This window comes from Pseudomonas sp. Irchel s3f19, from assembly GCF_900187555.1.
GTDB lineage: Bacteria > Pseudomonadota > Gammaproteobacteria > Pseudomonadales > Pseudomonadaceae > Aquipseudomonas > Aquipseudomonas capeferrum.
Genome location: NZ_FYDW01000003.1, coordinates 1 through 112,670 on the forward strand (window position 1 = coordinate 1; position 112,670 = coordinate 112,670).

The 112,670-nt window shown below is 61.7% G+C and carries 102 protein-coding genes, 5 tRNA genes and 2 rRNA genes (1 of these 109 running past the window's edge); 59 read left to right on the top strand and 50 right to left on the bottom strand.

All coding sequences use genetic code 11. The features are described from left to right. The 5 genes from CKW22_RS07925 to CKW22_RS07945 form a co-directional block, all read left to right on the top strand. Nucleotides 1–105 (top strand): 23S ribosomal RNA (locus tag CKW22_RS07925); the annotation flags it as partial. 133 nt (nucleotides 106–238) lie between these two features. Continuing rightward, nucleotides 239–354, top strand: a 5S ribosomal RNA gene (gene rrf, locus CKW22_RS07930). 150 nt (nucleotides 355–504) lie between these two features. After that, nucleotides 505–1,164: a paraquat-inducible protein A gene (locus CKW22_RS07935; protein ID WP_033701471.1), complete on the top strand. Its 660-nt coding sequence runs from the start codon at nucleotides 505–507 to the stop codon at nucleotides 1,162–1,164. Then, complete coding sequence (locus tag CKW22_RS07940) at nucleotides 1,151–1,774, top strand: paraquat-inducible protein A (RefSeq protein WP_033701470.1); 624 nt, start codon at nucleotides 1,151–1,153, stop codon at nucleotides 1,772–1,774. The genes CKW22_RS07935 and CKW22_RS07940 overlap by 14 nt, the downstream gene beginning before the upstream one ends. Continuing rightward, entirely contained in the window at nucleotides 1,767–4,067 is a 2,301-nt protein-coding gene (locus CKW22_RS07945) for a PqiB family protein (protein ID WP_047582848.1), read from the top strand. The genes CKW22_RS07940 and CKW22_RS07945 overlap by 8 nt, the downstream gene beginning before the upstream one ends. A 116-nt stretch (nucleotides 4,068–4,183) precedes the next feature. On the opposite strand, the gene rpsT is transcribed toward CKW22_RS07945, so the two are convergent. Further along, nucleotides 4,184–4,462, bottom strand: coding sequence for a 30S ribosomal protein S20 (gene rpsT, locus CKW22_RS07950; RefSeq protein WP_003247625.1), 279 nt, complete (start codon nucleotides 4,460–4,462; stop codon nucleotides 4,184–4,186). 248 nt (nucleotides 4,463–4,710) lie between these two features. Here rpsT and murJ point away from each other — a divergent pair, with 248 nt between their 5' ends. From murJ to ispH, 6 genes are all read left to right on the top strand, one after another. After that, entirely contained in the window at nucleotides 4,711–6,249 is a 1,539-nt protein-coding gene (gene murJ, locus CKW22_RS07955; RefSeq protein WP_047582844.1) for a murein biosynthesis integral membrane protein MurJ, read from the top strand. Between the two features lie 118 nt (nucleotides 6,250–6,367). After that, nucleotides 6,368–7,318, top strand: a complete 951-nt coding sequence (gene ribF, locus CKW22_RS07960) for a bifunctional riboflavin kinase/FAD synthetase (RefSeq protein ID WP_033701465.1) — start codon at nucleotides 6,368–6,370, stop codon at nucleotides 7,316–7,318. Then, a complete protein-coding gene (gene ileS / locus CKW22_RS07965) occupies nucleotides 7,315–10,146 on the top strand; it encodes an isoleucine--tRNA ligase (RefSeq protein WP_033701464.1) in 2,832 nt (943 codons plus the stop codon). Before ribF ends, ileS begins: the two co-directional genes overlap by 4 nt. Then, nucleotides 10,139–10,654, top strand: coding sequence for a signal peptidase II (gene lspA, locus CKW22_RS07970; protein ID WP_033701462.1), 516 nt, complete (start codon nucleotides 10,139–10,141; stop codon nucleotides 10,652–10,654). The genes ileS and lspA overlap by 8 nt, the downstream gene beginning before the upstream one ends. After that, a complete protein-coding gene (gene fkpB / locus CKW22_RS07975; RefSeq protein ID WP_033701461.1) occupies nucleotides 10,647–11,084 on the top strand; it encodes an FKBP-type peptidyl-prolyl cis-trans isomerase in 438 nt (145 codons plus the stop codon). Before lspA ends, fkpB begins: the two co-directional genes overlap by 8 nt. Nucleotides 11,085–11,098: 14 nt before the next feature. Then, the gene (ispH, locus tag CKW22_RS07980) at nucleotides 11,099–12,046 is read left to right on the top strand and encodes a 4-hydroxy-3-methylbut-2-enyl diphosphate reductase (protein ID WP_095063975.1); all 948 of its coding nucleotides are present in this window, start codon (nucleotides 11,099–11,101) and stop codon (nucleotides 12,044–12,046) included. On the opposite strand, the gene CKW22_RS07985 is transcribed toward ispH, so the two are convergent. Continuing rightward, entirely contained in the window at nucleotides 12,047–12,538 is a 492-nt protein-coding gene (locus CKW22_RS07985; RefSeq protein ID WP_033701458.1) for a GspH/FimT family pseudopilin, read from the bottom strand. It lies immediately after the preceding gene. Between the two features lie 109 nt (nucleotides 12,539–12,647). On the opposite strand from CKW22_RS07985, the gene CKW22_RS07990 reads away from it, so the two are divergent. Genes CKW22_RS07990 through thiO form a run of 5 tightly spaced genes read left to right on the top strand, consistent with a single transcriptional unit; the run spans nucleotide 12,648 to nucleotide 15,503 of the window. Beyond that, a complete protein-coding gene (locus tag CKW22_RS07990; RefSeq protein WP_095063976.1) occupies nucleotides 12,648–12,854 on the top strand; it encodes a prepilin-type N-terminal cleavage/methylation domain-containing protein in 207 nt (68 codons plus the stop codon). After that, a complete protein-coding gene (locus CKW22_RS07995) occupies nucleotides 12,851–13,498 on the top strand; it encodes a PilW family protein (protein ID WP_095063977.1) in 648 nt (215 codons plus the stop codon). The genes CKW22_RS07990 and CKW22_RS07995 overlap by 4 nt, the downstream gene beginning before the upstream one ends. Further along, nucleotides 13,495–13,959 carry a hypothetical protein gene (locus tag CKW22_RS08000; protein ID WP_047582841.1) on the top strand — a complete coding sequence of 155 codons (465 nt, stop codon included), beginning with the start codon at nucleotides 13,495–13,497 and terminating at the stop codon, nucleotides 13,957–13,959. Before CKW22_RS07995 ends, CKW22_RS08000 begins: the two co-directional genes overlap by 4 nt. A gap of 1 nt (nucleotide 13,960) precedes the next feature. Then, the gene (locus CKW22_RS08005; protein ID WP_033701454.1) at nucleotides 13,961–14,350 is read left to right on the top strand and encodes a type IV pilin protein; all 390 of its coding nucleotides are present in this window, start codon (nucleotides 13,961–13,963) and stop codon (nucleotides 14,348–14,350) included. Nucleotides 14,351–14,405: 55 nt separating this feature from the next. After that, complete coding sequence (thiO, locus tag CKW22_RS08010; RefSeq protein WP_095063978.1) at nucleotides 14,406–15,503, top strand: glycine oxidase ThiO; 1,098 nt, start codon at nucleotides 14,406–14,408, stop codon at nucleotides 15,501–15,503. Between the two features lie 71 nt (nucleotides 15,504–15,574). On the opposite strand, the gene CKW22_RS08015 is transcribed toward thiO, so the two are convergent. The 10 genes from CKW22_RS08015 to CKW22_RS08060 form a co-directional block, all read right to left on the bottom strand. Continuing rightward, the gene (locus tag CKW22_RS08015; RefSeq protein WP_095063979.1) at nucleotides 15,575–16,984 is read right to left on the bottom strand and encodes an amidase; all 1,410 of its coding nucleotides are present in this window, start codon (nucleotides 16,982–16,984) and stop codon (nucleotides 15,575–15,577) included. 1 nt (nucleotide 16,985) lies between these two features. Further along, nucleotides 16,986–18,263, bottom strand: a complete 1,278-nt coding sequence (locus CKW22_RS08020; protein WP_033701450.1) for a Zn-dependent hydrolase — start codon at nucleotides 18,261–18,263, stop codon at nucleotides 16,986–16,988. Between the two features lie 13 nt (nucleotides 18,264–18,276). Beyond that, nucleotides 18,277–18,972 (bottom strand): ABC transporter ATP-binding protein, encoded by a 696-nt coding sequence (locus tag CKW22_RS08025; protein WP_033701449.1) that lies wholly within the window; start codon nucleotides 18,970–18,972, stop codon nucleotides 18,277–18,279. After that, nucleotides 18,972–19,724, bottom strand: coding sequence for an ABC transporter ATP-binding protein (locus CKW22_RS08030; RefSeq protein WP_033701448.1), 753 nt, complete (start codon nucleotides 19,722–19,724; stop codon nucleotides 18,972–18,974). The genes CKW22_RS08025 and CKW22_RS08030 overlap by 1 nt, the downstream gene beginning before the upstream one ends. Further along, nucleotides 19,724–20,743, bottom strand: coding sequence for a branched-chain amino acid ABC transporter permease (locus tag CKW22_RS08035; RefSeq protein WP_047582834.1), 1,020 nt, complete (start codon nucleotides 20,741–20,743; stop codon nucleotides 19,724–19,726). Before CKW22_RS08035 ends, CKW22_RS08030 begins: the two co-directional genes overlap by 1 nt. 2 nt (nucleotides 20,744–20,745) lie before the next feature. Further along, the gene (locus CKW22_RS08040; protein WP_095063980.1) at nucleotides 20,746–21,606 is read right to left on the bottom strand and encodes a branched-chain amino acid ABC transporter permease; all 861 of its coding nucleotides are present in this window, start codon (nucleotides 21,604–21,606) and stop codon (nucleotides 20,746–20,748) included. Nucleotides 21,607–21,671: 65 nt separating this feature from the next. After that, nucleotides 21,672–22,874, bottom strand: coding sequence for an ABC transporter substrate-binding protein (locus tag CKW22_RS08045; protein WP_033701443.1), 1,203 nt, complete (start codon nucleotides 22,872–22,874; stop codon nucleotides 21,672–21,674). 90 nt (nucleotides 22,875–22,964) lie between these two features. Continuing rightward, the gene (locus CKW22_RS08050) at nucleotides 22,965–23,729 is read right to left on the bottom strand and encodes a FadR/GntR family transcriptional regulator (protein WP_095063981.1); all 765 of its coding nucleotides are present in this window, start codon (nucleotides 23,727–23,729) and stop codon (nucleotides 22,965–22,967) included. A gap of 254 nt (nucleotides 23,730–23,983) precedes the next feature. After that, nucleotides 23,984–24,214 (bottom strand): PP0621 family protein, encoded by a 231-nt coding sequence (locus CKW22_RS08055; protein WP_033701440.1) that lies wholly within the window; start codon nucleotides 24,212–24,214, stop codon nucleotides 23,984–23,986. Between the two features lie 94 nt (nucleotides 24,215–24,308). Continuing rightward, nucleotides 24,309–25,328, bottom strand: coding sequence for an outer membrane protein assembly factor BamD (locus CKW22_RS08060; RefSeq protein ID WP_033701439.1), 1,020 nt, complete (start codon nucleotides 25,326–25,328; stop codon nucleotides 24,309–24,311). A 147-nt stretch (nucleotides 25,329–25,475) separates the two neighbouring features. On the opposite strand from CKW22_RS08060, the gene rluD reads away from it, so the two are divergent. From rluD to CKW22_RS08090, 6 genes are all read left to right on the top strand, one after another. Next, on the top strand, nucleotides 25,476–26,438 hold the full coding sequence (rluD, locus tag CKW22_RS08065) for a 23S rRNA pseudouridine(1911/1915/1917) synthase RluD (RefSeq protein WP_033701534.1): 963 nt from the start codon (nucleotides 25,476–25,478) through the stop codon (nucleotides 26,436–26,438). Next, complete coding sequence (gene pgeF, locus CKW22_RS08070) at nucleotides 26,435–27,175, top strand: peptidoglycan editing factor PgeF (protein WP_095063982.1); 741 nt, start codon at nucleotides 26,435–26,437, stop codon at nucleotides 27,173–27,175. The genes rluD and pgeF overlap by 4 nt, the downstream gene beginning before the upstream one ends. 160 nt (nucleotides 27,176–27,335) lie before the next feature. Beyond that, on the top strand, nucleotides 27,336–29,900 hold the full coding sequence (gene clpB, locus CKW22_RS08075) for an ATP-dependent chaperone ClpB (RefSeq protein ID WP_033701436.1): 2,565 nt from the start codon (nucleotides 27,336–27,338) through the stop codon (nucleotides 29,898–29,900). 422 nt (nucleotides 29,901–30,322) lie between these two features. Continuing rightward, a tRNA-Asn gene (locus tag CKW22_RS08080) sits at nucleotides 30,323–30,398 on the top strand. A 4-nt stretch (nucleotides 30,399–30,402) separates the two neighbouring features. Continuing rightward, nucleotides 30,403–30,479: transfer RNA gene (locus CKW22_RS08085), tRNA-Pro, on the top strand. A gap of 6 nt (nucleotides 30,480–30,485) precedes the next feature. Continuing rightward, nucleotides 30,486–30,561, top strand: a tRNA-Lys gene (locus CKW22_RS08090). A 142-nt stretch (nucleotides 30,562–30,703) separates the two neighbouring features. Here CKW22_RS08090 and CKW22_RS08095 read toward each other — a convergent pair. The 4 genes from CKW22_RS08095 to CKW22_RS27515 all read right to left on the bottom strand — a co-directional run bounded on the left by CKW22_RS08095 (nucleotide 30,704) and on the right by CKW22_RS27515 (nucleotide 33,236). Beyond that, a complete protein-coding gene (locus tag CKW22_RS08095) occupies nucleotides 30,704–31,999 on the bottom strand; it encodes an NAD(P)/FAD-dependent oxidoreductase (RefSeq protein ID WP_095063983.1) in 1,296 nt (431 codons plus the stop codon). An 84-nt stretch (nucleotides 32,000–32,083) separates the two neighbouring features. Beyond that, the gene (locus CKW22_RS08100) at nucleotides 32,084–32,257 is read right to left on the bottom strand and encodes a DUF3094 family protein (protein WP_013970765.1); all 174 of its coding nucleotides are present in this window, start codon (nucleotides 32,255–32,257) and stop codon (nucleotides 32,084–32,086) included. Nucleotides 32,258–32,389: 132 nt separating this feature from the next. Beyond that, nucleotides 32,390–33,019, bottom strand: a complete 630-nt coding sequence (locus tag CKW22_RS08105; protein ID WP_013970766.1) for a DUF1780 domain-containing protein — start codon at nucleotides 33,017–33,019, stop codon at nucleotides 32,390–32,392. Between the two features lie 55 nt (nucleotides 33,020–33,074). Next, nucleotides 33,075–33,236 carry a hypothetical protein gene (locus CKW22_RS27515; RefSeq protein WP_167334466.1) on the bottom strand — a complete coding sequence of 54 codons (162 nt, stop codon included), beginning with the start codon at nucleotides 33,234–33,236 and terminating at the stop codon, nucleotides 33,075–33,077. Nucleotides 33,237–33,345: 109 nt separating this feature from the next. Between CKW22_RS27515 and CKW22_RS08115 the strand changes: the two genes are divergently transcribed. Further along, on the top strand, nucleotides 33,346–34,029 hold the full coding sequence (locus CKW22_RS08115) for an energy-coupling factor ABC transporter permease (RefSeq protein WP_033701431.1): 684 nt from the start codon (nucleotides 33,346–33,348) through the stop codon (nucleotides 34,027–34,029). Between the two features lie 172 nt (nucleotides 34,030–34,201). Here CKW22_RS08115 and yacG read toward each other — a convergent pair whose 3' ends face one another. From yacG to CKW22_RS08140, 4 genes are read right to left on the bottom strand one after another with little or no spacing between them, the layout of a single operon-like run. Beyond that, nucleotides 34,202–34,402 carry a DNA gyrase inhibitor YacG gene (gene yacG / locus CKW22_RS08125; RefSeq protein WP_047582821.1) on the bottom strand — a complete coding sequence of 67 codons (201 nt, stop codon included), beginning with the start codon at nucleotides 34,400–34,402 and terminating at the stop codon, nucleotides 34,202–34,204. Then, nucleotides 34,399–35,022 carry a dephospho-CoA kinase gene (gene coaE / locus CKW22_RS08130; RefSeq protein WP_047582819.1) on the bottom strand — a complete coding sequence of 208 codons (624 nt, stop codon included), beginning with the start codon at nucleotides 35,020–35,022 and terminating at the stop codon, nucleotides 34,399–34,401. Before coaE ends, yacG begins: the two co-directional genes overlap by 4 nt. Then, nucleotides 35,022–35,888, bottom strand: a complete 867-nt coding sequence (locus tag CKW22_RS08135; RefSeq protein ID WP_095063985.1) for an A24 family peptidase — start codon at nucleotides 35,886–35,888, stop codon at nucleotides 35,022–35,024. The genes coaE and CKW22_RS08135 overlap by 1 nt, the downstream gene beginning before the upstream one ends. 2 nt (nucleotides 35,889–35,890) lie before the next feature. Continuing rightward, nucleotides 35,891–37,096 carry a type II secretion system F family protein gene (locus CKW22_RS08140; protein WP_095063986.1) on the bottom strand — a complete coding sequence of 402 codons (1,206 nt, stop codon included), beginning with the start codon at nucleotides 37,094–37,096 and terminating at the stop codon, nucleotides 35,891–35,893. A gap of 217 nt (nucleotides 37,097–37,313) precedes the next feature. Here CKW22_RS08140 and CKW22_RS08145 point away from each other — a divergent pair, with 217 nt between their 5' ends. From CKW22_RS08145 to CKW22_RS08185, 8 genes are all read left to right on the top strand, one after another. Next, nucleotides 37,314–37,724: a pilin gene (locus CKW22_RS08145; protein WP_033701422.1), complete on the top strand. Its 411-nt coding sequence runs from the start codon at nucleotides 37,314–37,316 to the stop codon at nucleotides 37,722–37,724. A 70-nt stretch (nucleotides 37,725–37,794) separates the two neighbouring features. Beyond that, a tRNA-Thr gene (locus tag CKW22_RS08150) sits at nucleotides 37,795–37,870 on the top strand. Nucleotides 37,871–38,031: 161 nt separating this feature from the next. Beyond that, nucleotides 38,032–39,327 (top strand): integrase arm-type DNA-binding domain-containing protein, encoded by a 1,296-nt coding sequence (locus CKW22_RS08155; protein ID WP_095063987.1) that lies wholly within the window; start codon nucleotides 38,032–38,034, stop codon nucleotides 39,325–39,327. A 289-nt stretch (nucleotides 39,328–39,616) separates the two neighbouring features. Further along, the gene (locus CKW22_RS08160; RefSeq protein WP_095063988.1) at nucleotides 39,617–40,573 is read left to right on the top strand and encodes a hypothetical protein; all 957 of its coding nucleotides are present in this window, start codon (nucleotides 39,617–39,619) and stop codon (nucleotides 40,571–40,573) included. Nucleotides 40,574–40,625: 52 nt separating this feature from the next. Further along, nucleotides 40,626–40,889: an AlpA family transcriptional regulator gene (locus CKW22_RS08165; RefSeq protein ID WP_056795289.1), complete on the top strand. Its 264-nt coding sequence runs from the start codon at nucleotides 40,626–40,628 to the stop codon at nucleotides 40,887–40,889. Continuing rightward, nucleotides 40,886–41,479: a hypothetical protein gene (locus CKW22_RS08170; protein ID WP_095063989.1), complete on the top strand. Its 594-nt coding sequence runs from the start codon at nucleotides 40,886–40,888 to the stop codon at nucleotides 41,477–41,479. The genes CKW22_RS08165 and CKW22_RS08170 overlap by 4 nt, the downstream gene beginning before the upstream one ends. Nucleotides 41,480–42,320: 841 nt before the next feature. Next, nucleotides 42,321–45,203, top strand: coding sequence for a DUF927 domain-containing protein (locus CKW22_RS08180; RefSeq protein ID WP_095063991.1), 2,883 nt, complete (start codon nucleotides 42,321–42,323; stop codon nucleotides 45,201–45,203). Between the two features lie 88 nt (nucleotides 45,204–45,291). Next, nucleotides 45,292–46,170, top strand: a complete 879-nt coding sequence (locus CKW22_RS08185; RefSeq protein ID WP_095063992.1) for a chromosome segregation protein SMC — start codon at nucleotides 45,292–45,294, stop codon at nucleotides 46,168–46,170. A 685-nt stretch (nucleotides 46,171–46,855) separates the two neighbouring features. Here CKW22_RS08185 and CKW22_RS08195 read toward each other — a convergent pair. The 3 genes from CKW22_RS08195 to CKW22_RS27455 form a co-directional block, all read right to left on the bottom strand. Then, nucleotides 46,856–48,058: a hypothetical protein gene (locus CKW22_RS08195; RefSeq protein ID WP_095063994.1), complete on the bottom strand. Its 1,203-nt coding sequence runs from the start codon at nucleotides 48,056–48,058 to the stop codon at nucleotides 46,856–46,858. Between the two features lie 130 nt (nucleotides 48,059–48,188). Then, complete coding sequence (locus CKW22_RS08200) at nucleotides 48,189–51,638, bottom strand: SIR2 family protein (protein ID WP_256577288.1); 3,450 nt, start codon at nucleotides 51,636–51,638, stop codon at nucleotides 48,189–48,191. Nucleotides 51,639–51,799: 161 nt separating this feature from the next. Further along, nucleotides 51,800–51,937: a hypothetical protein gene (locus tag CKW22_RS27455; protein WP_160015169.1), complete on the bottom strand. Its 138-nt coding sequence runs from the start codon at nucleotides 51,935–51,937 to the stop codon at nucleotides 51,800–51,802. A 1,387-nt stretch (nucleotides 51,938–53,324) separates the two neighbouring features. Between CKW22_RS27455 and CKW22_RS08205 the strand changes: the two genes are divergently transcribed. Both CKW22_RS08205 and arfB read left to right on the top strand, forming a co-directional pair. Continuing rightward, nucleotides 53,325–54,026, top strand: coding sequence for a hypothetical protein (locus CKW22_RS08205; RefSeq protein ID WP_095063996.1), 702 nt, complete (start codon nucleotides 53,325–53,327; stop codon nucleotides 54,024–54,026). Nucleotides 54,027–54,635: 609 nt separating this feature from the next. Further along, nucleotides 54,636–55,049 (top strand): alternative ribosome rescue aminoacyl-tRNA hydrolase ArfB, encoded by a 414-nt coding sequence (gene arfB, locus CKW22_RS08210; protein WP_095064151.1) that lies wholly within the window; start codon nucleotides 54,636–54,638, stop codon nucleotides 55,047–55,049. 369 nt (nucleotides 55,050–55,418) lie between these two features. Here the strand turns inward: arfB and CKW22_RS08215 are convergent, their stop codons facing one another. Next, nucleotides 55,419–55,979, bottom strand: a complete 561-nt coding sequence (locus tag CKW22_RS08215; protein WP_177447937.1) for a hypothetical protein — start codon at nucleotides 55,977–55,979, stop codon at nucleotides 55,419–55,421. Nucleotides 55,980–56,559: 580 nt separating this feature from the next. On the opposite strand from CKW22_RS08215, the gene CKW22_RS08220 reads away from it, so the two are divergent. Further along, nucleotides 56,560–56,787, top strand: a complete 228-nt coding sequence (locus CKW22_RS08220; RefSeq protein WP_095063997.1) for a hypothetical protein — start codon at nucleotides 56,560–56,562, stop codon at nucleotides 56,785–56,787. 183 nt (nucleotides 56,788–56,970) lie between these two features. On the opposite strand, the gene CKW22_RS08225 is transcribed toward CKW22_RS08220, so the two are convergent. The 3 genes from CKW22_RS08225 to CKW22_RS08235 form a co-directional block, all read right to left on the bottom strand. Further along, nucleotides 56,971–59,415 (bottom strand): TonB-dependent siderophore receptor, encoded by a 2,445-nt coding sequence (locus tag CKW22_RS08225; RefSeq protein WP_095063998.1) that lies wholly within the window; start codon nucleotides 59,413–59,415, stop codon nucleotides 56,971–56,973. Between the two features lie 111 nt (nucleotides 59,416–59,526). Continuing rightward, nucleotides 59,527–60,483, bottom strand: a complete 957-nt coding sequence (locus tag CKW22_RS08230) for a FecR domain-containing protein (RefSeq protein ID WP_047582805.1) — start codon at nucleotides 60,481–60,483, stop codon at nucleotides 59,527–59,529. Then, nucleotides 60,480–60,986: a sigma-70 family RNA polymerase sigma factor gene (locus CKW22_RS08235; protein WP_033701403.1), complete on the bottom strand. Its 507-nt coding sequence runs from the start codon at nucleotides 60,984–60,986 to the stop codon at nucleotides 60,480–60,482. The genes CKW22_RS08230 and CKW22_RS08235 overlap by 4 nt, the downstream gene beginning before the upstream one ends. A 230-nt stretch (nucleotides 60,987–61,216) precedes the next feature. On the opposite strand from CKW22_RS08235, the gene CKW22_RS08240 reads away from it, so the two are divergent. Further along, a complete protein-coding gene (locus CKW22_RS08240) occupies nucleotides 61,217–62,146 on the top strand; it encodes a malate dehydrogenase (RefSeq protein ID WP_033701402.1) in 930 nt (309 codons plus the stop codon). 78 nt (nucleotides 62,147–62,224) lie between these two features. On the opposite strand, the gene CKW22_RS08245 is transcribed toward CKW22_RS08240, so the two are convergent. The 4 genes from CKW22_RS08245 to CKW22_RS08260 form a co-directional block, all read right to left on the bottom strand. After that, the gene (locus CKW22_RS08245) at nucleotides 62,225–63,178 is read right to left on the bottom strand and encodes an arsenic resistance protein (protein WP_095063999.1); all 954 of its coding nucleotides are present in this window, start codon (nucleotides 63,176–63,178) and stop codon (nucleotides 62,225–62,227) included. Nucleotides 63,179–63,247: 69 nt separating this feature from the next. Continuing rightward, nucleotides 63,248–63,838, bottom strand: a complete 591-nt coding sequence (locus CKW22_RS08250) for a hypothetical protein (RefSeq protein WP_095064000.1) — start codon at nucleotides 63,836–63,838, stop codon at nucleotides 63,248–63,250. A gap of 142 nt (nucleotides 63,839–63,980) precedes the next feature. Then, entirely contained in the window at nucleotides 63,981–65,234 is a 1,254-nt protein-coding gene (glyA, locus tag CKW22_RS08255; protein WP_033701398.1) for a serine hydroxymethyltransferase, read from the bottom strand. A gap of 170 nt (nucleotides 65,235–65,404) precedes the next feature. Then, nucleotides 65,405–69,235 (bottom strand): bifunctional diguanylate cyclase/phosphodiesterase, encoded by a 3,831-nt coding sequence (locus CKW22_RS08260; RefSeq protein WP_033701397.1) that lies wholly within the window; start codon nucleotides 69,233–69,235, stop codon nucleotides 65,405–65,407. A gap of 271 nt (nucleotides 69,236–69,506) precedes the next feature. Between CKW22_RS08260 and CKW22_RS08265 the strand changes: the two genes are divergently transcribed. From CKW22_RS08265 to gdhA, 3 genes are all read left to right on the top strand, one after another. Continuing rightward, complete coding sequence (locus tag CKW22_RS08265; RefSeq protein WP_047582799.1) at nucleotides 69,507–69,905, top strand: hypothetical protein; 399 nt, start codon at nucleotides 69,507–69,509, stop codon at nucleotides 69,903–69,905. 261 nt (nucleotides 69,906–70,166) lie between these two features. Then, nucleotides 70,167–71,834 carry an energy-dependent translational throttle protein EttA gene (ettA, locus tag CKW22_RS08270; protein WP_033701394.1) on the top strand — a complete coding sequence of 556 codons (1,668 nt, stop codon included), beginning with the start codon at nucleotides 70,167–70,169 and terminating at the stop codon, nucleotides 71,832–71,834. Nucleotides 71,835–72,158: 324 nt separating this feature from the next. Further along, nucleotides 72,159–73,499 (top strand): NADP-specific glutamate dehydrogenase, encoded by a 1,341-nt coding sequence (gene gdhA, locus CKW22_RS08275; protein WP_033701391.1) that lies wholly within the window; start codon nucleotides 72,159–72,161, stop codon nucleotides 73,497–73,499. 66 nt (nucleotides 73,500–73,565) lie between these two features. Here the strand turns inward: gdhA and CKW22_RS08280 are convergent, their stop codons facing one another. The 5 genes from CKW22_RS08280 to CKW22_RS08300 all read right to left on the bottom strand — a co-directional run bounded on the left by CKW22_RS08280 (nucleotide 73,566) and on the right by CKW22_RS08300 (nucleotide 78,350). Further along, complete coding sequence (locus tag CKW22_RS08280; RefSeq protein ID WP_095064001.1) at nucleotides 73,566–74,063, bottom strand: GreA/GreB family elongation factor; 498 nt, start codon at nucleotides 74,061–74,063, stop codon at nucleotides 73,566–73,568. Nucleotides 74,064–74,478: 415 nt separating this feature from the next. Next, nucleotides 74,479–75,066: a hypothetical protein gene (locus CKW22_RS27265; RefSeq protein WP_143500719.1), complete on the bottom strand. Its 588-nt coding sequence runs from the start codon at nucleotides 75,064–75,066 to the stop codon at nucleotides 74,479–74,481. Between the two features lie 431 nt (nucleotides 75,067–75,497). Then, nucleotides 75,498–75,854: a lipoprotein gene (locus CKW22_RS08290; protein WP_033701385.1), complete on the bottom strand. Its 357-nt coding sequence runs from the start codon at nucleotides 75,852–75,854 to the stop codon at nucleotides 75,498–75,500. Between the two features lie 78 nt (nucleotides 75,855–75,932). Beyond that, the gene (locus tag CKW22_RS08295; RefSeq protein ID WP_047582794.1) at nucleotides 75,933–77,786 is read right to left on the bottom strand and encodes a DUF4105 domain-containing protein; all 1,854 of its coding nucleotides are present in this window, start codon (nucleotides 77,784–77,786) and stop codon (nucleotides 75,933–75,935) included. 75 nt (nucleotides 77,787–77,861) lie between these two features. Next, a complete protein-coding gene (locus CKW22_RS08300) occupies nucleotides 77,862–78,350 on the bottom strand; it encodes a DUF3015 domain-containing protein (protein ID WP_033701382.1) in 489 nt (162 codons plus the stop codon). Nucleotides 78,351–78,604: 254 nt separating this feature from the next. Here CKW22_RS08300 and CKW22_RS08305 point away from each other — a divergent pair, with 254 nt between their 5' ends. The 5 genes from CKW22_RS08305 (at nucleotide 78,605) to CKW22_RS08325 (ending at nucleotide 83,328) form a co-directional block, all read left to right on the top strand. After that, entirely contained in the window at nucleotides 78,605–81,043 is a 2,439-nt protein-coding gene (locus CKW22_RS08305; protein WP_033701381.1) for a Lon protease family protein, read from the top strand. A 162-nt stretch (nucleotides 81,044–81,205) separates the two neighbouring features. Then, nucleotides 81,206–81,544, top strand: coding sequence for a hypothetical protein (locus tag CKW22_RS08310; protein ID WP_016713353.1), 339 nt, complete (start codon nucleotides 81,206–81,208; stop codon nucleotides 81,542–81,544). 177 nt (nucleotides 81,545–81,721) lie between these two features. Next, complete coding sequence (locus CKW22_RS08315) at nucleotides 81,722–82,210, top strand: TIGR00645 family protein (protein WP_016501546.1); 489 nt, start codon at nucleotides 81,722–81,724, stop codon at nucleotides 82,208–82,210. A 109-nt stretch (nucleotides 82,211–82,319) separates the two neighbouring features. After that, nucleotides 82,320–82,625 (top strand): DUF6482 family protein, encoded by a 306-nt coding sequence (locus tag CKW22_RS08320; RefSeq protein WP_033701379.1) that lies wholly within the window; start codon nucleotides 82,320–82,322, stop codon nucleotides 82,623–82,625. 85 nt (nucleotides 82,626–82,710) lie between these two features. Next, complete coding sequence (locus CKW22_RS08325; protein ID WP_033701378.1) at nucleotides 82,711–83,328, top strand: FKBP-type peptidyl-prolyl cis-trans isomerase; 618 nt, start codon at nucleotides 82,711–82,713, stop codon at nucleotides 83,326–83,328. Nucleotides 83,329–83,354: 26 nt separating this feature from the next. On the opposite strand, the gene CKW22_RS08330 is transcribed toward CKW22_RS08325, so the two are convergent. The 3 genes from CKW22_RS08330 to CKW22_RS08340 all read right to left on the bottom strand — a co-directional run bounded on the left by CKW22_RS08330 (nucleotide 83,355) and on the right by CKW22_RS08340 (nucleotide 85,215). Beyond that, entirely contained in the window at nucleotides 83,355–83,600 is a 246-nt protein-coding gene (locus tag CKW22_RS08330; protein WP_095064002.1) for a hypothetical protein, read from the bottom strand. A gap of 151 nt (nucleotides 83,601–83,751) precedes the next feature. After that, a complete protein-coding gene (locus CKW22_RS08335; protein ID WP_033701376.1) occupies nucleotides 83,752–84,093 on the bottom strand; it encodes a zinc ribbon domain-containing protein YjdM in 342 nt (113 codons plus the stop codon). A gap of 153 nt (nucleotides 84,094–84,246) precedes the next feature. Beyond that, nucleotides 84,247–85,215 (bottom strand): polyprenyl synthetase family protein, encoded by a 969-nt coding sequence (locus CKW22_RS08340; protein ID WP_033701373.1) that lies wholly within the window; start codon nucleotides 85,213–85,215, stop codon nucleotides 84,247–84,249. A gap of 245 nt (nucleotides 85,216–85,460) precedes the next feature. Here CKW22_RS08340 and rplU point away from each other — a divergent pair, with 245 nt between their 5' ends. The 5 genes from rplU to CKW22_RS08365 all read left to right on the top strand — a co-directional run bounded on the left by rplU (nucleotide 85,461) and on the right by CKW22_RS08365 (nucleotide 89,148). Continuing rightward, entirely contained in the window at nucleotides 85,461–85,775 is a 315-nt protein-coding gene (rplU, locus tag CKW22_RS08345) for a 50S ribosomal protein L21 (RefSeq protein ID WP_003247466.1), read from the top strand. A gap of 38 nt (nucleotides 85,776–85,813) precedes the next feature. Beyond that, nucleotides 85,814–86,071: a 50S ribosomal protein L27 gene (gene rpmA / locus CKW22_RS08350; RefSeq protein ID WP_008092023.1), complete on the top strand. Its 258-nt coding sequence runs from the start codon at nucleotides 85,814–85,816 to the stop codon at nucleotides 86,069–86,071. Nucleotides 86,072–86,259: 188 nt separating this feature from the next. Further along, a complete protein-coding gene (gene cgtA / locus CKW22_RS08355; protein WP_095064003.1) occupies nucleotides 86,260–87,486 on the top strand; it encodes an Obg family GTPase CgtA in 1,227 nt (408 codons plus the stop codon). An 85-nt stretch (nucleotides 87,487–87,571) separates the two neighbouring features. Beyond that, nucleotides 87,572–88,690, top strand: a complete 1,119-nt coding sequence (gene proB, locus CKW22_RS08360; RefSeq protein WP_033701371.1) for a glutamate 5-kinase — start codon at nucleotides 87,572–87,574, stop codon at nucleotides 88,688–88,690. Then, complete coding sequence (locus tag CKW22_RS08365) at nucleotides 88,687–89,148, top strand: CreA family protein (protein WP_047582786.1); 462 nt, start codon at nucleotides 88,687–88,689, stop codon at nucleotides 89,146–89,148. The genes proB and CKW22_RS08365 overlap by 4 nt, the downstream gene beginning before the upstream one ends. A gap of 151 nt (nucleotides 89,149–89,299) precedes the next feature. Here the strand turns inward: CKW22_RS08365 and mksF are convergent, their stop codons facing one another. The 3 genes from mksF to mksB are packed head-to-tail and all read right to left on the bottom strand — an operon-like array spanning nucleotide 89,300 to nucleotide 94,114. After that, nucleotides 89,300–92,131 (bottom strand): Mks condensin complex protein MksF, encoded by a 2,832-nt coding sequence (gene mksF / locus CKW22_RS08370; RefSeq protein WP_033701369.1) that lies wholly within the window; start codon nucleotides 92,129–92,131, stop codon nucleotides 89,300–89,302. Continuing rightward, entirely contained in the window at nucleotides 92,128–92,835 is a 708-nt protein-coding gene (gene mksE / locus CKW22_RS08375) for an Mks condensin complex protein MksE (protein WP_033701368.1), read from the bottom strand. Before mksE ends, mksF begins: the two co-directional genes overlap by 4 nt. Continuing rightward, a complete protein-coding gene (gene mksB / locus CKW22_RS08380; protein WP_033701367.1) occupies nucleotides 92,825–94,114 on the bottom strand; it encodes an Mks condensin complex protein MksB in 1,290 nt (429 codons plus the stop codon). Before mksB ends, mksE begins: the two co-directional genes overlap by 11 nt. A 236-nt stretch (nucleotides 94,115–94,350) precedes the next feature. Here mksB and CKW22_RS08385 point away from each other — a divergent pair, with 236 nt between their 5' ends. The 4 genes from CKW22_RS08385 (at nucleotide 94,351) to CKW22_RS08400 (ending at nucleotide 96,938) form a co-directional block, all read left to right on the top strand. Next, a complete protein-coding gene (locus CKW22_RS08385; RefSeq protein ID WP_095064004.1) occupies nucleotides 94,351–95,136 on the top strand; it encodes an energy transducer TonB in 786 nt (261 codons plus the stop codon). Next, complete coding sequence (gene rimI, locus CKW22_RS08390; RefSeq protein ID WP_047582784.1) at nucleotides 95,133–95,588, top strand: ribosomal protein S18-alanine N-acetyltransferase; 456 nt, start codon at nucleotides 95,133–95,135, stop codon at nucleotides 95,586–95,588. Before CKW22_RS08385 ends, rimI begins: the two co-directional genes overlap by 4 nt. Before the next feature lie 51 nt (nucleotides 95,589–95,639). Further along, complete coding sequence (can, locus tag CKW22_RS08395; protein ID WP_033701363.1) at nucleotides 95,640–96,278, top strand: carbonate dehydratase; 639 nt, start codon at nucleotides 95,640–95,642, stop codon at nucleotides 96,276–96,278. A gap of 75 nt (nucleotides 96,279–96,353) precedes the next feature. Then, nucleotides 96,354–96,938, top strand: a complete 585-nt coding sequence (locus CKW22_RS08400) for a D-Ala-D-Ala carboxypeptidase family metallohydrolase (RefSeq protein WP_077068631.1) — start codon at nucleotides 96,354–96,356, stop codon at nucleotides 96,936–96,938. On the opposite strand, the gene CKW22_RS08405 is transcribed toward CKW22_RS08400, so the two are convergent. Further along, a complete protein-coding gene (locus CKW22_RS08405; RefSeq protein ID WP_095064005.1) occupies nucleotides 96,878–97,795 on the bottom strand; it encodes a LysR substrate-binding domain-containing protein in 918 nt (305 codons plus the stop codon). The genes CKW22_RS08400 and CKW22_RS08405 overlap by 61 nt on opposite strands. A 120-nt stretch (nucleotides 97,796–97,915) precedes the next feature. Between CKW22_RS08405 and CKW22_RS08410 the strand changes: the two genes are divergently transcribed. Then, entirely contained in the window at nucleotides 97,916–98,533 is a 618-nt protein-coding gene (locus CKW22_RS08410) for a LysE family translocator (protein ID WP_095064006.1), read from the top strand. 116 nt (nucleotides 98,534–98,649) lie between these two features. On the opposite strand, the gene CKW22_RS08415 is transcribed toward CKW22_RS08410, so the two are convergent. Both CKW22_RS08415 and CKW22_RS08420 read right to left on the bottom strand, forming a co-directional pair. Further along, nucleotides 98,650–98,726: transfer RNA gene (locus tag CKW22_RS08415), tRNA-Met, on the bottom strand. 95 nt (nucleotides 98,727–98,821) lie between these two features. Continuing rightward, the gene (locus tag CKW22_RS08420; protein ID WP_095064007.1) at nucleotides 98,822–99,745 is read right to left on the bottom strand and encodes a FecR domain-containing protein; all 924 of its coding nucleotides are present in this window, start codon (nucleotides 99,743–99,745) and stop codon (nucleotides 98,822–98,824) included. Nucleotides 99,746–99,937: 192 nt separating this feature from the next. Here CKW22_RS08420 and CKW22_RS08425 point away from each other — a divergent pair, with 192 nt between their 5' ends. The 3 genes from CKW22_RS08425 (at nucleotide 99,938) to CKW22_RS08430 (ending at nucleotide 102,670) form a co-directional block, all read left to right on the top strand. Beyond that, the gene (locus CKW22_RS08425; RefSeq protein ID WP_033701358.1) at nucleotides 99,938–101,152 is read left to right on the top strand and encodes an MFS transporter; all 1,215 of its coding nucleotides are present in this window, start codon (nucleotides 99,938–99,940) and stop codon (nucleotides 101,150–101,152) included. Nucleotides 101,153–101,290: 138 nt separating this feature from the next. Next, nucleotides 101,291–101,434, top strand: a complete 144-nt coding sequence (locus CKW22_RS27520; protein ID WP_167334465.1) for a hypothetical protein — start codon at nucleotides 101,291–101,293, stop codon at nucleotides 101,432–101,434. A gap of 78 nt (nucleotides 101,435–101,512) precedes the next feature. After that, nucleotides 101,513–102,670, top strand: a complete 1,158-nt coding sequence (locus tag CKW22_RS08430) for an MFS transporter (protein WP_033701357.1) — start codon at nucleotides 101,513–101,515, stop codon at nucleotides 102,668–102,670. 12 nt (nucleotides 102,671–102,682) lie between these two features. On the opposite strand, the gene CKW22_RS08435 is transcribed toward CKW22_RS08430, so the two are convergent. Beyond that, nucleotides 102,683–103,639 carry a FecR domain-containing protein gene (locus CKW22_RS08435; protein WP_095064008.1) on the bottom strand — a complete coding sequence of 319 codons (957 nt, stop codon included), beginning with the start codon at nucleotides 103,637–103,639 and terminating at the stop codon, nucleotides 102,683–102,685. After that, a complete protein-coding gene (locus tag CKW22_RS08440) occupies nucleotides 103,626–104,141 on the bottom strand; it encodes a sigma-70 family RNA polymerase sigma factor (RefSeq protein ID WP_095064009.1) in 516 nt (171 codons plus the stop codon). The genes CKW22_RS08435 and CKW22_RS08440 overlap by 14 nt, the downstream gene beginning before the upstream one ends. A 172-nt stretch (nucleotides 104,142–104,313) precedes the next feature. On the opposite strand from CKW22_RS08440, the gene CKW22_RS08445 reads away from it, so the two are divergent. From CKW22_RS08445 to CKW22_RS08455, 3 genes are read left to right on the top strand one after another with little or no spacing between them, the layout of a single operon-like run. After that, a complete protein-coding gene (locus CKW22_RS08445) occupies nucleotides 104,314–104,940 on the top strand; it encodes a DNA-3-methyladenine glycosylase (protein WP_095064010.1) in 627 nt (208 codons plus the stop codon). A gap of 48 nt (nucleotides 104,941–104,988) precedes the next feature. Next, on the top strand, nucleotides 104,989–106,047 hold the full coding sequence (gene ada / locus CKW22_RS08450; protein ID WP_095064011.1) for a bifunctional DNA-binding transcriptional regulator/O6-methylguanine-DNA methyltransferase Ada: 1,059 nt from the start codon (nucleotides 104,989–104,991) through the stop codon (nucleotides 106,045–106,047). 56 nt (nucleotides 106,048–106,103) lie between these two features. After that, complete coding sequence (locus tag CKW22_RS08455) at nucleotides 106,104–108,506, top strand: DUF3772 domain-containing protein (RefSeq protein ID WP_033701350.1); 2,403 nt, start codon at nucleotides 106,104–106,106, stop codon at nucleotides 108,504–108,506. Between the two features lie 29 nt (nucleotides 108,507–108,535). On the opposite strand, the gene CKW22_RS08460 is transcribed toward CKW22_RS08455, so the two are convergent. The 3 genes from CKW22_RS08460 to CKW22_RS08470 form a co-directional block, all read right to left on the bottom strand. After that, nucleotides 108,536–109,753 (bottom strand): DUF3422 domain-containing protein, encoded by a 1,218-nt coding sequence (locus CKW22_RS08460; RefSeq protein ID WP_033701349.1) that lies wholly within the window; start codon nucleotides 109,751–109,753, stop codon nucleotides 108,536–108,538. Between the two features lie 213 nt (nucleotides 109,754–109,966). Next, a complete protein-coding gene (locus CKW22_RS08465; RefSeq protein WP_095064012.1) occupies nucleotides 109,967–111,397 on the bottom strand; it encodes an aldehyde dehydrogenase family protein in 1,431 nt (476 codons plus the stop codon). Nucleotides 111,398–111,410: 13 nt separating this feature from the next. Beyond that, nucleotides 111,411–112,670, bottom strand: partial view of a cytosine permease gene (locus CKW22_RS08470; protein ID WP_095064013.1) — the 3' portion only. The gene runs 240 nt beyond the window's last position; the window shows 1,260 of its 1,500 coding nt (coding positions 241–1,500); its start codon lies off the right edge, out of view; the stop codon is at nucleotides 111,411–111,413.

The window sequence follows — 112,670 nt, forward strand, 5'->3', positions numbered from 1 at the left end:
AATCCCCTAAAGGGCCGTCGAAGACTACGACGTTGATAGGTTGGGTGTGTAAGCGCTGTGAGGCGTTGAGCTAACCAATACTAATTGCCCGTGAGGCTTGACCATATAACACCCAAGCAATTTGCTCATGCAGATTGCGGTGGTGAAGACGCACGAACCGAAAGTTCGAATGTACATCACAACATCACATATCCGAATTCGCTAGGCTGTCCATCTGGACGTTCTGGCAACAGAATTTCTTGACGACCATAGAGCATTGGAACCACCTGATCCCATCCCGAACTCAGTAGTGAAACGATGCATCGCCGATGGTAGTGTGGGGTCTCCCCATGTGAGAGTAGGTCATCGTCAAGATTCATTTCGCAAAACCCCTATCTGCGCAAGCAGGTAGGGGTTTTGTCTTTGTCTCGCACAAAAACCGGGCTCAAACCGGTCAATAGTCGCCTCCCACATTTCGAGCCAGATCACTAGAATAGAGCCCACGCATCCTTTCAGAAGCTCGATATGCCCAACCCTGTCGAACCCGAAGCACTGGCCCACTTGCCGCTGGACGAACTCGTTGCTTGTCACGAATGCGACCTGTTGCTGCGCAAGCCAGTGCTGCAGCACGATGAAAAAGCCCTGTGCCCGCGCTGCGGCTACGAGCTTTATGCCCACCGGCACAATGTGGTCAACCGCAGCCTGGCCCTGGTACTGACGGCATTGCTGCTTTTTGTGCCGGCCAATTTTTTGCCGATCATGCAGCTGCACCTGCTTGGCCAGACTTCGGACGATACGGTCTGGAGCGGGGTGGTGGGCCTGTACAATTCACAAATGCGCGGCGTGGCCGTGGTGGTCTTCCTGTGCAGCATGGCCATTCCTTTGGCAAAGCTGCTGTGCCAGTTGGCGGTACTGCTGAGCATTCGGCTGGATGTGGGGCGCAGCTATGGCCTGTTGTTCTACCGCATCTATCACCACTTGCGCGACTGGGGCATGCTCGAGGTCTACTTCATGGGCGTGCTGGTTGCGATCGTCAAACTGGTGGACCTGGCTGAACTGACCGTGGGGTTGGGGCTGTTCTGTTTCATCAGTCTGCTATTGATTCAGGTATGGCTCGAAGTGGTGATGTCACCGCATCAGATCTGGAGTGCGCTTTCGGGGGAGGATCTCCATGCGGGCGATTGATGCAGGCATCCTGGTCTGCAATGAGTGTCACCAATTGAACAGACAGGAGGCCGACAGCGCCTCGCAGACGTGCACGCGCTGTGGGGCCATCGTTCATGGCCGTCGACCGAACAGTATCGTGCGTACCTGGGCGTTGCTGATTGCGGCTTCCATTCTGTACATCCCTGCCAACCTGTTGCCGATCATGACCGTCAGCACCCTTGGCCAGGGTAGCCCCGATACCATCATGTCCGGCGTCATTACCCTGCTCAAGCACGGCATGGTGCCCATCGCTGCCGTGGTGTTCATCGCCAGTATTCTGGTACCTACCTTCAAACTGGTGGGTATTGGCTTGCTGCTGTACTCGGTTCAGCGCCGCCAGCCGCTTTCGGCGCGCCAACGGATCCTGATGTACCGCTTTATCGAATTCATTGGGCGCTGGTCCATGCTCGATATCTTCGTCATCGCCATCCTGGTGGCGGTGGTGAATTTCGGGCGAATTGCCAGTGTCGAAGCCAACCTGGGCGCTGTCGCCTTCGCCAGTGTGGTGATTCTGACGATGCTTGCTGCTTTAACTTTCGATCCCCGACTGATTTGGGATAACACGGAGTCGGATGACGACCATGAGTGACCTGCCTACGGCAAAAACCCGCCCAGCTTCGAACTGGTCGGCCATCTGGATCCTACCGCTGATCGCGTTGATGATCGGGGGCTGGCTGGCATGGCAGGCCTACCGTGATGCGGGCGTGGAAATCGAGGTTCGCTTTACCACAGGTGAAGGGATCGTCGCCAACAAGACCGAAGTCATCTACAAGGGCATGCCGGTCGGCAAGGTGACGGCGTTGGTGCTGGATGCCAAGGGTGCCAACCAGGGTGTGATTGCCACCATTGAAATGAACAAGGCAGCCGAGCCGCACCTGACTACCGGCACGCGCTTCTGGCTGGTCAAGCCAAGCGTCAGTCTGGCGGGTATTTCCGGCCTGGAAACCTTGGTCTCGGGTAACTACATCGCCGTCAGCCCTGGCGAAGGGGAGAAGGCCAAGCGCTTCAAGGCCTTGTCTACGGCGCCGCCCTTGTCTGACAGTGAGCCGGGCTTGCACCTGACACTCAAGGCTGAACGGTTGGGTTCGCTCAATCGCGACAGCCCGGTGTTCTACAAGCAGATCCAGGTCGGCCGGGTGAAGAGTTACCGGCTTTCCGATGACCAGGACACCGTCGAGATCAAAGTGTTCATCCAGCCGGCCTACGCCAGCCTGGTGCGCAAACACACGCGTTTCTGGAACGCCAGCGGTATCAGCATCGATGCCAGCCTGTCGGGCGTGAAGGTGCGCAGCGAGTCGCTGTCGAGCATCGTCGCCGGTGGCATCGCCTTCGCGACGCCGGAATACCGCAAGGACAGCCCACCAACCGACCCCAGCCTGCCGTTTCGCCTGTATGAAGACTTCGATGCAGCCCAGGCCGGTATCCGCATCAAGGTCAAGCTGAGTGACTACGAAGGCCTGCAGGCGGGTCGCACGCCGGTGATGTACAAGGGCATCCAGGTCGGCTCGCTGAAAGCGCTGAAGATGGAAGACAACCTGGGCAGCGCCATGGCTGAGCTGACCCTCGACCCACTCACCGAGGACTACCTGGTCGAAGGTACGCAGTTCTGGGTGGTCAAGCCGTCCATCTCGCTGGCGGGCATTACCGGCCTGGAGGCCTTGGTAAAAGGTAACTACATTGCCATTCGCCCCGGGGAGAAGGGCGACAAGCCGCTGCGGGAGTTCGAGGCACGGCCCAAGGCGCCGCCGCTTGACCTGAAGGCGCCGGGCCTGCACATGGTGCTGTTCGCCGATACCCTGGGCTCGCTGGAAATCGGTAGCCCGGTGATGTACCGCCAGGTGAAGGTGGGCAGCGTGCAGAGCTACCAGTTTGCGCGCAACAGCAACCGCATCCTGATCGGTGTGCATATAGAGAAGGAGTACGAGAAGCTGGTGAACGGCTCATCGCGCTTCTGGAATGTCAGTGGCATTACCCTGACCGGTGGGCTGTCGGGCATCAAGATCAAAAGCGAATCCCTACAGACGCTCATGGCGGGCGGTATCGCCTTCGACACGCCAAGGCCCGATGTGGTGCTCAAGCGCCATATTCCACGCTTCCGGCTGCATGAGAGCCAGGAGGCGGTTAACCGGGCGGGTACATTGATCACCATTCGTGTGGACCGAGCCGACGGTTTGAAGCCGGGTACGCCGATTCGCTTCCGTGGCCTGGACGTCGGCAGCATCGAAAGTGTCGACCTGACTGCAGACTTGCAGGCCGTGATGTTGCGGGCACGCATTACCGAAGCGGCGGAGCGTATTGCACGCGTCGGTACGCAATTCTGGGTGGTCAAGCCTGCGTTGGGCCTGGTGCGCACCGAAAACCTCGACACCTTGATTGGTGGGCAGTACCTGGAAGTCCAGCCGGCGGCCAAGGACAAGGGCACCCAGCGCGACTTTATTGCCCTGGCCGATGCCCCGCAGGTTGCAGGGCCGGAAGTTGGCCTGCCGTTGACGCTCAGCGCCCCGCGGCGCGGCTCGATCAAGCCGGGTGTGCCGGTTACTTACCGTGAGGTCGCGGTAGGCAAGGTGACAGGCTTCGAGCTGGGCCAGAGTGCCGACCGCGTGCTGATTCATATCCTTATCGAGCCGCGCTATGCCGCCTTGGTGCGCAGTGGCAGCCGCTTCTGGAACAGCAGCGGGTTTGGTTTCGATTGGGGGCTGTTCAAGGGAGCCACGGTGCGTACCGAATCGCTGGAGACGCTCATCGATGGCGGTATTGCCTTTGCCACGCCGGATGGCGAGCAGATGGGCAACCCGGCGCGGCCGCAGCAGACCTTTGCCCTGTTCGACAAGGCAGAGGATCAGTGGCTGCAGTGGGCGCCGAAGATCCCGATCGCCAAGTGATTCAACAGGAGGGGCGCCCCGGCAAGGGCGCTCCTGCTAGAAGCGCGCGGGTAAACAGTTAGATCGCAGGCAACAAAAAACCGACCCTAGGGTCGGTTTTTTGACAAGCATGTCGCTTAGGCAGCTGCAGCTTCTTTCAGCGCCTTGATGTGGCCATTCAGACGGCCTTTGTGGCGAGCAGCTTTGTTCTTGTGGATGATACCTTTATCGGCCATACGGTCGATTACTGGTACAGCCAGAACGTAAGCGGCTTGCGCTTTTTCAGCGTCTTTTGCGTCGATGGCTTTAACTACATTCTTGATGTAGGTGCGGACCATGGAACGCAGGCTGGCGTTGTGGCTGCGACGCTTCTCAGCCTGTTTTGCACGTTTCTTGGCGGAAGGTGTGTTGGCCACCGTCGAGCTCCTCGAAAGACTTTAGGTAAATAGCAAACAAAATAGGCCGCGAATCATGCCGATCAGTCGAACGGATGTCAAGGCCACCTGCAAGGTTCCGCCGAGCGGTGCGCCAACAAGAGGGAAAGATTCCTTTCTGCTGCGCGACCTGTAAACTCGGGAATTTTGGCTCCCCTGCGAAGGCGCGGGAGTATCGCACATTCGAACGCTCTCTGCAGCGTCCTCTGTCTCTGACGTGAATCTTTTCGATGAATTTGCTGAAATCTCTGGCCGCGGTCAGCTCGATCACCATGATTTCCAGGGTGTTGGGCTTTGTGCGCGACACCATCCTGGCGCGTGTATTTGGTGCCGGCATCGCCACTGATGCCTTCTTCATCGCCTTCAAATTGCCCAACCTGCTGCGACGGATCTTCGCCGAAGGTGCGTTCTCGCAGGCTTTTGTGCCCATCCTGGCCGAGTACAAGACCCAGCAGGGCGATGAGGCGACCCGTACCTTCATTGCCTATGTCAGCGGTCTGCTGACCCTGGTCCTGGCCCTGGTCACCGTCGTTGGCATCCTTGCCGCGCCTTGGGTGGTGTGGGCGACCGCGCCGGGGTTCGTCAACAGTGCCGAAAAATACGCACTCACCACCGACCTGTTGCGGGTGACGTTTCCTTATATATTGCTGATATCGCTGTCGTCCCTGGCGGGGGCGATCCTCAATACCTGGAACCGCTTCTCGGTCCCGGCGTTCACCCCGACCTTGCTGAACGTGGCGATGATCTTTTTCGCCGTGGTGCTCACGCCGTATTTTGACCCGCCGATCATGGCGTTGGGCTGGGGTGTACTGGCGGGCGGCCTGGCCCAGCTGCTGTATCAACTGCCGGCGCTGAAGAAGATCGGCATGCTCGTGCTGCCCCGCCTGAACCTGCGTGACACGGGTGTATGGCGCGTGCTCAAGCAGATGCTGCCGGCGATTCTCGGGGTCTCGGTCAGCCAGATATCGCTGATCATCAACACCATCTTCGCCTCGTTCCTGGTGGCCGGCTCGGTGTCGTGGATGTACTACGCCGATCGGCTCATGGAACTGCCGTCCGGCGTGCTGGGCGTGGCGTTGGGCACCATCCTGCTGCCTACCCTGGCCAAGACTTACGCTAATAAAGACCGCGAAGAGTACTCACGTATCCTCGACTGGGGCCTGCGCCTGTGCTTTTTGCTGGTGTTGCCCTGCACCCTGGCAATGGCCATCCTCGCCGAGCCGCTGACCGTGGCGCTGTTCCAGTACGGCAAGTTCAGCGCGTTCGATGCGGCCATGACCCAGCGCGCCCTGGTTGCCTATTCTGTGGGCCTGTTGGCGATCATTCTGGTCAAGGTACTGGCACCCGGCTTCTATGCGCAGCAGAATATCCGCACGCCGGTGAAGATCGCGGTGTTCACGCTGGTCTGCACCCAATTGTTGAACCTGGCCCTGGTCGGCCCGCTGGCACATGCCGGGCTGGCCCTGGCGATCAGCCTTGGGGCCTGCCTGAATGCCGGCCTGCTGTTCTGGAAGCTGCGCAGCCAAGGGCTGTTCGAACCGCAACCCGGATGGACCAGGTTCCTGTTCAAACTGGTGTTGGCAGTGACATTGATGTCGGCGGTATTGCTGGCGGGCATGCACTATATGCCGGCCTGGGAGCAGGGTGGCATGCTCGAGCGCTTCGTGCGTCTCGGGGCGTTGATCCTGGCAGGTATCGTCACGTATTTCGGCTGCCTGTACCTGTGCGGCTTCCGGCCTCGGCATTTCGCCCGCAAGGCCCTGCACTGAAGCCAAGCGCACGTCAGGCGTCGGTTTTTCGCATTCCACGCCACCCCCGGGCGCTGCTGCCTGTCACCGGCGCCCGGGTGTGGTTATAATCGGCCACTTTATGAGCAAGAAGCGCGTTATGCAGCTGGTTCGAGGTCTTCACAACCTGCGCCCCGAGCACCGGGGCTGTGTCGCCACCATTGGCAACTTCGACGGGGTTCACCGCGGCCACCAGGCAATCCTGGCGCGTTTGCGCGAGCGTGGCCAAGCACTTGGCCTGCCGACCTGCGTGGTGATCTTCGAGCCACAGCCGCGCGAATACTTTGCCCCCGATACCGCGCCGGCGCGCTTGGCGCGGCTGCGCGACAAAATCGAGCTGCTGGCTGCCGAAGGCATCGACCGGGTGTTGTGCCTGGCGTTCAATCAGCGCCTGAGCAAACTCAGCGCCGATGAATTCGTCAAAGCCATCCTGGTGGACGGCCTGGGCGTGCGTCACCTCGAAGTGGGCGACGACTTCCGCTTCGGCTGCGACCGCGCGGGCGATTTCGCCTTCCTGGTCGAGGCGGGCGACAAGTATGGGTTTACCGTCGAAGCCGCCAACACCGTAATCCAGGACGGCCTGCGGGTCAGCAGCACCGAAGTGCGCAAGGCCCTGGCCGAAGGTAACTTCGAGTTGGCCGAGCACTTGCTGGGCCGCCCGTACCGCATCACTGGCCGGGTCTTGCACGGCCAGAAACTGGCGCGCCAACTCGGCACGCCCACCGCCAACATCCAGCTCAAGCGCCGCCGCGTGCCGCTGTCCGGGGTTTACCTGGCCAGCATCGAAATCGACGGCAAGGCCTGGCCGGGTGTCGGCAATATCGGCGTGCGCCCCACCGTTGCCGGTGATGGGCGCCCGCACCTGGAGATTCATCTTCTGGATTATGCCGGCGACCTGTATGGCCGGCGTCTGACGGTGGAGTTCCACCACAAGCTGCGTGAAGAGCAGCGATTCGCCTCCCTTGAGGCGCTGAAGTCGGCGATCGACGCGGACATCGCCGCCGCACGTGCACATTGGCACGCTCAACCGCTAACGAAGAGCCTGAAATGACCGACTACAAAGCCACGCTAAACCTTCCGGACACCGCCTTCCCGATGAAGGCCGGCCTGCCTCAGCGCGAACCGCAGATTCTGCAGCGCTGGGACAGCATTGGCCTGTACCAGAAGCTGCGCGAAATTGGCAAGGATCGTCCGAAGTTCGTCCTGCACGACGGCCCGCCCTATGCCAACGGCAAGATCCACATCGGTCATGCGCTGAACAAGATCCTCAAGGACATGATCGTCCGTTCCAAGACCATGGCGGGCTTCGATGCGCCGTACGTGCCGGGCTGGGACTGTCATGGCCTGCCGATCGAACACAAGGTCGAAGTCACCCACGGCAAGCACCTGTCTGCCGACCGCACCCGTGAACTGTGCCGTGAGTACGCCGCCGAGCAGATCGAAGGGCAGAAGACCGAGTTCATCCGCCTGGGTGTGCTGGGCGACTGGGACAACCCCTACAAGACCATGAACTTCGCCAACGAGGCCGGCGAAATCCGTGCCCTGGCCGAGATGGTCAAGCAAGGCTTCGTGTTCAAGGGCCTCAAGCCTGTGAACTGGTGCTTCGATTGCGGTTCGGCACTGGCCGAAGCCGAGGTCGAATACGCCGACAAGAAATCCCAGACCATCGACGTGGCCTTCCCGGCCGCCGATGCCGACAAGCTGGCCGCTGCCTTTGGCCTGGCCTCGCTGGCCAAGCCCGCCGCCATCGTGATCTGGACCACCACCCCGTGGACTATCCCGGCCAACCAGGCGCTGAACATCCACCCGGAGTTCAAGTACGCCCTGGTCGACACCGGCGAGCGCCTGCTGGTACTGGCCGAAGAGCTGGTCGAGGCGTGCCTCAAGCGTTACAACCTGGAAGGCTCGGTCATCGCCACCGCCCAGGGTTCGGCCCTGGAGCTGGTCAACTTCCGCCACCCGTTCTACGACCGCCTGTCGCCGATCTACCTGGCCGACTACGTCGAGCTGGGCGCCGGTACCGGTGTGGTTCACTCCGCGCCAGCCTACGGTGAAGACGACTTCGTCACCTGCAAGCGCTACGGCATGGTCAACGACGACATCCTCACGCCGGTGCAGAGCAATGGCGTGTACGTCGAGTCGCTGGACTTCTTCGGCGGCCAGTTCATCTGGAAGGCCAACCCGGCCATCGTCGAGAAGCTGAGCGAAGTCGGCGCGCTGATGCACACCGAAACCATCAGCCACAGCTACATGCACTGCTGGCGCCACAAGACCCCGCTGATCTACCGCGCCACCGCGCAGTGGTTCGTCGGCATGGACAAGCAGCCAAGCACCGGCGAGCCGCTGCGTGAGCGCGCGCTCAAGGCCATCGAAGAAACCAAGTTCGTCCCGGCCTGGGGCCAGGCGCGCCTGCACTCGATGATCGCCAACCGCCCGGACTGGTGCATCTCGCGTCAGCGCAACTGGGGTGTGCCGATCCCGTTCTTCCTGCACAAGCAGACCGGCGAGCTGCACCCGCGCACCGTCGAGCTGATGGAAGCCGTGGCCAAGCGCGTCGAGCAAGAGGGCATCGAGGCCTGGTTCAAGCTGGACGCCGCCGAACTGCTCGGTGACGAAGCCGGCCAGTACGACAAGATCACCGACACCCTGGACGTGTGGTTCGACTCTGGCACCACCCATTGGCACGTGCTGCGGGGTTCGCACGACATCGGCCACGCCACCGGCCCGGTCGCCGACCTGTACCTGGAAGGTTCCGACCAGCACCGTGGCTGGTTCCACTCCTCGTTGCTGACCGGTTGCGCCATCGACAACCACGCGCCGTACCGCGAGCTGCTGACCCACGGCTTCACCGTGGACGAAAACGGCCGCAAGATGTCCAAGTCGCTGGGCAACACCATCGAGCCGGAGAAGGTCAACAACACCCTGGGTGCCGACATCCTGCGCCTGTGGGTTTCGGCCACCGACTACTCGGGTGAGATGGCGGTTTCCGAGCAGATCCTGCAGCGCAGTGCCGACGCCTACCGGCGTATTCGCAACACCGCGCGCTTCCTGCTTTCCAACCTGTCGGGCTTCGACCCGGCCCGCGACCTGCTGGCCCCCGAGGACATGCTGGCCCTGGACCGTTGGGCAGTGGACCGCACGCTGCTGCTGCAGCGCGAGCTGGAAGAGCACTACAGCGAGTACCGTTTCTGGAACGTCTACTCGAAGATCCACAACTTCTGCGTGCAGGAGCTGGGTGGCTTCTACCTCGACATCATCAAGGACCGCCAGTACACCACCGGCGCCAACAGTGTTGCCCGTCGTTCGTGCCAGTCGGCGCTGTACCACATCAGCGAGGCGCTGGTGCGCTGGATCGCACCGATCCTGGCCTTCACCGCTGACGAAATCTGGCAGTACCTGCCGGGCGAGCGCAACGAGTCGGTGATGCTCAACGGCTGGTACCAGGGCCTGAGCGAGCTGCCGGAAGGCACCGAGCTGGACCGTGCCTACTGGGATCGCGTCATGGCGGTCAAGGCGTCGGTCAACAAGGAGCTGGAAAACCAGCGTACTGCCAAGGTCATCGGCGGCAACCTGCAGGCCGAAGTCACCCTGTACGCCGACGAAGGCCTGAGCGCCGACTTGAGCAAGCTGGGCGACGAGCTGCGCTTCGTGCTGATCACCTCGGCTGCGAGCGTGGTGCCGTTCGTGCAGGCACCGGCTGACGCCGTGGCTACCGAAGTCGAAGGCCTCAAGCTGAAAGTGGTGAAGTCCGGCCATGCCAAGTGCGGCCGTTGCTGGCACTTCCGCGCCGACGTCGGCAGCCACCCGGAGCACCCGGAAATCTGCAGCCGTTGCGTCGATAACCTGACCGGTTCGGGCGAGGTGCGTCACTATGCCTAACCCGGCAGTGGGGCGCTTCGGGCGCCTTGCATGGCTTTGGCTGAGCTTGCTGGTCCTGGTCCTCGACCAGGCCACCAAGCTGTATTTCAACAACGCCTTGAGCATGTACCAGCAGATTGTGGTCATCCCTGACTACTTCAGCTGGACCTTGGCCTACAACACCGGCGCCGCTTTCAGCTTCCTCGCTGATGGCGCTGGCTGGCAGCGCTGGCTGTTCGCCCTGATCGCCGTGGTGGTCAGTGCCGTACTGGTGGTGTGGCTCAAGCGCCTGGGGCGCAACGAAACCTGGCTGGCCGTGGCGCTGGCGCTGGTGCTGGGTGGCGCAATTGGCAACCTGTACGACCGCGTCGTGCTGGGCCATGTGGTCGACTTCATCCTGGTGCACTGGCAAAACCGCCATTACTTCCCGGCCTTCAACGTGGCCGACAGCGCCATCACCGTTGGTGCGGTGATGCTGGCGCTGGATATGTTCAAGAGCAAGAAGTCCGAGGATCCGGTCCATGACTGACACCCGTATCGGCCAGAACACCGAAGTCACCCTGCACTTCGCACTGCACCTGGAAAACGGCGACACCGTCGACAGCACGTTCGACAAGTCGCCTGCCGTGTTCAAGGTAGGTGACGGCAACCTGCTGCCAGGTTTCGAAGCCGCGTTGTTCGGCTTCAAGGCCGGCGACAAGCGCACCGTCACCGTGGCCCCGGAAAACGCCTTCGGCCAGCCGAACCCGCAGAATGTGCAAATCATGCCGCGTTCGCAGTTCACCGACATGGAGTTGTCCGAAGGCCTGCTGGTGATCTTCAACGACGCCGCAAACGCCGAGCTGCCGGGCGTGGTCAAAGCTTTCGATGACGCGCAGGTGACCATCGACTTCAATCACCCACTGGCTGGCAAGACCCTGAGCTTCGAGGTGCAGATCCTCGACGTGAAGGCCTTGTAAGCCTGGAGCCGAGCATGCAAATCAAACTCGCCAACCCTCGCGGTTTTTGCGCGGGGGTCGACCGGGCGATCGAGATCGTCAACCGTGCCCTGGAAGTCTTCGGCCCGCCGATCTACGTGCGCCATGAAGTGGTGCACAACAAGTTCGTGGTCGAAGACCTGCGCAACCGCGGTGCCATCTTCGTCGAAGAGCTGGACCAGGTGCCGGATGACGTCATCGTCATCTTCAGTGCCCATGGTGTTTCCCAGTCCGTGCGCCAGGAAGCCGCTGGGCGTGGCCTGAAGGTGTTCGACGCCACCTGCCCGTTGGTGACCAAGGTGCACATCGAAGTCGCCAAGTACAGCCGCGACGGCCGTGAGTGCATTCTCATCGGCCACGAGGGGCACCCGGAAGTCGAAGGCACCATGGGGCAATACGACGCCAGCAACGGCGGCGCCATCTACCTTGTCGAAGACGAGGACGATGTCGCCAAGCTGCAGGTGCGCGACCCGGACCACCTGGCCTTCGTCACCCAGACCACGCTGTCGATGGATGACACCAGCCGTGTCATCGATGCCCTGCGTGCGCGCTTCCCGAACATCGGTGGGCCGCGCAAGGACGACATCTGCTACGCCACCCAGAACCGCCAGGATGCGGTCAAGCAACTGGCCGGTGAGTGTGATGTGGTGCTGGTGGTCGGTAGCCCGAACAGCTCCAACTCCAACCGCCTGCGTGAACTGGCTGAGCGCATGAGCACCCCGGCCTATCTGATCGACGGTGCCGAGGACCTGCAACGTGCCTGGTTCGATGACGCAGCCCGCATCGGCATCACAGCGGGTGCTTCGGCCCCTGAAGTGCTGGTGCGCGGTGTGATCGAGCAGCTCAAGGCCTGGGGCGCCACCGGCGCAGAAGAGCTGGATGGGCGCGAGGAGAACATCACCTTCTCCATGCCCAAAGAGCTACGGGTTCGCTCGCTGATCTGATCAGGAACCTGCGCACAAGGGCTCAAACAGTTCATCTGTGCGCAGGCTGAGCCTGCCGCTGGTCGCCAGTACCACCCGGTACTGGCTGGCCGCTGCGCCAGCCTGGCAGATATGCAATGTGCCACCTAGCAAGTTGGCGTTGCGCCCCTGCGGCACGCCCAATGCGCTGAACTTCACCTGCTCTGCGGTATTCGCGACAATCCTCAGAGGCCTTACCAGGCGCTGCTCGCGTAGAACCTGCTGATTGTGCGCTAGCATCACGCGCCAGCCCTTGCCCCAATCACTTTCCAACGGCAGCACCAGCACCGCCTGGCCTTGCAGCAACGCGTGGCTGCGCGCGCTGCGCAATGCTTGCACCAGGTCGCGCGCTGCGGCTGCCCTGTGTAAGTCGTCGGAGAGGCCGTTGTAGGCCGGCATCCCCAGTTGTATCAGAACGGCCGCCATGGCCAGCGCCAACATCATTTGTATCAGTGTTGCACCCTGTTGCCGCACCGTGCATTTCTCCCTGGAAGTGCTTCGCTTCAGCTTCAAGGTCGCCGGGCAATTGATCCAGTCGCCCAGTGAGTAATCAGTTGCAGGAAAAGTCGCAGGGGGCGCAGGGATGCGAGCGATGGAAGGGGGCATGACGCTGCTCGAGGTATTACTGGCCATGGTGGTGGTGGCGGTGGGCATGTTTGCCGCTGGCGCCTTGCAGGTGCGCGCACTGCAGGCAACCGACAGTGCGCGGCACGACGCGCAGGCCGCCTTGTTGGCGCACACCCGGCAGGAACGGGCCAGGGCCGCAGGCGAGCCGACGGCGCAGCCATGAGCCGCACACAAGGCGGCTTCGGTTTGATCGAGGGGGTGCTGGCGCTCGCCATCGGTTTGCTGCTGCTGGCAGCGGCCAGCCAATTGTTCGTGTCTGCCCATGACACTTGGCGCCTGCAGGGCGCGGCCGCACGCTTGCAGGCTGATGCCCGCCTGGCGTTGCAGCGCATGGCCCAAGACATTCGCATGGCCGGCATGTTCGGCTGCCTGCGCCTGCAGCCCGACGACTTCACCGACCCGCTAACCCTTCAAGCCTTCGCCCAGCCCCTGCAGGTGGGCGCGAACAGCCTGAGCCTGGTAGTGGCCGAGCTGCCCGGGCACACCGGTGCCCCGGACTGGACGCTGCTGACCAACTGCATCGACGAGGCTCACGTGCACAGCGGGCGAGTTGATGGCAGCCAGCACCCCTTGGCAATCCCCATAAGCCAGTACCTCTATGTGCAGGATGGCACGACCTTGCGGTTCCGGCGGCGAGGGGCTAGCCAGCCGCTGGTCGACCATGTGCGTGAGATGCGTGTGGCGTTTGTCGAGGCGCCGCAAGGTGGGCGGGTGGATGTGCACCTGACGCTGTTCGAGCCCACCCTGGGTATCGAGCAGCAGCATGCCTTGAGCGTGGCGCTGCGCAATCCGCTGGCCGGCCCATGAAGCGCCAGCGCGGTGTGGTGTTGCTGTTGGCACTGGTGCTGAGCTTGCTGCTTGGCTTGCTTGCGGCCTCGGCCCTGCGCGATGCGCTGGTGGAGACCCGCATGGCTGGCTTGTGGCGTGACGGTTTCGAGGCACTCGAGCAAGCCGAGCAGGCATTGCTGGCAGGTGCCGCCCAGCTACAACTGTCACCGCCCCCAGCGTGCCAGCCCTGCCAACCACCACCGCGGCCGCATGACTTGCAGGGCAACTGGCAGGGCACCGCAAGCGGCTTCTTCCAGGTGCAGAACCTTGGCCAAAGTGACCGTGCCGCGCACCTGCCCGAGGGCCAGCAGGCCACCTTGTTCAGGGTGACCGCCGTCAGCCGGCAAGCCCGGTCGCGCCATGTACTGGAAGCGGTTTATGCGCTGTCAGGTGATGAGGTGCGGCGCATCCTTTGGCGGCAGCGATTGAGGGAACCCTGACATGCAGCAAGGCCTGAGCCTTATCGAGTTGTTGATTGTCGTGGCCGTGACCGGCATTCTGGCAGCCATTGCCTACCCCAGTTACAGCGAGCAGCTTCGGCGCGCCGCACGCAGCGAAGTGGTCGGTCTGCTGCAGGATGCCGCCCTACGCCTGGAGCGCCATCGCGTTCGCACCGGCCAATACGCCGAAGGCGACCCGGCACTGCCCAGCGGCAACCGTTACTACAGCCTGCACGCCCAGCGCGACAGCGACACCTTCTTGTTGCTCGCCCGCAGGCTGCCGCATGGGCTGATGGCGCAGGACCGCTGCGGTGACTTTCAGCTCGATCATGCAGGCGTGCACAGCAACCTGGGCAGCCTGGACAGCAGCGAGCAGTGCTGGGGAAGCTGAAGCATGAATGGTGCCCGGTGCATCGCGGTTTTACTTCAGGTGTTTGGATCGACGGATGAGCAAGCAAGTAGTGGTGGTCGGCGGCGGGGTTATCGGCCTGCTGACGGCGTTCAACCTGGCGGCGCACGTCGGGCAGGTGGTGGTGTGTGACCAGGGCGAGGTCGGGCGAGAGTCGTCCTGGGCGGGCGGCGGCATCGTCTCGCCGCTGTACCCTTGGCGCTACAGCCCGGCAGTGACCGCCCTCGCGCATTGGTCGCAGGACTTCTACCCACAGCTGGGCGAGCACCTGTTCGCCAGCACGGGTATTGACCCAGAAGTCCACACCACCGGCTTGTACTGGCTCGATCTGGACGACGAGGCCGAAGCGCTGGCCTGGGCGGCACGCGAGGGGCGGCCACTGAGTGCCGTGGATATCTCGGCGGCCTATGACGCGGTGCCGATACTGGGCCCGGGCTTCAAGCACGCCATCTACATGGCGGGCGTGGCCAACGTGCGTAACCCGCGGCTGGTCAAGTCGCTGAAGGCTGCATTGCTGGCATTGCCCAACGTGACCTTGCGCGAGCACTGCCAGATCACCGGCTTTGTTCAGGACGCTGGGCGCGTGACTGGCGTGCAGACGGCGGACGGTGTGCTGCAGGCCGATGACGTGGTGCTCAGTGCTGGCGCCTGGAGTGGCGACCTGCTGCGCACGCTTGGCCTTGAGCTGCCGGTGGCGCCGGTGAAGGGGCAGATGATTCTGTTCAAGTGCGCCGAGGACTTCTTGCCGAGCATGGTGCTGGCCAAGGGGCGCTATGCGATCCCGCGCCGTGACGGGCACATTCTGGTGGGCAGCACGCTGGAGCATGCCGGCTACGACAAGACCCCGACCGAGGAGGCGCTGGCGAGCCTCAAGGCTTCGGCGCTAGAGCTGTTGCCGCAGCTCAAGGATGCCTCGGTGGTCGGGCATTGGGCGGGGCTGCGGCCGGGGTCGCCTGAAGGTATCCCGTATATTGGGCCGGTGCCGGGGCATGACGGGTTGTGGTTGAACTGCGGGCATTACCGTAATGGGTTGGTGCTGGCGCCGGCTTCGTGCCAGTTGTTTACTGACTTGCTGACGGGGGGGGCGCCGATCATTGATCCGGCGCCGTATGCGCCGGCGGGGCGTTTGGGCTGAGATTGCCGGGCCCGCTTTGCGGGCCTTTCGCGACGCAAGGCCGCTCCTACAGGGGCGGGATCATTCAGCTTTCACGCCACTATCGGCGCCTGCAAATGCCGGCTCGGATAGTGCTGCTCATACACCTTGCACACCCGCAGCACCTGCTCATCGGCAAACCGCCCGGCGACCACCTGCAACCCCACTGGCAACCCTTCGCGGGTAAACCCGCACGGCACCGAGGCCGCCGGTTGCTGGGTCAAGTTGAACGGGTAGCTGAACGGCGTCCATTCCATCCACTGCGCCATCCCCGAACCGGGCGGCACGTCATGCCCCGCCTCGAACGCCACCCGTGGCAGCATCGGTGACACCAGCACGTCGTAACGCTGGTGAAAGGCATTCATCCGCGCAATCAGCTCAGCCCGTGCTTCCAGCGCTTGGGTGTACTCGCTCAGGCCAACCCGCGCCCCTTGCTCGGCTATCCCGCGCAGCCCTGGGTCGAGCAGTGCCCGCTGTTCATCGCCAAAGGCACTGGCCAGCCGCGCCGCGCCGGCGAACCACAGGGTATTGAAGGTTTCCAGCGGGTCAGCAAAGCCCGGGTCGACTTCCTCCACCTGCGCCCCCAGCCGGGCCAAGCGTTGCACCGCTTGCGCGACCAGTGCCTGAACCTGCGGGTCGACCTGCACGTAGCCGAAGTCGGCGCTGAAGGCGATGCGCAAACCGCTGAGGTCCTGGCCCTCGCCCAGCCATGGTGCCTGCCGGGGTGCCCCGGCCAGCCCGTCGCGGGCATCCGGGCGGGCTACGCAGTCGAGCATCAGCACTGCGTCGTCGACAGTCCGGGTCATTGGCCCGAGGTGCGACAGCACGGTCATGGCGCTGGCCGGCCATTGCGGCACGTAGCCGAAAGTGGGCTTGATGCCGAAGGTGCCGGTAAAGGCACAAGGAATACGGATCGAGCCACCGGCATCACTGCCCTGGTGTAGCACGCCCAGGTTCAGCGCTGCCGCCGCCGCCGCGCCGCCGGAGGAGCCACCTGCCGTCAGGCGGATATCCCAGGGGTTGCGGGTGATGCCGTAAAGCGGGTTGTCGGTTACCCCCTTCCAGCCAAACTCCGGCGTCGTGGTCTTGCCGATCAGCACCGCACCGGCTTCGCGCATGAATGCAGTGAAGGGCGCATCGACGTCCCACGGGCCTGCGCCGCTGGTGGTGCGGGAACCCTTGCGCGTGGGCATGCCACGGGTCAGGGTCAGGTCCTTGATCGACGCGGGCACACCGTCCAGGCGGCCACAGGGTTCGCCGCGTTGCCAGCGTTGTTCGCTGGCGCGGGCGGCGGCGCGGGCGCCTTCACCGTCCACGTGGCAGTAGGCGTTGACCGCTGGGTTGTGCTGGTCGATGCGCGCCAGTACATCGTCGATCACCTCGACCGGCGACAGCTGCCGGCGCTGGTACAGTTCAAGCAGTTCGACGGCGGTGAATTCGCCGATGGCAGTCTTGCTGGTCATCTCAATGCGCTCCCTGATTGGCGGCCTGGAACATGGCGCGCAGCAATACGTCGCAGCCGTCGGCCAGGTCCTGGGGCGCGGCGTTTTCGATTTCGTTGTGGCTGATGCCGCCTTCGCACGGCACGAAAATCATCCCGGCCGGTCCCAACTCGGCCAGGAAGATGGCGTCGTGGCCGGCGCCGCTGACGATGTCCATATGGCTCAGGCCCAGCTCGCGTGCACCCTGGCGCACGGCATCGACGCACTGTTCGGCGAAGTACAGGGGCGGGAAGTCGGCCGTCGGCGTCAGTTCGAAACGCAGCCCGTGCCGTGCCGAGCTGGCTTCGATCACCTCCCGTACCTCGGCGACCATGGCGGCCAGGTGGGTGGGGTCGAGGTGGCGCAGGTCAAGGGTCATGTGCACCTGGCCCGGGATCACATTGCGCGACCCCGGGTGCAGGGTCAGGCAGCCCACCGTGCCGCAGGCATGCGGCTGATGGGCGTGGGCCACACGGTTGACCGCCGCGACCACTTCAGCGGCGCCAACCAGCGCGTCCTTGCGCAGGTGCATCGGGGTGGGCCCGGCGTGGGCTTCGACGCCCGTCAGCACCAGGTCGAACCATTTCTGCCCCAGGCAGCCCTGGACCACGCCGATGGTGGTGCGCTGGTCTTCCAGCACCGGGCCCTGTTCGATGTGCGCTTCGAAATAGGCGCCCACGGCATGCCCGGTGGGCACGCGCGGGCCGGCATAGCCGATACGGGCCAGCTCGGCACCTACCGACAAGCCCTGCTCATCGACCTTGTCCAAGGTGTCCTGCAGGCCGAACTTACCGGCGAACACCCCCGAGCCCATCATGCACGGCGGGAAGCGCGAACCTTCCTCGTTGGTCCACACCACCACTTCCAGGGGCGCCTCGGTGGTCAGTTGCAGGTCGTTGAGGGTGCGGATCACCTCCAGCCCGGCCATTACCCCGTAGCAACCGTCGAACTTGCCGCCGGTAGGCTGAGTGTCGATATGGCTGCCGGTCATGACCGGCGGCAAGGCCGGGTTTCGCCCTGGGCGGCGGGCAAAGATGTTGCCGATGGCGTCGATGCTGACGGTGCAGCCGGCCTCGGTGCACCAGCGCACGAACAGGTCGCGGGCCTGGCGGTCGAGGTCGGTCAGCGCCAGGCGGCACACGCCACCCTTGGCGGTGGCGCCGAGTTGGGCCAGGTCCATCAATGATTGCCAGAGGCGCTCGCGGCTGACCTGTGCGCCTTGGCCGAGCAGGTGCTGCGAGGGGTCGATGCGGGTATTCATGGGCATTCTCCTTTCAGGCGCTCAGGGCCAGGTAGCGGTTCTTGATGCTTGGGTCGTCGCGGAACTGCGCGGCGCTGCCCTGGTAGGCCACACGGCCTTGTTCGAGTACGTAGTGGCGGTCGGCGAGGGCGTCGCAGACCATCAGGTTCTGCTCCACCAGCAGGATCGACAGGCCTTCACCCTTGATCCGCCGCAGGATCTTCACCAACTCGTCGACAATCACCGGGGCCAGGCCTTCGGTGGGCTCATCGAGAATCAGCAGCTTGGGGCCGTTGAGCAGGGCGCGGGCGATGGCCAGCATCTGCTGCTCACCGCCAGAGAGGGCGAAGCCGCCGTTGCGCCGCCGCTCTTTAAGGCGCGGGAACATGCTGTAGACGTCATCGAGCTGCCAACGGCTGCCCTTGCGCACGGCGATCTTCAGGTTCTCTTCGACGCTGAGCTGGCGGAAGATGCCGCGATGCTCGGGTACCAGGGCGATGCCCTGGCGGGCAATGTCGAAGATTTCGCGGCCGACCAGTTGCTGGCCGTCGAAACTGATCTGCCCCTGACGAGGGCGCACGATGCCGAGGATGCTGCGCAAGGTGGTGGTCTTGCCGGCGCCGTTACGGCCCAGCAAGGTCACCAGCTCGCCGTCCCCGACCTGTAGCGAAACCCCTTCGAGCACGTGGCTTTTGTCGTAGTACGAATGGATCGATTCGACGTTGAGCATCAGGCGGCCTCTCCAAGGTAGGCGGTGCGCACGCGCTCGTCGTTGCGCACCTGTTCCGGGGTGCCCTCGACCAGGATCTGGCCGTGGCTCATGACGGTAATGCGCTGGCTGATCGACATGACGATGCTCATGTTGTGCTCGATCAGTAGCACGGTATGGTCGCGGCCCAGGTCGCTGATCAGGTCGGTCATCACCGGGATATCGTCGATGCCCATGCCCGAGGTGGGCTCATCGAGCATCAGCAGGGTCGGTTTGGCACAGATCGACATGCCCACTTCCAGTACCCGCTGCTGGCCGTGCGACAGCTCGCCGGCCAGGGTCTCGGCGCGGGCCGTGAGCTTCAGGCGTTCGAGCACCTGGTCGGCGGTGTTCCAGTGGCTGCGCTTGTGCTCCACGCTGCGCCAGAAGTTCAGCGCGCCCAGGCCGTCGCGGCCCTGGGCGGCCAGGCGCAGGTTTTCGCGCACCGACAGGTTCTGGAACAGGCTGGTGAGCTGGAACGAGCGCGCCATGCCCAGTGCCACCCGGCCGTGGGACGGCTTGCGGATGATGTCGCGGTCGTTGAAGAGGATCTTGCCCGCGGTGGCCTGGCGCTCGCCGGTCAAGCAGTGGAACAGGCTGGTCTTGCCGGCGCCGTTGGGGCCGATGACGGTGTGGATGGTGCCGGCGCGGACTTTCAGGTCGACGCCTGCAACCGCCTTGAACGGCCCGTAGGCCAGCTCCAGGTTGCGGGTTTCCAGCAGGTAATCGCTCATCACAAGGTCTCCTTGGTCTTGGCCGGGGCCTTGTCATCGGCCGTACGCGACGCCAGCAAGCGCTTGCCGAGTGCCGCCAGCCCGCCCCACAAACCACCGCGCATGAACACCACCACCAGGATCAGGATCGCCCCCAGCAGCATCAGCCAGCGTGGCCACAGCTCCGACAGCACATCGCCCAGCACCACGATGGCGCCAGCCCCCAGCAGCGAGCCGAACAGCGAGCCGGTGCCGCCGACGATGGTCATGATCAGGATGTTTTCGCTCATCATCAGGTCGATGTTCGACAGCGGTGCGAAGTGCAGCAGCATCGCGTACAGCGCCCCGGCGATGCCGGTGATGGCGCCAGACAGCATGAACACCAGGATCTTGAAGTGGCGCGTGTCGTAGCCGATGGCGGCGGCGCGGGTTTCGTTCTCGCGGATCGCCAGCAGGGTGCTGCCGAACGGCGAACGGATCACCCGCAGGGCACCGGCGAAGATCAGCAGGAACAGCACCGCGACGAACACATAGAAGTGCCGAGGGTCGGCTAGGTCGACCAGCACGTGGCCGGCGATTTCGATGTTGGGCCGCGGCACGTCGAGCAGGCCGTTGTCACCGCCGGTCCAGCCGCTGAGGGTGTAGGCCAGGAAGTAGGCCATCTGGCTGAACGCCAGGGTCAGCATGACGAAGTAGATGCCTGTGCGGCGGATGGCCAGGGCGCCCACCAACAGCGCCAAGAAGGCACCGAACACCGCTGCGCCGAACAAGGCGCCGAGCATGCCCCACTTCAGGTGGATCATCAGCAGCGCCGCACCATAGGCGCCCACGCCGAAGAAGATGCCCTGGCCGAACGACAACAGGCCGGTGTAGCCGAGCAGCAGGTTGCAGGCCAGCGCCGCCAAGGCAAAGATCAGGATCTCGGTGGCCAGGGTGGCTGACGGCAAGATCAGCGGCAACGCCACCAGGCTGGCGAGTACCAGCAACAGCAGGGCAGGCGTGCGGCCAAGGCCCAGGGGCAATGCAGTTTTATTGCTCATCGTCATGCTCTCCCGAACAGGCCATAGGGACGAACCAGGATCACCGCCGCCATGGCGCCGTAGATCATCAGGCTGGCGCCTTGCGGCCAGAGGCTGCTCATCATGCTTTGCACCACCCCCACCAACAGCCCGCCGACCAGCGCACCGCCGAACGAGCCCATGCCGCCGATCACCACCACCACGAAGGCGATGCCGAGGATTTCCGGGCCGACGAAGGGCTGCGCGCCACGCAGCGGCGCGAACAGCACGCCCGCCACGCCGGCCAGGCCCACGCCCAGGGCGAAGGTCAGGGAGAACAGGCGGAAGATATTGGTGCCCAGCAGCGAAACGGTTTCGGTACTTTCGCTACCCGCGCGGACCAGCGCGCCGAAGCGGGTGCGCTCCAGCAGCAGCCACAGGCCCAGGCCTATCAGCGCGGCGAAGCCGATGAGGAACAGGCGGTAGTACGGGTAGATGAAATCACCGAGGATCAGCACCCCGCGCAGCTCCGGTGGCACGGCGATGTTCTTGCCCACCGGGCCCCAGATCAGCACCGAGGCCTCCTGGATGATCAGCGCGATGCCCAGGGTGACGAGGATCTGGAAGGTGTGCGGCAAGTGGTAGATGCGTTTGATCAGCACGCGCTCGACCGCCCAGGCCAGCGCCGCCACCGCCAGTGGGGCAATCAGCAGCGCCAGCCAGAAGTTGCCGGTAATCGCCACGGCGGTGTAGCACAGGTAGGCGCCCAGCAAGAAGAACGCGCCGTGGGCGAAGTTGACGAAGTTGAGCAGGCCGAAAATGATCGTCAGGCCCACGGCGATGAGGAAGTAGATCATCCCCAGGCCCAGGCCATTAAGCAGTTGGAACAGGTACAAATCGAGCATGAGTGTGCCCTCGACAGCGCGTGGTGCGGCTGCCTGTACGAGTGGTTTTGACTAACGCCGCGGCTTCAGGCCAGGGCGCAACCGGTGTGGTCGACTTCGATGAACGAGCGGCCGGCGCTGATGATTTCGGCCAGGTCGTCCTCGTCGCGCATCTGCGCCTGGGGCTTGCCGCGCAACAGGTAGTAGTCCTTGAGCACCTGGTGGTCGCCCGGGCGGATCAGCTCTTCGCCGGTCGGGCCCTGGAAGCGCATGCCCTGCAAGGCGGCACAGACGCTGGCGCCGTCCAGGCTGCCGGCTTTGGTAATGGCATCGAGCATCACCTTGGTGCCGATGTAGTCGGCCGCCAACGGGTAGTTGGGGTTGATGCCGTAGGCCTTGCGGGTGGCGGCAACCAGCTGTTTGTTGAGTGGCGTGTCGACCTGGTGCCAGTACTGCGCGCCCAGGTACACACCTTCGAGCACGTCGCTGCCCAGCTCCTGGAATTGGTCGAGCCCGGCCGACCACACCAGCAGCACCTTCATGCGGTCCTTGATGCCGAAGTTCACCGCCTGGCGCAGCGCGTTGGACGACTGGCTGCCAAAGTTAAGCAGCACCAGCACGTCGGGTTTGGCGGCGATGGCGTTGGTCAGGTAACCGGAAAACTCCTGCTCTTGCAGCGAGTGGTAGCTGTTGCCGATGTGCTCCACGCCCAACTCGGCGAACACCTTGCGGGCGTTTTCCAGCAACGCATCACCGAACACGTATTGCGGGGTGATGGTGTACCAGCGCTTGGCCTGCGGCAGTTGGCGGATCATCGGCACCAGCGTTTCGCGGATGGCGCCATAGGTGGGTACCGACCAGCGGAAGGTCGAGGCGTTGCAGTCCTTGCCGGTGATTTCGTCGGCGCCGACCGGCGTCATGAACACGCCGCCGGCCTTGTGGATTTCCTTCGATACCGCCAACGCCGAGGACGACAGCGTGCAGCCCTGGAAAAAGCGCGCGCCATCCTGGCCGATGGCTTCCTGTACCTTGCGCACCGCCTTGCCGGCGTTGCCTTCGGTGTCGATGACTTTGTACTTGAGCGGGCGCCCGAGTAGCTGCGGGTACTCGGCGATGGCCAGGCGCGACCCCATGTCGGCGTACTTGCCGTAACTGGCGAAGGGGCCAGACATGGACTTGAGCCCGTAGAAGGTCAGCGGTTCGTCGGCGAATGCCCGGTGCGCTCCCAACGGGAGGCTACCTAGGGCACCCAGGGCAAGGCCTGCCTTGAGCAGGGTACGTCTTTGCATGAGTAACTCCTTGGTTGTGGTTATTAGGCAGGAGTGGCAATGACAAAGCGGGTGCGGCCGGGCCTGTGCGCAGGCCTCTGTCCAGGCGGATCAGTGGTGGTGGTCGAACTCCAGCAGGAAGTTGCGGGCAACCTCGCCTTCCAGCGCGGTCATGTGGTGCTCGGCGTCGCACATGTGTTCGTGCATCAGCCGGCGTACAGCGGGTTCGTCGCTGGCGCGCAGGGCCAGCAACAGTTGCTTGTGGTAGCCGATGTTGGCCGCAGCAAACTGCTGGCGCTTGGGCAGGTAGGCCTTTTTCAGCACCACCAGGTCGCGCAGCAGGTCGTTGAGGAATACCGCCATGAAGCGCAGCAGCGGGTTGGGGCAGCGATGCGCCAGCAAGGTGTGGAATTCCAGTTCGGCCAGGCGTTGCTCGCGCTGGCCCTCTTCGCTGTCTTCCGGGGTGCTGCAAAAATCGATGTTGGCTTGCAGCGCGGCGTAGTCGGCTTCGCTCAGCTGGCCCATGACCGACACGGCCAGCTCCACCTCGATGACCTTGCGCAACTGGTACACCTGCTCGCCATCCAGGTGCTGGAAGTGCAGGTAGTTGCGCAGGGCGCGGCTGGCCGGCTCGGTGCCGACCTCGTTGAGGTAGGCGCCGCCGCTGGGGCCGGTGCGGGTGCTGACCAGGCCCTCGACTTCCAGGGCCTTGAGCGCTTCGCGGGCGGTGCCTTTGGAACACTCGAAATGCTCCATCAGCTCGCGCTCGGTGGGCAACCGGTCGCCGGGGTGCAGGGCCTCGGTGACGATCGAGCGCTTGACCGATTCGACGATGACGTCGGACAGCTTCTGGCGCTTGCGTTTGGGTTTGAGCATTTCGCTATTTTTCATATTTATGCGGATAAATAGGATTTAGCGAATTTTGCCCGGGTGGGTCAATGCTGGCGGAGGGGGAGGGGTCGTAAATGGTGCGAAAGGGTCGGGGAGGGATATGTGGTTAATCGGATTGATCGCATCATCAGTGCCGGCCTCTTCGCGGGGCAAGCCCGCTCCCACAGGCTACGGCTGCGCTGAAGGCATGCATTTAAACTGTGGGAGCGGGCTTGCCCCGCGATGAGGCCGGTACTGAATCAACGCGATTGGCCAGGGCCCTGTTGCAGGTGAGCCTGGCTGCAATACCACTCTTTGCCCTGCTGCAGCGCCCGGTCATTGGGCAGGTGCACGCCGCAATGGGCGCAGCGCACCATCTTCAGCGGGTCGTCGAGCTTGTGCTCCGGTTGCGATTGCTGGCTGATCTTGAACTTGCGCCACAGCCAGAACGCGGCGGCGATCAGGGCGATCCAGAAAAGTAGGCGAACCATGGTGTCCAGCTTGTCGAATGAAGAAGGCCACAGTCTAGGACGCAGCCAATAAAAAAGGGAGGCCTCAGGCCTCCCTTTCTACGTTTCGACACACTCAGTCAAACAGACCGAAGGTCATGTAGCTGAACCACGAACGGTCCTGTTCGGCTTCTTTCGGGCCTTCCGGCAGGATCACGTCGCCGTTTTCGTCCTTCGGCAGCAGCTCTTGCGGCATCTCGGCGCGAGCATCCTGGAACTGCTTGACCACGTCCTGGTTGGCGCGGGTTTCGCCCGGCGGCAGCGGGGTGTCGGTCTCGATCAGGCCCAGGGTTGCCTTGGACAACCAGCCACGGCCGTCAGACTCGGTCTGCTTGGGCTGGAACTCACCGTCAGCCAGGCTCGGGTGGTCGGGGTAGTTGAGCTTGAGGGTTTCCAGGCTGGTAGCGGCCAGTTCGTCCAGGTGCATCTTCTGGTAGGCCTCGACCATGATCGCGAGGCCGTCGCCGACCGACGGCGTTTCCTGGAAGTTCTCGACCACGTAGCGGCCACGGTTGGCGGCGGCCACATAAGCCTGGCGGCCCAGGTAGTAGTCGGCCACGTGGATCTCGTACGAAGCCAGCAGGTTGCGCAGGTAGATCATGCGCTGCTTGGCGTCTGGCGCGTAGCGGCTGTTGGGGAAGCGGCTGGTCAGCTGGGCGAACTCGTTGTACGAGTCGCGCGCGGCGCCCGGGTCACGCTTGGTCATGTCCAGCGGCAGGAAGCGCGCCAGCAGGCCGCGGTCCTGGTCGAACGAGGTCAGGCCCTTGAGGTAGTAGGCGTAGTCGACGTTCGGGTGCTGCGGGTGCAGGCGGATGAAACGCTCGGCGGCGGACTTGGCGGCCTCCGGCTCGGTGTTCTTGTAGTTGGCGTAGATCAGCTCGAGCTGCGCCTGGTCGGCATAACGGCCGAACGGGTAACGCGACTCCAGGGCCTTGAGCTTGTTCACCGCGCTGGTGTAGCTGGAATTATCCAGGTCAGCCTGGGCCTGCTGGTACAGCTCGGCTTCGCTGAGGTTCTCGTCAATGACTTCCTTGTTAGAGGAACAGGCCGCGGTAAGCCCGAGGATGGCGATCAGCAGCAGGTGTTTCACTTGCATGGCGGCTTGCGTCCCTTTGACGGCCGCTGTCTTGGGCGGTGCCGTCCTGTTATGATGAGCGCCCCGGCCAACCCCGGGACAAAAGAAGCCGTATTTAACCACAAGCTCGCAGCCGAAACCAAAGGCTGTGCGCCCGCCGAATCGAGCATGTCCGAGATCATTCAACTTAGCGCAGAGGTACCGTCCGATCTGGGCGGTCAACGCCTCGACCAGGTCGCCGCCCAATTGTTCGCCGAGTACTCGCGTTCGCGGCTTACTACGTGGATCAAAGAGGGCCGCCTGACGGTCGATGGCGCCGTCGTGCGCCCTCGAGACACCGTCTATGGTGGCTCTGTGCTTGTTCTGGAGGCCGAACAAGAGGCCCAGGGCGAGTGGATCGCAGAAGACATCGAGCTGGATATCGTCTACGAAGACGACCACATCATGGTGATCAACAAGCCTGCCGGGCTGGTTGTGCACCCGGCCGCGGGCCATGCCAGCGGTACCTTGCTCAATGCCTTGCTGCACCACGTGCCAGACATCATCAACGTACCACGCGCCGGTATCGTGCACCGCCTGGACAAGGACACCACCGGTCTGATGGTGGTGGCCAAGACCCTGCAAGCGCAGACCCGCCTGGTCGAGCAGATGCAAAGCCGCAAGGTCAGCCGCATCTATGAGTGCATCGTGATTGGTGTGGTGACCGCCGGCGGCAAGATCGACGCCCCGATCGGTCGCCATGGCGGTATGCGCCAGCGCATGGCGGTAACCGACGGCGGCAAGCCGGCGGTCAGCCACTACCGTGTGCTCAAGCGCTTCCGTTCGCACACCCACGTGCGGGTCAAGCTGGAAACCGGCCGTACCCACCAGATCCGTGTGCACATGGCCCACGTTGGCTTCCCGCTGGTCGGCGACCAGACGTACGGTGGGCGCTTCCGCATTCCGCCGGCTGCCAGCCCAACCATGGTCGAGGCGGTCAAGACCTTCCCGCGCCAGGCGCTGCATGCGCGTTTCCTGGCATTGGCCCACCCGATTACCGGTGAAGTCATGAAGTGGGAATCGCCCTTGCCGGATGACTTCCTCTGGTTGCTGACGCTGCTGAACGAAGACCGCGAGAGCTTTATCGGATGAGTGGTCTGACGCAGGCGCTGCTATTGCCCGACTGGCCGGCCCCGGCCTCGGTTCGCGCTTGTGTCACCACGCGTCAGGGCGGCGTCAGCCTGCCGCCCTTTGACACCTTCAACCTGGGTGATCACGTCGGTGATGACCCTGCCGCCGTCGCCGAAAACCGCCGCCGCCTGAGCGATGCGTTCGCCATCCAGCCTGCCTGGCTCAAGCAAGTGCATGGCCTGGCAGTGGCGGATGCCGACCCGGCCGTGGTGGCCGAGGCCGACGCCAGCTGGACTGACCAGCCTGGCATCGCCTGCACCGTGATGACTGCCGATTGCCTGCCTGCGCTGTTCTGCGACCGTGCAGGCACCCGTGTGGCAGCGGCCCATGCCGGCTGGCGCGGGTTGGCGGGCGGAGTGCTGGAAGCGACCCTCGACCGTTTGGCCGTGCCGGCTGAAGACGTGCTGGTGTGGCTGGGCCCGGCGATTGGCCCGCAGGCGTTCGAAGTGGGCCTGGAAGTACGTGATGCCTTTACCGCGGTGCACCCGGAGGCAGCGGCTGCCTTTGTTGCGGGTGCGCGGCCGGGCAAGCTGATGGCCGACATCTATGCGCTGGCGCGTATTCGCCTGGCGGCGCGCGGGGTGACGTCTGTGTATGGCGGTGGCTTGTGCACGGTCAGCGATCAGCGTTTCTTCTCGTATCGCCGCACCCCGCAAGGTGGGCGGTTTGCCTCACTGGTCTGGTTAGCCCCCCGCTGACTGCTCCGGCCACGCCGCTAATCCATCAGGTTGATCTCCGTCAACCCCGCTACGCTTGAAACTTCCAGAATAAGCCTTATCTATAAGGTCATCTCAGGCAGGTTTCTTCATTAAAGGCGCTGTCCATCGCTCCGACCTGCCCTTACAGGAAGGTATCCCCATGCGAATAGACCGTTTAACCAGCAAGCTTCAATTAGCAATATCCGATGCCCAGTCCCTTGCGGTTGGCATGGACCACCCTGCCATCGAGCCCCTGCACCTGGTGCAGGCGCTGATTGAACAGCAGGGCGGGTCGATCAAGCCGCTGCTGATGCAAGTCGGCTTCGACATCAACAGCCTGCGCCAGGCACTGGTGAAAGAACTCGACCAACTGCCGAAAATCCAGAACCCGACAGGCGACGTGAACATGTCGCAGGACCTGGCGCGCCTGCTCAACCAGGCCGACCGCCTGGCCCAGCAGAAGGGCGACCAGTTCATCTCCAGCGAGCTGGTGCTGCTCGCCGCCATGGACGAGAACAGCAAGCTCGGCAAGCTGCTGCTGAGCCAGGGCGTGACCAAAAAAGCCTTGGAAAACGCCATCAACAACCTGCGTGGCGGCGCGGCAGTCAACGACGCCAACGCCGAAGAGTCGCGCCAGGCCCTGGACAAGTACACCGTCGACCTGACCAAGCGTGCCGAAGAAGGCAAGCTTGACCCGGTGATCGGCCGTGACGACGAAATCCGCCGTACCGTGCAGGTGCTGCAACGCCGTACCAAGAACAACCCGGTGCTGATCGGTGAGCCTGGCGTGGGTAAAACCGCCATCGCCGAAGGCCTGGCCCAGCGCATCATCAATGGTGAAGTGCCCGATGGCCTCAAAGGCAAGCGCCTGCTGGCGCTGGACATGGGTGCACTGATCGCCGGCGCCAAGTACCGCGGCGAGTTCGAAGAGCGCCTGAAGTCGCTGCTTAACGAGCTGTCCAAGCAGGAAGGCCAGATCATCCTGTTCATCGACGAACTGCACACCATGGTCGGCGCCGGTAAAGGCGAGGGCGCCATGGACGCGGGCAACATGCTCAAGCCGGCCCTGGCCCGTGGCGAGCTGCACTGCGTTGGCGCCACCACGCTCAACGAATACCGCCAGTTCATCGAGAAGGACGCGGCCCTGGAGCGGCGCTTCCAGAAAGTGCTGGTGGAAGAGCCGAGCGAGGAAGACACCATCGCCATCCTGCGTGGCCTGAAAGAACGCTATGAAGTGCACCACAAGGTGGCCATCACCGACGGCGCGATCATTGCTGCGGCCAAGCTCAGCCACCGTTACATCACCGACCGTCAGCTGCCCGACAAGGCCATCGACCTGATCGACGAAGCGGCCAGCCGCATCCGCATGGAGATCGACTCCAAGCCGGAAGTGCTCGACCGCCTGGACCGTCGCCTGATTCAGCTGAAGGTCGAGTCCCAGGCGCTGAAGAAGGAAGAAGACGAAGCCGCGAAGAAGCGCCTGGAAAAGCTCCACGAGGAAATCGAGCGGCTGGAGCGTGAATATTCCGACCTGGAAGAGATCTGGGCGTCCGAGAAAGCCGAAGTGCAAGGCTCGGCGCAGATCCAGCAGAAGATCGAGCAGGCCCGCCAGGAGCTCGAAGCCGCCCGTCGTAAAGGCGACCTGAGCCGCATGGCCGAGCTGCAGTACGGGGTGATCCCGGACCTGGAGCGCAGCCTGCAGATGGTCGACCAGCACGGCAAGTCGGAAAACCAGCTGCTGCGCAACAAGGTCACCGAGGAAGAGATTGCCGAAGTGGTGTCCAAGTGGACCGGCATCCCGGTTGCCAAGATGCTCGAAGGTGAGCGCGAGAAACTGTTGAAGATGGAAGACCTGCTGCACCAGCGCGTGATCGGCCAGCACGAAGCCGTGACTGCCGTGGCCAACGCCGTGCGCCGTTCCCGCGCCGGGTTGTCCGACCCGAACCGGCCCAGTGGTTCGTTCCTGTTCCTTGGCCCGACCGGTGTGGGCAAGACCGAGCTGTGCAAGGCGCTGGCCGAGTTCCTGTTCGACACCGAAGAGGCCATGGTGCGCATCGATATGTCCGAGTTCATGGAAAAGCACTCCGTGGCTCGCCTGATCGGTGCACCACCCGGCTATGTAGGGTACGAGGAGGGCGGTTACCTGACCGAAGCGGTACGGCGCAAGCCCTACTCGGTGGTACTGCTGGACGAGGTGGAGAAGGCGCACCCGGACGTGTTCAACGTGTTGCTGCAGGTGCTTGAAGATGGCCGCCTGACCGACAGCCACGGCCGTACGGTGGACTTCCGCAACACCGTGATCGTGATGACCTCCAACCTGGGCTCGGCGCAGATCCAGGAGCTGGTGGGTGATCGCGAAGCACAGCGTGCGGCGGTGATGGATGCGGTGGGTGCGCACTTCCGTCCGGAGTTCATCAACCGGATCGACGAAGTGGTCGTGTTCGAGCCCCTGGGCCGCGAGCAGATCGCCGGCATCACCGAGATCCAGTTGGGCCGCCTGCGTAGCCGCCTGCTGGAGCGTGAGCTGTCGCTCAGCCTGAGCCCTGAGGCGTTGGACAAGCTGATCGCAGTCGGTTACGACCCGGTGTATGGCGCACGGCCACTGAAGCGTGCGATCCAGCGCTGGATCGAAAACCCACTGGCGCAGTTGATCCTTTCTGGCAAATTCTTGCCAGGTACAGCGATTACTGCGCGGGTGGAAGGCGAAGAAATCGTGTTTGCCTGATCCCGCTGGCGAAAAAAATAGCCCCGCACATGCGGGGCTTTTTTATGGCTAAGGGTTTTTTACAGCCTGCCGCAGCCCCTGTGGGGGCGGGTTTGCCCGTGCATAGGCCGGCCTGGACCCCGTAAAACCGGGGCCTTCCAACTTTTTTTGATAACTTGCTGAAAATTTTGAAAAATTTGCTTGCATCAAAAATCGAGTGCACCTAATATACGCCCCGCTGTCAGGCACTAAGCGAATCACCAGCAACATCGGTGTTAGCAAAACAACTTACAAATCAGTAAGTTGAATGAAAAAAAGGGGTTGACAAGCAAAACGAAGAATGTAGAATAGCCGGCCTCAGCAGCGACAACGCGAAAGCGGATAGCCAAAGAGATCGAAGCTAACACAGACTTCGAAGCAGTAAAGATGTACCGAAGTTCAGTTCCGCGATAGCTCAGTCGGTAGAGCAAATGACTGTTAATCATTGGGTCCCTGGTTCGAGTCCAGGTCGCGGAGCCAATCTCGGGGTGTAGCGCAGTCCGGTAGCGCGCCTGCTTTGGGAGCAGGATGTCAGGAGTTCGAATCCCCTCACCCCGACCATTTTCAGGGTCGTTAGCTCAGTTGGTAGAGCAGTTGGCTTTTAACCAATTGGTCGTAGGTTCGAATCCTACACGACCCACCATGTAAAGAGGGCATCTCGACAGAGATGCCCTTTTTCTTTTGCCTCGAATTCTACAAGGGCCGCTCCGGCATCTGTTGTAGGAGCGGCCTTGCCGGGGCGCCGGACCGGTCGGAAAGGGGCGCAAAGCGCCCCCAGCATTCTGTCAGTGCAACTTCAACCGCGGCTCAGTACCGCGCCCAATCTTGCTACCCAGCATCATCATTGACGTGCGGAAGAACCCGTACAGCGCCATCTGGTGCATGCGGTACAACGACACATAAAACATCCGCGCCAGCCAGCCTTCCAGCTTCACGCTGCCCATCAAGTTGCCCATCAGGTTACCCACCGCCGAGAAGCGCGACAGCGATACCAGCGACCCGTAGTCCTTGTACGCATACGTCGGCAGCGCCTTGTTCTCCAGCCGCGCCTTCAGGCTTTGCGCCAACATCGAAGCCTGCTGGTGTGCAGCCTGTGCCCGTGGCGGCACGTTGCGGTCGGTACCCGGTTGCGGGCACGCGGCGCAGTCACCAAAGGCGAAGATGTTGTCGTCACGGGTGGTCTGCAGGGTAGGGCGCACCACCAGCTGATTGATGCGGTTGGTTTCCAGGCCATCGATGTCCTTGAGGAAACCCGGTGCACGAATGCCGGCCGCCCACACCTTGAGGCTGGCCTGGATCACTTCGCCGTCCTTGGTTTTCAGCCCATCCTCGGTCACTTCGCTGACCGCCGCATTGGTCATCACCTTCACCCCGAGTTTTTCCAGGGTCTTGTGCACCGGCACGCTGATGCGCTCAGGCAGCGCAGGCAATACCCGGGGGCCAGCCTCGATCAGGGTGATGTGCATGTCCTTGGGCTGGATGCGATCCAGGCCATAAGCGGCCAGTTCGTGGGCGGCGTGGTGCAGCTCGGCGGCCAGCTCCACACCGGTAGCACCGGCGCCGACGATGGCCACGCTGATCTGTTCGCTGGCCACGTCACCGGCGTGGGCGCGCAGGTAGTGGTTGAGCAGTTGCTGGTGGAAGCGCTCGGCCTGCTTGCGGGTATCCAGGAACAGGCAATGCTGCGCCGCGCCCAGGGTGCCGAAGTCGTTGGTGTTGCTGCCCACGGCAATCACCAGGGTGTCGTAGCTCAACGTGCGCGCAGGCACCAGCTCGCGGCCCTCTTCGTCGAGGGTGGCGGCCAGCTGGATCTGCTTGCCTTCACGGTCCAGGCCGCTCATACGCCCCAGCTGGAAGTTGAAGTGGTTCCACTTGGCCTGGGCCACGTAGTTCAGTTCATCTTCCGAGGAGTTCAGCGAGCCGGCTGCCACTTCGTGCAGCAGTGGCTTCCAGATGTGCGTCAGGTTGGCGTCGACCAGGGTGATGTCGGCTTGCTTGCGCTTGCCCAGGCTTTTACCCAGGCGGGTCGCCAGTTCCAGGCCGCCGGCGCCGCCGCCGACAATCACGATGCGATGAGTCATGGGGATATCTCATAAGGTTTACGGAATTCTTGGCCCTGGGGGCCGGCCGCAAACTGTATGAGGAGAGGGCGAGCGCAAGGCAGCTCATAGCACCAGTCCACTCAACAGGCGGCTAATGAGGCCCAGACCAATGGTCACGGCCACCACCAGCACCAGGAGCAGCCATGGCCGGAAGGGCCTGCGCTCGACTTGGTGCTGGGGGGCTCGTAGATACTCATCGACACGACGCTGATCTTCCGGGTTCAGTCGGCTGGTCATGGTGGGCCTCGTCAGATAGACGTATGTGACTGCACAAACGCTACAGCGTTCGTGCAAGCGCTTGGAACAAATGATAATGCGTTCTATCGCTGGCGCCGAGTGTACGCCATCGCAAAGAGTCGCTGCACTGGATCAAAGACTGATGCCCACATCGAAGACGATGCTGCGCCCCAGGTTGCCGCGTAAAAAGTCAGGCGCGTCGGGGTGGGCGAACAACACCCGGGCGAAAGTCGGCCCGACCAGCGACAACGAGCGCCAACCTTGGCGCAGGTATTCGGTAGGGGGCGGGAAGTGGGTGTTGAGGTCGAGCACTTCGCGCTTGAGGCTGGCGAAGGCGATGATGTCCAGCTCGTTCAGCTCCAGCCCGCGTTCGCGGTAGTTGTGCGCTTTTTTGCGCAAGGTCGGCGCCAGGCGCCCGAGCAGCTCCGTGGCGCTGATCCGCCGCGGGCGTGCTTCGCGGCGCACCAGTTGCGCCAGGGAAAACGCACTGCGCCGGCGCTGCAGCTCTTCGCGCCACTCATCGTTCAGGCGGCGGCCCTCGTCCAGCACGAAGAACACCTCGAATGCCGCATCGCGGAACAGCACATCCGGTGGCTCCTGGCCGGCCGGGGTGAAGTCTTCGCTGCGGTAGGGGATGTTCAACCCTTGCAGCAGGCGTTGGCATACCCAACGCTCACGCTCCCATTTGCGTGCATTGGACAGAAACGCATTGGCTTGTTCGGCCTGGATGGTAAGCAGGCGCAGGTAGTCTGAGTCATCCATGCAGACAAGCTTAGACGCTAATCGATGACGGTAAGATGCTGTTTGTGCGTAGAAATCAGCTCAACACCGGCCATTGCTGAACAACCCCCAGCAGGTGCACCAGGCCAAACCCCAGGCAGACCAGCGAGCTGACCACGATAATGGCCAGGTGCAACAGGCCGATCACAGCGTTGAGCAGCGCTGCCAGCAGCAGTGCGAGGTTGGTTCCTTCCGGCATTTTGAATGCGTCCTGCATCGCGGGGAGGCGCCAGCCTACCGCAGCCGGATGAACGGGAGAATGGGTGTAGACTCACTTTATCCACAAGGCTGAAAGGGGTATTTACCAGGTGATCAGTGCACAGGTGTTGTCAGGCACCAGCCTCACGCTGGGCTGGCTGGGTTACGTGCCGCTGTTGCTCTGGGCGGCCAGCCGCGCCCGCTGGGTAGAGCTGTTCACCGACCGGCGCCGCCAGCACCTGCTGTTTGGTACGGTGTTTTGCCTGTTTGCCCTGTGGTTGGTCAGGCGCGATTTTGATACGGGCGTGTCGTATCACTTCATCGGCATGACGGCCGTCACCTTGTTGCTGGACTGGCCGCTGGCGGTGCTGGGCGGCTTTCTTGCGCAGTTGGGGTTGCTGGCGCTGGGTCGTCAGGACCTGGCGGCGCTGGGCGTCAACGGCCTGCTGTTGATTGGCCTGCCGGTACTGATTACCGAACTGTGCGCCATGGCGGTCGAACGTGCGCAACCGCGAAACCTGTTTGTGTATATCTTTTGTTCAGGGTTTTTTCCGGCAGCGTTGACGGTGCTGGTGTGTGTGTTGGCCGGGTTGGGGATTTTGTGGCTGGACGGGCGCTTTGCCATGCCGGAGTGGCTGAGTGACTTTGTCGGCTACCTGTGGCTGATGATGTTCCCCGAGGCGTTCATCAACGGCATGGTGATCAGTGCTTTGGTGGTGTTTTGCCCGGAGTGGCTGGAAACGTTCAACCGCACGCGGTACCTGCAGGCGCCGTGGAAAGAAGACGAACATTGACCGGCCCCGTCCCGCTGCACGACCCCTGTAGGAGCGGCCTTGCGTCGCGAAAGGGCCGCGTAGCGGCCCCCGGTTTCAGCGCCACCACAAATATTGCCGGGGCCGCTGCGCAGCCCTTTCGCGACGCAAGGCCGCTCCTACAGAGGCCAATTCAGATGGCCAATACAGAGGCTTAGTGCCGCGGCTCCAGGTCCCCCGAATACAGCTCATCCTCGGACTCTTCCGACCCCGCGATCTTATGTTCTTCCGCCGCCCAGGCCCCCAGGTCGATCAGCTTGCAGCGATCAGAGCAAAACGGCCGGCACGTGCTTTTCTCGTTCCATTCCACAGGTGCGCCACAGGTAGGGCAGTCGACGGTCAATGGCTGGCTCATGGCTGGCCTCCTCGTAAAGTCAGGTAAAAATGATGCAGACGGTCGATCTGCTCGTGCAACGCGGCAAGGTCGCGGTCATTGACCACCACATCGTCGGCATGGCGCAGCCGCTCTTCACGGGCCAGCTGCGCATTGAGAATGGCCTGCACCTGCTCCGGGCTGGTGTTGTCCCGCTGCAGCGTACGTTCCACCTGCAACGCCTGCGGCGCATCGATCACCAGCACGCGCTGGGTCTTGCGATACTGGCCAGACTCGATCAGCAAGGGTGACACATACACGGCATAAGGCGATTCGGCCTTGGCCAGGTAGCTGAAAATCTCCTGCCCGATCAGCGGGTGCAGCAACGCCTCCAGCCACTGGCGCTGCGCCGGGTCGGCGAAAATCAGCTGGCGCAAGGCCGCGCGGTCGAGTTGGCCATCGTCCAGCAGCACGCCAGGGCCGAAGCGCTCGACAATGCTGGCCAGCGCCGGTCGCCCAGGCTCGACCACCCAGCGCGCCGCCTGGTCGGCATCGACCAGGTGCACGCCAAGCTCGACGAAGCGCTCGGCGGCGGCACTCTTGCCGCTGCCGATTCCGCCGGTCAGGCCCAGAATCCAAGGGGTGAAAGCTGCAGTGGTCATCAGAATCCAAGCAGTTGCATGTAAGAGGCGTATATTTCATCACCCCAGAGCACGGCAATCCACCCCGCAATTGCCAGATAGGGCCCAAATGGCATGGCCGTACCCATGGAATGCTTGCGCACCCGCAGCAGGTACACCCCAACCAGCGCCCCAAGCACCGACGACAGCAACAAGGTCAGCGGCAGCACCTGCCAGCCACCCCAGGCGCCGAGCAGCGCCAACAGCTTGAAGTCGCCATAGCCCATGCCTTCCTTGCCGGTAACCAGCTTGAACAGCCAGTACACCGTCCACAGGCTGAGGTACCCGACCACCGCGCCGCATACGGCATCGGGCAAGGGCACCCATACCCCGAAGTAATTGACGATCAGCCCAAGCCACAGCCCCGGCAGCACGATGGCATCGGGCAGCAGTTGTTGGTCATGGTCGATCAAACTCAGGGCCAGCAAGCTCCAGGTCAGCGGCAGCAGCACCAGTGCCTCGACGCTGGCCCCGTAGCGCCAGGCCACCACCATCGACAGCAGCGCACAACCCACCTCGACCAACGGGTAACGCACGCTGATGCGCTGTTTGCAGGCCGAACAGCGCCCGCGCAACGCCAGGTAGCTGAGCACCGGGACGTTTTCCCACGCCCGTATCCGGTGCCCGCACTGCGTGCACTGCGAGGCCGGCAGGCACAGGTCGAAACGCTCGTGCTCGGTCACCGGCAGCCCCAGCACTTCGTGTGCCTCACGCTGCCATTGGCGCTCCAGCATGATCGGCAGGCGGTACACCACAACGTTGAGAAAACTGCCCACCAACAGGCCGAGCACGGTCGCCAGGGTGATGAAGTAAGCCGGCTCCATCGCCAGGAAGGTCCATAAAGTCATGTTCAGATCAAGCTACCCAGCTGGAAGATCGGCAGGTACATCGCCACCACCAGGCCGCCAACCAGCAGGCCCAGGACCAGCACGATGGCCGGCTCCAGCAGGCTGGTCAACTGGTCCAGCGCCTGGCTGACCTGTTCCTCGTAGTGGCTGGCGGCTTTTTCCAGCATCTGGTCCAGCGTGCCACTGGACTCACCGATGGCCACCAGCTGCACCAACAAGGGCGGGAACAGCGACTCTGCCGCCATCGCCTGGTTCAGCCCCTGCCCATTGGCCATGCCTTGGCGCAAGCGCTGGATCGCCTGTTGATGCAGCTCGCCACCACTGGCCTTGGCCACCGTACCCAAGGCATCCAGCAGCGGCACCCCAGCGGCATAAGACGTTGCCAGGCTGCGCGCAAAACGCGCCAGCGCCGCCTGCCCCAGCAGCTTGCCGAACACCGGTAGGCCCAGCACCCGCTGAGTTATCCACAAGCGCGCCGGCCTGTGCTTGCGGTAAAGCTCACGCCCAGCCACAGCCAACAGCACCGCACTTACCAGCAACACCGGTGCATGACGCCCCAGCCCTGTGGACAAGTCGATCACCCACTGGGTAAAGGCCGGCAGTGCCGCATCAAACCCCGCGAACAGGCTCTGAAACTGCGGGATCACCTCCAGTAACAAAACCGCCGAAACGCCCAACCCGGTCAGCAACAACAGCAGCGGGTAGATCATCGCCTTGCGCAACTTCTTGTGCAGGGCCAAGCGCTGTTCCAGCATGCCCGCCAACTGCTCCAGCTGCCGGTCGAGCGTGCCGGACTGCTCACCCACCCGCACCAGGTTGCAGTACAACGTATCGAACCACCCCGGGTGGCGCTGCAACGCATCCGCCAGCCCCAGCCCCGATGCCACATCCTGTTTCAATCGAGCCAGCAACGCCTCCTGCGCCGCATCACAGCCACTGCGCCCCATCACCTCGAACGCCTGCAGCAGCGGCACCCCGGCTTTCAGCAAAGTCGCCAGCTGCCGGCTGAAACCCGCCGGGTCGGTTTTCTCCCGCCGCTTCGGCCAACGCCACGCCCGCCCAGCAGGCCGCAAACGCGCCACCAGAATGCCCTGGCGCAGCAACCCGGCGCGCACATAAGCCGGGCTGCGCCCAGCCATTTGCCCACTGACGGCCAGGCCATCAGCGTTGGTGCCCTGCCAGGCGTAAAGACGTATCGAAGGGTTCATGCAAAGGTCCTTTTTTGCCCGCACGACAAGCCTCGAAACAGCTTGCCGTGTCCATGAGAGGGCGTGCTTCCCTGATGCTCACTAGAGTAGTTCAGCGAAGATGACGCCCAGGCGGGCAGGGGTGACAAAAGGTGTCTGTTCAGGCCTACTGCGCCGCTGCCAGCCTGGGGCCGAGAGTGACCCCAATGTGTATGCGTATCAAACAAGGAAAACGTTCATGAAAGGGCAACGCGGTATCACCCTGATCGAACTGATGATCGTTGTCGCGATCATCGGCATTCTGGCGACCATCGCCATACCGATGTACACCAACCACCAGTCCCGCACCAAGGCCGCAGCCGGGTTGCTGGAGATTTCAGCGCTGAAGACAGCCATGGACCTGCGCTTGAATGAAGGCAAGGATGTGGCGGATGTAGGCGCGCTGGGTGGGCAACCGGCGACAGCGCATTGCGCGATTACCGCCAGCGGCAACGCAGCTGCCGGCACCGGGAGCATTGTGTGCACACTGGTGGATGCACCGGCCACCGTGGTTGGCAAAGCCCTGACCCTGACCCGCTCGGCTACTGGGTGGGGCTGCACCACCAACATCGAGGAAGACCTCGCGCCGAGTGGTTGCAAAGGGGCTTGAGGGTAGGGCAATAAACGAGGGGAAACAGGGGTTTGCGTAACGGGTGCGGCAGTGGTACGTTGCGCTACACGCCGGTGTAGCTCAGTCGGTAGAGCAGCGCACTCGTAACGCGAAGGTCGCAGGTTCGATTCCTGTCTCCGGCACCAGAGACCAGTTTCCAGAAGTCTATGACTGTCTACGAAACACCCAGCAAAGCCCGCCTAGTGCGGGCTTTGTTGTTTCTGTCTGTCTCGTTTTGTCTCTGGGCATCTACGTGATTTAGGGATATGGTTAGGGATATCTCGGTTCGACAAGGAAACGTATCCCTATGGCGCGCACAGTGGTGCCTCTCACCGATCCTAAATGTGATGCGGCCAAGCCTCGGGAGAAGGATTACAAGCTGTTCGATGGTAAAGGCCTCTACCTGCTGGTGAAGCCGTCAGGGGTCAAGACTTGGCGTATGAAGTACACCAAACCTGATGGCCGTGATGGTTTAGCTACGTTTGGCAACTATCCGGCGCTCGGCTTGAAAGCGGCCAGGGAGCGACGCGCTCAGGCGCTTGAGCTACTGGCTGCTGGGAAAGACCCCATCGAGCAGGCGCGCTTGGACAAACAGGAAGCGGCTAACGCTCGGGCGAATACATTCCGTTTGATTGCTCAGGAATGGCACGCGGCCTGCGCTCGTAAGTGGACACCTGGTCATGCCTCCACCGTGTGGCGACGCATTGAATCCCACCTGTTGCCCACTCTCGGTGATCGTCCGGTCGCGGAGCTCAAAACACGGGATCTACTAGTTCCGCTGAAAGCGGCGGAAAAGCGGGATACCTTGGATACGGCTGCACGCCTGCGCCAGTACATGACGGGCATCCTCCGTATGGCGGTGCAGCATGGCCATCTGGATTTCAACCCTGCCATCGATCTGCAAGGCGCCACGGCTACCCGCAAAACAGCGCACCGGCCTGCTTTGCCATTCGAGCGCTTACCTGAGCTTCTCCACCGGATAGATGCCGACAGCGGGCGCGGCTTGACCAAGCTCGCGGTGCAGCTGACCTTGCTGGTGTTTATCCGCTCCAGTGAGCTCCGATTCGCTCGCTGGGGAGAGATCGACATGGGGAGGTTGATGTGGGAAATCCCTGGTGAGCGAGCGCCTATCGAGGGCGTAAAGAACTCCCATCGCGGCTCGAAGATGAGTACACCACACTTGGTTCCGCTCAGTCGCCAGTCAGTTGGTGTCTTGGAACGAATCCGCGAGCTCACCGGCCGATTCGACTTGGTATTTGCAGGTGATCACCATCACTGGAAACCCATGAGCGAAAACACCGTCAACAAGGCCCTTCGACGCATGGGGTATGACACGAAGTCAGAGGTTTGCGGCCACGGTTTCAGGACAATGGCTTGTTCAGCACTAGTTGAGTCGGGGTTGTGGAGTAAAGACGCCGTCGAACGACAGATGAGTCATCAGGAGCGAAACACGGTGCGCGCAGCGTATATCCACAAAGCAGAACACATTCAGGAGCGAAGGCTCATGGTGCAGTGGTGGGCAGATTATTTGGACGCCAATCGAGTGGAAGCGATCACTCCGTACGACTTTGCCCACCGAGATGCTGTAGCGAGCGACATTTGAGACTTCAAGAAACGCATGAGGCATCGAGAGCCCGCGATGCGTTACGGTCGTCAATGCTCGTGGATCGTAGCCGCCAATTGGGGTGTTTCATGTGTAACCCGTGTTTCGAGGCTGGTGGAACCGTTGAAAATCCTAGCCTTCGGACTGGTAACACATCGCTGGCCCACGCAGACAAGCAGGTGTATCAGCGCAATATGGTGTTTCGCACTACTGTTGCCTGTCGTCCCTGTCGGCATCTTAGCGATCATCTGTGGCGCAGGCTCATTTTTCGATCAAGGGGGCGTGGGGTGTGATCTGGTCCCAAAATGAGGTGGAGCAATTCACGTTCGAGCTTGCGAATACTGACATCAGTAGCCTGCTCGATGAGATCCAGGTGATGGAGGATGCTGTAGCGGAAGCTGCACTTTTCCCTGAATTTCGTGAGCACTTTCGCCATGCATTCGATGTGATAAACGAGGCAGCGTCATATTGGCTCGAGGAAGGCCTGGGGTATTCCAGTCAAGCAAGGCGGGTAATCCATGAGACGTTCAGGCAGCGAGATCATATTTACGAGCGATTGTGCTATGCCCAGTCGCTTTCGCTGCCGGATGTAGTGCGTGAGGTGCTAGGTCAAGTTAAAGCTATTCCTAGCTCTCGAATGGCGGCCAGCTACGCCTTCGCGCAAGCGCTGGACGCTATTCAGATGCTGGCTGATTGGCTGGTGAATGTTGAGCTCAATGTGTACGACATCAACCCTGACTTAGCCGAATACCTAAGGCTGAATGATCCCGAGTTTTTCCAAACCATGGTTGACCGCCAACGTCGTACCCAACCGGGCAGGGAAGCTGAGGTGAGAGAGAGCTTTGCCCAGTGGGTGGCTGAATCGGAAAAGGTTTTGATGCTTGCTGACCTTCATCGCCAGTCTGAAGTCGCGTTGAGCTCTGGGACACTTCAGCCAGGTAGTTTTTTCCCGACGATGATCGACAAAATCTACACCGTGAAAAACTCCGAGAGGGCTCGCTTGGCTGGCAAGGGGAACAGTCGGCTAGGTACCGCTACTCAAGATGGAAAGGCGAAGAAACGGGAGCTCACCCGCGCCGCCGTTGAGCGCATCAAGAAGGCCCATCCTAAAATTGAGCCTAAGGCGCTGCTGTCCATGCTTGTCGGTTTAGAGGGACTCGGGACGCGGGACACGATTAGGGAAAATCTCAGAGTGCTGGGAGAGTACGGTCCTAGGAAAAAAAGAAAAACGAGCGGACCGTGTTGATTCGTTTTTGAGTTTTTAGTCTGTGCCTGTCTCTGTAGATATAGGCACGACTATGACCACTTTCTCCGCAGCAACCTCCCTCCATTCTAAGCGCGACCCACAGACCACTCTGATACGCATCACTGAGGTGATGGCCATCGTAGGGTTGGCCCGTCCCACGATCTACAAGCTGATGCAGCAGGCCGAGAGTGGCTTCCCGCTGCCAGTGAAGCTGAGCAACAGCACCGCCCGAGGCGCCCCCGTAGCCTGGGTTCTTTCCGAGGTTCAAGCATGGACGCGTAGCCGCATTCAGGCTCGTGATCGGGTGGCAGCATGAGCGTGCGCCGCTATCACTTCACTGGCCCATTCCATGATCCATATGGTGCAGCGTTCTGCCTCTACAAACCTGGGGACATCAATTGGCGGCACCGAATCATTGCTGGCGTGAGTTGGAACGGCCAATCCCAAGAGGCGTTCTTTTTCAACCCTGATGGCCTAGCCATTCCGCTCCGCGCTAATCCTTGGGAGATGCCCGCCTTCCTGCGAAAGCATGAGGTGCGTCGCGAGTTCTCCACCATTCACGGTGATGGGCCCTTCGCGATGGATAAACAGCGCCGCTCGTGCCTCACATCGTGCCAGCTGGCCGAATGGGTTACCTACTGGTTCACCGATGAGAGCTATCCCTATTCGAACGATCCCGAGGTTTGGGACGTTTGGGTAGCGAATGACCTGGTGCAAGAGCAAGTCACCAGCGAACAAAGCCATGCGCTCGGACGAGACCAGACAGATCTGGATTCCTTCGTGGCTGAATGCGTTGCAAAACGTGGAGAGTGGCTCACTGAAGAGTACCGCCGCCGTTGCAAGGAAGACGCAAGGATCTTTGCCTGGCTGAAAGGCGAAGCGATCCCACAGACATCGGGCAACTGACAGCACCGGCCTCACTGCTCAAACGAAAACGCCCCCGGCTGCAACCGGAGGCGTTAGAGGTAATTCGTATGCCCCCTCAAACTATGTCGTCGTGCGTGTTCGCGCAAGCCCCGCGTATTGCTCTTATCAAATCGAGCCGCTATGCTGCGTCCGTCGCTGCAAATTCAGTGACCGGGTTTGGCGACCCGAGAAACAATAGGCGCACAGGCGCCCCCATATCGATTGCTGGCGCTTTTTTTGTGCCCGCATGTCTGCGTTATGGCGGCTGTGCGTGGGAGACCTTCGGGTCTGCCGGGTTCCTATTGTCCCGGTTCGCCAACCCGCGTACAGCTGCCACCCTTAATCGTTTGGCGACGATTCGTGGCAGCTCCTCAACAATAGGAGCTTCACATGCACGCCCTCAATCCGTCCAAAGTTCGCGCCGCCGCCCACCGGGCAATGGCTCTCGCCGCTCTACACGCAAACTCCAGCCTTGCCACTCGCCTCGCACGCTACAACCGACATATGAGCATTGCTCGCTCCCTGGAAACCGTCGGGGGGGCGCAATGAAATTATCTGCATCCAAGGGGCTTGAGGGGCGTCTCCCCGAAGACCTTCTATCCGTATGCGCCACCAACGCTGCCGGTGTGCCAATTGATGCCATCACTGCGGCTTGTTCCCGCGTCGACGCCGTTTTGCACTTGCTCATGGCACAGTTCAATTCCGGTCCGGATGTTGAGAGGTTGTCTGACTCAGTAATAGCGAATGTTATTTGGGACGTCCAAGGGACAGTGGGACTGATTCGGTCGCTGGCTTTGCACGGCGATAAGTCCACGTACCAGCTGGTGCATGGAGCGGGCAAATGAGCAAGCGCCCCAGCTTTTCCGAAGTCAAACACGCCTCCCTCAAGTCAATCGACCAAGTCCTTTCTAACTGGTTGCCAGGCGGTAAACGGGTAGACGGCGGTAAGGAGTACACCGCACCGAACCCCACTCGGAATGACAAGCACGCCGGTTCTTTGAAAATCAGCCTGACCAAGGGGACATGGGCTGACTTTGCCACGGGCGACAAAGGCGGCGATTTGATCGACCTAGTGCGCTATCTCGAAAGCTGCTCCGATGTTGATGCATGCCAGAAGCTCATCGAGTTTCTACGTATTGATCCCCGTACGGCTATGTCGGCTCAGTCGGCGAAAAAGCCCGCCGCTGCTGAATGGCAGGCGGTATTACCGATCCCCGCTGAGGCGATGACCAAATGCCCAAGCAAGCACCGACAGCATGGGGTTCCGTCGAAAGTTTGGTGTTACCGCAACAGCCAAGGCGAGCCCTTGATGGTTCTCTATCGCTTCGACGTCGCCGGTAATCCAGAAGAGCCCGCCAAGAAGGTATTTGCACCGCTCACGTGGTGCACGCGTGGCGCGCAGGGACCGGCTCAATGGCGCTGGCAGGGGCTGGCTGAGCCACGCCCACTGTTACGCCTGGACGAGCTGGATAAGAAGCCAGACGCGCCAGTAATTCTGTGCGAGGGCGAGAAGGCCGCTGATGCAGCGCAGGTGCTTCTACCCAGTCACGTGGCCACCTGCTGGCCAAACGGCTCCAACTCTTGGCACAAGGCGGACTTCACCCCCTTGCAGGGCCGTGCGGTGCTCTTGTGGCCCGATAACGATGACAGCGGCACCAAGTGCATGAAGGCAATAGCCACCAAACTGGCGGAAATTGGTTGTGCAGTTCAAACCATCGAGCTAGCAGTGTTCAAGCGCAAGCCTGTGCTCAACGGCGAAACACCGAGCTTCACCAAAGGTGGACGATGGGGTGACGGTGATGACGCCGCCGATGCACTGGAGGAAGGGTGGACTGCTGCGCATTTCGCATTGCTTGCTGGAACCGGGGAGCTGTTCGGCGCTTCGAACCAGAGCACTCCATCGGTTGTCGAGGTGGTCAATGCGAAGCCAAGCAAAGCGGAGAAAGGGAAGGCTCGCGCCAGTCGGGATCTACTCCCGATTGGGTTCCGCCTGACAGATGAAGGCGTGTTTTACGCCACCGAAGATGGTGAGGCCCGCCCCGTATGTTCGCCTCTTGAAATTCTCGCGCGTACCCGCGACGAGAAGGGCCACAACTGGGGTCTGCTTGTCGAGTTCGACGACCCTGACGGTGAAAAGAAACGTTGGAACATCCCGGCGCGCACTATGACCGGCGATTTCGGTAAAGACGTCTTGGGGCCACTGGTCGACATGGGGCTGCGCCTGGCCGGCTCTAGGTCAGGGAGGCATGCGCGTAACGACCTGCAGAGCTACCTGCAGGGTTTTGATAGCTCGCAGCGCGCACGACTGGTTACCCGTTTGGGCTGGCACAACAATGCATTCCTTCTGCCTGATCGTCAGGTTGGCCAGCACGGCGAGCACCTGCATTTCTATGACGCTGGAGCCCAGCTCCCACCAATCAACGAGGCGGGCACCCTAGAGCAGTGGCAGAGCCAGATCGGCGCCCTTTGTGTCGGTAATCACCGCTTGGCGTTTGTGGTCAGCACGGCTTTTGCCGGCCCCTTGCTTCATCTGCTGGGGCACGAGTCCGGCGGTTTTCACCTTTACGGTGACAGTTCCGGCGGGAAGACCACGCACTTGCAGGTGGCCGCTTCAGTATATGGCGGACCACGATTGGTACGGTCTTGGAGGTCGACCGATAACGCCCTGGAGTCAATCGCTGCTGCGCACTCTGATGGACTTCTGATCCTGGATGAAATCGGCATGTGCGACGCTCGCATTATCGGCGAAACCGTCTACATGCTCGGTAACGGCACCGGCAAAGCTCGGGCGAATGATCGAGGACAAGCAGGCCGTACCGTACAGGAATGGCGCCTGCTGTTTCTTTCGACCGGTGAGAAGACGCTGGCGCAGCACATGGCCGAAGCCAACAAAGAGCTCAAGGCTGGCATGGAGGTTCGCATGCTGGCGGTACCGGCGAACGCCACCAAGGGGCTGGGGATGTTCGACACCCTGTGCGGATTTGAGGATGCCGCATCGCTTTCAGATGCGCTCAAACTGCGGGTGAGTAAGTTTTACGGTACGCCGCTCACTGCATTCCTAGAGGCCCTGTGCGCTCCCGGCAAGCTTCCCGGTCTGGTGAGCATCATGCGTCGTACTGTCGAGCAGTTCATCGCACAGAACCTCCCAGCATCAGCAAGTGGGCAGGTCCAGCGTGCTGCTCTGCGCTTCGGCTTGGCCGGCGCAGCGGGCGAGCTCGCCACTGCTTTGGGCGTGACCGGCTGGCCGGACGGCGCTGCGCTTACGGCAGCTCGCGTTTGTCTGCACGCCTGGCTGGCGGAGCGCGGCGGTGCTGGGAACATGGAGGGGGAAGCCATTATGGCGCGCCTACGCCAAATCATTGAGCGCTTCGGTGAGAGCCGATTCACACGGTGGGAGTCCATCGCCGCGAAGATCGATGAGCACGGCCCTCGCACGATCGACCGTTTGGGCTTCCGCAAAACCATGGAGCACGGCATGGGCGACACCATGCACACGACCATCACCTACTACGTGCTTCCGGAGGCGTGGCGTTCTGAGGTGTTCCGTGGAATGAACATAACGGCCGTCAACCGCGAGCTGATAGAGCGAGGCGTTCTACAGAGCGGTAAGGACGGAAAGGCTTCGTGCACTGTGAGATTGCCAGGCATGGGGATGCAGCGCTGTTATGTGGTGCTCAGTGAGCCGAGTACCGAGGCTCCGCTGGCTGAGGCTGAGGCTGCTTAATAGTAGCCCTCGCATATGAGGCTTACGCCGGCGTGTCCGGCCTCGCCAGCCGTTCAATTGATACCTCAATTTTATGGATGACAAATGAATGAAAAGTCTTGAACAACTGAACACAGAACGCTGCCAACACCAAGCAGAACTCCACGAGCTCAAAGAGCAAATCGCTCAGTGGGAAGGGCTTCTGAGTGACCCGGATTTCGCGGTAACTTCCGCCGGCGATGAACTACAAATTCGCCTGCGAGAGGCAAACTCCAAAGTCGACACCATTGAATTCAAAATTACCCTCATCGATCAGGACATTGCATGGTACGACCGAAAAGCAAACAGCTCCGAGCTGATGGCAGGATACAAAGAAACTATGGAAAGCTGGTCAGCCGACAAAGTTGATCTGGAAGGGAAGCGGCAAGCCCTCTACACGCGGTTGGCAGAAATTAAGAGCCAGTCCGAAAAGATAATTGCTGATGCCCGCCAGTCCGAGGAGCAGGCTGCGCGCGCCTACGCCCAGGCAGTTGCATGGGGCGACGTTGAGGGTGAGAAGAAAGCAGCCGATGACACACAAAAGGCGGCGAAGACGTTGAACTCAGCGATGGAGCAACAACGTCGACAAGCCTTGATTCTCACTGCGATGGAGCAAGAAATCGAGACCATTGATACGCACATCGAGGAGGCAGTTCAGAGTATTCTTAAAGCGGAGCGCTCAGCAGTTCTGTTGGTTAAAGAGCGCCTTGAGGAACAGTGGGATGTATCGGCGAAGCAACTTTTGGACGTAGGGGCACAGCTGTATGCAGCGAAATGCTACATGGGGCACGAGCAGATGGCATTCCTGGGCTTCAAAGTGGGTAGCCAGACAGAAGGATTTACGTCTTGGGACGCTCAAGACATTGCGAAGCTGAGCAGAAGCTTTTCTCCTTCGCAGATCATCGACATGCAGATCATAGGGGGCACGCAAGTCGATAACGCGTCTTGATAAGGTGCCGAGCGTATAACGGCAATAGATGAGAATACGCTCGGCATCCACCTATTTCCCCAGTGGAAGCGAATGGAGTTGCCTATATGAAAGCAAAAGAAAAGAAAGAAAAGACATTGAATGAAACCCTCCGGGACCGGAGGCTCCATTTGATAGAGATCAATAATCTAACTATTGGAAATTACAAGACCTTTTCCGAGGTTCAGCTGTTATCAATTGAGCTGAACAAGGCCATGATCAAATGCGTTGAAATTCAACTTGAGAGACGATCTTGAACCCATGGTTCGCTCAGTGCATAGGATGAGCAGTAACGGAGTTTAGGTGATTTTTACTATATTTTGTGTCAGAATCAACTATCTTGCTTTATCATTAAAATCCATAGAGCGGGCTGCCGGACTGGTTTGTTTATACTGGCGACCCCTCAGGTTTAGCGGCTATTCTTTACAACGGCTCTATGAAAATTAAGATAGTGGGTGCGCACTGGTACGCAGTAAGCTTAGGTAGACAGTGCTTCATGATCGGCCCCTAAAATTCACATCTTTTATTATTAACTAAGGTGATCACGGAGCAAAATGCAGAGTACACTTATTGAGATCCCTAAGCCGATCTTTATTTAACCAAATCTGTACGCGGTTTAAGCTGGAAGCCATTAGGCTTCCAGTCAGATCAGAATGCTTAATGATGGTTACTCTTTGTTCTTAAACTTCGTCTTGAGCATGACGCCTCGCTTTACTCCTTCCGCATGCGACGCCCCTAAAACCTCAAAGAACAACGTCGAATCAACATAGCAGGAATAAGTATGGAGATCCATATAGCTTAAAACTGAGCAGGGAGTGCCGGTAGATCTGTGAGGTTCAATTAATTTCTCCATATAAGTCATCCTATCTTCATCAAATAATTCCTTAACTATCGCTAGGCCGACGAATTCCCGATCAAGAAGATCAATTTCGATGGGGGAGTCTTTTCGCTTGAACTTTAAAATCCTATTGTTTTTTGCATGGGTTATAGCGCCAGTCAACTGTCGGATGGCCTTATCAAGATGGCTTAAGGTTTTTTTCTTTTTGCGTTCAATCGATGTTGAGAGCGAAGCCTCTGTATTAGGGCTGTCTTTTGCCTGAATAATAAGCACGTGTTTTTCAGTGATAACTAATATGTCGCAAAATTCTTCACCATTATCCAGTTTAATGGGGTTTAGAAATATGTCATCGTCACAGAATATTTTTTCCAGTAAAAGAAAAATATCCAGCTCTTGTTGGTCGCCTGGCTCTTTGCGTACTAGCGTATAATGCTGCGGCTTCAGCTCGCTAGACGGTGAAGAAACAAGTTTTGTCGTATCAATAAAGCAACTAAACTCCGGGTAAATGGCAGAAACAAAATCAATGGAAAATGTATTGTATTCATTATTGTTTTTTGCAGTTTGGTAGCAGGTACTTATGAGGTCTTCGAAATCTGATTCGACATTCGATTGGCGGGGGCGTAGTATTAGTGTTTTTTCTACCTCTCGAAACCGTTCAATGCCCTCAGTTTTTGCTACGAAACCAAAAAATTCGCGGTCATGTTCGTCAAATCCATAGACTTGAAACTCATCTTGCCCCAGTAACTCTATTAACTCTCTAGACTGAGGTAGGTCATAAAGAGTATTGGTCAGGATAAGTGGCTCGCTTGGGATATCGTAAATAAGTGTAAGAAGAGCATGGGCTCGGACACCATTTGACTCATATTCCACAAAAGAAACTTTAAATCCTTTGCGCAGTTTCATGGTTAGTAATATTTCTTTGCTAATTTTTATAATTAAAATTAATTTGCCAGTATCAGCCCTGATTGTTAAAAGCCCAATATTGTGCATCCTAAGGACTGTTTTTAGTTCGCTATTGTGAATGGAAAGCATAGATCTCCTTAATAATATATGTTAAGTGCGAATTTAGGCGGTGAGGGTAAGTGCAAGTGCCGTCCCTCACGTACGACGCCATCCGCCAAAAATAGTCATTCAAAAAATCTTTGATAGCGAGTGCGGTCGTTTACTCATGGCGACCAGCTTGCTGGTATAGCCATTGCAGTCGGCGGTCCAGCTCGATTAATGGATCTGATTCAATCATCCGCTCAAGAATATTGGGCATCCCGTAGAGACTGCTAGTGGTACCCGGACCGAAGAGCCGCCATAGCAGTGTTAGGGTTTCGCGAGGAAACTGCTCGGGCGAACTGGACTGTTCGATAGCATAGAGGTCTCCATTCCCCTCCAACAGAGTGAGGTAGGGGAGCAGCTGTTTTAATGCCTCGGGAAACGCCTCAGCTGACTTCAACGCTAATCTGGAGAAATGTCGCGTCAACCCTTTTTCGCGCAAGGCACGCTCACGCGGCCAAACCTGAGCAAGCAGTGGACCTATGCTGCTACGCCATGCCATTGCCGGCCCACCTTCGATCTGGTCGATCCATTGTAAGAGGATACTAGCTACGCCCTCCCGCAAGGCAGGGGAACCACTCTGAAGCGCTGATGCAGTATCTGAGAGCGAAATTCCCCAAACATGGGCATTTTTTTCCTGGCGAATGATCGATAGAGCTGGAGCCACAATTTTAGCCGCTGCGGTGGACGCAACTCGCCCTCGATTGTCAACTTCGATTACACCGCGCAATATATGCTTGGCGAATGCCTGCGATGCAACGAGCGATAGGCGCGATTGGTTGACTAAAATGGCACGTAGTGCAACTCCATCAGCGCTAGTATCACCCAGTGCTGTATCAAGAATCTCGCCCACCTTCTGCCCTTCTATTGTTAGAACAAAGCCGGCTGCATTGACTAAAATTGCGCGCGCGAACGCTCCCTGTCGGCCCTCAGCGCCAGCGGCCTGTTTAATAGCATCCAGTAAGTTTTTACTAATCGGTTCATTTGCTTGCCGGCTCCGCTCTATATCGATTAGCGCAGCTTCAGTTAACCGCCCCCCTGAAGAGTTGATTGCATTTTCATAGATCTTTCGGCTATCGCCTAACGGTAAATTCTCATGAGCAATAGCACTTGCAAAAAGTCGTGGCCACCATGCGGCAATCTTGGGTGCCGCTTGCCGTGGAGAACTTGAGTAAAGTTCTGATAATCGGCCTATGATGAGACCGAGAAAGGACTCAGTCGCGGGCTCAAGCATTGAAAAAATATTGATGACAAGCCCCCTGGTGGTCGAGTCGAGTTCATCCTTCCGAAACGATAAAGATCCAATGAGAGCACTCCAAAGTGGCGCGTTTGAAGCATCTAGCGATGAGCCCTTCAGGGTGTCGAAGGCGCCGCTAGGATCAGTGCGGCAATAGGCGCTCCAACCTTGTCGCTTCTCAATATTAGGGCTGTGGATTGTTGCACGTGCGACTTCAAGGCGCTCGTCGTCAGCCGCCTCGGTGATCGGCAGAGAATCGCCCATCGATATTCGGACGCCGGTAGAGTAAGACATGAAAAAGTCACTATCCTCCACTTCGCGATCAAGATAATCGCGGCGGACTTTAATGGCTGCTAGTTCATTGATACCTCCATCAGACAAAACGCCGGCGGTACGGAGCATGTTGAGTCTTAGCCACACTTCGGCATCACGCGCATGACTGCGCCAATCTACTTGTCCTTTTTCGAGGGCGTAACTTTCGTAGTAAGTGACCCCCTCATTCAGAATCCGCAGCTCAATCAGTGCTACCAGCGCCGGATCTGCATCGGCTGCACGGTCCCGCAATACCAACGCAAGCTCGCGACGGATACTCCAAAATACATTGATCGGTAGTTTGTCTAATCCAGAAATAGCCTCGTCCGCTGAAAAGAGCATAGTATTACGCAGAGCGTGCAACCAAAGCCGGACCCCAAGAATTCTTGGCATATGACGCCATGTTTCTGACAGTAAACGGCCTTCACGTCTATTCGTTTTGGCGATAGCGGGAAGTAGCTGCGCAAGAAGCTGAACTAGAAAAATAACTCCATCATGATGTTCGTTTTGCGCGTGTGGCTCGATCGAGGGTACAGAGAAGTCATTGATATAGGCGTCTTCGCCGCCGCCATCGATATCGAGAGAAGTTCCGAAGACCTCTTGAAGCCTCGCCGTTGCCAGCGCCATAATGACTCCCGGTTGTGAAACGGCGCTAAGTGCGTCGACGAGCCCCGGAGCCCCATCTATGTCATAAACCACCCAGCTCGGCCGAATTAAGTCGCATAACTGCTTGGGAGAACTGAACTCGCATTCGCTATCAAGTTCATAGTGATTGGCTTTTACTCTGAGGACCGGCGTAAGTAGTCCCACGGCCATATGGAGGTCTGCGTGCAGCACGACTGGGCCACGAAGCCTATTCTGGGAGGCGTACGATTGACGCCCCAAATTAAAGTCACAACGCGGCTGGCTGATTGTAAGCAAGCGCCAAGCACGAACCCATAAATCCGGTAAGTCTTTGGTATGGGAAACCCTGCTAGCAATAACGTCAGCAAACGGCTGGCCTAACCGCTCCAACCATGTGATGGCTAACTGGAACCGGTACACTGACTCAAAGTCGCGGGCAAGCCAACAACCAACAATCCAAGCAGCATCTTGATCGCTCCAGAGCTTTCGGTCGACAAAAAAATCGAACCAAGTTGCATCAGAAATCGTTGTAATTGCGACTGGCCAGAGGTCATGGTGGCCGCTGAGTAGCCACAATATTCGATCTAGTTCGGCCGGATCAACCGCAGCAACGGATTTAGCGAGAGTCGCTTCCGTCCACCTTCGGCGGGTAGTTCGGGGGCGCTCAACAACATCGGCGAGATGATCAAGATCGCGCCAAAGTGCACTGTGATTTTTTCTACCGGTCGCAGTATCGGTTACGCGTTCATACACAATCGGTTCGACAGCAAGTGCTCCCCATCGTAGGTCCGCCTCCTCCCGTGCATCGACCGCATCTAACGCATAGACTGGACGTAAGTCAGGGAATCGCTGTCTATCGGCTTCCAGAACGTTCAGAAAATAACGCACTGGCGCATCGCTGGCACTGTAGCCGACCAACACAATAGTCTTGCAGCGGCAAAGGTCGAATAAAAAACGAGACGCCCAGCCTGAGCGCATGTAGGCGTCGCCATAGTCTGCACTTGTCACTACAAGGGGCGTCTCTTCCAGTTCGATACATTCGTCAGCTACACGGCCGTGGAGATGGATGATCCCGGCGAAGTCAGCACTCCCTGGGGAGGGTAAATCCTGCCCTGCAAAGCTGAGAGCTCTTACCTGCTTAGCACCATCGACGTCAAGAAGTGCCTTCTCAAGCATCGTGTCGAAATTGGTCGTTACGATAACGGGCTGATTATTTAGGTTGCGAGATAGCCTTAAAATAGTGCGATGATTACTGAGGTCGGGCTGTGTCAGAGGTTGCAGCAATTCAACTACCGTCCTGATCATATCGACCGGATCCACAATCCGCCGACTGAGTGACCCCAAAACCTCTTCGAATCGACCCTCCTCAAACGACTTCTGCTCGGATCCACTCATTTTCAGATTGAGCCGGCCGAAACATCGCTCGACCAAGTCTTTGAAACCAGGGAGCTGCGGCGCACTCACGCCCGCACCGCACAGAAAAACTACTTCACCGGTATGCAAAGCTTCGACTAGTTGCTCTGGGAATGCCGGGCCCTCTTCAGAAAACCGGAGACTCATAACAAGCGCGCTCTGGCGATGCGTGATATCCCATCTTCGATTTCGTCAGAAGTGTTTAGATCCCATTTGAAAATCTGCCGGATGGCCTGTTTCGTACTTGACAGCACAAGACTGGAATTGATGATGAGTGGCATGACAAATCCTTTGCTTATATGGATACCAATGATGATCTCTTTGAAGGTGTGATTTGGCAATCGAAAGATGATCAGTTGGTAGCTAACACCTTGCGGTATCCGCTTTTGGCCGATCTCTGCCACTCACGCTAGGCAGCTCAGAGACGATGTGTCTATCGATGTGCACACCCCAGATGAAGATTTGATCAACTCTGTCAGTAGGTCCCACGAGGACGGCAGCTAAAGGCTCTCAGGCGATGTCCATTCACAGCCCGGTATTTGATTCTGCGATCTGACGCAGCCACTCAGTTTCCTCGATGGGACAACCAGATGCCAGCGCCTCGTAGTACAGCCTGAACTTGTCTACCACGTCTGCGGGCACGGGTAATCGGGATGGCATTTCCCACATCCCTTAGTGACAGCGCCTCCATAAATTGCCGGCTGTAGCTTGCATACTTTGACAAGATGAAAATCAATGACAGCCTGGTAAAGCGAATCAGCCAATGAGTGTAAACGCTTACCTTTATGCACCGGCAAGTCAGCGGCATCCGCTGCATTGGCCTTCAGAAGGCTTCAAGCGCTTGCCGAATCAGTGGCTCGCCAGCCTCGACCATTCCAATGAATGATCCCACTACCGAGGTGCTCGGATCCGGTGATGACGGATAATAGAGATGATAGGGCCGAGCAATGCGCGGATTGAGGACATGTCTCGGGCACTATCGACCCATTGGTACAACCCCCTTCCCGTACGTAAGCATCGCACAGCACCCAGGGCGGTTGCGCAACACCGTTACACGTCACACTGAACTGTTACACATAAATAATGGAAACCCTAAAATAAATAATATTCATGCAAATCAACGGTTTAACCATCAAGAAACACTTGCTACACCTGAAACCTAATCCAAACTCGACTAGGTTTCGAGCCCCCGCCCAGCCTTTAGTAACACCTACAGCGAGAAACGGCTCTGGAAGCTTGGTGCCAGGCACTGCTCCCGCTTTGACCGGGGGGACCCTGAGAAGAACGCTGAGATACGGGGCAGGAAACCCGCGCTTCTTCGTTAGCGGCTGACATCTGAGCTTAGTTAACTGGTGAACTGGTGAACTGACCGGCCCTATGCAGCTTTAAGGAGGGCTCACAAAAAATCGAGGACCCGTCCCGTGCCTGGGGCAAGTATTTTTGTCAGACAGCAAATTCCGTAAGCTATGGGCTCAAAGGCTGGGATGGATCGCTCCCGTCTTCGCAGTGATCTGGTACCTTTGCAGAAGGCCGAGCCAACAGGGCTTACCTGCGTACACCGCGATGCCAGCCTTTAGGCTGAAGCAGGTCGCTAGCTCAGCGGGCGTTAGCCTCTGACTTCGCCTGCGTCTAATTGATCTGTATCCCTTTCTGATGAGAATTTCTCGCATGACTGCATGGAATTTGGCCGAGCTGAGAAGCCTGGTAGAAGCGAAATTTGGGCGGCAGCAAAAAGAGGTCCTAGCCCCTTCGCTCAACTCAGTCCTCCAGCGAGGTGCTTTCGCCAAGTATCACTACCTAGAGGCTAAGCGTTTGCTCGATGAGGCTACTGCAGCCCATACCGATCCGAGCGCAATGATGATGCTGGTCCTGGGGGCGGATGACGCGAGCGAGGCGTTCAGCGAGGCCCGCTTTCAATCACAGGCGCATATCACCGCCTGTGTGCAGAGTATGCACGCCACTGCGGATATTCTTGCTCATACGGTGTACTACGCATTGGGTATGAATCTGGATCCCGCAACCGAGCTCAAGCTGCGGAATATCGACATGGTGAACGTGATGAAGAAAGTCACTGTTGCCCCGGTTCTGCAGGCATTGACCTCTCTCACTGATCATGATGGCTTTCGTTACATATCCGCTCTCAATAATCATTCAAAGCACCGAAGCATTGTCGAGGCCTCCTATTCGGTTGATTTCACAGAAGCAGGTATGCCCAACGGCCTGAAATTTGCCGGGTTTGAGCACGGCGGGCAGGCGTACGATGCTCGTTGGGTTAAACCAACGCTTGATCCTGAGTATGCCAGGCAGTCAAGCCTGATCATTGACGCCGGACGGGCCCTTAACACTCACCTAGCAAGCCTGCCGTCCTGAGATCGCTTAGGAGGCTTGCGGCGATAGTGGATTCTTCTTTAGGGATATGTTTAGGGATACATCGTTGAGGTGAAGATATGGATAGTCAGCATTTTCTGGCTAAATCGGCTGCTATTCGATTCCTGTCTCCGCACCACATTCAGATTGGCCAATGGCGATTTTTCGCTTGTTGGCCCTGCTAAAAAGCCCGCCTTGTGCGGGTTTTTTTGTGGCTGTTTTTACGCTGTTGATCTGCGTGCTTTTGACTTGAGAGGGCGCGGTTTTCCACTTAGCGTTACAGACTTTTCTAGATAGTGGGTATCTGTTGATTCGGTTTGGACCAATGTTTACGGGGGGGAAGCCGATTTTTTTCTAGATAACGTTTTTCCCGTTTAGAGATAATTTCGAGATGACCCAGTTTTCTCACTACGACCTGCTGCTGAGTTATTCCGCAGACTGAGGTTGGAGGGAAACACCCCACTCCAAGTGTCCTAGCTGGGAGCAGTGTTGTACGAATTGGCAATGGCGGAGTAGAGCGTCTCGACCACTGTGGTTGAGGTCAAACGTCTTTTGTTCTGTAGGCCAGCGGCGAAGGCTGTGATAATGGAAGGCAATGACAAAGGCCATGCCATGCTGACCATCTCGAATAATGTGCATCTGCCAGATGCCGACATCGAACTGACATACATCCGCGCGCAAGGCGCAGGCGGGCAGAATGTCAACAAGGTGTCCAGCGCCGTGCACCTGCGCTTCGACATTCCCGCCTCGTCGCTGCCCGAGTTTTACAAGGAGCGGCTGCTGGCGCTGCGTGACAGTCGCATCACCGGTGACGGCGTGTTGATCATCAAAGCCCAGCAGTACCGCACCCAGGAGCAGAATCGCGCTGACGCAATGGCGCGTCTTGCCGAGTTGATCATCGCTGCCGGCAAGACCGAGAAGAAACGCCGCCCCACCAAACCGACTCTCGGCTCGAAGACCCGCCGCCTCGAAGGAAAAGCCAGGCGCAGTACTGTCAAGGCGGGGCGGGGTAAGGTTGAGTTCTAGTGCGGTGTTTCAGAAGTACCAATGAAAATTGCTCAAGGCCCGTGCCGCACGAGCAACTGAGGCCAGGATGTCCTCGGCTTTTTTAAGGGGGGGATGCCTGGAGATTGTATTCGGGGCCACCAGGTGCCTGGCTTGGCATTTTCAGCGCCTATCAGATCCGGCGCCGCCCTACCTCCAAGCTAAAGACAGGCACCTAGCCGCCATCACCCTATCTCCCGACAAGCACATAGCAGCCTCACTTCTCCAACATTCCGTGAAGAACCATAAAAAAGCCGAGGACATCCTGGCCTCAGTCGCTCGTGCGGCACGGGCCTTGAGCAATTTTCATTGGTACTTCTGAAAACACCGCACTAGGGTAAGCAGCAGTAATCACGCCTCATCAGATGCACTGTTAGCCTTCGCCCGATTCACCTTCCAAGGCAACGCCGGCTGAGCACGTACTTTCTTGTATTTTCCCCTTGCAAACATGTACGTCTGCAGCTCCATGAAATGACGGCTACGACCAGACAGCTCGTACGTAATCAGGAACACCATCAGTGGCTTGTCCGCGTCCTGCCACTGTGTGTGGATTCGCTCCAGCGTGAGCGCGATGTCTTCTGTCCTGCTATAGCCGATGAAGGTCTGGAACACTGCTTTGCCGGCGCGCTCAAGCAGCTTGGAAATCTCATTGATATCCGTATGTGCCCGTTTCCATTCCCACTCGACGAACGAAAGTGTGTCGCCTTCTGGATACCGCAGCACAGCGTCGGTGCGTCCACCTTGTTCAAACAACGCCCTTGCGCCAAGAAGCGTTGCGCACTGACGCACTACCAATCCAAGGTGAATTGTCCAGTCGGCGCGCCCCGCTAGATCGTTTGCCTCGGTAACCGGAAAATCGCGGTACCACAAACAGTTGAATAGCGTAATGAAATCCCGTTCGACTCGCTTCATAACAGTTCTCATCGTTGTGTATGACTCAACGAGCTTTAACGGCTGTCAGGGTGAAATGTTGAGCGTGAATAGCCATGGTCCATCATCCTCCCTGCCTTGCACGCTACGGTTTTGTTTCCCTGTGCATTCGTACAAAACAATGGGACGTTTCCCACAACCAAGAACCTTGCCCTACCTGAAACGAGACGATAAATTCCCCAAGTCGCGGCAAATTCCGTGACCGGGCGTAGGAACCCGTTGGTAAACTTGGCGCATGCACTAGGCGCCCCTGCACCACAGCTGGCGCTTTTTTTGTGCCTGCCGTGCTGTGTCATGGCGGCTGTGTGTGGGCAGGCTTCGGCCTGGCCGGGTTTCCAAGTTTCCCGGTATTCCTACCCCATGCACAGCTGCCACCCAATCCCGTAGGAAGGATCGTGGCAGCTCCAAATAAAACTTGGAGTCTCATGCATGCTCACCTTAAATCCATCAAAGATCCTCGCATTCGTTCTCCGCCGCCGCCCCGCGCCGGCCCGCACCCCCCACCGTTTCTACCCCATCGACACCCATTCCTGCGCCACCTCCACCCCCCAGGAGGCCCTCCATGACTGACCACGAACGCCTCGCCACCATCCAAAGCTACGCCTGGACCCTCGAGCTGCTAGGCGAAGCCTTGGTCCAGCACGACGAGATGCTGGAGTGCGAACACAACCCGCAGCTGAGTTTTCGCAACACGGCTGGTATCCATCAGGCGATTCGGATTATTAGCCGGTTGGCCAGTGAGCAGTGTGGGAAGGTGATGGAGCTCAATGGGCAGGATCCGGGCGATTAGCTGGCCCGGTGCGAGCGGGTTTACCCGCGAAGCAGGCACTGTGGTGGATGGCACGGGCTTCGCCCGTGTTCGCGGGGCAAGCCCGCTCCCACGGGGGGCATGGCTGTTTTGGAAGTTTGAGCAAGGCAGTTGTGCCCACAAAGGCCAGCCTGGGTATTCGGGTATTCCAGGCTGGCACGGGCTTTAGAAGTCCCAGCGAGTAGTAACCATGACGTTGCGCGGTTCGCCGTAAATGGCCGAGTTATAGAAGCCGACGTTGGTGTAGTAGTACTTGTCGAAGAGGTTGTTGACGTTAAGCGTCGCCGACAAGTTCTGGGTGATCTGGTAGCGGGTCATCAGGTCCACCACCCAGTACGATTCCTGGGTGACGTCCTCGTTCACGCCTTTGGGGCTGTTCCAGATCTGCTGCCAGGCCTTGTTCTGCCAGCGTGCGCCACCGCCAAGGGTGATCTTGTCCAGGTCACCGGTGAGCTTGTAGGTGGTGTAGAGGCTGAACTGGTCTTCGGGCTCGAAGGTCGACAGCTTCACGTCGTTGCTGTCGCGCACCACCTTGTGCGTGTAGCCGCCTTGCACCTGCCAGCCTGGGGCCAGTTCGCCGGACACTTCCAGCTCGTAGCCCTTGGTGGTCGCCTTGCTGCCCTTGAACGCGTAGTTGGATGGGGTAGGGGTCAGGTTGTTGTAGGCGTCGTCCGGCACCGAGCGGTTGGTTTCCTTGACCTCGAAGTAGGCCAGGCTGGCGTTCAGGCGGCCGTCGAAGAACTCGCCCTTGACCCCGACTTCGTAGTTCTCGCCTTCATCCGGCTCGATCAGTTTGTTGTCGCGGTCGCGGTTGTAGTTTTCCTGCGGCATGAACACGTCGGTGTAGCTGGCGTAGACCGAGAAGTTTTCATTCAGGTCGTAGATGGCGCCGGCATAGGGTATGAAGCGTCCGGACTCGGTGTAGGTCGGGGTCAGGCCGGTCAGGCTGTAGTTGACCACGCGGCCGCCCAGCAGCACTTTCAGGTCGTCGGTGACGTTCAGGCGGGTGGTGAGGTAGACGCCGGTCTGGCGGATCACGTCGTCGGTGCGCTGCGACACCGGCCCCCAGTCGGGCTTGGGCAGGTTGCCGTGCCAGTTGTTGTAGTCCACGCGGTTGGGTACCGAGAAGGTTTCGTCCCAGTAACCCTTGCCATCCCAGTGGGCCTTGCTGATGGAACCGCCGAGCACCAGGTCGTGCTCACGGCCGAGCAGGTTGAACGGGCCGCTGACATACAGGTCGGCGGAGTCGCTGGTGGTGTCGCCCTTGTAGCGTTGCGCGTTGATTTCGGCGCTGCCGTCGGGCTGCGGCTGGTCGAACTGGATGGCGCCCATCTGCGCGTCATAGCCGTTGTACTTGTGGTCCAGTTGCAGCTTGGTTACCCAGCCGTCGCCCATGTCGTGCTCCAGCGTAGCGAAGACCGTGCGGGTGTACTGCTGCCAGCTGCTCCAGTCGGTTGCGTTGCTGAACGAGCGCTTGGCGTCGTTGCGCTCGCCTTTGGAATTGAGCAGCGGGAAGCTGCCGGACCAGGTGGAACCCTTGGGGTCGTTGTCCTGGTAGTCGGCGCCTACGGTCAGCAGCGTATCGGGCGACAGGTCGAACTCGACGATGCCGTAGAACACCGAATTCTGGCTCGAATAGCGGTCGATGAACGAGTGCTTGTCCTGGTAGGCAACCACGGCCCGGCCGCGGACGTTGCCGGTTTCGGTCAGCGGGCCGCTGACATCCAGTTCGCTGCGGTAGTTGTCCCACGAGCCCGCGCCCAGGGTGGCGTGGCCCTGGAAGTCGGCGGTGGGCTTTTTGCGTATCAGGTTGATGGTACCGCCCAGCGAGCCGGCGCCGCTGAGCAGGCCGGAGGCGCCCTTGAGCACTTCGATGCGGTCGTAGATGGCCATGTCGCTCAGGGTGTTGCCGGCTGAGTAGGCAACGTTGCGCACGGCGGAGGGGATGCCGTCGTACTGGAAGTTGTTGATCGAGAAACCGCGGGAATAGTAGTTGGTCCGGTCCGTGTCGTAGGCCGACACGGTGATGCCGGGGGTGTGGCGCATCACCGCGTCGACACTGTTGAGGGCAAAGTCATCCATGTGCTGGCGCGTGACCACGCTGATCGACTGCGGGGTTTCCCTGGGTTTGAGTACCAGGCGGGTGGCCGTGGCGATGGTGCCGGGCGTGTAAGAGCCGGTGCCTTCGGTGACGGTGCCCAGCTGGTTGCTGATGACGTTGGTCGCCTCCAGCTCCAGGGCGCCACCGCTGCCCGCTGCGACCTCCACCGTGTAGTTGCCACCGCTATTGAATGCGCGAAGGCCGGTACCGGCCAGCAACTGGGCCAGGCCATCTGCAACGGAATAGCTGCCGTTCAGGCCAGCGCTGCGCTTGCCGGCGGTGAGCTGGGCATCGGCAGAAAGCAAGATACCGGCCTCGCTCGCAAAGCGGTTCAGCGCCTGGTCCAGGCCGCCAGCGGGGATGGCATAGCTGTGTGTTTGCTCGCTGGCGTCAGCCGGTACTGCGGGCAGCGCAAGCAGCAGTGGGCTGGTGCAGAGCAAGCCGGCAAACAGGCTGCGGCGCACCGCAAGGCTCAGTCGAGAACAGGTGGTTGTGGGCAGATACGGCACTCTTGACGTTCCTCTTGAGAATGCTTCTTGGTTGGATTCAAGAGGTATCCCGGACAAGTCGGCAAAACCGACAAGGGGCAGCAGCATTTTTTATCGGTGCGTGCAATGCCGCTACGCAGGACTAATCGTGGTCCAGAGGCTCGTCAGCCTGTGCACCTTTACCGGCAGGGACTGCTCAAGTGCAGTCAGTACGCGGTCTGTGTCTACCAAGGGAAAAACGCCCGTTAGCGGCAGGCCGGCGATGGTCGGGTCACAGCGCAGCATGCCGCGGCGATAGCGAGCCAGTTCTGCAACGAACTGCCCCAGCGGCATGCGTTCGGCGATAAGCCTGCCATCGTGCCAGGCGATGGCGTTGAGGTTCGCGGGCGCGATGTCACCGAACCGGGTCGCGGTAAACCAGCAACCTTGTCCGGCTTGCAGGCGCGTGGCGCGGGCCTGACGCGGGCGCAGTTCCAGCGCGCCCTCGAACAGATCGACCTGGCTTCTATCATCACGTTGGTACACGCAAAAGCGCGTGCCCAGCGCCTGGATTTCCCCGGCGGCGGTGTCCACGATCAAGGGGCGTTGCGCTGGGTCATGGCCGCTGTCGAGCAGCAACTCCCCCGCGAGCAGGCGAATGCGTCGCTCGCTCGCGCTGAACAGGATATCCACCGCGCTACCGCTGTTCAGGCTAAGCCGGCTGCCATCGGCCAGCGTGCGCTGCAGGCGTTCCCCCGTACCGCTGCGCAGGTCGGCGGTGGCCTCGCGCCAGGGTAGTTGCGATTGGGCAAGGTAGCTGCTGCCCCCGGCCAACAGCAGCGCGCCGAGCAGTTTCAGCGTCTGCCGGCGGCGCGCATCGGGCAGCTCACGCAGCACCGCCAGCGCAGTATCTGTGGGCACACCGCTCAGGGTGTTTTGCAGGTGCTCCAGGCGCTGCCACGCACGATCATGTTCCGGGTCTGCGGTACGCCATTCAGCGAAGCGACGCTGTTGTTCCTTGTCCAGCTCGCCACCCCATTGCAGCATCAGCCAATGGCTGGCCTGCTCGATGATGTCAGACGCGACGGGCGCTTCGCTGGTGGTTTTCATTCGGCGTACAGCACCTGGTAGCAGGCGGTGATGGCGCGCAGCATGTACTTTTGCACCGAGCTGACGCTGACCTCGAGGCGCTCGGCGATCTGGCTATAGCTCAGCCCTTCGAACTGCGACAGCAGAAACGCCTCGCGCACCTTCGCGGGCATGCTGTCGAGCATGGCGTCGATCTGCATCAGGGTTTCGATCACGATGGCACGGGTTTCCAGCGACGGGGTTTCTGGCTCGGGCAGGGCGGCGAGGCTCTCCAGGTAAGCTTGCTTGATACGTTGGCGGCGCCATTGGTCGATGACCAGGTTGCGGGCGATCTGCGCCAGAAACCGGCGCCCATCGCTCTGCGCCGGCAGGCGCCGTGTCACCAGCAGGCGCAGGAACGTGTCTTGCGCAATATCCGCAGCCCGCTCACGATCACCAAGGCGCAGACGCAGCCAGCCTTGCAGCCAGCCGTGGTGGTCGCGATACAGGCTATCCAGTGGTTGCAACGGGGCGTCAGTGGGCACTTTCCTCTTCCCATGAATGAGTTGCAGATAGGAATGAGTTGCAATTGTAGTGGGGAGAGGGCGACTTTGGAAACAGCCGATGCAGGAATCGGCTGAACTGCATCCTGGCGCGGCTCAAACCGCTCAGCCGACGGGTATCAACCTCGGGGTGGCCTTTTAGCCCTGGCAGGCAATACTTCTGTGTATACGCAGGCGTGTTCCTGGTGGCGCGCGCCGCTGGGAGGTGTCAGGTGAACAAATTATCCATTGTGGGTGCCGGCTTGGTCGGCGAGGCGGCGGCTCAGGTCATCGCCCGGGATGAGTTGTGCCGTGAGTTGATGTTGATCGATGTGCAGGGTGAGTTGGCACAGGGCAAGGCGCTGGATATCTGGCAGGCGGCGGTCGAGTCGGGTTCCGATACACGAGTTCAGGGCGGGGCCAAGGCCGAAATGCTGGCGGGGTCTGACCTGGTGGTGATTACGGCAGGGGTGCCGCGCAAGCCTGGCCAGTCGCGCCAGGATGTATTGAGCATCAACCTGCCCATTCTCGACGGCATCCTGCTGGACATCAAACAACATGCGCCGGCGGCGACGGTGTTGGTGGTGTCGAACCCCGTCGATGTGCTGACCTATCGTGCCTGGTCGCGCAGCGGGCTGGGCCGCAACAAGGTGTTCGGGCAGGCGGGGGTGTTGGATACCGCGCGCATGAAGTGTTTCATTGCCGAGGAAACGGGGTTTTCCGCTCGGGACATCACGGCCCTGGTGCTGGGCGGGCATGGCGACAGCATGGTGCCGCTGATGCGCTACTGCGCGGTTGGGTCGGTGCCATTGGCGCACTTCCTGTCCAGTGAGCAGATAGAGCGCATCGTGCAGCGCACCCGCCAGGGTGGCGGCGAGATTCTGGGGCTGAAGAAGCTGGGTAGTGCCTGCGACGCGCCGGGCGTGGCCATTGCGCAGATGGTGGATGCGATCGCCAATGGGCGAAACCGCATTTTGCCAGCGGTCGCGGTGCTGGAGGGCGAGTACGGGCGCACAGGTATTGCCATGGGTGTGCCTTGTGTACTGGCTGGGGAGGGGATTGCGCGGGTCATCGAGTTGCCGCTGGATGCGCAGGAGCAGGCGATGTTCGACCACTCTGCAGACCAAGTGCTGCGCGATATTGCTGAAATGAATGCGCTATGAACGGGGTGTAGGGCTCTGACAGGGTCGCAGGGCGCAGCGGCCCAAGGGCCCTGACTGACTGGCGTAGCGTTTGAGCAATCAGCGCACGAGCGCCGGCACGACGCGCACGTAAATCAACTCCCCCACCAACTCCACCAGCATCTGGGTAATCACCGCCGCTGCCGCCAGCCCGCGCAGGCCTTCTGGCAACGCCAGCGCCAGCGGCAGCACCACCAGCGAGTTGCGGGTGGCCGCACTGAAGGTCACCGACCTCACCTCGGCCACCGGTAAACGCATCAGCCGCGCCGTGGCACAGCCGATCAGCGGCGCCAGCAGCATGAAGCCGATGTACACCGGGATCACCGGCAGCAAGCGCGCCAAGTCATGCAGCACGGCAGCGATCTGCGAGCCGATCACCACCATCAGCACCAGTGCCATCGCCGGTACCGGCAGCCACGCCCAGGCGTCGTTCCATGCCGCTGCCACACGCGAGCGACGGGCGCTGGCGCTGGTCAGCACGGCGAGCAGCAGCGGCAACACGATCAACAGGGCAAACGCTTCCACGAATGGGGTGATGGCAATCGCCACCTCGCCGCCGTCACCCAACATCAACCCCAGGTACACCGGCAACAGCAGCAGTTGCACCAGCAACAGCACGGGCGTTGCGGCGAGTGTCTGGCGTGAGTCGCCTTTGCCGATATGGGTGAACACCACCACGTAGTCGATGCACGGTGTCAGCAACACCAACAGGGCACCGATCAGGATGGCCGGGTGCGCGACCAGGCCGCGGGTGATCGCCCATACCAGCAGTGGCACAAGGATGAAGTTGGCCACCAGCAGCGCACTGATGAAGCGGCGGTTGCCAAGGCCCTGGCGCAGGTCGAGAAAGGGGATCTGCAGAAACATCGCGTACATCAGCACGGCAATGGCAGGGGTGATCAGGGCTTGCAGGGGGTGAGCGGCGTCAGGGGCCAGCAGGCCGAAGGCCGCGGCAACCAGCACGGCAGCAAAGTAGAGCGGGATCTGGTGGGTTTCGAGTTGCTCTCTGGTCAAGGCAGGGTCCTGTGCGTGCTCGGTGGTCGAAGCGGCACAGGGTAATACGTGGGGCGCGTGCAGGCGACATCAGGTGTCGAGCCAGTCCACCCCGCGTTGTTCGATCAACAGGCTCAGGGTGCATGGCTGGGCCTGCGCATAACACGCAAGAAAGCCGCCGACAGGGTATAGGTTGTGAATTTCCAGAGGGTGGCCATCGCTGCTGATCAACTGGATTTCGCGGCGGCCATCTTCGAGCAGTGTCAGGTCGAAGGCGTTGCCGGTTTGCACATCGATCAGGCTCCACACGCTGGGCTCCTTCGACGTTGAGGTTCTGAGGGTCACCTGCCCATCGACGTTCGTGAACACGCTTTTACCCAGATGAGGGCCGCTGCGCACATACAGCCTGTAACCGGCATCGCTGTGGCGAAAGTACAGCAGCAGCGCACAGGGCGTGGCGCCCTTGTCGAACGTGATCAGCCCTGACTCCTTGCCGTGCTGCCAGTCTTCTTCCGTGCCGTTGAGCATGCCCAGCGCCCGGGCTCCGTCAAATGCATGGCCTGGTGCATAGCGTGGTGTGACCAGGATCACTGGCCCTGTGGTCAGGCAGTCCAGGCTGTTCACCGGTGATTCGGCTATCTGCAGGGTAGCCGTGAAAGAACGCGCTAGATGATCCGCCATGGAAGGCCTCCGGTTTGGCGTGGGGGAGGCCGCAGGCTAGGTCGTCTTGGGGTGGCTACCCAGCTGGAACAGGTTCCGCGAAGCTGTGCAAAACGAAAAAGCCCGGCACAAGGCCGGGCTTTTCACATCAGGCTAACGCCAATCAGTTGCCGTAAACCGGCAGCTTCTTGCAGATGGCCTTGACCTTCTCACGCACGGCGTCGATCACCGCTTCGTTGTTCAGGTCAGCCAGGATGTCGCAGATCCAGCCGGCCAGTTCCTTGCACTCGGCTTCCTTGAAGCCACGGGTGGTCACAGCCGGGGTGCCGAAACGCAGGCCCGAAGTGACGAACGGGGAACGTGGGTCGTTCGGTACCGAGTTCTTGTTCACGGTGATGAAGGCTTTGCCCAGTGCGGCGTCGGCGTCCTTACCGGAGATTTCCTGCTTGATCAGCGACAGCAGGAACAGGTGGTTCTGGGTGCCGCCGGAAACGACGTCGAAACCACGCTCGATGAACACGCTGGCCATGGCCTGAGCGTTTTTCACCACTTGCTGCTGGTACGCCTTGAACTCAGGCTGCAGGGCTTCTTTGAAGCAGATGGCCTTGGCGGCGATCACGTGCTCCAGCGGGCCGCCCTGGGCGCCTGGGAAGACGGCGGAGTTCAGCTTCTTCTCGATGTCGGCGTTGGCACGGGCCAGGATCAGGCCGCCACGTGGACCGCGCAGGGTCTTGTGGGTGGTGGTGGTGACCACGTCGGCGAACGGCACCGGGTTCGGGTACACGCCAGCGGCAACCAGGCCGGCAACGTGGGCCATGTCGACGAACAGGTAGGCACCGACCTTGTCGGCGATTTCGCGGAAGCGTGGGAAGTCCAGCACTTGCGAGTAGGCCGAGAAGCCGGCAACGATCATCTTCGGCTTGTGTTCGACAGCCAGGCGCTCGACTTCGTCGTAGTCGATCAGGCCGTTGCCGTCGATGCCGTACTGGATGGCGTTGTACAGCTTGCCCGAGGAGCTGACGCTGGCGCCGTGGGTCAGGTGGCCGCCGTGGGCCAGGCTCATGCCCAGGATGGTGTCACCGGCCGACAGCAGGGCCAGGTAGACCGCGGCGTTGGCTTGGGAGCCAGCGTGCGGCTGAACGTTGGCGTAGTCGGCGCCGAACAGCTCTTTGGCGCGGTCGATGGCCAGTTGCTCGACCACGTCGACGTACTCGCAACCACCGTAGTAGCGCTTGCCTGGGTAGCCTTCGGCGTACTTGTTGGTCAGTACCGAACCCTGGGCTTCCATGACAGCCGGGCTGGTGTAGTTTTCCGAAGCGATCAGCTCGATATGCTCTTCCTGGCGCAGAGCTTCTTGCTGCATGGCTTCGAAGAGCTCGGCGTCGTACTTGGCAATGGTCAAATCACGGCTGAACATGGCGGTCCTCAAGGATCGGGCTGAATTGGGGGGGCATTCTAACCGATTGCTTCGCGCCTGGCATATGAAGTGACGTCAAGTCGCGGACCAATGGGACTCATGTTGCAAGCCGCGCCCTGACTGGGCTGGAGTTGACTCTCAAGTCCGTTTTTTTGCGGTTGGAGCGGGTGTTACTGGAACATGAACAGGGTCTCGTTGCTGAACTGCGCCTCGAACTGATGCGCCGGCATCGGCCGCCCGAACAGGTAGCCCTGCACCTCGTCGCAACCATGCTCGCGCAAGAACTCCAGCTGCTCATGGGTTTCGACGCCCTCGGCGATCACCGCCAGGTTCAGGCTGTGCGCCATGGCGATGATCGCCCTGGCAATCTGCGCATCCTGCTCGCCCTCGGGCAGGCCGTCGACGAAGGTGCGGTCGATCTTCAACACGTCGATCGGGAACTGCTTGAGGTAGTTGAGCGACGAGTAACCCGTGCCAAAGTCGTCGACCGCAATGCTCAGGCCAAGGTTCTTCAGGCTGGCCAGAATCTGCAAGGCCTCGTTGACCTCGCGCATCAGGATACTTTCGGTCAGCTCCAGCTCCAGGCATGCCGGTGGCAGCCCGGTTTCTTCCAGGATGGTGGCGATGCGCGTGCCCAGTTGGCCGTCGGAGAACTGCCGCGCCGAGATGTTCACCGACACCTTCGGCACCCGCACCTTGGCCTTGTGCCAGGCCTTGAGTTGGCGGCTGGCTTCGCGCAGCACCCAGTCGCCGACATCCACCACCAGGCCCAGCTCTTCGATCACCGGGATAAAATCACCCGGTGGCACCAGGCCACGGGTCGGGTGGCGCCAGCGCAGCAAGGCTTCGGCGCCGGTCAGGCGCTTGCCGTCGCCGCTGAACTGCGGCTGGTAATAGAGGATGAACTCGTTCTGCTCCATGGCATGGCGCAGGTCGCTCTCCAGCTCCAGGCGTTCCAGGGCGCTGGCGTTCATTTCCGCCTGGTAGAACTGGAAGTTGTTCTTGCCGCGTTCCTTGGCGTGGTACATCGCGGTGTCGGCGTTTTTCATCAGCTGGCTCAGCTCGCTGCCATCCTGCGGGCTGAGGGCGATGCCGATACTGGCGGTGACAAAGAACTCGCGGTTTTCCAGCACGAAGGGCCGTACCAGGCTGGCGAGGATGTTCTCGGCCACATGGATGGCGCGGTTAAGGGCCATTTCACGGGTTGCGCGCGGTTGCAGCAGCAGGGTGAACTCATCGCCACCCATGCGCGCCACGGTGTCGTCGTCATCCACGCAGGCCAGCAGGCGCAGGGCCATGTCCTTGAGCATGCGATCGCCCGCAGCATGGCCGAGGGAGTCGTTGATCGGCTTGAAGCGGTCCAGGTCGAGGAACATCAGCACCACCCACGCCTTCTGCCGGTCGGCCTGCTGCAGGGCCGTGTGCAGGCGGTCCTGGAACAGGGTGCGGTTGGGCAGGTGGGTGAGGGCGTCGTAGTAGGCCAGGCGGTGGATGCGTTGTTCGCTGGCCTTGCGCTCGCTGATGTCGGTGAAGAAGCACACGTAGCTGGCCAGGTCGCCTTCGTCATCGAGCACCGCAGTGATGCCGACCCAGGCCGGGTAATGGTCGCCGTCACGGCGCTTGAGCCACACTTCGCCTTCCCAGCTGCCGCGCTGGTGCAGTTGCTTGACCACGTAGCGCAGGTGGCCTTCCTGCTGTTGCTCGACGGTGAGCATGCCGGGCAGTTGGTCGAGCACGTCGCTGACCGCATAGCCGCTGACCCGGCTGAACGCCTCGTTGGCCTGGACGATGTAGCCGGCCGGGTCGGTGATGAGGATGGCCGAGGTGGAGTGCTCGAATACCGTTGCGGCCATGCGCAGGTCTTTTTCGGCGCGGCGTTGCTGGCTGATGTCGCGGCCTACCCCGAGCACGCCTTCGAAGTGCTGCTGATCGTCCCACACCAGCACCAGGCGCAGTTCGATCGGGATCTTGCGGCCATCGGCACGCAGGCAGTCGAACAGGAACAGTTGAGTCGGCAGTTGGCTACGTAGCTGGGCCAGTTGCTCGCGGTCGCCCATGGCATTGCTGACGCGCTCCATCAGGCTGTAGATACCGGTCAGCTGCGCCGGGTTGGCAATGATCGATTGCCAGCCGTTGTCGAAGATCCACTCGGCCTGATAGCCCAGTACCGCTTTTACCGAGGGGCTGACGTAGTTCAGCTGCAGCTGGCTGTCGGTGGAGAAAATCACATCGCTGATGCTTTCGGCCAGCATGCGGTAGCGCTGTTCGCTGTCGCGCAGCGACTGGCTGGCCTCGATCTGCACGGTGACGTCCTTGCCCACGCCGATGATGCGCGTCACCAGGCCATCGGGGTCGCGGGTCAGCACCTGTTCGCGAATGTCGTAGCAACGCCAGCTGCCGTCGTGGTGACGGAAGCGCAACTGGCAGTGCAGCGGTTCGCTGTGGCCGGTTTCACGCTGATGCTGGCGCAGCGCCTGGAAGTGCGCGGCGTCTTCGGGGTGCAGCAGCAACTCCCAGAACCGGTCGCCCATCTGCGCCAGCTCGGTGCGGCTGTAGCCCAGGGTCTGGCCGAGGTGGCGGTTGCTGAAGATCATGCGCTGGCTGGGCACGTCCTGCACGTAGAGCTGGTCGGGCACGGTACGCACCACGTCCGACCAGAAGCTCTCGCGTTCGAGCAGCGACAGCTCCACCTGCTTGCGGCTGGTGATGTCGCTGATGCTGAGGATCACCGCCTGGTAGTCGCGGCGCTGCAGCGGCAGGCGGGCCATCAGCCACAGGTGCAGTTCGCCGCCCAGCGGCGCCGGCAGGCGCACTTCCAGCTCCAGCAGCGAGCGTTGTTCGATCAGTGCATCGATCAGTTGCATGCCGATGCTGTCACGGCCATCGCCGCTGCCGTCGATCAGGCGCTGCCAGGCACCCTCGTGGCATTCGACGTTGAGCAACTGGCGCGCCACCTGGTTGATCTCGGTGATCTTCAACTCCTGCAGCAGCGAGCGGCGCAGGTTCGGGTCCAGGGCCAGGCTGTGCTTGAGGGCCGCGTGGTTGCGCAGGTGGTAGCGGTCGAGCTGGCCGGGCAGGCTGGAGAGGTCGAGCACGCACAGGGCAACGCCGGTGCCTTCGAAGATTTCCTGATAGCGCCGGCGGTCTTCCTGCAGCGCGCGTTGGCGGCGGCGCATGTTGATCAACGCCAGCACCGGTAGCAGGGCACAAAACAGCACCAGCATGCACTTGCCGATCAGTGCCGGTAGCAACTTCTGCTGGGCCAGCTCGGCGTCGAACAGGCCGCGCAGCTGCCAGGTGCTGTTGTCGATGAACGCCAGCATCACGCTCTGCAGCGGCGCGGTGCTGGTCCGCGCGGTGGCATGGCGCTCCAGCACCGCGCCGCTGCGGCTGTTTTCCAGCAGCCACAGCGGGTGGCCCGGGTTGTCCAGGTGCACGGTGAGGGTACGGTAATACGCCCCGGACAGGCGCAGCAGCCAATAGCCGCGGTCCTGTTCGGTGGACTGGCGCAGCAACAGGTAAAGGGTGCGGTTGTCTGCCGAGTTGGTGAAGAAGTAGGGGCGCCCCTGGTTCAACCTCAGCAGCTCGCCAATCAATGGGCGGTCTGGGCTGCCGGCCAGGCTGTCGGCGCGGATCTGCCCGCTGGTGTCCAGCCAGGCCAGGTCACGCAGGGCGGGCAGGCGTGCGCGCAGGGTGTCGAGCAGGCTGGGCAGGGCGGCGGGCGTCGGTGCATTGACGTAGGGCTGTACCACATTCACCGCCTGCTGGGCTTTGAGCGCCATGTTCAGGCTGAGGTGGTCGGCAAGCTCCGCAGTGGCCTCCAGGCTTTGCTTGCGCAGGTCGGCCTGGGTATGGCGGAACTGGGCGAACAGCTGCCACAGCAGCAGGGCCAGCAGAATCAGGGCCAACAGCGCCAGCGCACCCTTGATCGACCCGCGCAGGGAAGCAGCAGGGGCCAGTGAAGCGGGACGCAGCGACGACGGATGAGTGAGATTGGTCAAGCGTTGGTCCTGCGATTGGGCTGGCGATGGCAGGGATGGATCATGCACGGTCGGTGCCGGTGTCTGGTTGCCAGACCGCGGTGGCGCACTATAAGGCCGGACACCCTAAACCGGCTAGCATGCCTAGGATTATGGCAAAGTGCCAGCCCGGTTGTCCGCTGGCGCTCGGCCTGCCGACGGTCGTGGTCGCGCCCCCGTGGTTCGGCAAGCCCCTGCAACCTGTGCGAGAATGCCGCCCGCTTCAATGACAACGCTTCGGAGATGTTCGGTTTTGGTTACTCACTTTTCCTCCAATGGCCTCGATTCCGCCTGTGGGCGCAGCAGTCAGACCCTTGTCAGCACTGCCGTGACCGAGGACGTATCCTGCAAGTCGTGCCAGCGTTCGCTGGTCAAACCCGAGGCGGCAGCCGCCTCGAAAAGCAAGGCCCCGTCGCTGGCCGAACTGCGCAAGACCGCCAAGGCGGCAGCAGCACCGGTTGCGGCCGCGCCCGTGGTGAAACAGCCGGCTACCCAGGCCGTCAGCAAGCCTGCCGCCAAGCCGGCCAAGGCCGCCGAGCAGCCTGCCCGCAAGGGTGGCTTCAGCGTCAAGTCTGCCTGGGCCGCGCGCCTGGCCGAGCAGGGTGGCGGTTGCCGGTTGCCGCGGGGCAAGGCCAAACAGCGTCACGTCTGAGCCTCTTCGGGCAATTGTGTTTGCTGGCCCATTCGCGGGGCAAGCCCGCTCCCACAGCCGCAATCGACCTGTAGGAGCGGGCTTGTCCCGCGAATGGGCCGTATAGCGGCCCCCTGTTGATGCCCCCACCCGGCCCTCCTATGCAACGCCGCGCGTTGGCGTAGAATGGTCGACTTTGTTCAATGACACCCCGTAAACACATCCCCCTGGCCCATTGCCGGGGCGTTCGTCGATGTCTTTACCTATTTAGAGGGCTTGGTTTTGGCTCAATACGTCTACACCATGCATCGGCTGAGCAAGGTCGTGCCGCCGAAGCGCGAAATTCTCAAGAACATCTCCCTGTCGTTCTTCCCAGGCGCCAAGATCGGCGTGCTCGGCCTGAACGGCGCGGGTAAATCGACACTGCTGCGGATCATGGCGGGCGTCGACAAGGAATTCGACGGCGAAGCCCGTCCGATGCCCGACATCAACGTCGGCTACCTGCCGCAGGAACCGCAACTCGACCCGGCCAAGACCGTACGTGAAGTAGTCGAAGAAGCGGTCAGCGTCATCAAGGACGCCCAGGCTCGCCTGGACGAGGTCTACGCGGCTTACGCAGAACCCGACGCCGACTTCGACAAGCTGGCCGCCGAGCAGGCCAAGCTCGAGTCGATCCTGCAGGCTGCCGACGGCCACAACCTCGAGCGCCAGCTGGACGTTGCCGCCGACGCCCTGCGCCTGCCGGCCTGGGACGCGAAAATCGAACACCTGTCCGGTGGTGAAAAGCGCCGTGTGGCCCTGTGCCGTCTGCTGCTGTCGGCACCCGACATGCTGCTGCTCGACGAACCGACCAACCACCTGGACGCCGACTCGGTGGCCTGGCTGGAGCGCTTCCTGCACGACTTCCCCGGCACCGTGGTAGCGATTACCCACGACCGTTACTTCCTCGACAACGTCGCCGGCTGGATCCTCGAACTGGACCGCGGCGCCGGTATCCCGTACGAAGGCAACTACTCGGGCTGGCTGGAAGCCAAGTCGGACCGTCTGGCGCAGGAATCCAAGCAGCAGAGCGCCCACGAGAAGGCCATGAAAGAGGAACTGGAGTGGGTGCGCAAAGGCGCCAAGGCCCGCCAGTCCAAATCCAAGGCACGTCTGCAGCGCTTTGAAGAAATGCAGTCGCAGGAATTCCAGAAGCGCAGCGAAACCAACGAGATCTACATCCCGGCCGGCCCGCGCCTGGGTGACAAGGTCATCGAGTTCAAGAACGTTTCCAAAGGCTATGGCGATCGCGTGCTGATCGACAACCTGTCGTTCGCCATGCCCAAAGGCGCCATCGTCGGCGTGATCGGTGGTAACGGCGCCGGTAAGTCGACCCTGTTCCGCATGCTGATGGGCAAGGAGCAGCCGGACTCGGGCAGCATCGAGATCGGCGAAACCGTGCAACTGGCCTGTGTCGACCAGAGCCGCGAAGACCTGGACGGCAGCAAGACCGTGTTCCAGCAGATCTCCGACGGTTCCGACCAGATCCGCATCGGTAACTACGAGATCCCGTCGCGCACCTACGTTGGCCGCTTCAACTTCAAGGGCGGCGACCAGCAGAAGTTCGTCAAGGACCTGTCCGGTGGTGAGCGTGGCCGTCTGCACCTGGCCCTGACCCTGAAGGAGGGCGGTAACGTCCTGCTGCTCGACGAACCGTCCAACGACCTCGACGTCGAAACCCTGCGTTCGCTGGAAGAAGCCCTGCTGGACTTCCCGGGCGCCGCGATCGTGATTTCCCACGACCGTTGGTTCCTGGACCGTGTGGCCACGCACATCCTGGCGTACGAAGACGACTCGAACGTGATCTTCTTCGAAGGCAACTACACCGAGTACGAAGCTGACCGCAAGAAGCGCCTGGGCGATGCTGCTGCCCAGCCGCACCGTGTACGGCACAAGAAGCTGGCCCAGTAAGCCCGTTTTGGATGCACAAGAATGGGGCCCTCAGGGGCCCCATTTTTGTGCCTGGCATAAAGGGGTGCTACCCCCTTCGCGGGGCAAGCCCGCTCCCACAAAATTTCCAGAGATCTGGGGCCTTTCATAGATCCTGTGGGAGCGGGCTTGCCCCGCGAAGAAGCCCGACCTGCTAACAACAATCCATCAATTTTGTATACATTTATATAAAACGCACCAAATAATTTCAAAAAAACGACATCACGCCCTGTTCTCGTGCGATTGCTTCTTGGTACATTCGAAAAAAAACCAATAAGTCCAATCCCTCTTGGTGAGATGTCTACCATGGTCGAATCTGTCGATAATTTCCTCGCGCGCCTCAAGCAACGCGATCCTGCCCAGCCCGAGTTCCACCAGGCAGTGGAAGAAGTCTTGCGCACTCTGTGGCCGTTCCTCGAAGCCAACCCCCATTACCTGCAGGCCGGTATCCTCGAGCGCATGGTCGAACCCGAGCGCGCGGTGCTGTTCCGCGTTTCGTGGGTCGATGACCAGGGCAAGGTCCAGGTCAACCGCGGCTACCGCATCCAGATGAGCAGCGCCATCGGCCCGTACAAGGGCGGCCTGCGCTTCCACCCGTCGGTCAACCTGAGCGTGCTCAAGTTCCTGGCCTTCGAGCAGGTGTTCAAGAACTCCCTGACCTCGCTGCCCATGGGTGGCGGCAAAGGTGGCTCGGACTTCGACCCGAAGGGCAAGAGCGATGCAGAAGTGATGCGCTTCTGCCAGGCCTTCATGAGCGAGCTGTACCGCCACATCGGTGCCGACGTCGACGTGCCTGCCGGTGACATCGGCGTGGGCGCCCGCGAGATTGGCTTCATGTTCGGCCAGTACAAGCGCCTGGCCAACCAGTTCACCTCGGTACTGACCGGCAAAGGCATGACCTATGGCGGCAGCCTGATTCGCCCGGAAGCCACCGGCTACGGCTGCGTCTACTTCGCTGAAGAGATGCTCAAGCGCCGCGACCTGCGCATCGATGGCCGTCGCGTGGCGATTTCCGGCTCGGGCAACGTGGCCCAGTATGCCGCACGCAAGGTCATGGACCTGGGCGGCAAGGTCATCTCGCTGTCCGATTCCGAGGGCACCCTGTACGCCGAAGCGGGCCTGAGCGACGCCCAGTGGGACGCCGTGATGGAGCTGAAAAACGTCAAGCGTGGTCGCCTCAGCACCCTGGCGGGCGAGTTCGGCCTGGAGTTCCGCAAGGGCCAGACCCCGTGGAGCCTGCCGTGCGACATCGCCCTGCCGTGCGCCACGCAGAACGAGCTGGACACCGAAGACGCCCGCACCCTGCTGCGCAATGGCTGCTTCTGCGTGGCCGAAGGCGCCAACATGCCGACCACCCTCGAGGCTGTGGATATCTTCCTGGAGGCGGGCATCTTGTACGCTCCGGGCAAGGCGTCCAACGCTGGCGGTGTGGCCGTGTCGGGCCTGGAGATGTCGCAGAACGCCATGCGCCTGCTGTGGACGGCCGGTGAAGTGGACAGCAAGCTGCACAACATCATGCAGTCGATTCACCATGCCTGTGTTCACTACGGTGAAGAGGCTGACGGCAAGATCAACTACGTCAAGGGCGCGAACATCGCCGGCTTTGTGAAAGTAGCTGATGCCATGCTGGCGCAGGGCGTGGTCTGATCCAAAACCGATGGGGCCGCTTTGCGGCCCCATCAGCCCGCCGCTCCTACAGGTGTGGGGGCGGCCTCACGCCTCACCCTCGATGGCGACTACCTCGATCGTCTGATCCCCTACCGGCCGCCGCCAAACCACTTCATCCCCAGGCCCCGCGCCTAGCAAAGCCCGCCCCAGCGGCGACCCCCAATTGATCAACCCGCGCCCCGCATCGGCCTGATCTTCCCCAACCAGCTGCACCTCGTGCGCCTGGTCGTGTTCATCGACAAACCTCACCCGGCTACCAATCTGCACCTTGCTCCGCGAAGTGGCGGCTGGCACCACCTGGGCACTCTGCACCCGGGCGCTGAAGTAGCGCAGGTCACGCTCGGCATCGGCCAGGCGCTGCTTGTCGGCACGCTCGCCCTGCGCCTGCAGCTGGCTGCGCAATGTGTTGAGTTCGGCCACCCGTTGCTGCAGTTGCTCCAGGCCCAGGGCCGTGACGTAGTTGGGCTGCTCGCTGACCCGCCGCTCAACCGGCTGGTCGGCCTGGGCGGCGGCCTGGTCTTCGTTGACGAATGCTCGGCTCATGGTGGCCTCCTTGTGCTGAAGACCATGATGGCAGGCCGCCGGTTTCAAAGGATGTCCGATTGCGACCTAGGGGCTTGCCTGACAGTATCGAGTCGATCGTCGATCGCGGTCACCCTGCTCTGGAGTGTATCGATTGAGACTTTCTCTGCTGCCCGACTCACGGTGCGGGACTGCCTGAGCGTGACGTGCTGCTGGTCTGGATCATTCAAACTATCGGTATCCGGGTTGCTGAGCAGGCCCAGTTGGAGGTCGTCTACCTGCTCTATCCTCGCACTCTGTTGTACTTGTGGCCTGCGATCACGAAAAGGTGTCGTCCGCGTAATATAAGTAGCTTAAGCATCCTCTGTGCCAGCCGGAAGGAAAAACCCAACCGATAGCACTTCGACTTGAAGTGCCATCGTTAATTCTAATTACTTTATTTTTTAAATTCGAGGACCCAACTCAATGTACATATCTTGTCTGAGCAGCTGTCTGGGTCACTCAGGAAGAAGTTATCCCAGTAAGGACTGGACTGGCCATCTTCCTCCCAATCACTCCCGCATTCGTTTTCTTTGGAGAAATAATTCGACCACCCGATACGAAATTGTATATCCCCTTTCATCTCCTCATTATGGCTGACAATCTGGAACTGGAGGAGTCCGTGGAAATCGGGTATGCCGTCGGGTTTGAGGTATTCATTGTCGAACACATATTTTCTTGTGTGGTTCGGAGCTATAACCGTATCGCGTCCTGTGGCTTCAATGAAAGTCCCTTCTGTGAAATCATAACCAAGAGGCTTCAAGCCAAATGGAGTTCGATTTTCCACTAGAATACGAAACTCCCGGCGTTGAAAGTGGTGAAGCGGCGCACCATGCGCCTGCGGCACGTCATCACCTCTTTTCGCTCGCTCCTCTTGGGATCTTTCAGCTGCGTTTGCAGCTATGAGGTCCTGAATCACACCTACAATTCCCGGATTTAACATTTCTATACCTAAAGAATGACTATTGGGAGATAAAATATGCATAAAGCGTTACGGGTACTTGGCACGCCACGAACGCACTATGCGTGCGCGTAGTGCTATTCCCGTAAAGCGCACTGTGGCTGTGCCAAGCGCAGGCTTTCATTTCAAGGTAGATTACCTGTTTCCTGTGTCAAATCACGCGGCGTCGATGTGTGGAGCAGAGCACATCCCTGCGTCAAGTGATAGGCCTAATGCATTAAACCCAAAGGAATAAGTCATAAAAATTAATGTGGCGATGAGCAAGAGGAAAAATTATAAGGGTTATGACGGGAAGGGGCTGCAAGCGTTGGATAAAGTGGGAGTCAAAGCTGATCCCGCACAGGTGTATCAATGCATATACTCAATATTTGACTGTCCATAGTTGATCAATCCGGGGCGTATTGGATCGATTCATCATTTGCCGCCTCATTCCCCAGGCAGGTACTGATGGCACACTAGGGGTGGCGGTAGGCCCGCGCAGCGCCGCGGTCTTTCTCCTGCTCCCAGTCACGGTCGCGTTGGTCCCAGTAGCGGTCGCGGTACTGACGCTGCTCTTCGCTGTTCTGCAGGGCGTGACACTGGCGAAAACCATCGTCCCAGCCGCTTTCGTACTGGCGGTTGTGCAGGTAGCGCGGCACGTCCTTGCGAAAGTCGCCGACCATCAGCCCGGCAGCCTGGCGGCCGCTGCTGCAGCCATCCTGGAAGCCATCGGCGTAGGCGGGCGGGTAACCGTGGTTGAGCATCTGTTCGTGGGTCGTTGCGCACCCAGACAGCAAAAAGGCAAAGCACAGGCCTAACCAGTACCGCGACATAGCCACCAGACCCTCCAGTTGATGCGGGAGAGTCTAGGTGGCGGTTTGTCGGTGGGCCGTCAAAACAGTGTCAAAGAGTCAGTAGTGGTACCACTTCAGCTCCAGCATCACCTCGTTCTGCGCCGTCGCCAGGTGGCTGAACTCACGCGATGCACTTAGCCGCAGGCCCAGGTTGCGGCTGATTTCCCATTGCTGGTTCAGGCTTACACTGCGCCGCACCTCGCCATTGGTGAAGAAATCGCCCTTGGCCTCCAGCGTCATGTTGCCCAGCCCGTTGCGCCACAGCAGCCCGCCGTTGAAACCCGCCGCCGGGGAAATGAACTCGGCGAAGTCGTTGTGGTGCTCCACGCGTACCGTGCCCAGGGCGAAGCCCAGCAGGCCATCGGCCAGTTGCCAGGTACCGCCGGCACCGCCGTTCACATGGCTTACCAGCACCTCGTCGTCATGCTTGCCCGGCACCCGCTCCAGGCCGCCGGTCACTTGCCATGACCACGGCTTGAGCAGCGCGTTGCGCGGCGTCAGGGAGCGAATGGTGGCGAGGTCCAGGCGCTGTACCTGCCAGTCGTTGCCTTCGTACTGGCGCACTTTGAGCTGCAAGATCTCGATCTGCGCGCCCAGCGGGAAGCCGTAGGCGTTGTCGTTGAGGTCGTGATAGGCCATGCGCAGGCCGTACTCGGCGTAGGCGCGGTCTTCCCGCGTGCCGACACCGAGCTGCCAGGTGCGTGAGTCATGGCCATCTTCGGGCAGCCCGGGGCGCTCGATATCCAGCGCTGGCGGCGGGTTGCGGTTGATCGCCCGCAGCAGCTCGAAGCTGCGCGTGGCCTGGCCCGGGTCGCGCTCCTGGCCGTTGGCGCGGTAACGCTCCAGGCGGTAGGCGGCGTCCTGCACCAGCGCCTGGCGCTCGCGCGGCAGGGCGGTGAAGGTCGGGCTTTGCAACTGCGCGGTATCGGCGCTGACCGCCAGTACCTGCTGCTTTTCGTGGGGGGCCAAAGGCTCGGCGCGGGCCAGCAGTTCGCGCTCGCGTGAAGGCCGGTAGTTGACGCTGGCCACCAGGCCAGACTGGCGCACCGCCTTGACCGTGTCGGTGGGGATGGCGGTCAGCGGAAACTGCGAGGTCAGGTCCAGGCTCGGCCGGGCTACTTGCAGCAGTTCCAGCAGGCGGTAGGAGCAGTTCTCGTCGAAGAAAAAGTAATCGAACTGGATCTGCTTGAGCTCCCACACATGCTCGACCATGCGCCCGGTCTCTTGCGGGGTGAGGTCCAGCTTGTACTCCCACAGGTCGCGGTTTTCCAGGCTGCGGTACTCGGACAGCTTCTCTTGGTACGGCATCAGCGCAAACAGGCCTGGATAGCCGCCCATCAGGCCCTTCCAGGCGTACAGGATGCTGTTGTCGCTGCCTTCGATGTAGGCGCCGAAGTTGATCGCGTAGCTCAGCAGCGTGGTGTCGTCGCTGTGGGTGGTGGACTGGTCGATGCGCAGCAGTGTATGGCCGAACATCGACGATGGGCTGTTCAGGTAGGCCGCCGGGAAGATCAACGCGGCGCTGTGCGGGTCGATCGAGGTGTACCAGGTCTTGAATTCCTGGCAGTCGGGCTGCGGCAGGTCAGTCAGCCCCAGTTGTTCCTTGAGCCAACGGGTGCGTGCCGGAAAGACGCATTGGGCATGCTTGTCGCCCAGGCTGGCCGGCGCATACAGCGCCTGCACCGTGGCCCGCAGCTCCTGGTCGGGGTGGTGCGCGCCATCCTCGGCGAGAAAGAACCGGGTGTCGTCCACATAGCTTCGCCAGCCACCGAGCTTGGCAGTCTCGTAATGGCCCAGGGCGATCCAGTAGGGGGTACTGGCCAGTTGCTGAATACGGCCTTCATCCAGCGCAGGCGCAGCATGAACAGGGGCGCAGGCACACAGCGCCAGGTAAGCGAGGCGTTTGAGCATATCGGGCAACTACTTCTTCACGATGCCGAAAAAAAGGCGAAACCCGCCCCGGAGGTGGGGCGGGGCAAGCTGCACTTAAGCCTCGGTTGCGTACTTGGCCAGGCGTGGATCGCTCTTCAACACCGCCAGGGTGTTGCTGTGCACGGTTTCGGCCGTGACGTCGGCGCTGCTGAAGATCTGGTTGAAGTGCTGGTGGGTGACCGACTCGAAGTAGGTGCGGTCTTCAGGCGCTACACCCAGTACCACGGCATAGGTGGTCAGAGCCTCGCCCTTGCCCATCGCCATGTCTTCGGACAGTTCGTTCATCATGCCGTTCATGGCAAACCAGGACTTGCCGCCATAGGTCAGCGAAGCCTTGGTGGAGCAGCCGTTGGTGCCGGAGGTCATGCCGAAGGTGGCATTACCGGAGGTACCGTTGGTGGTGGAAGCCAGGAAGTGGGCCGGCGTACCGCGCTGGCCTTCGAACAGCATGTTGCCCCAGCCGCAGTTCGGGCCGCCAGGCGCTTCGGCCATGGCATTGAGGGAGACCACGGTGAACAGAGTACCCAGAAGAATCCGTTTCATAGCATTTGTTCTCTATTTGTCTTAACCAAGGGTCAGGGTTTCTGGCAACTCGGTTGCCAGGCGGGAAAGCTTTTCACCCACCCGCGCAGCTTGGAGTTTAGGCACGATCTAAAGGTTGCGTTGTTGATTGCGAAAAATTTGCCTGAAGCGCTGTGTTATCGCGACTGCGACATAAAGTCCCGCCGAGCCTTGCAAGGCGCGCGCGGGCAGCGCCAGAATGCTGCGTATCCGCCCCGCCGAAGTAAGGAAACCCAATGCCCGATCCTGTCGCTGCGCGCCTGCGTCTTGCGCCTGAAGCCCTGACCCGGCGTTTTTCCCCCGAGCAGTTTGCTTTTACCCACACTGACGATCTGGAGCCGTTTCGAGGTGTCCTGGGCCAGGAGCGAGCAGTCGAGGCCCTGCAATTCGGCGTGGCCATGCCCCGCCCTGGCTACAACGTGTATGTGATGGGCGAGCCCGGCACCGGCCGCTTCTCGTTCGTCAAGCGCTACCTCAAGGCCGAAGGCAAGCGCCAACACACCCCTGCCGACTGGGTATACGTCAACCACTACGAAGACACCCGCGAGCCGCGTGCCCTGGAGCTGCCTTCGGGCACAGCCGGTGAATTCATCACCGACATGAACGGGCTGATCGACAACCTGTTGTCGACCTTCCCGGCGGTGTTCGAGCACCCGTCGTACCAGCAGAAGAAGGGCGCTATCGACCGTGCCTTCAACCAGCGTTATGACCGCGCCCTGGATGTGATCGAGCGCGCTTCGCTGGAAAAAGACGTGGCCCTGTACCGCGACGCCAGTAACGTCGCCTTCACCCCGATGGCCGAAGGCAAGGCGCTGGACGAGGCCGAGTTTGCGCAACTGCCGGAGGCGGTGCGTGAGCAGTTCCACGAAGACATCGCCCTGCTCGAGGAGCGCCTCAACGAAGAGCTGGCCAGCCTGCCGCAGTGGAAGCGTGAGTCGAACAACCAGCTGCGCCAGCTCAATGAAGAAACCATTACCCTGGCCCTGCAGCCGCTGCTGGCGCCGCTGTCGGAAAAGTACGCCGAGAACGCGGCGGTCTGCGCCTACCTGCAGTCGGTGCAGTTGAACCTGCTGCGCACCGTGGTCGAGCAACTGGTCGATGACAGCAAGACCGACGCCGTGGCGCGCAAGATGCTCGAAGAGCAATACGCGCCGAGCCTGGTGGTGGGGCATCACCACGACGGTGGCGCGCCGGTGGTGTTCGAGCCGCACCCGACCTACGACAACCTGTTTGGCCGGATCGAATACAGCACCGACCAGGGCGCGCTGTACACCTCCTACCGCCAGTTGCGCCCGGGGGCGTTGCACCGGGCCAATGGCGGCTTCCTGATTCTTGAAGCCGAGAAGATGCTCGGCGAGCCCTTCGTCTGGGATGCCCTCAAGCGGGCGCTGCAGTCGCGCAAGCTGAAGATGGAGTCGCCGCTGGGCGAGCTGGGCCGGGTGGCGAGCGTCAGCCTGACGCCGCAGATGATCCCGCTCAACGTCAAGCTGGTGATCATCGGCTCGCGTCAGCTCTACTACGCGCTGCAGGACCATGATCCGGACTTCCAGGAAATGTTCCGGGTGCTGGTGGACTTCGACGAAGACATGCCCATGGTCGACGAGAACCTGGAGCAATTTGCCCAGCTCTTGCGTACCCGCACCAACGAAGAAGGCATGGCGCCGCTGACCAGTGATGCCGTGGCGCGCCTGGCCACCTACAGCGCCCGGCTGGCGGAAAACCAGTCGCGGCTGTCGGCACGCATCGGTGACCTGTTCCAGCTGGTCAGTGAGGCCGACTTCATTCGCCAGCTGGCCAGCGACGAGATGACCGACGCCGGGCACATCGAGCGTGCGCTCAAGGCCAAGGCCACCCGCACCGGGCGTGTGTCGCAGCGGGTGCTGGACGACATGCTCGCCGGCATCATCCTGATCGACACCGAAGGCGCGGCCATCGGCAAGTGCAACGGCCTGACGGTGCTGGAGGTGGGTGATTCGGCATTCGGCATGCCGGCGCGTATCTCGGCCACGGTCTACCCCGGCGGCAGCGGCATCGTCGACATCGAGCGTGAGGTCAACCTGGGCCAGCCGATCCACTCCAAGGGCGTGATGATCCTCACCGGCTACCTGGGTAGCCGCTACGCCCAGGAGTTCCCGCTGGCCATTTCGGCGAGCATTGCCCTGGAGCAGTCCTACGGTTACGTCGACGGTGACAGTGCCTCGCTGGGTGAGGTGTGCACGCTGATCTCGGCGTTGTCGCGCACGCCGCTCAAGCAGTGCTTTGCCATCACCGGTTCGATCAACCAGTTCGGTGAAGTGCAGGCGGTGGGTGGGGTCAACGAGAAGATCGAGGGCTTCTTCCGGCTCTGCGAGGCGCGCGGCTTGACCGGCGATCAAGGCGTGATCATCCCGCGTGCCAACGTGGCCACGCTGATGCTCGACGAGCGGGTACTGCAGGCGGTCGAAGGCGGGCAGTTCCATGTGTATGCGGTCAGCCAGGCCGACGAGGCGTTGAGCCTGCTGGTGGGCGAGGAGGCCGGCACGGCGGATGAAAATGGCGAGTTCACCGAGGGCAGCGTCAACGCCCGCGTGGTGGAGCGCCTGCGCGAAATCGCCGAGATGATCAGTGAAGAGGACATCAAAGAGGCAGAAAAGGAACGCCTGGAAGAGGTGATTGCGCAGGCTAAGCCGGCCTAAGTCAATAAACCGGCGCTGGCGGCGATGTGCTACCGTTCAGCGCCGGTTTTCCAACTTTCTGTGCTGTTCCTCTATGCTGGAACTTAGGACGGTATCAGCGTTCAGGATGGAAACAGCCTGAGGGTTTCAGGCTGAACAGGGCTCATTGGAGGGGACGCGGCCATGCGCAACCTCAGCCTTACTCGCCAGTGCCTGGGCCTGGTGACCCGCATCGAATGCAGCATCCGCCCACTGGCCGGCGACAACGGCATGTGGACGCTGCTGTTCGCCGCCGGCATGGCCGGCGAGCAACCTTCGGCCATCAAGGCCCAGGGGCCGTTTCACGGGCCGCTGGTGGCCGAGTCGGTGCTCAATGCCATTGTCGACAGCCTGACGCTACACGGGTATCAGGTTGCCGAAGACCCGCAGATCTGGTGCCTGCACCTGCAGGCCCAGTTGCGTCGCATCAATGGCGAGCGCTGTCGTAACCTGGGGGATTATCAGTTCCATCCGGAAAGCTAGCCGATTGCTGGGGCCGCTGCGCGCCCCTTTCGCGACACAAGGCCGCTCCCACAGCGGTGGCCGGGTGCGGCCTTGTGTCGCGATTGCGCTGCGCAGCGGAGCCGGGCTTTTGCTGCAGCAGGTGGCTGGCTATACTCGCCGTCGCTTTTTTAGTCACCTGACGAGTCCCTACCCTCCATGGAACGTATTCTCGAAAATGCGATGTATGCCTCGCGCTGGCTGCTCGCCCCTATCTACTTCGGCTTGTCCCTCGGGCTGTTGGCCCTGGCCCTGAAGTTCTTCCAGGAAGTCGTTCACGTCCTGCCCAACGTATTTGCCCTGAGCGAAGCCGACCTGATCCTGGTGATCCTGTCGCTGATCGACATGTCGCTGGTGGGTGGCCTGCTGGTGATGGTGATGATTTCCGGCTACGAGAACTTCGTCTCGCAACTGGACATCGACGACAGCAAAGAGAAGCTCAACTGGCTCGGCAAGATGGACTCATCTTCGCTGAAGATGAAAGTTGCTGCCTCGATCGTCGCCATTTCGTCGATTCACCTGCTGCGCGTGTTCATGGACGCACAGAACATCTCCACCGACTATCTGATGTGGTACGTGATCATCCACATGACCTTCGTGGTGTCGGCCTTCTGCATGGGTTACCTGGACAAGCTCACCAAGCACTGAGCCCGCCTGATAGGGTAAAACTGACGAGTGGCGTCAGTTTTACCTTGTGTATTCCCTGGCCCTGTACAAAAAATGAGCACTCATGCGGTTCCCGCTGCGAGGTGCTCTCATGAACCTGCATCAGCTCAATACCGAGGCCAGGGTTGGCCATGTCGACGAACTCAACCTGATCGCCATCGAAGGTGGTGATTACCTGCTTGAGGCCCGGGTCAAGGGCCGTGCGCATCCGCTTTCCGACAGCCGCGGGCAACGCTTGCGCGTGCACTCCGTGGAAGAAGCGCGTGACCTGCTCAAAGCCCTTCCATTGCTGTCACTGAACCTGTTGCACTGGTCAGTGCAGGACGAAATGTGCGGCATGGGCACGCACCCCGAAGAAGACCTGAAAGTACCGATTTCCCAGCGTTCGGCCTGGTAGCTGCTCCAGGCGCCCCAGTGTGCTAGGCTGCTCGCCCTTTTCATCAAGGGCGCGGCTTCACTGCGCCCTGCAGTGGAGCACGACAATGTCCGAACTCAACCTGTCTACCGACGAAACCCGCGTCAGCTACGGCATCGGCCGTCAGCTGGGTGGCCAACTGCGTGACAACCCGCCACCAGGCGTCAGCCTGGACGCCATCCTGGCCGGCCTGACCGACGCCTTCAACGGCGCCGACAGCCGCGTCAGCGAAGCCGACCTGTCGGCCAGCTTCAAGGTCATCCGCGACATCATGCAAGCCGAGGCAGCTGCCAAGGCTGAAGCAGCGGCTGGTGCCGGCAAGGAATTCCTGGCCGAAAACGCCAAGCGCGAAGGCATCACCACCCTGGCTTCGGGCCTGCAGTTCGAAGTGCTGACCGCAGGTGAAGGCGCCAAGCCGACCCGCGAAAGCAACGTGCGCACCCACTACCACGGCACCCTGATCGATGGCACCGTGTTCGACAGCTCCTACGAGCGTGGCCAGCCGGCTGAATTCCCGGTAGGCGGCGTGATCGCTGGCTGGACCGAAGCCCTGCAGCTGATGAACGCTGGCAGCAAATGGCGCCTGTACGTGCCGAGCGAGCTGGCCTACGGCGCCCAAGGCGTTGGCAGCATCCCGCCGCACAGCGTACTGGTGTTCGACGTCGAGCTGCTCGACGTTCTGTAATGCCTATGGGGCCGGCTTAGCCGGCCTCAGTTCCAATCCGTCCCCTCAGGGCGCAACGCCCGCGCATAGCAGAACAGAAACAAATTCCGCACCAGCTCCTTGAGCACCCCAGGTTCACTCGAATTCAGCCCGCTCATGTCCAGGTCGCCCTGGTCGCGCAGTTCATCAAGGGCTTCTTCTTCAAGCACCGCGCACACTTCGCCGGTCTCGCGATGCAAGATGCGCAGGTAAGGGTGAGGGCGGTCCAGCCAGGCGTCGATCAGATAGGTCATGGCTATTCTCCTTGGATAGCAGTTCCAATGAGAATAATTCTTATTATCAAAATAGCAAGGGTCTATTGGCGTATTTTTGCCGAATGGTGCAGTGACCCTGTTGCAGGATCTGTCAGGGCCACCAGAAAGGTAGCCCCGTCGCACCCGAGGGTCAGACCTTGCGCACGAACTCGGACTTCAGCTTCATGGCGCCGATGCCGTCGATCTTGCAATCGATGTCGTGGTCGCCGTCGCACAGGCGGATGTTCTTGACCTTGGTGCCGACCTTGACCACCAGGGACGAGCCCTTGACCTTGAGGTCCTTGATGACGGTGACGGTGTCGCCGTCCTGCAGCACATTGCCGACCGAATCCTTTTTCACCACGTCATCGCTGGCGGCATCGGCTTCGCCGTTGGCCGACCACTCGTGCGCGCACTCGGGGCAGATCAGCTGGGTGCCATCCTCGTAGGTGTATTCGGAATTGCATTTGGGGCAGGGCGGCAAAGTGCTCACTTCGGTTCCTTAAACAGACAGGCGGTTGAAAAGGCCCATATTGTATAAGGTTTTCTCTGTGAAGTGTTTTGTCCTTGCAAAAGCATCGCGGGCAAGCCCGCTCCTACATGGACCTGTAGGAGCGGGCTTGCCCGCGATGAAGGTGGCGCGATGTTAGTGCGTACGCGCTACCGCAAACTCGCTCAGCTCGATCAACGCATCGCGATATTCACTGGCCGGCAGCACTTCCAGGCACTCGATGGCCCGCTTCACGTAGTCACGGGCCATCTGCGCGGTGTAGTCAAGCGCGCCCGAGGCTTCGACCGCTGCACGGATCTGCTCGAGGTCTTCAAGGCCACCCTTCTGGATCGCCTGGCGCACCAGCGCAGCCTGTTCAGGCGTGCCTTCGCGCATGGTGTAGATCAGCGGCAGGGTCGGCTTGCCCTCGGCCAGGTCGTCACCGACGTTCTTGCCCAGGGTCTGCGAGTCACCCTTGTAGTCCAGCAGGTCGTCGACCAGCTGGAAGGCTACACCCAGGTGGTCGCCGAAGGTGCGCAGGGCTTCGCGCTGCGCGTCGCTGGCGCCGGCCAGCGCGGCGGCGCTGTGGGTCGAGGCCTCGAACAGCATGGCGGTCTTGCCGCGGATGACCTCCATGTACACCTCTTCCGTGGTGCTGGCATCGCGCACGCGCGACAGCTGCAGCACTTCACCCTCGGCGATGACGCGGGTGGCCTTGGAGAGGATCTGCATGACCGGCATCGAACCCAGTTCGACCATCATTTCGAACGAGCGCGAATAAAGGAAGTCGCCCACCAGCACGCTCGGTGCGTTGCCCCACAGTGCATTGGCGGTGGAACGGCCGCGGCGCATGCCGGACATGTCGACCACGTCGTCGTGCAGCAAGGTGGCGGTGTGCAGGAACTCGATGGTCGCTGCCAGCAGGCGCAGGTCGTCGCCTTCGCGGCCCAGGGCCTTGCCACACAGCAGGACCAGCAGGGGACGCAGGCGCTTGCCACCGGCCGACGTGATATAGTCGCCGATCTTCGATACCAGCGGCACGCGCGAGGTCAGCTGCTTCTTGATGATCTCGTCGACGGCGCTGAAATCATCAGCCACCGCGCGGTAGAAGGTTTGGGGTTGCATCGGCTGCTCCATTGACGTTGCGCGGCATGCTAGGTCGCGGGTCCCGGTGTGTCAAGGCGCGGTGCCAGCGCCACGGGGGCGGTACTTGCAAGCAAAACCGGGGTTGCGTACAATCGCGCACCCTAACTTCCTGGGCAGCACCTGCCTTACGCAATTGCACCGGGCCGTTCCAGCCCCATGCAGCCATGCCAGCCAATACTCATCATATAAAGCGCTGGGTGAGCAGGATTATCGGAGAAATACCCATGTCTTACGCAGTAATCGTTACCGGCGGCAAGCAGTACAAAGTCGCTGAAGGTGAATTCCTCAAGATCGAAAAACTGGAAGTCGCCACTGGCGAATCCGTGACTTTCGATCGCGTTCTGCTGGTTGCCAACGGTGAAGAAGTCACCATCGGCGCTCCAGTCGTCGCCGGCGCTAAAGTTGTTGCTGAAGTCGTTTCGCAAGGCCGTCACGATAAAGTCCGCATCATCAAGTTCCGTCGTCGTAAGCACCACATGAAGCGTATGGGCCACCGCCAGTGGTTCACCGAGATCAAAATCACCGGCATCCAGGCTTAATCCCCTAGATCCCCTGAATTTATTTGGAGAATTGAACCATGGCTCACAAGAAGGCTGGTGGTAGTACCCGTAACGGTCGCGACTCAGAATCGAAACGCCTTGGCGTGAAGATGTATGGCAGCCAGGTCGTCAAGGCCGGCAACATCATCGTCCGTCAGCGCGGCACCCAGTTCCACGCCGGCTACGGCGTTGGCATGGGCAAGGATCACACCCTGTTCGCCAAGATCGAAGGCGTGATCAAGTTCGAGAAGAAAGGCGAGTTCAACCGCCGTTACGTGAGCATCGTCGCAGCCTAATCGCGACGTCGCTCCAGAAGCCCCGTCATGCGACGGGGCTTTTTCGTTTGTGGTGAGCCTCTTGCAAAGCTGTTTGTATGGGCTGCCGGCGTGGGTTTCTACGGTCGTACGGGGCCGCCGCGCTCATTTTTGCAAGAGCCTCAGGTTTTTTAAGTATTCAGCTCGTCGGAAGACGAGGGGCGGTTTTAATGAAGTTTGTTGACGAAGTATCGATTCGAGTCAAAGCCGGTGACGGCGGTAACGGTTGCATGAGCTTCCGTCGCGAAAAATTCATCGAAAACGGTGGGCCTAACGGCGGCGACGGTGGTGACGGCGGTTCGGTGTACATGGTTGCCGACGAAAACCTCAACACCCTGGTCGACTACCGCTACACCCGTCACCATGAGGCCCAGCGGGGCGCCAATGGTGGCAGCACCGACTGCACCGGCAAGAAGGGTGAAGACCTGTTCCTGCGGGTGCCGGTCGGCACCACGGTGATCGACGCCACCACCCAGGAAGTGATCGGTGACCTGATCACCCCTGGCCAGAAGCTGATGGTCGCCCAAGGCGGCTGGCACGGCCTGGGCAACACCCGCTTCAAGTCGAGCACCAACCGTGCGCCGCGTCAGACCACCCCGGGCAAGCCAGGTGATCAGCGCGACCTGAAAATGGAAATGAAGGTCCTGGCCGACGTCGGCCTGCTCGGCCTGCCAAACGCTGGCAAGAGCACCTTCATCCGTTCGGTGTCGGCTGCCAAGCCGAAAGTCGCCGACTACCCGTTCACCACTCTGGTGCCGAACCTGGGCGTGGTCAGCGTCGACCGCTGGAAGAGCTTCGTCATTGCCGACATCCCCGGCCTGATCGAAGGCGCATCCGACGGTGCCGGCCTGGGTATCCGCTTCCTCAAGCACCTGGCGCGTACCCGCGTGCTGCTGCACCTGGTCGACATGGCGCCGCTGGACGAAAGCAGCCCGGCCGATGCCGCAGAAGTGATCGTCAACGAGCTGACCCGCTTCAGCCCGTCGCTGGCCGAGCGTGAGCGCTGGCTGGTGCTGAACAAGTCTGACATGGTCATGGGCGACGAGCGCGACGAGCGGGTCAAGGAAGTGGTCGAGCGCTTGCAGTGGGAAGGCCCGGTCTACGTGATCTCGGCCATCTCCAAGCAGGGCACCGACAAGCTCAGCCACGACCTGATGCGCTACCTCGAAGACCGCGCCGACCGCCTGGCCAACGACCCGGTCTTCGCCGCCGAGCTGGCCGACCTCGACCAGCGCATCGAAGACGAAGCCCGCGCCCAGCTGCAGGCTCTGGACGACGCCCGTACCCTGCGTCGCACAGGCGTCAAGAGCGTCCACGACATCGGCGACGATGACGGTTGGGACGATGATTTCGAGGACGACGAAGACGGCCCGGAAATCATTTACGTGCGCGACTGACCGGTTGCAGTACACTAAACGCCGCTCTCTGGAGCGGCGTTTTTGTATCCACTGTATCTACAGATTCGACATAGGTTGGAAGAAGATGCGAAGCAAGGTGACGGGCGCCAAGCGCTGGGTCGTGAAGATTGGCAGTGCGCTGCTGACCGCCGATGGCAAAGGCCTGGATCGCGGCGCAATGGCCGTTTGGGTCGAGCAGATGGTCGCGCTGCGTGAGGCAGGCGTGGAGTTGGTGCTGGTCTCTTCGGGGGCAGTGGCAGCGGGCATGAGCCAGCTGGGCTGGACCTCGCGACCGAGCGCGATGAACGAGCTGCAGGCCGCCGCTTCGATCGGCCAGATGCGCCTGGTGCAGGCCTGGGAGTCGAGCTTCGGCGAGCACGGCAAGCACACCGCGCAGATCCTCCTGACCCATGACGACCTGTCCGACCGCAAACGTTACCTGAACGCGCGCAGCACCCTGCGCACGTTGGTCGACCTCGGCGTGGTGCCGGTGATCAACGAAAACGACACCGTGGTCACCGACGAGATCCGCTTCGGCGACAACGACACTTTGGCCGCGCTGGTGGCCAACCTGGTGGAAGCCGACCTGCTGGTGATTCTCACCGACCGCGACGGCATGTTCGACGCCGACCCGCGCAACAACCCCGAAGCCCAACTGATCTATGAAGCCCGTGCCGACGACCCGGCGCTCGACGCCGTGGCCGGTGGCACCGGTGGCGCGCTGGGCCGTGGCGGTATGCAGACCAAGCTGCGCGCCGCACGCCTGGCGGCACGTTCCGGTGCGCATACCATCATCATCGGTGGCCGCATCGAGCGCGTGCTTGATCGCCTCAAGGGTGGTGAGCGCCTGGGCACCTTGCTGTCGCCTGAACGCGGCATGCTCGCTGCGCGCAAGCAGTGGCTGGCCGGGCACCTGCAAACCCGTGGCACGCTGGTGCTCGACGCCGGCGCCGTGCAGGCACTGCGCCAGGCCAACAAGAGCCTGTTGCCGGTTGGCGTGAAGACCGTGCAGGGCAGTTTCCGCCGTGGCGAGATGGTGGTTTGCGTCGGCCCGGACGGCCTTGAAGTGGCCCGCGGCCTGGCCAACTACAGCGCCCTCGAAGCGCAGAAAATCATCGGCCAGTCGTCCGATGCCATCGAGGCCCTGCTCGGTTACAGCGCCGAGCCGGAGCTGGTGCACCGCGACAACCTGGTGCTGGTATGAATAGGTTCAAGCGGGTGATTGCCGTGGCGGCATTGGCACTGCCGATGCTGGCCGCAGCGGAAGAGGTTGGCCAGGTGTCGACCGTGTTCAAGTTCCTCGGGCCGAACGACCGCATTGTGGTCGAGGCTTTTGATGACCCCAAGGTCGAGGGTGTGACGTGCTACCTGTCGCGCGCCAAGACGGGCGGTATGAAGGGCGGCCTGGGCCTGGCTGAGGACCGTGCCGAGGCGTCGATTGCCTGCCGTCAGGTGGGGCCGATCAACTTCAAGGGTGAGCTCAAAGACGGCGAAGAAGTGTTCAAGGAACGCACCTCGCTGGTGTTCAAGACCATGCAGGTGGTGCGCTTCCTCGACAAGAAGCGCAATACCTTGGTGTACCTGGTGTATAGCGACCGCATGATCGAAGGCAGCCCGCAGAATGCGGTGACGGCGATTCCGATCTTGCCTTGGGCTCATTGATAGGCCGGTGAAAGTTGGGAGGCCTTTGGCCTCCTTTCGCGGGGCAAGCCCGCTCCCACAAATTCAGCACAGTCATCACAGGCGGCGGGGTAGTTGTGGGAGCGGGCTTGCCCCGCGATTGGGCCGCAAAGCGGCCCCTATCGAAGAGTAATCAGGCCAGTTCTTCGGCCTGATCCTCACGCACGTCGGCCTTCACCTCATCCAGCCGGCTGATGAACTTCCAGTCCGCCTCATCGATGTAGATACCATTCGGCCCGCTACCGCCTTCCAGGTCGATCGCCACCTTGGCCGACACCTGTGGCTTCACACTCGCCAGAATCGGCACAAAGCCCAGTTGCAGGCTGGTTTCCAGCAAGGCCGCCTGGTTGCGTTCGTCGATGTCTGCCGCCTCGTCGAGGTAGTACGGCAGGCGAATGCGCCCGGCCAGGTCACGGTCCATCAGGTGCAGCAACAAGTACATGTTGGTCAGCGCCTTGATGGTCATGGTGGTGCCGTTGGACGCGGCGCCGTCGATGTCGGCGTGGATCACCGGCTGGCCATTGACCTTGGTGATCTCGAAGGCCAGTTCGAACAGGTCCTTGAGGCCCAGCTGGTTGTGGTTGGCCGCCACCAGCCGTGCCAGGTACTCCTTGGCCTCTTCGTTCTTGTGGTCCTGGTCGGAGTTCTGCGTCAGGTCGAACACCGACAGGGTTTCGCCTTCCTCGTACTGGCCGGCGCTGTGGATGATCTGGTCGATGTGCTTGAGCGCTTCCTTGTTCGGTGCCAGCACCACGCGGAAGCTCTGCAGGTTGGACACCTGGCGTTTGTTGATCTCGCGGTTGAACAGCGCCAGTTGGTGCTCGAGGCTGTCGTAGTCGCTACGGATGTTGCGCAGGGTCCGGGCGATGTCGGTGACTGCGGCGCGGCGCGCCTTGGCCAGGGTCAGGGCCTCATCGGTGCGGTGCGCGTAGGCGTTGACCAGCAGTTGCAGGCGGCGCTCCATGTCGTCTTCGCTGTCGAACTTGGCCACGCCCTTTAGGCGCACCTGGGCGTACAGCGCCTCGATCTGGTTGTCCACCCGCTGCAAGCCCTGCCAGCTGTCCTGGTAGTCGTTGAGCATCGGCAGCAGGTTGTCCATCGAGTCGTCGACCGCTTCCATGAACGGCGTGCCGTAAGGCAGGTCGGCCGGCAGCAGCTGGCGGCGGCGCAGGGCGTCTTCAAGGGTGCGCTGCTTGGACTCCAGGTCGCCGAGCTGGCGGCCGACCAGTTGCAGCTTGGCCGACAGTTGCTGGACGCGCTCGGTGAAGGCATCGCTGGAGCGTTTGAGCTCGTCCTGGGCCGCTTCCAGTTGTGACAAGTGCTCCAGTTTCTCGGGTTCTTCGGCCGCCAGCGTTTCGCTGCGACGGAAGTCTTCCAGCGCCTTCTGCGCATCCAGTACGGCCTGGTACAGGGTTTCCGTCTGCGCCTTGGAGGCGGAGCGGTCGGCGGCCACGGCCTGCTGGGTCTTGAGCTGCTTGAGCTCGCGCTCCAGGCGGTCCTTCTGGTCGCGCAGGGCGGCGCGGTCGGCCAGCGCCTGCAGGGCTGGTGGGTCGATGTGCGAGATATCGATGGAAAGGCCCGGAGCCTCGAAGCGCTCGCCTTTGAAGCCATCGAGCACCGCTTCCAGCGACTTCACCCACAGGTCGCTGTCGTCCAGTTCGATGCCGCGCTCGCCCAGCGGCAGGCTGAACAGCGCGCCGTTGAACAGGCGCATCAGGCGGTCGACGTCCTGCTGCGAGAACTCTTCGCGCAGGCGGGCATAGCTGTTGTTGTCGGCGTGGTCGAGCTGCTGCTTGACCTGCTTGACGCGTTTTTCCAGGTCGCGTACGCGCTCGTCCAGGTCTTCGGCAGAGAACTGCCGCGACTGGGCCAGGGCGCCGGCCAGTTCGTCGTGGGCATCCTTGGCGGCCAGCAACTGCTGCTCCAGGACCTTGACGTCATCGACCAGGGCGAAGCGGCGCTTGAGCACCGACAGCTCGCCGAGCCAGCGCTGGATGCCGGTGATCTCACGCTCCAGCCGCATCAGTTCTTGGGTGCCTCCGCGTTGGTCGTTCTGCAGCCGGTCCTGTTCGCCACGGTAGTGCTCGGACTGGATGACCAGCTCTTCCTTGCGCGCCATGGCGTATTCCTGCCAGGTGCCCAGCAGGTTGTCGAGCAGGGGCGAGAGGCGGTGCAGCTTGCCGCGCAGAATGTCGCGCTGGGCAACGCCACCGGCGAGGGCTTCGACCAGCGGGCCGGCGGCGACCAGGGCGTTGTAGTCCTGCTCCATGCGGCGCACGTCGCGGAAGGCTTCTTCACAGGCCGCGATGTAGTCGACGCTGCCCGAGCGCAGGCTGTGCTCGAAGGCGTCGAGGAACAGCTGCTTGAGCTTGGCTGCGGTGATCTCGCGCATGTGCAGCAGGTTGATGAACAACGCGCGGAAGGTTTTCAGGCTTTGCTCGCTGGTCGAGCGCAGCGGGATCATGGTCAGGTCCAGCGGCACCGAGGTGTGGCCGCCGACCAGCAGCCGACGCAGCTCGTCGGGCTTGAGCTCGTAGGCCTTCAGGCCCAGGCGCTCGAGGTTGGTGAACAGCTCTTTCTGACGCAGGCAGGTGTCGTTCTTCTGGTAGTGGGCCAGGTCCAGTTCGCCTTTGTAGGCGAAGAACTGGTGGCCGAAACCGCCGCCCGGGCCGCGGCCGACCACGCCGATCACGTGCGGGCCGTGGGGCAGGTTCAGTTCGCAGAGGATGTACGAGGTGTCGCTGGCGAAGTAGAAGCGACGCGACTGCTCCAGGCTGTACTTGCCGAAGCTCATGTCGGACATGCGCGCCAGGATCGGGAACTGCAGGGCGTTGATCGAGGCCGATTTACCCAGGTTGTTGGCGCCGTACACCGACAGCGGGTGCTCCAGCGGGAACAGGCCAAGGCTGTAGCCGGCGGTGTTGAGCAAAGCAAAGCGGCGGATGCCGTAGCGTTCCTGGCTCATGCGTCAATCTCCTGTTGCTCTTCGCGGATGGCCCGGGCCAGGGCGTCCTCTTCGCTCTCGTCGCCTTCGAATGGCGACAGGTCGAGCGGGTCGTCGGTGCGGTTGAGTTGCTCCGGGCTTTCTTCCTCGGCCAGTACCGGGGTCGGCAAAGGCAGGTCGCTGTGCAGGGTGGCGGCCAGGTCGCGGTCCTGCTGCACCGACAGGCAGACGTCGAGGAAGCGATGCATCGGCGGCAGGAAGCGGTAGATACCGCCTTCCTCGAAGGCGAAGCCGAGCTGGGTCATGCGCCGCAGGATTTTTTCTTCCAGTTCTTCGACGGTTTGCACTTCGGCCTGCAGGAACAGGTCGCGGTATTTTTCCAGCAGCGATGGCAGTTCGTCGCGGCCAATGCTGCCGCCGTCGAGCACGGCCATTGGGTCGCGGCCCTGGTCGGCCAGGTGCTCGACCAGGATGAAGGTGAACAGCGACAGGCGCTGGGCGGTCTTGTTGACCTGCGCGGCGGCAAGCTCGGGCACGAAGTAATAGAAACCACGGGTGTCGCACACCAATTCGAAGCCCAGGGCCTTGAACAGGGTGCGGTACTGGTCCTGGAAGTTCGACAGCTGAGCGTACAGCTCGGGGTCACGGCGGCTGACGTGGAAACCTTTGAACAGCTCGCGGAAGATCGGTGCGAGCTGGGACAGTTCGGAAAGATCAAGATGCATTGGCTGGGCTCGCGTTGGATTCGGCAGTCGTTCTGGCGACGTCTTCACGGCTGGACGTCAGGGCGAACGAGCGCAGGCTGACCAGGTGTTCGTGGGTGGTGTAGTCGCGGCGTTCGAGGCGCTCGCGCTGGAAGCGCTTCTCGCGCGACAGGCGCGAGAACCAGTACAGCAGTTCGTCGGTGGCGCCGTCGGGCTCCTGCTCCAGTAGCCAGACCATCAGGTCGGGCAGCGGCAGGGCCTGCTCGCAGCGTTCGAGCATTTCCTTGACCGTGCGTGGCGCGCGCGGCAACGGGTCTTTGTCGGTCTTGTGCGCCTTGGGGAAGCGCGCAGGCTTGGGCTCGAAGCGGGCCAAAGCGTAGACATAGGCCTCGACCTGGCTGGCGCTGCCGAGGAAGGTGCTCTGCGGCCGGGTGAACATCGGCATGGCCGCTTGCGGCACGGCATCGATGCCCTTGCGGCGGATCACCGACAGCGCCAGGGCGGCGCCACGGGTCACGGCGTTGTGCCGGCGCGCTTCTTCGCGCAGTGGCAGCAGCAGTTCACGGGCGTGGCGCAGGGTCAGCTGGGCGCTGGTCTGCATTTCCAGGATGCGCGCGTGGGTACGCAGCAGCATGTCGTCGTCGACCAGGTGGCCCAGGCGCGCCTGCTCGCCCAGCAGGCGCAGCAGCACGGTTTCGACCTTGCGCACGCCCTGTTCGAAGGCGCCGTCGGCGTTGACCAGCTGGATCATCGGCTCGACGTACTCGTCCCAGGTTGCGAGGACTTCAGCGTAGCGCTGGCGCAGCGGGATCTGGCGGTTGCTGGTCTTGGCCCGCTCGGCCACGGCCACCAGCGCCTGCTCGTCGTTGTCGAGCTTCTTCAGCACATCGCGCACGCGCATGTCGAGCAGGCGCAACTGGCGCGCCAGGTCGTCGCTGTCGCGGTTGTCGAAGGCATCCTGGATGTGCCCGGCAAGGCGTTCCAGGTGGCGCAGGTAGGCTTCGATCTCCAGGCACAGGCCCAAGCGGTGTTCGCGGCGTAGGTAGGCGAGGAAGTCGTGGATCTGGGCGTTGAGCTCGAAGCGGTTCGGGCTCTTGGCCACCGGCACCAGGATATCCAGGCGGATCCACACGTCGAGCAGCTGGGTGATGTCCTGCGGGGTACTCTCGACCTGCTGGCGGGCCACATGCTGACGCAGTTCGACCAGGCTCAGGGTGCCCTGGTCGAAACGTTCGCACAGCGGCTCGATCAGGGCCCAGTGTTCGGCTAGGGCGCGCAGGACGCGCTTGGGTTCGATCATGGCTTCGACTCGTTGCCAAGAAAAAGGGGGCGATTGTACTGCATACGGGGGGGAGGATTTCACCCCTTGGTCTGTAATGAGAAATGGCCTTTGTTTATTTGTGTGTATGGCGGGAGGGCTTTGGCGCCTGGAAGACCGAGCGCCGCCCGGGCGGCGCTCGGTCTTCCAGGCGCTGCAAAAAACCCGCCGTACGCGTTACAATGCCCGATTGATATAACCCCCCGGATACCCGCCTCGTGCTGACCGAACCCCGTCGCCGCGCCTACCTTTCCGCCATGCAAGTGGTGCACTGGCTGCCGCGCGCCGAACTGCCGTTCGCTGCACCGTCGCGCCCCGAACTGTTGTTGCCGGTGGCCCCGGTCGAAGACCTCGACTTCGACGTCAAACCAGCGCCCGCCGCCAACGAAGCCCCTGCCGCCCCCCAGGCGCGCAGCGGCGAACGCCCGAAAATCGAGATTCCGCGCCCAGGCAGCACCCCCAAGCCTGCCGCCAAGCCCATCGAAGCAGAAGAACCAGCCCCCGCACCGCGCCCGGTGCCGGTGCCGCCACCGCGCTTCTCGTTGCAACTGCTGCGCGCCGGCAACTGCCTGCTGCTGGTGGAACTGGCCACCGGCCAGCCGTTCCAGAGCCGCGACCCGTCCTACTTGTTGCTCAAGGACATGCTGCGCGCCGCCGGCCTGCCCGACGCCCCACAGATCATCGGTGAGCCGGTGCGCTGGCCGCTGCTGGTGCGCGGCAACATGGACCAAGGCCCGGACGCTGCACGCGATTTCGTCCAGGGGTTCATCCAGGCCCGCCTGGAAGAGGCACCCTGCACCTGCTTGTGGTTGATCGGCCTGCCCGCGCTGCGCTTTGCCGGCAATACCGACGCGCACACTTACTACCAAACACTGACGCTTGAGGGCCTGGGCGATGCCTGGGCCTTGCCGGGCCTTGAACTGTTGATGGACGAGCCGCAGCGCAAGGCGGACGTCTGGCAAGCCATGCGCCAGCTGATGGCGCGCTGGAAGAGCGTTGAATGAGTGACTCGATCAGTTTCCGCCCGATGACCGAGGCGGATCTGGATGCCGTGCTTAAGATCGAATATGCCGCGTTCAGCCATCCCTGGACCCGCGGAATCTTTCTGGATGCGCTCAAGTCCTACGAAGTGTGGCTGATGTTCGACGGCCAGCAGCAGGTCGGCCATGGCGTGATCAATGTGATCATCGACGAGGCGCACCTGCTCAACATTACCGTCAAACCCGAGAACCAAGGTTTCGGCCTGGGCCTGCGTCTGCTTGAGCACCTGATGGCGCGGGCCTACCAGCTCAATGGCCGCGAGTGCTTCCTGGAAGTGCGCGCCAGCAACCAGTCGGCCTATCGGTTGTACGAGCGCTACGGGTTCAACGAAATCGGCCGCCGCCGTGACTACTACCCGATGGCCGGCGGCCGTGAAGATGCCCTGGTGATGGCCTGCACCCTGTTCGAGGAGTGACCCCTCGAGTGCAGGCCTTGTCACACAGGTACAACCTGATGAGGCAAGACCATGCACGACCTGCAGGAACTGATCGACAACAATGCACGCTGGGCCGATGCCATCACCCAGCGTGACCCCGATTTCTTCGCCAAACTGGCCCGTCAGCAAACCCCCGAGTTCCTCTGGATCGGTTGCTCCGACGCCCGCGTGCCGGCCAATGAAATCGTCGGCATGCTGCCTGGCGACCTGTTCGTCCACCGCAATGTCGCCAACGTGGTGCTGCACACCGACCTGAACTGCCTGTCGGTGATCCAGTACGCCGTCGAAGTGCTCAAGGTCAAACACATCCTGGTCACCGGCCACTACGGTTGCGGCGGCGTGCGCGCTGCCATGCAGGACCGCCAGCTCGGCCTGATCGACGGCTGGCTGCGTTCGATCCGCGACCTGTACTACGAAAAGCGCGGCGAACTGGCCAAGCTGGAAACTGAAGAGGCGCAGGTCGATCGCCTGTGCGAGCTGAACGTCATCCAGCAGGTCGCCAACGTGGCCCACACCAGCATCGTGCAGAACGCCTGGCATCGCGGGCAGGAGCTGTCGGTGCATGGTTGCATCTATGGCATCAAGGACGGGCGTTGGAAGAGCCTGGACACCACCATCAGCGGCTTTGCCCAACTGCCACCGCAGTATCGGTTGCGGGCGTTGGAGTAGGCGGTGTGTTGCCCTGCGTTTCTGCTTACATAACTTGAAACAGGGTGTTCGATCTCGTTGAGCAGGGGAGTGGGGATGACAGGCGCGAAGTGGCTGCTGATGGCGATGGGCATGTGGGTGGTTAGTGTCGCGCACGCCGATGACCGTGACCTGTGGATGTTCGCCCAATGGGCCGGCGATCATCAAACACGCCCCTTCCGCGAAATGCTGGTGGATGCCCGGCTGTATGGGGTGGTGCCGATCCATCAACTGCTTCGCTCGGCCTCTGACTGGAAGCTGTGCCGGGCATCCCCCTTCGCCGTGCCACCTGCCAGCCAATGGCCTGCGGTGCGCTCGACGCTGGCATTGCTCAACACCCTCGACGACCAGGGCATCCTGCGCCAGTTCGAAGTGGTCTCGGCCTACCGCGACCCCAGCCTCAACCGATGTGCGGGCGGTGCCGTGGGTAGCGCCCATACCCGCGCATTCGCCGTTGATATCCTGTTGCCGGCCTGGGCCGACCCCAACCCACTGTGCAGTTTCTGGCAACAACACGGCCAGGCCTGGAACATGGGCCTGGGCCGTTATCCGTCAGGTCGCATCCATATCGACACCGCCGGCTATCGCACCTGGGGTGGCGATGGCAGTGCGGGCTCGTCGTTCTGCGCCAGGCCCAGGTGAGCCAGGCAGGCTTGGCATTCGCTGATCACCCACTCGGCAAAACGCTGGCGCTTGCCGCCATCGTCCAGCGGCTGCGGGCTGAGCAGGTGATACGCAGAGCCGTCGCGCAAGAAGCCGAAGGGGGCCTGCAGTTGGTCGCTGTCGAGCTCGTCGCGCACCATCAGCGCTGAGCCCATGGCCAGGCCCAGGCCCGCACTGGCGGCCTGGATCGACAGGTAGAAGTGCTCATAGTCGCTGCGCTCGGTGTGCCTGGCCCGTTGCGTGCTCAGGCGCAGCCAGGTGGGCCAGGCGCTGGGCCGCGTGCGGCTGTGCAGCAGGCGTTGACCATCCAGGCTGGTGACGGCGCCGGGGCGGCACACCGGGCCGATCCATTCGTCGCAGATCTTGCGGTGATGGAGTTGGCGGTCCCAATGGAAGTCATCGCGGCGCAGCGCCAGGTCGACGCCGCTGCGTGTAAAGTCCACTGGCCCACCGGCGGCTACCAGATGCAGCTGCAGGTCGGGGTGGGCGGCGTTGAAGCGGGGCAGGCGCGGGATCAGCCAGCGCATGGCGATGGTGGGCTCGCAGGAGAGTACCAGCACATTGTCGCTGGCCTGCTGTTGCAGGCGCTGCACGGCGCCTTCGAGCTGTTCGAACATGGCCTGGGTGGTGCCCTGCAGGGCGCGGCCGGCGGCAGTGAGGAAAATGGCCCGGTTGCGGCGCTCGAACAATTCGACGCCAAGGCTTTCTTCGAGCAGGCGTACCTGACGGCTGACCGCGCCATGGGTGACGTGCAGGCGCTCGGCGGCGCGCACGAAGCTTTCGGTTTCGGCGGCGATGTCGAAGTAGCGGAAAGCGTTGAGGGGCGGCAGTTTCATGTTGTGCTGTCTGTGAGAATAACTAGCGGATAACCGCCACTATAAATCGATTTTTCCCAGTTAATAAGCCCGGGATAATCGGCGCGTCTGTGCATTTTCATCGCCTATCGAGACCCGCCAATGACTGAACTCATCGCTGTAGCCCTGTTCACCGTCCTCGCCGTCATCAGCCCTGGCGCCGACTTCGCCATGGTCACCCGCAGCAGTTATGCACAGGGCCGCAAGGCCGGGCTGGCGGCTGCGGTGGGGATTGCATTGGGCGTACAGGTGCATGTGCTGTACACCGTACTGGGCATTGCGGTGATCATCAGCCAGAGCCCGACGCTGTTCCTGTGCATGAAGGTGGTGGGCGCGGGTTACCTGGTCTACCTGGGCTACAAATCGCTGACCAACACCGAGCGCATCAGGATGGACGGTATCGACCGGCACACTGGCGCCAGCCTTGCGGCCGCGCTGCGCACCGGCTTTCTCACCAATGCCTTGAACCCCAAGACCATGCTCTTCGTCATCAGCGCCTACACACAAGTGGTGCAGCCGGGCAGCCCGTTGGCACTGGACTTCGCCTACGGCGCGTTCATGTCTTTTGCCCACTGGCTGTGGTTCAGTCTGGTGGCCGTGTTTTTCTCCAGCACGGCGTTGCGCAAGGCAATGATCGAGCGACAGCGGCTGGTGGACCGGGTGATCGGGCTGGCATTGATCGGCCTGGGCCTGGCGGTGGCAGTCACAGGTGTGCGTTGATGTGACGATTGCAAGTTGGGGTGCTGGCCATATAGGCCGCACCCAAACAGCTCAGGCTGTGCTTTTTCGCAGGCAAAGAAAAAGGGCTTACCTTTCGGTAAGCCCTTTATCATGTTTGGTGGCTACACAGGGACTTGAACCCCGGACCCCAGCATTATGAATGCTATGCTCTAACCAACTGAGCTATGTAGCCAATGGCGCGCATTATTCCCTTGTGATGCCCCTCTGTCAACACTCATTTCAAAAAAAATTTGCACGCTTTCAAAAACTTAGCCGCCAGGGCCGGCCTCAGCGCACGATCAGCCAGTGGTCGAGCACGCCCTGCAGCTGCAATTGCTGGGTGCTGGCCAGTGCGGCAAGGCTTTCGGCAGGGCGGTCGAGGCTGAAGTCGCCGCTCACGCGTCGATGGGCGGCCTGCTCGTCGAGCATCCACAGGCGTTGCCCCTGGTACCCCGCCAGGCGCTCCAACACCTGCCCCAGCGGCATGTCGGTGGTTCGCAGGCGGCCGTTGCGCCAACTGTCGGCGGTCTTCATGTCGGCTTTTTGTACAGGGTCGATCCGTGTGGCATCGAATGTCACCCGTTCGCCGGCAGAGACCAGGCGCTGTTCGCCACCCTGGACCACCATCGCCTTGCCACTGAGCACCACCAGTTCGTTGTGGTCGGCAAAGCGGGCAATTTGCAGGCGGGTACCGAATACCTGGATGCGCGCATCGCCCACGTCCACTTCCATGGCGCGGCCATCGAGCAGTACCTCGAGGTACACCTGGCCTTGTACCAGGTGCAACTGGCGGGTACGCCCGCGCAGGTCGACGTTCATCGCGCTGGCGCTGTCCAGGTGCACGGTCGAGCCGTCGGCCAGGCGCAGGCTGCGGCGTTCGCCAACGTCGGTGTGCATTTCGCTGCCCAGGCGTTGCATCAGCGGCCAGTACAGGTAGGCCAAGGTGCCCATCACCAGTAGAAACACCAGCGCCAGCCATTTGCCCAGGTGGCTGCGGCGCGCCGTTAGCTGCCGGGGTTGCGGGCGAGCCGGTGCGGGTTGCAGCTGTTGCCAGAAGGTTTCCAGCTCAGCGTAAGCCTGGGCGTTTTGCGGCACTTGGCACCAGGCGGCAAACACCTGGCGTTCGCCTTCGTCACACCCGGGCTGACGCAAACGGGAGAACCACTCCAGGGCTTCCTGCTGCGGGTCGGGCTGGAATTGCTTGGCGGGCATCGGGCTCATGGGATCGGTCTGCTCACGATAGGGGCCGTTTCGCCCAACGATGACAGGGGAATGAGTCGAGGATGCTAAATATATTGAGAACCATTTACAAGTACGTCTCGACGGAGGGATAAAAAAGGTAGCTATGTATCTATTTGTTTCCTGATAATCGGATCCCAAATCTGCGGACGGAGATTCAGGCACATGGCCACCAGTAGCACCTCCACGGCTTCCACCAGCGCAGCGGCGAACCCTGCCAACCCCCTGGTGATGCGCATCATCGGTTTCTGCGCCCTGGCGCACCTGATCAATGACCTGATCCAGTCGGTGCTGCCGGCCATCTACCCGATGCTCAAAGCCAACTACGACCTGAGCTTCGCCCAGATCGGCATGATCACCCTGACCTTCCAGATCACTGCCTCGCTGCTGCAGCCTTGGGTGGGCTTCTTTACCGACCGTCGGCCTGCGCCGAACCTGCTGCCGCTGGGCACCTTGTGCACACTGGTGGGCATCGTCATGCTGGCCTTTGTCGGCAGTTTCCCGATGATCCTGCTGGCCTCGGCGCTGGTCGGCATCGGCTCGTCCACCTTCCACCCAGAGACCTCGCGCATTGCACGGTTGGCCTCGGGTGGGCGCTTTGGCCTGGCCCAGTCGACCTTCCAGGTGGGCGGTAACACCGGCTCGGCGCTTGGGCCGCTGTTGGCGGCGGCCATCGTCATCCCGTTCGGGCAGACGCACGTCGCCTGGTTCGGCCTGGCGGGGCTGTTCTTCTTCGCCGTGACCCTGATGCTGCGGGGCTGGTACAAGGAGCACCTGAACCAGGCCAAGGCGCGCAAGGCCGTGCAGGCTACCCATGGCATCTCGCGCAAGCGGGTGATCGCGGCGCTGATCGTGCTGGGCCTGCTGGTGTTCTCGAAGTACTTCTACATGGCCAGCTTCACCAGCTACTTCACTTTCTACCTGATCGAGAAGTTCGACGTTTCGGTGGCCAGCTCGCAATTGCACCTGTTCCTGTTCCTGGGCGCGGTGGCGGCGGGTACGTTCTTTGGCGGGCCGATCGGTGACCGTATCGGGCGCAAGGCGGTGATCTGGTTCTCCATCCTGGGGGTCACCCCCTTCACCCTCGCGCTGCCGTATGCCGACCTGTTCTGGACCACGGTGCTGAGCGTGGTGATCGGCTTCATCCTGGCATCGGCGTTTTCCGCCATTGTGGTGTATGCACAGGAACTGGTGCCGGGCAGCGTGGGCATGATTGCCGGGATCTTCTTCGGTTTGATGTTCGGCTTCGGTGGGATTGGCGCCGCGCTGCTTGGCTATGTCGCGGACCTGCGCGGTATCGAGTATGTGTATGGGGTGTGCTCGTTCCTGCCGTTGTTCGGGTTGTTGGCGGTGTTTTTGCCTAGTACTCGTAAGCGCTGAGGCGTTTGGGGGCTGCTGCGCAGCCCATCGCGACGCAAGGCCGCTCCTACAGGGATTGCGAGCGGCCCTTGGATTGACGATTCCACCTGGCTTGGCCTAGAGTGCCGCCTCTTTTCTCCAACCTGCGTAGTCAAAGCAATGCGCCGTAACCCGTCCCTGCCAAATGCTCGCCAGCCTGCACTGCAGGCACTGCGTCGTGCGTGGCCGAGTGACACGGTGCTCAAGCGTCGGCGCAGCGTGCTGTTTGCCTTCACCTTCTCGCCACACCTTGCCCTGAACTGATCTGCGCTTTTGCGTCGTCCGCCGCCCTGGCGTGCGCGCTCGTGTTTGCTCGTCTTTTCGGTTTGCAAGGAGTGGTAAATGAACATGCGTTTGCTGGCGGGCCTGTTGTTCGCCGTGTCGGTGGTGGGCTTCAGCCTGGGGGCCAGCCTGCCGTTGGTGTCGTTGCGCCTGCATGAGGCCGGCGCAGGCACCCTGGAAATCGGCATCATCTCAGCCATCCCCGCAGCGGGGATGATGCTCTCGGCGTTCATGGTCGACGCCTGCTGCCGCTTGCTGACCCGGCGGACGATCTACCTGCTGTGCTTCAGCCTGTGCACCGTCAGCATCGCCTTGCTGGAGTCGGCCTTCGACTCGATCTGGCTGCTGGCGCTGCTGCGTCTGGGTCTGGGCATCGGCATGGGGGTTGCCATCATTCTGGGCGAGTCCTGGGTCAACGAGCTGTGCCCCGAGCACAATCGCGGCAAGATCATGGCCCTGTACGCCACCAGCTTTACCGGTTTCCAGGTACTCGGCCCGGCGATGTTGGCTGTGCTGGGGGCCAACAGCCCATGGATCACCGGCGTGGTCACCGCCTGCTATGGCCTGGCCCTGCTGTGCATCGTGCTGACGGTGCCCAACGACTATGTGGAACATGAAGAAGGCGAAAAGAGCTTTGGCCTGGCCGGCTTCTTCCGCGTGGCGCCAGCCTTGTGCGTGGCGGTGCTGTTCTTCTCCTTCTTCGATGCCGTGGTGCTGTCGCTGCTGCCGGTGTATGCCACCAGCCATGGCTTTGCCGTAGGCGTGGCGGCGCTGATGGTGACGGTGGTGTTTGCCGGCGACATGCTGTTCCAGCTGCCATTGGGCTGGTTGGCCGACCGGGTCGAGCGTACCGGCCTGCACCTGGTGTGCGGCCTGGTGGCGATGCTGATCGGCATCGGCCTGCCGTGGTTGCTGCAGATGACCTGGTTGCTGTGGCCACTGCTGGTGGTGCTGGGCGCTGTGGCGGGGGGCATCTACACCTTGGCACTGGTGCTGATCGGGCAGCGCTTCAAAGGGCAGGACCTGGTCACGGCCAATGCCAGTGTCGGCCTGCTATGGGGAGTGGGTAGCCTGGTCGGGCCGCTGGTCAGCGGCGCGGCGATGGATGTGGCGCCGCACGGGTTGCCGATGGCGCTGGCGCTGATGGCGGGGCTGTTTGTCTGCTTTGCCCGGCAGTCGTACCGGCGGGCAGGGCGGTTGCGCGCAGTGGCGGACTGATCACAGGCTTTTTCAGGCGGCGCCGATGCTCACCCAGTAACGCGTGCGGTAGTCGACCCGCACCGGCAGGCTGCGGGCTAGCAGTTGCAGAATCTGCTCGGTGTCGGCCAGTTGGTAAGTGCCGGAGACCTTGAGGTTTGCCACGTCGTCAGCACAGCGCAGCAGGCCCGGGCGGTAGCGCGAGAGTTCGGCGGTAAATTCCCCCAGCGGCATCTGCTGCACGCTGAGCACGCCGTCGGTCCAGCCCCAAGGGTCGCTGTGCAGGCTGACGGCCTGCAAGTTGCCGTTGGCCTGCACTTGCAGCGTTTCGCCGGCATGCACCAACCGTGCGTGGGCAGAGGCGGGGAACAACGTCACCTCGCCACCGCGTACTGCCAGCAGCAAGCCCTTGTCGTTTTCGCGTAGCAGCAGTTGCCCGTCGCGGGTGCCCAGGGTGCCAACACGGGTATCGATGCGGAAAGGGCGGTTGTCGTTGGCGTTGCTGTCCAGGCTCACCTCGCCCCGTAGCAGCTCAAGCTGACGTTGTTCGGCGCTGTAGCGCAGGTCGATGGCGCTGTCGGTGTTGAGCTGGATGCGGCTGCCATCGCTGCCGTGCAATTGCCGGCGTTCGCCCGTGGCGGTGCTGCTGTCTGCCAGTAGCTGCGGCAGGCCCAACGGTTCGCGTGCGGCCCAGCCCAGGCTGCCGCCGGCGGCCAGCAGCGCCAGCAGTTTGAGGTGGTCACGGCGGCTGCTGCGCTGGCGTTGGCTGGCGTCGAGGGTGCTGCGGCTCAGGGCCTTGGGCAGCCCGGCCAATTCGTCGCTGAGGTTGCTGACACGCTGCCAGGCCTTGGGGTTGTGCGGATGGCTGGCCAGCCATTGCTGGAATTGCCGCTCGGTGCGCGGGCTGGGGCTGTCGAAGCGCAGCTTCACCAGCCAGTCGATGGCCTGGTCGACCTGGGCCTGTGCGGGCGCGCCGTCAGAGGTCGACATAACGCAACCGGTAGCAGACACCCAGGGCCTTGGCCAGGTCGCGCTCGATCGTCGCGCGGGCCACATCCAGCTGCACAGCGATCTGCGTGATGCTCAGCCCGTCAATCTGGGCCAGCAGAAAGGCCTGGCGTGTACGCGGCTTCAGCGTGTGCAGGGCGCGGTCGAGGCGCTCCAGGGTATCGAGAATGACCAGCCGGTGTTCTTCGCTGGGCACCTCGGCTTCGGGCAGCAGGGTCAGGCTTTCGTGGTAAGCCCGCTCCAGGGCGCGGCGGCGGAACTGATCGATCATCAGGCCGCGGGCGATGGCGCTCAGGTAGGCGCGGGGCTCCTTTAGCGGCGAAGCCTGGCGGGCGCGCAACAGCCGCACGAAGGTATCCTGGGCCAGGTCGGCGGCATGCTCGTGGCAGCCGACCCGGCTGCGCAGCCAGCCGCTGAGCCAGGCGTGGTGGGACTGATAGAGCAGAGCAACCTCGGTCGGCTTGAGCGTGTCGGTGGTCTGCATCGTAGCGAAGGCCTGATCCGGTGAGCGTGCGTGATTGTGAATAGTTCTCAATTCTATGCGCGGAGCGCGGCGCGGATCAATGGTATGCCAGGAATTAGCCGCGCAAGATCCGGCGTTTCACCGATGAACGGTTGGGCTAAGCTGGGCCTGTCATCGACCTGTTGGAGGCGCAATGATTCTGGCTGACCTTTCGCCCGAAGCTTACCGCGAGGCCAGCCGACACCTGGCCGCATCGGACCCGGACTGGGCACGGCACATTGCCGCGATCGGGCCGTGCCTGCACCAGGCAACGCCCGGGCGCGAGCCTTATGAGGCGCTGGTACGGGCAATTGCCTACCAGCAGTTGCATGCCCGCGCCGCCGAGTCGATTCTGGGAAGGCTGTTGGCGCTGTTCCCCGAGGGCAGTTTTCCCGCCCCGGAGCAATTGCTGGCCGTGACACCTGAGGCGATGCGCGCATGCGGTTTTTCGGCGAGCAAGACGGCCACCGTGCAGGGTATTGCCCAAGCTCGGCTAGAGGGTTTGGTGCCCAGCCGTCAGGAGTCGCTGGCCATGGCTGACGAGGTGTTGATCGAACGCCTTGTGGCCCTGCGTGGGGTAGGGCGCTGGACGGTGGAGATGTTGCTGATTTACAGCCTTGAGCGCTCGGACATTCTGCCGGTCGACGACTTCGCGGTACGCGAGGGGTATCGTCGACTGAAGGGGCTGGAGAAAGCACCGACGCCGGCGCAGATGCGCTCGCTGGGCGGTGGCTGGTGCCCGTACCGGACCGTGGCAGCCTGGTACCTGTGGCGGGCCTGATGTTTTTGCATTGGCGGTACAGGCGAGACAGACAAGAGGTAACCCGCGATGAAACCCTACACCACCCCCGAGCAGCGCTGGCAAGCCGTGCAGGCCCGTGACAGCGCCGCCGCCGGCCACTTCGTCTATGCCGTACGCACCACGGGTATCTACTGCCGACCAGGGTGCAAGTCGCGCATGGCCAAGCGCGAGAACATCGCGTTCTTCAACGATACCGCCGCCGCCGAAACCGCCGGCTACCGCGCCTGCAAGCGTTGCGCGGGTGACAGCGGTGCCAGTGCAACCCGGCGCAGCGAGCTGGTGACGCGTGCCTGCCGCCTGATCGAGGGCGCTGCCAGCGGGCCAAACCTGGACCAGCTCAGCGCGCAGCTCGCGGTCAGCCCCTTTCACCTGCACCGTCTGTTCAAGGCCGAAACCGGCCTCACCCCCAAGGCCTATGCCTCGGCGTTTCGCGCCCGACGCCTGCGTGAGCACCTGGAACAGGATCAGCGTTCGGTGACCGATGCCATCTACGACGCTGGCTACAACTCCAACAGCCGGTTCTACGAAAGTGCCGGGCAGCGCCTGGGCATGCGGCCCAAGGCCTACCGTGCCGGCGGGGCAGGGGCGACCATTCGTTTTGCGCTGGGCCAGTGTTCGCTGGGGTCGATCCTCGTGGCCCAGAGCGAGAAGGGTATCTGCGCGATTCTGCTGGGCGATGACCCCGAGCCACTGTTGCAGGCCTTGCAGGACCAGTTCCCCAACGCTCGGCTGATCGGCGGTGATAGCCATTACGAGCGGGTGGTCGCCGAGGTGGTGGGCTTTGTGGAAGCCCCCGCGCTGGGCCTTGCGCTGCCGTTGGATATCCAAGGCACGGCATTTCAGGAGCGGGTCTGGCAGGCCTTGCGTGAGGTACCTGCCGGCTGTCGGGTCAGCTACACCGACATCGCCGAGCGTATCGGCGCACCCAGGGCGGTCCGCGCCGTGGCCATGGCCTGCGCGGCCAACCGCATTGCCGTGGCCATTCCTTGCCATCGGGTGGTACGTCGCGACGGCGACATCAGCGGCTATCGCTGGGGTGTGGAGCGCAAGCAGCAACTGCTCAAGCGAGAAACGGCACTCTCCTGATCGCGTGAAGCCGCGTAGAATCCCCCGCCAAATCGAAATGCATAGAGGATTGTTCGATGAGGCGTGTCAGCCTTGCCCGTTATTGCCTAGGCGTATTGGCCCTGATGCTGGCGTTGGCCACTCCGGCCTGGTCCGCTCCGGCCCCGCCAGCCTCCAGCCTGGCGGCTGCCGAGTTGCCGGTGCTCGATGAGAACGCGAGCCTTGAACAGTTGAGTGATCGACTCGACCTGATCCGCCAGGGCGTGACCAGCAGCGCCAATGACGATGTGCTTTCGCAACTGCGCCAGGCTGCCATACAGGTTCAGCGGCAGGCCGATGCCCTTGGTGCGCTGCGTACTGCCGACGTGCAAGGCCTGGACGACAAGCTCAAGGTGCTGGGCCCGCAGCAGCCGGATGAACCTGCCAGCATCACCCTTCAGCGCAAGGACCTCGAAGCCCAGAAAAAGACCGTGCTGGCCGAGCAGGAGCAGGCCACCAAGCTGACCCAGTCGGCCCGGGACCTGTCCACGCAGATCGTCAACCTGCGCCGCAGCCAGTTCAACTCGCAGGTCACCAGCCGCGCCACCAGCCCGCTGACCCCCGCGTTCTGGCAGTCGCTGATCCGCCCCACCGATGAAGACGTGGCACGCCTGCGCGACCTGCGTGGCGAGGCGGCCGATGCCGTGGCCAGCGCGTTCAGTGCAGAACATCGCTGGTTTTTCCTCAGCAGCCTGGTGGCGGCCATCCTGGTGTGGACGCTGGTTCGTCGGCTGCTTGAACGCCTGCTGGCAGATGCGATGATCCGCTGGCTGCCCGAAGGCCGCCTGCGCCGCAGCGCCTTGGCCCTGAGCGTCAGCCTGGCGACGCTGGGCACCATCGCCGGTTCCGTGTCGCTGCTGCGCTGGGGCCTGGAAAGCAGCGCCGAGCTGGGCACGGATATCGCCAGCCTGGCTAACCACATCCTTACTCTGGTGGTGTTCAGCGCCTTCATTTCAGGCCTGGGCCGCGCCATGTTGATGCTGCAGCGCCCGTCCTGGCGCCTGCCACCGATCCACGATGAGGTGGCCAGCGCCCTGGGCTGGTTCCCTAAATTGCTGGCCCTGGCGTTGATGGTGCTGCTGACCCAGGAGCGCATTAACAGCGTGATCGGTACCAGCCTGGCGCTGACCGTGGCGACCAACGGCCTGACTGCGCTGGTGGTGGCGGTGATTTTCTCGGTGGCCTTGCTGCGCTACCGCCGCACCTTGCGCAAGCATGAGCTGGAACGCCCGACTGGCCTGGCGGGGCTGATCCCCTTCGTCATCGTGGTATGGGTGGGGCTGATCGTACTGGCCCTGTTGGCCGGTTTCCTGACCCTGGCGTACTTCCTTACGGCCAAGTTGCTGTGGATCAGCGTGGTGGCGACCTGTGCCTACCTGCTGACCACCTTCCTCGGTGACCTGTGCGAAACCCTGCTGTCGCCCCGCCAACCGGGCGGCCTGGCGCTGGCATCGACATTGGGCCTGGCTCCGCGCCATCAGGCCCAGGCCAGCACCATTTTGGCTGGCATCGGCCGTACCGTGCTGCTGTTCCTGGCGGTACTGCTGGCCTTCACGCCTTCGGGCACCAGCCCCGGTGAGTTGCTGCTCAGCCTGGGGGATTGGGATGGCACCGGTGGCAAGATGCTCGGCAACTTGAACATCGTGCCGCAAGATATCCTGCTGGCCGTGGCGATGTTCTTCGGCGGCATGTTCGGCATCCGTGTGCTCAAGCGCTGGTTGAGCGAGCGCCTGCTGCCGGAAACCGACATGGACGCCGGCATGCGTGCCTCGCTGGTGACCCTGGTGGGGTACCTGGGCTTCCTGTTCCTGGCCATGCTGGTGATGTCGACCCTGCGTATCAACCTGACCAGCCTGACCTGGGTGGTGAGTGCGTTGTCGGTGGGTATCGGTTTTGGTCTGCAGCAGATCGTGCAGAACTTCATCTCGGGTCTGATTCTGCTTACCGAGCGCCCGGTAAAGGTGGGCGACTGGGTCAGCCTGGCCGGTGTCGAGGGTGACATCCGCCGCATCAACGTGCGCGCCACCGAGATACAGATGTCTGACCGCTCGACAGTGATCGTGCCCAACTCGCAGTTCATTTCACAGAACGTGCGCAACGTGACCATGGGCAATGCCCTTGGGGTGGTCAGCGTGACCCTGACCTTGCCACTGGAAACCGATGCCAACCGCGTGCGCGACCTGCTGCTGGCGGCGTATCACGAGCACGAAGCGATACTGGATGCACCCGCGAGTTCGGTGTCGTTCAAGGACCTGACGAGCAGTGGCATGGTGATTGCGGTCAGTGGTTACGTGGCCGGGCCGCGGCAGGTGTCCGGCACCCGCAGTGACCTGCTGTTCACCATTCTTGGGCGGTTGCGTGATGAGGGGATCCCCTTGTCTTCGCCGCAGAGCATGGTGTTGCTGCAGGAAGGTTCGCGCCCGGCCGACGAGCCGGCGTGAGTTTTGGGGGGCGCCCAGCGCCCCCCGCTTCAATGCTGCTTGGCCTGCCTGATCCGCAGCAATATCACCAGCAGCACCAGCAACACCGGCGGCGCCATCGCCATCAGCGCATCCTTCGCCGTCAGCTCCAGCCCCAGCACATTCAACCCGCCATACAGCAGCTTGAACAGGTTCAGCAGGTAATAGGTGATGGCGATGATCGACAGCCCCTCCACCGCCCGCTGGATCTTCACCTGGGCATCGGCCCGGGCATTGAGGCTGTGCAGAATCCCGGCATTCTGTTCTTCCATCTCCACCTGTACCCGCGCCTGCAGCAGGTCACCCAGGTTGGCGACGTTCTTCGCCAGCTGTTCCAGCCGTTGCTCGGTCGCCGCGCAGTAGCGCACCGTTGGTTTGAAACGGCGCTCGATGAACACCCCAAGGCGTTGGCAATCGCCCACATGGCTCTCGCGCAATTCGCCCAGGCGCTCGAACACCAGCTGCGCATAAGCTTGCGTGGCGCCGAACCGATGGCGGGTTTTCACGGTGCGGCTGACCACCTGCCGCGACAGGTGGGCGATGGCGTCGAGCAGGCCTTTGGAGTCGCGTCCATCGCCCCCGGCACTGCGTTCGGAAAGGCTCACCAGGGTTTTGTCGAAGGCGTCCAGTTCCTGGCTCAGCGCCTTGGCCGTGGTCAGGGTCAGCGAGGCCATCATGCGGTAGGTCTCGATCTCCAGCAGGCGCCGGATCATGCGGCCCTGGCGGTAGGCATTGAGGCGGCGGTTGATGAACACGAAGCGGTTGGTGCCGTCGGCGGTCAGGCGAAAGTCGCTCCACACCACCGCATCGCCACCGCCGACGCAGGAGCCGCACGGGTCCTTGAAGCCGTAATCGGGCAGGTTCAGGTCCTGCTCGTCGCGCACCAGCACTTGCACCGCGTTGATCAGTTGCGCCGCCTGGGGCGCGATGGCGTCGGCCAGCACCGCTGGCAGCGGTTGCCATTGGGTGTCGGCGGCCGAGCAAGGCACTACCAGGGTCAGGGTGAAGAACTCGGTATGGCGCTCCCACTTGAACGGGTGGCCATCGAGCTGGGTAATGCCTTGCGCAGCGCCGGCATCTGCAGCCTGTGGGCAGCAGCGCTGCAATAGCGCGGTACAGGCGGCATCGCCGCCCAGCAGGGCGAGGTGGAAGACATGCGCAGGGCCATCGAAATACAGCGACGGGCGGGCGTGCAACTCGTTGTGCAAGGCGGTGCGTTGAGGGTGCATGGTGGTCCGGCCTGGTGTTGTGATTGTGGGGGTACCAGGGAGTGGGACTTGGCGGGGGGAGGGGAAAGTCACGCGCGGGAGATTTCTATTGGTTGTGCTGGCCTCTTCGCCGGCAAGCCAGCTCGCACAGGTTGGCGCACCATTCGAGTGCTGGCGCTATCCCTGTAGGCGTTGGCTTGCCGACGAAAGGGCCGCAATGCGGCCCCAGCGATATCAGCCCAGGCAGCGCGTCACATGCTTCACCGACAGATACCCCGACAACCCCCAAGGCCCGAGCTCTCGCCCAATGCCGCTGCCCTTGGTGCCGCCCCACGACGTTTCGACGAACACCGCCTGCACCGAGTTGATCCACACATGGCCAACTTCCAGGGCATCGGCCACCCGCTCTGCGCGTTCCAGGTCTGCTGAACAAACGGTGGCGACCAGGCCGAAGCGGCTGTCGTTGGCTTCGGCAATTGCCTGCGCTTCGGTGGCGAAGCGGCGTGCGCACAGCACAGGGCCAAAAATTTCTTCGGTCCACAGGCGGCTGTCTGCCGGCACGTCCACATACAGCGTCGGGCTGACAAACCAGCCGTCACGGTCCAGCGCCTTGCCACCGGCCAGGCACTGCAGGCCCTCTTCGCGAGCAGTGGCAAAGTAGCTGGCAACCTTCAGCCACTGCGCCTGGCTGGTCAGTGGCCCCATGTCCACTTCTTCGCTCAACGGGTTGCCCACCCGCAGGTTGTCCAGTGCAGCCTGCAAACGCGGCAGCAGTGCATCGGCAATGCCGTCCTGCACCAGCAAGCGCGAGGTGGCCGAGCACATTTGCCCGGCGTTCCAGCTGATGCCGGCGACAATCCATTCCACCGCCTGCTCGACATCGCAATCATCGAACACCACGATCGCCGACTTGCCGCCCAGCTCCAGGGTCACCGGCCGGCACTGCGCCGAAGCGCTGCGCATCACCTGGCTACCGACGCTGTTGCTGCCGGTGAACGACAACTTGTCCAGGCCATTGTGGCCACTCAGCGCGGCGCCGGTTTCGGCCTTGCCGTTGACGATGTTCAGCACACCTGCGGGCAGGCCCAGGGTATCGGCGATCTGGCCGTACGTCTGCTCGATCAGCGGGGTAACCTCCGAGGGCTTGAGCACCACGGTGCAGCCTGCGGCCAAGGCCGGGGCAAGCTTCCAGGCGCTGGTCACCAGCGGGAAGTTCCACGGTACGATCAGGCCGACCACGCCAACCGGCTCCAGACGGGTGCGGGCGGTGAAGCCAGGCGCGGCCAGGGGTACGTCGCAGTTTTTCTGCGGCAACTGCTCAGCCAGGTCGGCGTAGTAATTGAACGTGGCAATCGCGTCGTCCAGGTCGATTTCGGCCTCATGGCGCGGCTTGCCGTTGTTGCGCATCTGCAGGGTGATCAACGCTTCGCGGCGTTGCCCGAGCTGCTCGGCAAAGCCGCGCAGGTACGCAGCACGCTGGCTGGCGTTGGTCTGCTTCCAGGCGGGCAGAGCTTCGCGGGCGGCAGCCACGGCTTGGTCGACCTGGGCGACGCTGGCGGCCATCAATTCGGCAAAGGGCAGGCCCAGGGCAGGGTCATTGACGCTGATGCAGTCGCTGCCTTGGCCTTCGACCCAGCGGCCGGCGATGTAGTGAGAAGTGGTCATGGGCAGACTCCAGTCAGGCTATTTCGGCAGTGATTAGCGGCGCATGCGGGGTGCTTTTGCAGCGCACCCAGCGCGGGCCATCAGGCCCATACACGCCAGCAGGTTCAGGGAACAGGTTGAGCAGCACGAGGTAAAGCACCCCGGCCAGCCCCAGGGTTACCGGCAGGCTCAGGTCGATGCCGCCGGCCAGGTCGCCCAGCGGGCCGACGAACTGCCCCGGCAGGTTGACGAAGCACAGGCCGACCGCCGCGCTGGGGATCCACGCCCCCATGCCGCGCCAGTTCCAGCCGTGCGTGAACCAGTAATGGCCGCCGCGCTGGCCACGGGTGAACACCTGCAGGTCATCGGCATGGTAGAAGCCGCGGCGGGTGATCAGGCCGAGGATCATGATCACCATCCAGGGGCTGGTGCAGGTGATGATCAGCACGGCGAAGGTCGACACGCTCTGCACCAGGTTGAAGGTGAAGCGGCCAATGAAGATGAAACCGATCGCCAGCACGCCGATCAGCAAGGTGGCGCCGGCACGGCTGAGCAGGCGTGGGAACACGCTGGACATGTCCAGGCCGGTGCCATACAGCGCAGTGGTGCCGGTGGACATGCCGCCGATCACCGCGATCAGGCACACCGGCAGGAAGAACCAGTTAGGCGAGACCGCCAGCAGGCCGCCGACGTAGTTGTTGGCCGCGATGTAGTCCGGTGCCTGGCTGGCGACCAGGGTGGCGGTGCACAGGCCGAACAGGAAGGGGATCAGCGTCGCGGCCTGGGCGGCGATCACGGCCAGCATGATGCGCGGCTTGGGGGTTGCCCGCGGGATGTAGCGCGACCAGTCGCCGAGGAAGGCACCGAACGAGACCGGGTTGCTCATGGCCAGGATCGCCGCGCCGACGAAGGCGGCCCAGAAACCCGCCTGGCCGAGGTTGACGCTGCCGGCGTAGCCCGCATCGAACGGACCGGCGAAGGCGACGATGCCTAGCAGAAACAGCAGGCTCGACGCCCACACGGCAATCTTGTTGACCCACAGCATGAAGCGGAAGCCGAAGATGCACACCACCAGTACCAGCACCGCGAACAGGCCATAGGCCAGGCCCAGGGTCAAGTCGGTTTCCGGCAAGCCGGCCAAGCGCTTGGCACCGCCGACCAGGGCATCGCCCGAGCTCCACACCGACAGCGAGAAGAACGCCACGGCGGTGAGCAACGACAGGAACGAGCCGACGATACGCCCGTGCACGCCGAAGTGCGCGCCCGAAGACACCGCGTTGTTGGTGCCGTTGAG

Excerpts from the sequence above, each read along its gene's own strand:
- CKW22_RS08320 (WP_033701379.1), top strand. The coding sequence starts at position 82,320 with ATGAACCTGCATCAGCTCAATACCGAGGCCAGGGTTGGCCATGTCGAC.
- CKW22_RS08185 (WP_095063992.1), top strand. The coding sequence starts at position 45,292 with ATGAAAAGTCTTGAACAACTGAACACAGAACGCTGCCAACACCAAGCA.
- CKW22_RS08055 (WP_033701440.1), bottom strand. The coding sequence starts at position 24,214 with ATGGTTCGCCTACTTTTCTGGATCGCCCTGATCGCCGCCGCGTTCTGG.
- CKW22_RS08310 (WP_016713353.1), top strand. The coding sequence starts at position 81,206 with ATGCGCAACCTCAGCCTTACTCGCCAGTGCCTGGGCCTGGTGACCCGC.
- CKW22_RS08020 (WP_033701450.1), bottom strand. The coding sequence starts at position 18,263 with ATGAATACCCGCATCGACCCCTCGCAGCACCTGCTCGGCCAAGGCGCA.
- rplU (WP_003247466.1), top strand. The coding sequence starts at position 85,461 with ATGTCTTACGCAGTAATCGTTACCGGCGGCAAGCAGTACAAAGTCGCT.
- rpmA (WP_008092023.1), top strand. The coding sequence starts at position 85,814 with ATGGCTCACAAGAAGGCTGGTGGTAGTACCCGTAACGGTCGCGACTCA.
- CKW22_RS08000 (WP_047582841.1), top strand. The coding sequence starts at position 13,495 with ATGAAGCGCCAGCGCGGTGTGGTGTTGCTGTTGGCACTGGTGCTGAGC.
- CKW22_RS08455 (WP_033701350.1), top strand. The coding sequence starts at position 106,104 with ATGAGGCGTGTCAGCCTTGCCCGTTATTGCCTAGGCGTATTGGCCCTG.
- CKW22_RS08035 (WP_047582834.1), bottom strand. The coding sequence starts at position 20,743 with ATGAGCAATAAAACTGCATTGCCCCTGGGCCTTGGCCGCACGCCTGCC.
- gdhA (WP_033701391.1), top strand. The coding sequence starts at position 72,159 with ATGGTCGAATCTGTCGATAATTTCCTCGCGCGCCTCAAGCAACGCGAT.
- murJ (WP_047582844.1), top strand. The coding sequence starts at position 4,711 with ATGAATTTGCTGAAATCTCTGGCCGCGGTCAGCTCGATCACCATGATT.
- CKW22_RS08250 (WP_095064000.1), bottom strand. The coding sequence starts at position 63,838 with ATGGCGGATCATCTAGCGCGTTCTTTCACGGCTACCCTGCAGATAGCC.
- CKW22_RS08400 (WP_077068631.1), top strand. The coding sequence starts at position 96,354 with ATGACAGGCGCGAAGTGGCTGCTGATGGCGATGGGCATGTGGGTGGTT.
- CKW22_RS08420 (WP_095064007.1), bottom strand. The coding sequence starts at position 99,745 with ATGCCCGCCAAGCAATTCCAGCCCGACCCGCAGCAGGAAGCCCTGGAG.
- coaE (WP_047582819.1), bottom strand. The coding sequence starts at position 35,022 with ATGACCACTGCAGCTTTCACCCCTTGGATTCTGGGCCTGACCGGCGGA.
- CKW22_RS08050 (WP_095063981.1), bottom strand. The coding sequence starts at position 23,729 with ATGCTCAAACCCAAACGCAAGCGCCAGAAGCTGTCCGACGTCATCGTC.
- CKW22_RS27265 (WP_143500719.1), bottom strand. The coding sequence starts at position 75,066 with ATGCATATTTTATCTCCCAATAGTCATTCTTTAGGTATAGAAATGTTA.
- CKW22_RS07945 (WP_047582848.1), top strand. The coding sequence starts at position 1,767 with ATGAGTGACCTGCCTACGGCAAAAACCCGCCCAGCTTCGAACTGGTCG.
- CKW22_RS08100 (WP_013970765.1), bottom strand. The coding sequence starts at position 32,257 with ATGACCAGCCGACTGAACCCGGAAGATCAGCGTCGTGTCGATGAGTAT.
- CKW22_RS08405 (WP_095064005.1), bottom strand. The coding sequence starts at position 97,795 with ATGAAACTGCCGCCCCTCAACGCTTTCCGCTACTTCGACATCGCCGCC.
- glyA (WP_033701398.1), bottom strand. The coding sequence starts at position 65,234 with ATGTTCAGCCGTGATTTGACCATTGCCAAGTACGACGCCGAGCTCTTC.
- CKW22_RS08030 (WP_033701448.1), bottom strand. The coding sequence starts at position 19,724 with ATGAGCGATTACCTGCTGGAAACCCGCAACCTGGAGCTGGCCTACGGG.
- CKW22_RS08095 (WP_095063983.1), bottom strand. The coding sequence starts at position 31,999 with ATGACTCATCGCATCGTGATTGTCGGCGGCGGCGCCGGCGGCCTGGAA.
- CKW22_RS08425 (WP_033701358.1), top strand. The coding sequence starts at position 99,938 with ATGGCCACCAGTAGCACCTCCACGGCTTCCACCAGCGCAGCGGCGAAC.
- CKW22_RS08215 (WP_177447937.1), bottom strand. The coding sequence starts at position 55,979 with ATGAAGCGAGTCGAACGGGATTTCATTACGCTATTCAACTGTTTGTGG.
- CKW22_RS08145 (WP_033701422.1), top strand. The coding sequence starts at position 37,314 with ATGAAAGGGCAACGCGGTATCACCCTGATCGAACTGATGATCGTTGTC.
- CKW22_RS08205 (WP_095063996.1), top strand. The coding sequence starts at position 53,325 with ATGACTGCATGGAATTTGGCCGAGCTGAGAAGCCTGGTAGAAGCGAAA.
- ispH (WP_095063975.1), top strand. The coding sequence starts at position 11,099 with ATGCAAATCAAACTCGCCAACCCTCGCGGTTTTTGCGCGGGGGTCGAC.
- CKW22_RS08365 (WP_047582786.1), top strand. The coding sequence starts at position 88,687 with ATGAATAGGTTCAAGCGGGTGATTGCCGTGGCGGCATTGGCACTGCCG.
- CKW22_RS08300 (WP_033701382.1), bottom strand. The coding sequence starts at position 78,350 with ATGAAACGGATTCTTCTGGGTACTCTGTTCACCGTGGTCTCCCTCAAT.
- CKW22_RS27515 (WP_167334466.1), bottom strand. The coding sequence starts at position 33,236 with ATGCCGGAAGGAACCAACCTCGCACTGCTGCTGGCAGCGCTGCTCAAC.
- proB (WP_033701371.1), top strand. The coding sequence starts at position 87,572 with ATGCGAAGCAAGGTGACGGGCGCCAAGCGCTGGGTCGTGAAGATTGGC.
- CKW22_RS08325 (WP_033701378.1), top strand. The coding sequence starts at position 82,711 with ATGTCCGAACTCAACCTGTCTACCGACGAAACCCGCGTCAGCTACGGC.
- CKW22_RS07990 (WP_095063976.1), top strand. The coding sequence starts at position 12,648 with ATGCGAGCGATGGAAGGGGGCATGACGCTGCTCGAGGTATTACTGGCC.
- can (WP_033701363.1), top strand. The coding sequence starts at position 95,640 with ATGCACGACCTGCAGGAACTGATCGACAACAATGCACGCTGGGCCGAT.
- CKW22_RS07935 (WP_033701471.1), top strand. The coding sequence starts at position 505 with ATGCCCAACCCTGTCGAACCCGAAGCACTGGCCCACTTGCCGCTGGAC.
- CKW22_RS08330 (WP_095064002.1), bottom strand. The coding sequence starts at position 83,600 with ATGACCTATCTGATCGACGCCTGGCTGGACCGCCCTCACCCTTACCTG.
- CKW22_RS08465 (WP_095064012.1), bottom strand. The coding sequence starts at position 111,397 with ATGACCACTTCTCACTACATCGCCGGCCGCTGGGTCGAAGGCCAAGGC.
- CKW22_RS08105 (WP_013970766.1), bottom strand. The coding sequence starts at position 33,019 with ATGGATGACTCAGACTACCTGCGCCTGCTTACCATCCAGGCCGAACAA.
- CKW22_RS08290 (WP_033701385.1), bottom strand. The coding sequence starts at position 75,854 with ATGTCGCGGTACTGGTTAGGCCTGTGCTTTGCCTTTTTGCTGTCTGGG.
- ribF (WP_033701465.1), top strand. The coding sequence starts at position 6,368 with ATGCAGCTGGTTCGAGGTCTTCACAACCTGCGCCCCGAGCACCGGGGC.
- CKW22_RS08180 (WP_095063991.1), top strand. The coding sequence starts at position 42,321 with ATGAGCAAGCGCCCCAGCTTTTCCGAAGTCAAACACGCCTCCCTCAAG.
- CKW22_RS08195 (WP_095063994.1), bottom strand. The coding sequence starts at position 48,058 with ATGCTTTCCATTCACAATAGCGAACTAAAAACAGTCCTTAGGATGCAC.
- CKW22_RS08220 (WP_095063997.1), top strand. The coding sequence starts at position 56,560 with ATGACTGACCACGAACGCCTCGCCACCATCCAAAGCTACGCCTGGACC.
- CKW22_RS08460 (WP_033701349.1), bottom strand. The coding sequence starts at position 109,753 with ATGCACCCTCAACGCACCGCCTTGCACAACGAGTTGCACGCCCGCCCG.
- CKW22_RS08340 (WP_033701373.1), bottom strand. The coding sequence starts at position 85,215 with ATGCAACCCCAAACCTTCTACCGCGCGGTGGCTGATGATTTCAGCGCC.
- CKW22_RS08165 (WP_056795289.1), top strand. The coding sequence starts at position 40,626 with ATGACCACTTTCTCCGCAGCAACCTCCCTCCATTCTAAGCGCGACCCA.
- CKW22_RS08045 (WP_033701443.1), bottom strand. The coding sequence starts at position 22,874 with ATGCAAAGACGTACCCTGCTCAAGGCAGGCCTTGCCCTGGGTGCCCTA.
- CKW22_RS08170 (WP_095063989.1), top strand. The coding sequence starts at position 40,886 with ATGAGCGTGCGCCGCTATCACTTCACTGGCCCATTCCATGATCCATAT.
- clpB (WP_033701436.1), top strand. The coding sequence starts at position 27,336 with ATGCGAATAGACCGTTTAACCAGCAAGCTTCAATTAGCAATATCCGAT.
- CKW22_RS08040 (WP_095063980.1), bottom strand. The coding sequence starts at position 21,606 with ATGCTCGATTTGTACCTGTTCCAACTGCTTAATGGCCTGGGCCTGGGG.
- CKW22_RS08230 (WP_047582805.1), bottom strand. The coding sequence starts at position 60,483 with ATGAAAACCACCAGCGAAGCGCCCGTCGCGTCTGACATCATCGAGCAG.
- CKW22_RS08200 (WP_256577288.1), bottom strand. The coding sequence starts at position 51,638 with ATGAGTGGATCCGAGCAGAAGTCGTTTGAGGAGGGTCGATTCGAAGAG.
- mksB (WP_033701367.1), bottom strand. The coding sequence starts at position 94,114 with ATGATCGAACCCAAGCGCGTCCTGCGCGCCCTAGCCGAACACTGGGCC.
- ileS (WP_033701464.1), top strand. The coding sequence starts at position 7,315 with ATGACCGACTACAAAGCCACGCTAAACCTTCCGGACACCGCCTTCCCG.
- fkpB (WP_033701461.1), top strand. The coding sequence starts at position 10,647 with ATGACTGACACCCGTATCGGCCAGAACACCGAAGTCACCCTGCACTTC.
- CKW22_RS08305 (WP_033701381.1), top strand. The coding sequence starts at position 78,605 with ATGCCCGATCCTGTCGCTGCGCGCCTGCGTCTTGCGCCTGAAGCCCTG.
- CKW22_RS08440 (WP_095064009.1), bottom strand. The coding sequence starts at position 104,141 with ATGCAGACCACCGACACGCTCAAGCCGACCGAGGTTGCTCTGCTCTAT.
- CKW22_RS08060 (WP_033701439.1), bottom strand. The coding sequence starts at position 25,328 with ATGCAAGTGAAACACCTGCTGCTGATCGCCATCCTCGGGCTTACCGCG.
- lspA (WP_033701462.1), top strand. The coding sequence starts at position 10,139 with ATGCCTAACCCGGCAGTGGGGCGCTTCGGGCGCCTTGCATGGCTTTGG.
- thiO (WP_095063978.1), top strand. The coding sequence starts at position 14,406 with ATGAGCAAGCAAGTAGTGGTGGTCGGCGGCGGGGTTATCGGCCTGCTG.
- CKW22_RS27520 (WP_167334465.1), top strand. The coding sequence starts at position 101,291 with ATGCGCCGTAACCCGTCCCTGCCAAATGCTCGCCAGCCTGCACTGCAG.
- CKW22_RS08280 (WP_095064001.1), bottom strand. The coding sequence starts at position 74,063 with ATGAGCCGAGCATTCGTCAACGAAGACCAGGCCGCCGCCCAGGCCGAC.
- yacG (WP_047582821.1), bottom strand. The coding sequence starts at position 34,402 with ATGAGCCAGCCATTGACCGTCGACTGCCCTACCTGTGGCGCACCTGTG.
- CKW22_RS08005 (WP_033701454.1), top strand. The coding sequence starts at position 13,961 with ATGCAGCAAGGCCTGAGCCTTATCGAGTTGTTGATTGTCGTGGCCGTG.
- CKW22_RS08315 (WP_016501546.1), top strand. The coding sequence starts at position 81,722 with ATGGAACGTATTCTCGAAAATGCGATGTATGCCTCGCGCTGGCTGCTC.
- cgtA (WP_095064003.1), top strand. The coding sequence starts at position 86,260 with ATGAAGTTTGTTGACGAAGTATCGATTCGAGTCAAAGCCGGTGACGGC.
- rluD (WP_033701534.1), top strand. The coding sequence starts at position 25,476 with ATGTCCGAGATCATTCAACTTAGCGCAGAGGTACCGTCCGATCTGGGC.
- CKW22_RS07995 (WP_095063977.1), top strand. The coding sequence starts at position 12,851 with ATGAGCCGCACACAAGGCGGCTTCGGTTTGATCGAGGGGGTGCTGGCG.
- CKW22_RS08140 (WP_095063986.1), bottom strand. The coding sequence starts at position 37,096 with ATGAACCCTTCGATACGTCTTTACGCCTGGCAGGGCACCAACGCTGAT.
- CKW22_RS08410 (WP_095064006.1), top strand. The coding sequence starts at position 97,916 with ATGACTGAACTCATCGCTGTAGCCCTGTTCACCGTCCTCGCCGTCATC.
- ada (WP_095064011.1), top strand. The coding sequence starts at position 104,989 with ATGAAACCCTACACCACCCCCGAGCAGCGCTGGCAAGCCGTGCAGGCC.
- rimI (WP_047582784.1), top strand. The coding sequence starts at position 95,133 with ATGAGTGACTCGATCAGTTTCCGCCCGATGACCGAGGCGGATCTGGAT.
- CKW22_RS08015 (WP_095063979.1), bottom strand. The coding sequence starts at position 16,984 with ATGACCAGCAAGACTGCCATCGGCGAATTCACCGCCGTCGAACTGCTT.
- CKW22_RS08295 (WP_047582794.1), bottom strand. The coding sequence starts at position 77,786 with ATGCTCAAACGCCTCGCTTACCTGGCGCTGTGTGCCTGCGCCCCTGTT.
- mksE (WP_033701368.1), bottom strand. The coding sequence starts at position 92,835 with ATGCATCTTGATCTTTCCGAACTGTCCCAGCTCGCACCGATCTTCCGC.
- mksF (WP_033701369.1), bottom strand. The coding sequence starts at position 92,131 with ATGAGCCAGGAACGCTACGGCATCCGCCGCTTTGCTTTGCTCAACACC.
- CKW22_RS08025 (WP_033701449.1), bottom strand. The coding sequence starts at position 18,972 with ATGCTCAACGTCGAATCGATCCATTCGTACTACGACAAAAGCCACGTG.
- CKW22_RS27455 (WP_160015169.1), bottom strand. The coding sequence starts at position 51,937 with ATGCCACTCATCATCAATTCCAGTCTTGTGCTGTCAAGTACGAAACAG.
- CKW22_RS08445 (WP_095064010.1), top strand. The coding sequence starts at position 104,314 with ATGATTCTGGCTGACCTTTCGCCCGAAGCTTACCGCGAGGCCAGCCGA.
- CKW22_RS08155 (WP_095063987.1), top strand. The coding sequence starts at position 38,032 with ATGGCGCGCACAGTGGTGCCTCTCACCGATCCTAAATGTGATGCGGCC.
- CKW22_RS08135 (WP_095063985.1), bottom strand. The coding sequence starts at position 35,888 with ATGACTTTATGGACCTTCCTGGCGATGGAGCCGGCTTACTTCATCACC.
- CKW22_RS08435 (WP_095064008.1), bottom strand. The coding sequence starts at position 103,639 with ATGTCGACCTCTGACGGCGCGCCCGCACAGGCCCAGGTCGACCAGGCC.
- pgeF (WP_095063982.1), top strand. The coding sequence starts at position 26,435 with ATGAGTGGTCTGACGCAGGCGCTGCTATTGCCCGACTGGCCGGCCCCG.
- CKW22_RS07940 (WP_033701470.1), top strand. The coding sequence starts at position 1,151 with ATGCGGGCGATTGATGCAGGCATCCTGGTCTGCAATGAGTGTCACCAA.
- CKW22_RS08430 (WP_033701357.1), top strand. The coding sequence starts at position 101,513 with ATGAACATGCGTTTGCTGGCGGGCCTGTTGTTCGCCGTGTCGGTGGTG.
- arfB (WP_095064151.1), top strand. The coding sequence starts at position 54,636 with ATGCTGACCATCTCGAATAATGTGCATCTGCCAGATGCCGACATCGAA.